Annotated in this window: 100 protein-coding genes, 1 tRNA gene and 3 pseudogenes (2 of these 104 running past the window's edge); 64 read left to right on the top strand and 40 right to left on the bottom strand. The window is 72.9% G+C overall.

All coding sequences use genetic code 11. The features are described from left to right. Positions 1–431, top strand: partial view of a sensor histidine kinase gene (locus ACFZB9_RS13785; protein ID WP_391446699.1) — the end only. The gene continues 850 nt to the left of window position 1, outside the view; only the last 431 of its 1,281 coding nucleotides appear in the window; the start codon falls outside the window, past its left edge; its stop codon occupies positions 429–431. 80 nt (positions 432–511) lie between these two features. Further along, positions 512–1,240: a response regulator gene (locus tag ACFZB9_RS13780; RefSeq protein ID WP_391446777.1), complete on the top strand. Its 729-nt coding sequence runs from the start codon at positions 512–514 to the stop codon at positions 1,238–1,240. A 123-nt stretch (positions 1,241–1,363) separates the two neighbouring features. Here ACFZB9_RS13780 and tatA read toward each other — a convergent pair whose 3' ends face one another. Further along, positions 1,364–1,633, bottom strand: coding sequence for a Sec-independent protein translocase subunit TatA (gene tatA, locus ACFZB9_RS13775; protein ID WP_391446697.1), 270 nt, complete (start codon positions 1,631–1,633; stop codon positions 1,364–1,366). Between the two features lie 407 nt (positions 1,634–2,040). On the opposite strand from tatA, the gene ACFZB9_RS13770 reads away from it, so the two are divergent. Both ACFZB9_RS13770 and ACFZB9_RS13765 read left to right on the top strand, forming a co-directional pair. After that, the gene (locus ACFZB9_RS13770; protein ID WP_391446695.1) at positions 2,041–2,637 is read left to right on the top strand and encodes a TetR/AcrR family transcriptional regulator; all 597 of its coding nucleotides are present in this window, start codon (positions 2,041–2,043) and stop codon (positions 2,635–2,637) included. 58 nt (positions 2,638–2,695) lie between these two features. Beyond that, on the top strand, positions 2,696–2,974 hold the full coding sequence (locus tag ACFZB9_RS13765; protein ID WP_391446693.1) for a hypothetical protein: 279 nt from the start codon (positions 2,696–2,698) through the stop codon (positions 2,972–2,974). Positions 2,975–3,014: 40 nt separating this feature from the next. On the opposite strand, the gene ACFZB9_RS13760 is transcribed toward ACFZB9_RS13765, so the two are convergent. Next, a complete protein-coding gene (locus ACFZB9_RS13760) occupies positions 3,015–4,736 on the bottom strand; it encodes a class I adenylate-forming enzyme family protein (RefSeq protein WP_391446691.1) in 1,722 nt (573 codons plus the stop codon). Between the two features lie 94 nt (positions 4,737–4,830). Further along, complete coding sequence (locus ACFZB9_RS13755) at positions 4,831–5,988, bottom strand: acyl-CoA dehydrogenase family protein (protein ID WP_391446689.1); 1,158 nt, start codon at positions 5,986–5,988, stop codon at positions 4,831–4,833. A 315-nt stretch (positions 5,989–6,303) separates the two neighbouring features. Between ACFZB9_RS13755 and ACFZB9_RS13750 the strand changes: the two genes are divergently transcribed. Then, complete coding sequence (locus ACFZB9_RS13750; RefSeq protein WP_391446687.1) at positions 6,304–7,611, top strand: TetR/AcrR family transcriptional regulator; 1,308 nt, start codon at positions 6,304–6,306, stop codon at positions 7,609–7,611. Between the two features lie 7 nt (positions 7,612–7,618). Here the strand turns inward: ACFZB9_RS13750 and ACFZB9_RS13745 are convergent, their stop codons facing one another. Then, positions 7,619–7,936: a hypothetical protein gene (locus tag ACFZB9_RS13745; protein ID WP_391446685.1), complete on the bottom strand. Its 318-nt coding sequence runs from the start codon at positions 7,934–7,936 to the stop codon at positions 7,619–7,621. A gap of 294 nt (positions 7,937–8,230) precedes the next feature. Here ACFZB9_RS13745 and ACFZB9_RS13740 point away from each other — a divergent pair, with 294 nt between their 5' ends. The 6 genes from ACFZB9_RS13740 to ACFZB9_RS13715 all read left to right on the top strand — a co-directional run bounded on the left by ACFZB9_RS13740 (position 8,231) and on the right by ACFZB9_RS13715 (position 18,193). Then, positions 8,231–10,213 (top strand): ATP-binding protein, encoded by a 1,983-nt coding sequence (locus ACFZB9_RS13740; RefSeq protein ID WP_391446683.1) that lies wholly within the window; start codon positions 8,231–8,233, stop codon positions 10,211–10,213. Further along, positions 10,213–12,606 (top strand): hypothetical protein, encoded by a 2,394-nt coding sequence (locus ACFZB9_RS13735; protein ID WP_391446681.1) that lies wholly within the window; start codon positions 10,213–10,215, stop codon positions 12,604–12,606. The genes ACFZB9_RS13740 and ACFZB9_RS13735 overlap by 1 nt, the downstream gene beginning before the upstream one ends. A 163-nt stretch (positions 12,607–12,769) precedes the next feature. Beyond that, positions 12,770–13,480 (top strand): DedA family protein, encoded by a 711-nt coding sequence (locus ACFZB9_RS13730; RefSeq protein ID WP_391446679.1) that lies wholly within the window; start codon positions 12,770–12,772, stop codon positions 13,478–13,480. Positions 13,481–13,830: 350 nt separating this feature from the next. Then, positions 13,831–15,585 (top strand): threonine/serine exporter ThrE family protein, encoded by a 1,755-nt coding sequence (locus ACFZB9_RS13725; protein WP_391446677.1) that lies wholly within the window; start codon positions 13,831–13,833, stop codon positions 15,583–15,585. A gap of 110 nt (positions 15,586–15,695) precedes the next feature. Further along, entirely contained in the window at positions 15,696–16,646 is a 951-nt protein-coding gene (locus ACFZB9_RS13720) for a hypothetical protein (RefSeq protein WP_391446675.1), read from the top strand. A gap of 185 nt (positions 16,647–16,831) precedes the next feature. Continuing rightward, complete coding sequence (locus ACFZB9_RS13715) at positions 16,832–18,193, top strand: C40 family peptidase (RefSeq protein ID WP_391446775.1); 1,362 nt, start codon at positions 16,832–16,834, stop codon at positions 18,191–18,193. A gap of 21 nt (positions 18,194–18,214) precedes the next feature. On the opposite strand, the gene ACFZB9_RS13710 is transcribed toward ACFZB9_RS13715, so the two are convergent. After that, positions 18,215–19,153 carry a LysR family transcriptional regulator gene (locus ACFZB9_RS13710; protein ID WP_391446673.1) on the bottom strand — a complete coding sequence of 313 codons (939 nt, stop codon included), beginning with the start codon at positions 19,151–19,153 and terminating at the stop codon, positions 18,215–18,217. Between the two features lie 93 nt (positions 19,154–19,246). Here ACFZB9_RS13710 and ACFZB9_RS13705 point away from each other — a divergent pair, with 93 nt between their 5' ends. Further along, on the top strand, positions 19,247–20,623 hold the full coding sequence (locus ACFZB9_RS13705; RefSeq protein ID WP_391446671.1) for an MFS transporter: 1,377 nt from the start codon (positions 19,247–19,249) through the stop codon (positions 20,621–20,623). Between the two features lie 117 nt (positions 20,624–20,740). Beyond that, complete coding sequence (locus tag ACFZB9_RS13700) at positions 20,741–22,048, top strand: GNAT family N-acetyltransferase (RefSeq protein ID WP_391446669.1); 1,308 nt, start codon at positions 20,741–20,743, stop codon at positions 22,046–22,048. Positions 22,049–22,236: 188 nt separating this feature from the next. Here the strand turns inward: ACFZB9_RS13700 and ACFZB9_RS13695 are convergent. From ACFZB9_RS13695 to ACFZB9_RS13685, 3 genes and pseudogenes are all read right to left on the bottom strand, one after another. Next, a pseudogene (locus ACFZB9_RS13695) lies at positions 22,237–22,605 on the bottom strand (TetR family transcriptional regulator C-terminal domain-containing protein); the annotation flags it as partial. A 324-nt stretch (positions 22,606–22,929) separates the two neighbouring features. Continuing rightward, positions 22,930–23,400, bottom strand: coding sequence for an NUDIX domain-containing protein (locus tag ACFZB9_RS13690; RefSeq protein ID WP_391446667.1), 471 nt, complete (start codon positions 23,398–23,400; stop codon positions 22,930–22,932). 4 nt (positions 23,401–23,404) lie between these two features. Further along, positions 23,405–24,148, bottom strand: coding sequence for a helix-turn-helix domain-containing protein (locus tag ACFZB9_RS13685; RefSeq protein WP_391446665.1), 744 nt, complete (start codon positions 24,146–24,148; stop codon positions 23,405–23,407). A 144-nt stretch (positions 24,149–24,292) separates the two neighbouring features. Here ACFZB9_RS13685 and ACFZB9_RS13680 point away from each other — a divergent pair, with 144 nt between their 5' ends. The 5 genes from ACFZB9_RS13680 (at position 24,293) to ACFZB9_RS13660 (ending at position 26,706) form a co-directional block, all read left to right on the top strand. Further along, on the top strand, positions 24,293–24,487 hold the full coding sequence (locus tag ACFZB9_RS13680) for a hypothetical protein (protein WP_391446664.1): 195 nt from the start codon (positions 24,293–24,295) through the stop codon (positions 24,485–24,487). A 213-nt stretch (positions 24,488–24,700) separates the two neighbouring features. Beyond that, the gene (locus ACFZB9_RS13675; RefSeq protein ID WP_391446662.1) at positions 24,701–24,916 is read left to right on the top strand and encodes a hypothetical protein; all 216 of its coding nucleotides are present in this window, start codon (positions 24,701–24,703) and stop codon (positions 24,914–24,916) included. A gap of 319 nt (positions 24,917–25,235) precedes the next feature. Beyond that, positions 25,236–25,427 carry a hypothetical protein gene (locus ACFZB9_RS13670; protein WP_391446661.1) on the top strand — a complete coding sequence of 64 codons (192 nt, stop codon included), beginning with the start codon at positions 25,236–25,238 and terminating at the stop codon, positions 25,425–25,427. 30 nt (positions 25,428–25,457) lie between these two features. After that, positions 25,458–25,607: a hypothetical protein gene (locus ACFZB9_RS13665; protein WP_391446659.1), complete on the top strand. Its 150-nt coding sequence runs from the start codon at positions 25,458–25,460 to the stop codon at positions 25,605–25,607. A 532-nt stretch (positions 25,608–26,139) separates the two neighbouring features. After that, positions 26,140–26,706, top strand: a complete 567-nt coding sequence (locus ACFZB9_RS13660; RefSeq protein WP_391446657.1) for a hypothetical protein — start codon at positions 26,140–26,142, stop codon at positions 26,704–26,706. Between the two features lie 456 nt (positions 26,707–27,162). Here ACFZB9_RS13660 and ACFZB9_RS13655 read toward each other — a convergent pair. Beyond that, positions 27,163–27,411: pseudogene (locus ACFZB9_RS13655) on the bottom strand (helix-turn-helix domain-containing protein); the annotation flags it as partial. 204 nt (positions 27,412–27,615) lie between these two features. Next, on the bottom strand, positions 27,616–28,020 hold the full coding sequence (locus ACFZB9_RS13650) for a hypothetical protein (protein ID WP_391446655.1): 405 nt from the start codon (positions 28,018–28,020) through the stop codon (positions 27,616–27,618). Positions 28,021–28,147: 127 nt separating this feature from the next. Here ACFZB9_RS13650 and ACFZB9_RS13645 point away from each other — a divergent pair, with 127 nt between their 5' ends. Further along, positions 28,148–28,723, top strand: coding sequence for a GNAT family N-acetyltransferase (locus ACFZB9_RS13645; protein ID WP_391446653.1), 576 nt, complete (start codon positions 28,148–28,150; stop codon positions 28,721–28,723). Between the two features lie 110 nt (positions 28,724–28,833). Here ACFZB9_RS13645 and ACFZB9_RS13640 read toward each other — a convergent pair whose 3' ends face one another. Then, complete coding sequence (locus tag ACFZB9_RS13640; RefSeq protein WP_391446651.1) at positions 28,834–30,051, bottom strand: MFS transporter; 1,218 nt, start codon at positions 30,049–30,051, stop codon at positions 28,834–28,836. Positions 30,052–30,209: 158 nt separating this feature from the next. On the opposite strand from ACFZB9_RS13640, the gene ACFZB9_RS13635 reads away from it, so the two are divergent. Beyond that, positions 30,210–31,181 carry a LysR family transcriptional regulator gene (locus tag ACFZB9_RS13635; RefSeq protein WP_391446649.1) on the top strand — a complete coding sequence of 324 codons (972 nt, stop codon included), beginning with the start codon at positions 30,210–30,212 and terminating at the stop codon, positions 31,179–31,181. A 58-nt stretch (positions 31,182–31,239) separates the two neighbouring features. On the opposite strand, the gene dmpI is transcribed toward ACFZB9_RS13635, so the two are convergent. From dmpI to ACFZB9_RS13620, 3 genes are all read right to left on the bottom strand, one after another. Next, positions 31,240–31,422, bottom strand: coding sequence for a 4-oxalocrotonate tautomerase DmpI (dmpI, locus tag ACFZB9_RS13630; RefSeq protein WP_391446647.1), 183 nt, complete (start codon positions 31,420–31,422; stop codon positions 31,240–31,242). Between the two features lie 113 nt (positions 31,423–31,535). Then, entirely contained in the window at positions 31,536–32,453 is a 918-nt protein-coding gene (locus tag ACFZB9_RS13625; RefSeq protein ID WP_391446645.1) for a LysR substrate-binding domain-containing protein, read from the bottom strand. A 148-nt stretch (positions 32,454–32,601) separates the two neighbouring features. Further along, positions 32,602–33,210: a YceI family protein gene (locus tag ACFZB9_RS13620; RefSeq protein WP_391446643.1), complete on the bottom strand. Its 609-nt coding sequence runs from the start codon at positions 33,208–33,210 to the stop codon at positions 32,602–32,604. Between the two features lie 209 nt (positions 33,211–33,419). Between ACFZB9_RS13620 and ACFZB9_RS13615 the strand changes: the two genes are divergently transcribed. From ACFZB9_RS13615 to ACFZB9_RS13605, 3 genes are all read left to right on the top strand, one after another. After that, positions 33,420–36,842 (top strand): SNF2-related protein, encoded by a 3,423-nt coding sequence (locus ACFZB9_RS13615; protein WP_391446641.1) that lies wholly within the window; start codon positions 33,420–33,422, stop codon positions 36,840–36,842. Further along, complete coding sequence (locus ACFZB9_RS13610) at positions 36,839–37,075, top strand: hypothetical protein (protein ID WP_391446639.1); 237 nt, start codon at positions 36,839–36,841, stop codon at positions 37,073–37,075. Before ACFZB9_RS13615 ends, ACFZB9_RS13610 begins: the two co-directional genes overlap by 4 nt. Positions 37,076–37,180: 105 nt before the next feature. Further along, on the top strand, positions 37,181–38,344 hold the full coding sequence (locus tag ACFZB9_RS13605) for a MerR family transcriptional regulator (RefSeq protein WP_391446637.1): 1,164 nt from the start codon (positions 37,181–37,183) through the stop codon (positions 38,342–38,344). Between the two features lie 73 nt (positions 38,345–38,417). Here the strand turns inward: ACFZB9_RS13605 and ACFZB9_RS13600 are convergent, their stop codons facing one another. Then, a complete protein-coding gene (locus tag ACFZB9_RS13600; protein ID WP_391446635.1) occupies positions 38,418–38,564 on the bottom strand; it encodes a hypothetical protein in 147 nt (48 codons plus the stop codon). A 22-nt stretch (positions 38,565–38,586) separates the two neighbouring features. Continuing rightward, a pseudogene (locus ACFZB9_RS13595) lies at positions 38,587–38,820 on the bottom strand (phosphodiesterase); the annotation flags it as partial. 583 nt (positions 38,821–39,403) lie between these two features. Between ACFZB9_RS13595 and ACFZB9_RS13590 the strand changes: the two are divergent. Both ACFZB9_RS13590 and ACFZB9_RS13585 read left to right on the top strand, forming a co-directional pair. Further along, entirely contained in the window at positions 39,404–40,321 is a 918-nt protein-coding gene (locus ACFZB9_RS13590; RefSeq protein ID WP_391446773.1) for a helix-turn-helix domain-containing protein, read from the top strand. 28 nt (positions 40,322–40,349) lie between these two features. Beyond that, on the top strand, positions 40,350–40,772 hold the full coding sequence (locus ACFZB9_RS13585; protein WP_391446633.1) for an organic hydroperoxide resistance protein: 423 nt from the start codon (positions 40,350–40,352) through the stop codon (positions 40,770–40,772). Positions 40,773–41,026: 254 nt separating this feature from the next. Here the strand turns inward: ACFZB9_RS13585 and ACFZB9_RS13580 are convergent, their stop codons facing one another. Beyond that, entirely contained in the window at positions 41,027–41,998 is a 972-nt protein-coding gene (locus ACFZB9_RS13580) for an SDR family NAD(P)-dependent oxidoreductase (RefSeq protein ID WP_391446631.1), read from the bottom strand. Between the two features lie 66 nt (positions 41,999–42,064). Between ACFZB9_RS13580 and ACFZB9_RS13575 the strand changes: the two genes are divergently transcribed. The 4 genes from ACFZB9_RS13575 (at position 42,065) to ACFZB9_RS13560 (ending at position 44,500) form a co-directional block, all read left to right on the top strand. Continuing rightward, positions 42,065–42,637: a TetR/AcrR family transcriptional regulator gene (locus tag ACFZB9_RS13575; RefSeq protein ID WP_391446629.1), complete on the top strand. Its 573-nt coding sequence runs from the start codon at positions 42,065–42,067 to the stop codon at positions 42,635–42,637. 294 nt (positions 42,638–42,931) lie between these two features. Beyond that, positions 42,932–43,312 carry a helix-turn-helix domain-containing protein gene (locus ACFZB9_RS13570; protein WP_391446628.1) on the top strand — a complete coding sequence of 127 codons (381 nt, stop codon included), beginning with the start codon at positions 42,932–42,934 and terminating at the stop codon, positions 43,310–43,312. Positions 43,313–43,357: 45 nt separating this feature from the next. After that, entirely contained in the window at positions 43,358–43,990 is a 633-nt protein-coding gene (locus tag ACFZB9_RS13565; RefSeq protein ID WP_391446626.1) for a hypothetical protein, read from the top strand. A gap of 165 nt (positions 43,991–44,155) precedes the next feature. Continuing rightward, complete coding sequence (locus ACFZB9_RS13560) at positions 44,156–44,500, top strand: DUF2516 family protein (RefSeq protein ID WP_391446625.1); 345 nt, start codon at positions 44,156–44,158, stop codon at positions 44,498–44,500. A 72-nt stretch (positions 44,501–44,572) separates the two neighbouring features. Here the strand turns inward: ACFZB9_RS13560 and ACFZB9_RS13555 are convergent, their stop codons facing one another. After that, positions 44,573–46,177, bottom strand: coding sequence for a PP2C family protein-serine/threonine phosphatase (locus tag ACFZB9_RS13555; protein ID WP_391446623.1), 1,605 nt, complete (start codon positions 46,175–46,177; stop codon positions 44,573–44,575). A gap of 366 nt (positions 46,178–46,543) precedes the next feature. Here ACFZB9_RS13555 and ACFZB9_RS13550 point away from each other — a divergent pair, with 366 nt between their 5' ends. Beyond that, entirely contained in the window at positions 46,544–47,125 is a 582-nt protein-coding gene (locus ACFZB9_RS13550; protein WP_391446621.1) for an O-acetyl-ADP-ribose deacetylase, read from the top strand. 145 nt (positions 47,126–47,270) lie between these two features. On the opposite strand, the gene ACFZB9_RS13545 is transcribed toward ACFZB9_RS13550, so the two are convergent. Beyond that, positions 47,271–47,993: a class I SAM-dependent methyltransferase gene (locus ACFZB9_RS13545; RefSeq protein WP_391446771.1), complete on the bottom strand. Its 723-nt coding sequence runs from the start codon at positions 47,991–47,993 to the stop codon at positions 47,271–47,273. A 393-nt stretch (positions 47,994–48,386) separates the two neighbouring features. On the opposite strand from ACFZB9_RS13545, the gene mshA reads away from it, so the two are divergent. Both mshA and ACFZB9_RS13535 read left to right on the top strand, forming a co-directional pair. After that, positions 48,387–49,751 carry a D-inositol-3-phosphate glycosyltransferase gene (gene mshA, locus ACFZB9_RS13540; RefSeq protein ID WP_391446769.1) on the top strand — a complete coding sequence of 455 codons (1,365 nt, stop codon included), beginning with the start codon at positions 48,387–48,389 and terminating at the stop codon, positions 49,749–49,751. 115 nt (positions 49,752–49,866) lie between these two features. Continuing rightward, entirely contained in the window at positions 49,867–50,406 is a 540-nt protein-coding gene (locus ACFZB9_RS13535; RefSeq protein ID WP_391446619.1) for a YbjN domain-containing protein, read from the top strand. On the opposite strand, the gene ACFZB9_RS13530 is transcribed toward ACFZB9_RS13535, so the two are convergent. Further along, positions 50,391–51,680 (bottom strand): MDR family MFS transporter, encoded by a 1,290-nt coding sequence (locus ACFZB9_RS13530; RefSeq protein ID WP_391446617.1) that lies wholly within the window; start codon positions 51,678–51,680, stop codon positions 50,391–50,393. The two genes, ACFZB9_RS13535 and ACFZB9_RS13530, sit on opposite strands and share 16 nt — an antisense overlap. Positions 51,681–51,831: 151 nt before the next feature. Here ACFZB9_RS13530 and ACFZB9_RS13525 point away from each other — a divergent pair, with 151 nt between their 5' ends. Then, a complete protein-coding gene (locus tag ACFZB9_RS13525; protein ID WP_391446615.1) occupies positions 51,832–52,590 on the top strand; it encodes a phosphoglyceromutase in 759 nt (252 codons plus the stop codon). A 160-nt stretch (positions 52,591–52,750) separates the two neighbouring features. On the opposite strand, the gene ACFZB9_RS13520 is transcribed toward ACFZB9_RS13525, so the two are convergent. Then, a complete protein-coding gene (locus ACFZB9_RS13520; protein ID WP_391446614.1) occupies positions 52,751–52,933 on the bottom strand; it encodes a hypothetical protein in 183 nt (60 codons plus the stop codon). Positions 52,934–53,078: 145 nt separating this feature from the next. Next, on the bottom strand, positions 53,079–53,744 hold the full coding sequence (gene phoU, locus ACFZB9_RS13515; RefSeq protein ID WP_391446612.1) for a phosphate signaling complex protein PhoU: 666 nt from the start codon (positions 53,742–53,744) through the stop codon (positions 53,079–53,081). A gap of 290 nt (positions 53,745–54,034) precedes the next feature. On the opposite strand from phoU, the gene ACFZB9_RS13510 reads away from it, so the two are divergent. Then, a complete protein-coding gene (locus ACFZB9_RS13510; RefSeq protein ID WP_391446610.1) occupies positions 54,035–55,327 on the top strand; it encodes a sensor histidine kinase in 1,293 nt (430 codons plus the stop codon). Then, entirely contained in the window at positions 55,324–56,019 is a 696-nt protein-coding gene (locus ACFZB9_RS13505; protein WP_327067587.1) for a response regulator transcription factor, read from the top strand. The genes ACFZB9_RS13510 and ACFZB9_RS13505 overlap by 4 nt, the downstream gene beginning before the upstream one ends. A gap of 96 nt (positions 56,020–56,115) precedes the next feature. Here the strand turns inward: ACFZB9_RS13505 and ACFZB9_RS13500 are convergent, their stop codons facing one another. Next, complete coding sequence (locus ACFZB9_RS13500; RefSeq protein WP_391446608.1) at positions 56,116–56,835, bottom strand: DUF461 domain-containing protein; 720 nt, start codon at positions 56,833–56,835, stop codon at positions 56,116–56,118. Between the two features lie 516 nt (positions 56,836–57,351). Between ACFZB9_RS13500 and ACFZB9_RS13495 the strand changes: the two genes are divergently transcribed. The 6 genes from ACFZB9_RS13495 to ACFZB9_RS13470 all read left to right on the top strand — a co-directional run bounded on the left by ACFZB9_RS13495 (position 57,352) and on the right by ACFZB9_RS13470 (position 64,472). Beyond that, a complete protein-coding gene (locus ACFZB9_RS13495; RefSeq protein ID WP_030244332.1) occupies positions 57,352–57,834 on the top strand; it encodes a CarD family transcriptional regulator in 483 nt (160 codons plus the stop codon). A 309-nt stretch (positions 57,835–58,143) separates the two neighbouring features. After that, positions 58,144–58,878, top strand: coding sequence for a 2-C-methyl-D-erythritol 4-phosphate cytidylyltransferase (gene ispD / locus ACFZB9_RS13490; RefSeq protein ID WP_327067585.1), 735 nt, complete (start codon positions 58,144–58,146; stop codon positions 58,876–58,878). Then, the gene (gene ispF, locus ACFZB9_RS13485) at positions 58,868–59,437 is read left to right on the top strand and encodes a 2-C-methyl-D-erythritol 2,4-cyclodiphosphate synthase (protein ID WP_391446606.1); all 570 of its coding nucleotides are present in this window, start codon (positions 58,868–58,870) and stop codon (positions 59,435–59,437) included. The genes ispD and ispF overlap by 11 nt, the downstream gene beginning before the upstream one ends. A gap of 158 nt (positions 59,438–59,595) precedes the next feature. After that, positions 59,596–60,990: a cysteine--tRNA ligase gene (cysS, locus tag ACFZB9_RS13480; protein ID WP_391446604.1), complete on the top strand. Its 1,395-nt coding sequence runs from the start codon at positions 59,596–59,598 to the stop codon at positions 60,988–60,990. Between the two features lie 100 nt (positions 60,991–61,090). Next, on the top strand, positions 61,091–62,083 hold the full coding sequence (gene rlmB / locus ACFZB9_RS13475) for a 23S rRNA (guanosine(2251)-2'-O)-methyltransferase RlmB (RefSeq protein ID WP_391446603.1): 993 nt from the start codon (positions 61,091–61,093) through the stop codon (positions 62,081–62,083). A gap of 406 nt (positions 62,084–62,489) precedes the next feature. Further along, positions 62,490–64,472 carry a DoxX family protein gene (locus ACFZB9_RS13470; protein ID WP_391446602.1) on the top strand — a complete coding sequence of 661 codons (1,983 nt, stop codon included), beginning with the start codon at positions 62,490–62,492 and terminating at the stop codon, positions 64,470–64,472. Positions 64,473–64,555: 83 nt separating this feature from the next. Here the strand turns inward: ACFZB9_RS13470 and ACFZB9_RS13465 are convergent, their stop codons facing one another. The 3 genes from ACFZB9_RS13465 to ACFZB9_RS13455 form a co-directional block, all read right to left on the bottom strand. After that, complete coding sequence (locus tag ACFZB9_RS13465; protein ID WP_391446600.1) at positions 64,556–65,323, bottom strand: NDP-sugar synthase; 768 nt, start codon at positions 65,321–65,323, stop codon at positions 64,556–64,558. A 143-nt stretch (positions 65,324–65,466) separates the two neighbouring features. Beyond that, a complete protein-coding gene (locus ACFZB9_RS13460; RefSeq protein ID WP_391446598.1) occupies positions 65,467–65,940 on the bottom strand; it encodes a hypothetical protein in 474 nt (157 codons plus the stop codon). Positions 65,941–66,090: 150 nt separating this feature from the next. Further along, a complete protein-coding gene (locus ACFZB9_RS13455) occupies positions 66,091–67,182 on the bottom strand; it encodes an ABC transporter ATP-binding protein (RefSeq protein ID WP_391446596.1) in 1,092 nt (363 codons plus the stop codon). Positions 67,183–67,469: 287 nt separating this feature from the next. Here ACFZB9_RS13455 and ACFZB9_RS13450 point away from each other — a divergent pair. After that, positions 67,470–67,543 (top strand) — tRNA-Thr (locus ACFZB9_RS13450). Between the two features lie 193 nt (positions 67,544–67,736). Here the strand turns inward: ACFZB9_RS13450 and ACFZB9_RS13445 are convergent. After that, positions 67,737–68,615 carry a polysaccharide deacetylase family protein gene (locus ACFZB9_RS13445; RefSeq protein WP_391446594.1) on the bottom strand — a complete coding sequence of 293 codons (879 nt, stop codon included), beginning with the start codon at positions 68,613–68,615 and terminating at the stop codon, positions 67,737–67,739. A gap of 267 nt (positions 68,616–68,882) precedes the next feature. On the opposite strand from ACFZB9_RS13445, the gene ACFZB9_RS13440 reads away from it, so the two are divergent. The 7 genes from ACFZB9_RS13440 (at position 68,883) to ACFZB9_RS13410 (ending at position 77,962) form a co-directional block, all read left to right on the top strand. Further along, positions 68,883–70,058, top strand: coding sequence for a M23 family metallopeptidase (locus ACFZB9_RS13440; RefSeq protein ID WP_391446767.1), 1,176 nt, complete (start codon positions 68,883–68,885; stop codon positions 70,056–70,058). 323 nt (positions 70,059–70,381) lie between these two features. Beyond that, positions 70,382–72,175, top strand: a complete 1,794-nt coding sequence (locus ACFZB9_RS13435; RefSeq protein ID WP_391446592.1) for an ABC transporter ATP-binding protein — start codon at positions 70,382–70,384, stop codon at positions 72,173–72,175. Beyond that, positions 72,172–73,938, top strand: coding sequence for an ABC transporter ATP-binding protein (locus tag ACFZB9_RS13430; RefSeq protein WP_391446590.1), 1,767 nt, complete (start codon positions 72,172–72,174; stop codon positions 73,936–73,938). The genes ACFZB9_RS13435 and ACFZB9_RS13430 overlap by 4 nt, the downstream gene beginning before the upstream one ends. A 113-nt stretch (positions 73,939–74,051) precedes the next feature. After that, positions 74,052–74,375, top strand: a complete 324-nt coding sequence (locus tag ACFZB9_RS13425) for a WXG100 family type VII secretion target (protein WP_391446586.1) — start codon at positions 74,052–74,054, stop codon at positions 74,373–74,375. Beyond that, positions 74,375–75,637 carry an amidase domain-containing protein gene (locus tag ACFZB9_RS13420; RefSeq protein ID WP_391446583.1) on the top strand — a complete coding sequence of 421 codons (1,263 nt, stop codon included), beginning with the start codon at positions 74,375–74,377 and terminating at the stop codon, positions 75,635–75,637. Before ACFZB9_RS13425 ends, ACFZB9_RS13420 begins: the two co-directional genes overlap by 1 nt. 1 nt (position 75,638) lies before the next feature. After that, on the top strand, positions 75,639–76,037 hold the full coding sequence (locus tag ACFZB9_RS13415; RefSeq protein ID WP_391446581.1) for a hypothetical protein: 399 nt from the start codon (positions 75,639–75,641) through the stop codon (positions 76,035–76,037). 137 nt (positions 76,038–76,174) lie between these two features. Continuing rightward, a complete protein-coding gene (locus ACFZB9_RS13410; RefSeq protein ID WP_391446579.1) occupies positions 76,175–77,962 on the top strand; it encodes a beta-galactosidase family protein in 1,788 nt (595 codons plus the stop codon). Here the strand turns inward: ACFZB9_RS13410 and ACFZB9_RS13405 are convergent. Beyond that, positions 77,953–78,723, bottom strand: a complete 771-nt coding sequence (locus tag ACFZB9_RS13405) for an SDR family oxidoreductase (protein WP_391446578.1) — start codon at positions 78,721–78,723, stop codon at positions 77,953–77,955. The genes ACFZB9_RS13410 and ACFZB9_RS13405 overlap by 10 nt on opposite strands. Before the next feature lie 150 nt (positions 78,724–78,873). Between ACFZB9_RS13405 and ACFZB9_RS13400 the strand changes: the two genes are divergently transcribed. From ACFZB9_RS13400 to ACFZB9_RS13380, 5 genes are all read left to right on the top strand, one after another. Further along, entirely contained in the window at positions 78,874–79,758 is an 885-nt protein-coding gene (locus ACFZB9_RS13400; RefSeq protein ID WP_391446576.1) for a helix-turn-helix transcriptional regulator, read from the top strand. Then, positions 79,755–80,306 (top strand): methylated-DNA--[protein]-cysteine S-methyltransferase, encoded by a 552-nt coding sequence (locus tag ACFZB9_RS13395; RefSeq protein ID WP_391446574.1) that lies wholly within the window; start codon positions 79,755–79,757, stop codon positions 80,304–80,306. Before ACFZB9_RS13400 ends, ACFZB9_RS13395 begins: the two co-directional genes overlap by 4 nt. A 200-nt stretch (positions 80,307–80,506) precedes the next feature. Then, positions 80,507–81,931 carry a family 2B encapsulin nanocompartment shell protein gene (locus ACFZB9_RS13390; protein ID WP_391446572.1) on the top strand — a complete coding sequence of 475 codons (1,425 nt, stop codon included), beginning with the start codon at positions 80,507–80,509 and terminating at the stop codon, positions 81,929–81,931. A 69-nt stretch (positions 81,932–82,000) separates the two neighbouring features. Next, on the top strand, positions 82,001–83,242 hold the full coding sequence (locus tag ACFZB9_RS13385) for a family 2 encapsulin nanocompartment cargo protein polyprenyl transferase (RefSeq protein WP_391446571.1): 1,242 nt from the start codon (positions 82,001–82,003) through the stop codon (positions 83,240–83,242). A gap of 152 nt (positions 83,243–83,394) precedes the next feature. Beyond that, positions 83,395–84,153: a hypothetical protein gene (locus ACFZB9_RS13380; RefSeq protein ID WP_391446569.1), complete on the top strand. Its 759-nt coding sequence runs from the start codon at positions 83,395–83,397 to the stop codon at positions 84,151–84,153. A 62-nt stretch (positions 84,154–84,215) separates the two neighbouring features. Here the strand turns inward: ACFZB9_RS13380 and ACFZB9_RS13375 are convergent, their stop codons facing one another. Together ACFZB9_RS13375 and ACFZB9_RS13370 are read right to left on the bottom strand one after the other, a co-directional pair. Then, positions 84,216–85,238, bottom strand: coding sequence for an NAD-dependent epimerase/dehydratase family protein (locus ACFZB9_RS13375; protein ID WP_391446567.1), 1,023 nt, complete (start codon positions 85,236–85,238; stop codon positions 84,216–84,218). Between the two features lie 215 nt (positions 85,239–85,453). Then, a complete protein-coding gene (locus tag ACFZB9_RS13370) occupies positions 85,454–87,670 on the bottom strand; it encodes a hypothetical protein (RefSeq protein WP_391446565.1) in 2,217 nt (738 codons plus the stop codon). Positions 87,671–87,810: 140 nt separating this feature from the next. Here ACFZB9_RS13370 and radA point away from each other — a divergent pair, with 140 nt between their 5' ends. Both radA and disA read left to right on the top strand, forming a co-directional pair. Further along, positions 87,811–89,328, top strand: a complete 1,518-nt coding sequence (radA, locus tag ACFZB9_RS13365) for a DNA repair protein RadA (RefSeq protein WP_391446563.1) — start codon at positions 87,811–87,813, stop codon at positions 89,326–89,328. A 169-nt stretch (positions 89,329–89,497) separates the two neighbouring features. Then, positions 89,498–90,556 (top strand): DNA integrity scanning diadenylate cyclase DisA, encoded by a 1,059-nt coding sequence (disA, locus tag ACFZB9_RS13360; protein WP_391446765.1) that lies wholly within the window; start codon positions 89,498–89,500, stop codon positions 90,554–90,556. A gap of 85 nt (positions 90,557–90,641) precedes the next feature. Here the strand turns inward: disA and ACFZB9_RS13355 are convergent, their stop codons facing one another. After that, a complete protein-coding gene (locus ACFZB9_RS13355; protein WP_391446561.1) occupies positions 90,642–91,607 on the bottom strand; it encodes a hypothetical protein in 966 nt (321 codons plus the stop codon). A gap of 141 nt (positions 91,608–91,748) precedes the next feature. On the opposite strand from ACFZB9_RS13355, the gene ACFZB9_RS13350 reads away from it, so the two are divergent. Then, complete coding sequence (locus tag ACFZB9_RS13350) at positions 91,749–92,645, top strand: A/G-specific adenine glycosylase (protein ID WP_391446559.1); 897 nt, start codon at positions 91,749–91,751, stop codon at positions 92,643–92,645. Between the two features lie 123 nt (positions 92,646–92,768). Here the strand turns inward: ACFZB9_RS13350 and ACFZB9_RS13345 are convergent, their stop codons facing one another. Further along, on the bottom strand, positions 92,769–94,382 hold the full coding sequence (locus tag ACFZB9_RS13345) for an MDR family MFS transporter (RefSeq protein ID WP_391446557.1): 1,614 nt from the start codon (positions 94,380–94,382) through the stop codon (positions 92,769–92,771). A 266-nt stretch (positions 94,383–94,648) separates the two neighbouring features. On the opposite strand from ACFZB9_RS13345, the gene ACFZB9_RS13340 reads away from it, so the two are divergent. Beyond that, positions 94,649–95,278 carry a TetR/AcrR family transcriptional regulator gene (locus tag ACFZB9_RS13340; RefSeq protein ID WP_391446555.1) on the top strand — a complete coding sequence of 210 codons (630 nt, stop codon included), beginning with the start codon at positions 94,649–94,651 and terminating at the stop codon, positions 95,276–95,278. Between the two features lie 79 nt (positions 95,279–95,357). Here ACFZB9_RS13340 and ACFZB9_RS13335 read toward each other — a convergent pair whose 3' ends face one another. Continuing rightward, a complete protein-coding gene (locus ACFZB9_RS13335) occupies positions 95,358–96,242 on the bottom strand; it encodes a M23 family metallopeptidase (RefSeq protein WP_391446553.1) in 885 nt (294 codons plus the stop codon). A 328-nt stretch (positions 96,243–96,570) separates the two neighbouring features. Here ACFZB9_RS13335 and ACFZB9_RS13330 point away from each other — a divergent pair, with 328 nt between their 5' ends. From ACFZB9_RS13330 to ACFZB9_RS13315, 4 genes are all read left to right on the top strand, one after another. Beyond that, entirely contained in the window at positions 96,571–97,728 is a 1,158-nt protein-coding gene (locus tag ACFZB9_RS13330) for a threonine aldolase family protein (RefSeq protein ID WP_391446551.1), read from the top strand. 76 nt (positions 97,729–97,804) lie between these two features. Then, positions 97,805–98,134: a trypco2 family protein gene (locus tag ACFZB9_RS13325; RefSeq protein ID WP_391446549.1), complete on the top strand. Its 330-nt coding sequence runs from the start codon at positions 97,805–97,807 to the stop codon at positions 98,132–98,134. Continuing rightward, entirely contained in the window at positions 98,131–101,835 is a 3,705-nt protein-coding gene (locus ACFZB9_RS13320) for a tetratricopeptide repeat protein (RefSeq protein ID WP_391446547.1), read from the top strand. Before ACFZB9_RS13325 ends, ACFZB9_RS13320 begins: the two co-directional genes overlap by 4 nt. Beyond that, the gene (locus tag ACFZB9_RS13315) at positions 101,832–104,858 is read left to right on the top strand and encodes an NACHT domain-containing protein (RefSeq protein WP_391446545.1); all 3,027 of its coding nucleotides are present in this window, start codon (positions 101,832–101,834) and stop codon (positions 104,856–104,858) included. The genes ACFZB9_RS13320 and ACFZB9_RS13315 overlap by 4 nt, the downstream gene beginning before the upstream one ends. Here ACFZB9_RS13315 and ACFZB9_RS13310 read toward each other — a convergent pair. Continuing rightward, the gene (locus tag ACFZB9_RS13310) at positions 104,855–105,253 is read right to left on the bottom strand and encodes a hypothetical protein (protein WP_391446543.1); all 399 of its coding nucleotides are present in this window, start codon (positions 105,251–105,253) and stop codon (positions 104,855–104,857) included. The two genes, ACFZB9_RS13315 and ACFZB9_RS13310, sit on opposite strands and share 4 nt — an antisense overlap. A 146-nt stretch (positions 105,254–105,399) precedes the next feature. On the opposite strand from ACFZB9_RS13310, the gene ACFZB9_RS13305 reads away from it, so the two are divergent. After that, positions 105,400–105,618 carry a hypothetical protein gene (locus tag ACFZB9_RS13305; RefSeq protein ID WP_391446541.1) on the top strand — a complete coding sequence of 73 codons (219 nt, stop codon included), beginning with the start codon at positions 105,400–105,402 and terminating at the stop codon, positions 105,616–105,618. A 57-nt stretch (positions 105,619–105,675) separates the two neighbouring features. Further along, on the top strand, positions 105,676–106,401 hold the full coding sequence (locus ACFZB9_RS13300) for a Clp protease N-terminal domain-containing protein (RefSeq protein WP_391446539.1): 726 nt from the start codon (positions 105,676–105,678) through the stop codon (positions 106,399–106,401). An 89-nt stretch (positions 106,402–106,490) separates the two neighbouring features. Here the strand turns inward: ACFZB9_RS13300 and ACFZB9_RS13295 are convergent, their stop codons facing one another. The 6 genes from ACFZB9_RS13295 to lysX form a co-directional block, all read right to left on the bottom strand. Further along, positions 106,491–109,007, bottom strand: coding sequence for an ATP-dependent Clp protease ATP-binding subunit (locus tag ACFZB9_RS13295; protein WP_391446537.1), 2,517 nt, complete (start codon positions 109,005–109,007; stop codon positions 106,491–106,493). Between the two features lie 742 nt (positions 109,008–109,749). After that, a complete protein-coding gene (locus tag ACFZB9_RS13290; RefSeq protein ID WP_391446535.1) occupies positions 109,750–110,100 on the bottom strand; it encodes an Lsr2 family protein in 351 nt (116 codons plus the stop codon). A 162-nt stretch (positions 110,101–110,262) separates the two neighbouring features. Further along, complete coding sequence (locus ACFZB9_RS13285; protein ID WP_391446533.1) at positions 110,263–110,790, bottom strand: amino-acid N-acetyltransferase; 528 nt, start codon at positions 110,788–110,790, stop codon at positions 110,263–110,265. A gap of 10 nt (positions 110,791–110,800) precedes the next feature. Beyond that, positions 110,801–111,223 (bottom strand): BlaI/MecI/CopY family transcriptional regulator, encoded by a 423-nt coding sequence (locus ACFZB9_RS13280; RefSeq protein ID WP_391446531.1) that lies wholly within the window; start codon positions 111,221–111,223, stop codon positions 110,801–110,803. A 154-nt stretch (positions 111,224–111,377) separates the two neighbouring features. Continuing rightward, positions 111,378–111,545 carry a hypothetical protein gene (locus tag ACFZB9_RS13275; RefSeq protein WP_391446529.1) on the bottom strand — a complete coding sequence of 56 codons (168 nt, stop codon included), beginning with the start codon at positions 111,543–111,545 and terminating at the stop codon, positions 111,378–111,380. 4 nt (positions 111,546–111,549) lie between these two features. Then, positions 111,550–111,601, bottom strand: partial view of a bifunctional lysylphosphatidylglycerol synthetase/lysine--tRNA ligase LysX gene (lysX, locus tag ACFZB9_RS13270; RefSeq protein ID WP_391446528.1) — the end only. It continues 1,529 nt past the right edge of the window; 52 of the gene's 1,581 nt are visible here — the last part of the coding sequence; its start codon lies beyond the right edge, outside the window; its stop codon occupies positions 111,550–111,552.

Below are 111,601 nucleotides of genomic sequence, written 5' to 3'. Positions count from 1 at the left end.
GTCTGGACGAGGCCCGGCAGGCCGTGGGCGCGCTGCGCGCCGAGCACCTGCCGGGCCTCGCCGAGGTCGCCCCGCTGGTCGAGCGCAGCGCCCGTGACCTGGAGCTCGCCCTCGCGTTCAGCGTGCTGGGCAGCGCCCGCCCGGGTGAGCCGCAGGCCGAGTTCGCGCTCTACCGCGGTGTCCAGGAGGCGCTGACCAACGTGGCCCGCTACGCACGCGGCTCGCGCGCCGAGGTGGTGCTCGACTACCGCGGGAGCGGCCGGGTGACCGTCAGCGTCACCAACACCGCCGGCACCGCGACCGCCCCGGCCACCGGGGGCGGCGGCAACGGGCTGCGCGGGATGCGCGAGCGGGTCGAGCGGGTCGGCGGCACCGCCGAGGCCGGTCCGGTCGGGGACGGCTGGCGGGTGGAGATGGAGGTCCCGGGATGAGCACCCGCCGTGCCCCCGCCCCGTTCCCGCACCCTCTGCCCAGCCCCGTCCAGCCCGACCCCAGCACCGAGGAGCCCGAGATGATCCGCCTGGTGATCGCCGACGACCAGCGCGTCACCCGCGAGGGCCTGGCCCTGCTGATCGGCCTGAACGAGGGCATGGAGGTGGTCGCGCTGGCCGCCAACGGCGAGGAGGCGGTCGCGGCCGTCCTGGAGCACCGGCCGGACGTGGTCCTGATGGACCTCTCGATGCCGGTGCTGGACGGCATCGCCGCCACCGCCGCGCTGGCCGAACAGCTGCCCGGCACGCCCGTCCTGGTGCTCACCACCTACGCCGACGACGCCTCGATCTTCCCCGCGCTGCGGGCCGGCGCCAAGGGCTATCTGACCAAGGACGCCGGCTCGGACCGGATCGAGGAGGGCATCCGGGCCGTGCACGCCGGGCAGACCTTCATGGATCCGGTGGTCCAGCAGCGCCTGGTCGCTGCCGCCATCGGCGGCGCCCCGTCGCTGCCTGTCGCTGATGCCGCCTCAGCGCCCGGCCGGCCCGCCGCCCCGGCCGCCCCCACCGCCCCGGCCGCCCTGGCCGCCGCGACTCAGGACGACGGGCTCACCGAGCGCGAGCGCGAGGTGCTGGTGCTGATCGCGGCCGGCCTGTCCAACCGGGAGATCGCCGAGCGGCTCTACCTCGGCCAGGCGACGGTCAAGACCCACGTCAACCGCATCTTCGCCAAGACCGGCGCGCGGGATCGGGCGCAGGCCGTCCGCTACGCCTACCGGGCCGGGCTGGTCCGCAGCGACGGCGCCTGACCGGACGCCGTCGGGCAGGCAGGCCCGGCAAGATCCAGCAGGCACCGGCCGCACGTCGAAGCCCCTGACACGCCGTCGTCAAACGGCCTGTCAGGGGCTTCGGAAGTTCGCGCGCTACACAGCTCAGGCGGTGGTGTTGGTGCTGGTGGTCTCGTCAGCCTTGGTGACGTTGACCGGCGCCACCGCGGGGCGCGGCTGCTCGGTGGAGTTCGCCGTGGTGTTGTCACCGCCGGGCGTGTCCTCCTCGCGCATCGCCTTGGTCTCGGCCTTCAGGATGCGCATCGACTTGCCCAGGCCGCGAGCCATCTCCGGCAGCTTCTTCGAGCCGAACAGCAGGATGACTACAGCCAGCACCACGAGGAGGTGCCAGGGCTCCAGACCGTTGCGGAACATCCCTGACCACCGGTCCCTTCGGTTTTCTCGCTGTGACAGAGCCGGGCGGGGTCGCTCGGCCCTTGCCAGTATGCCTGGCCTCGCGGCGGAACGTATACACCGCTCGGGAAACGGTGGTCAAAGAGGCGGTGACGCCAGCATGTTCGAAGCCCGTCCCCGCCGTGTGGTCCGGACCACACGGGGGAGGCAGGGGGGAGACCGGGCTGCCAGGTGCAGGCCGTCGGTGAAGGCCGACTGGCGGGCCGTCAGCAGCTCGTGCGCCGAGTGGGCCGGCGAGGCCGTTGGTTTGCGGTCGTGGGAAGGGCGGGTGCGAGCGTGTCAGACATGTGGCTAGTACATATGTGCAAGACGAATGTTCGAGACGGATGACCAAGACAGATGTCTGAGAGCGCAGTACCATGCGGACCATGGGAAACCGGGAGGAACTGCTGGCCGGCGCCAAGCGCTGCCTGTCCGAGAAGGGCTACGGCCGCACCACCGCGCGGGACATCGCGGCGGCCTCCGGCGTGAGCCTGGCCGCGATCGGCTACCACTTCGGCTCCAAGGACGCGCTGCTCAACATCGTGCTGATCGAGGCCATGGGCGACTGGGGCGAGACGCTGGGCGCGGCGCCGGCCGAGACGGCCGGGCTGGAGCTGACTCCCGAGGAGCGCTTCGTGGCCAGCTGGGACCGGGTGCTCGGTACCTTCGCGGAGAGCCGCGGCCTGTGGAAGGCGCAGTTCGAGGCGATCGCGCAGGTCGACCACCTGCCGGAGATCGCCAAGGCGCTGGGCGAGGCCCAGGGGGACGCCCGGCTCGGGCTCTCCGCGCTCTTCCAGGGCAAGGCCGAGGTGCCGGACACCGAGGAGGAGCACAGCCGCGGCGCCTTCCTGCAGGCGCTGCTGGCCGGGGTCGCGGTGCAGTGGCTCATCGCGCCGGACCGGGTGCCGACCGGGCAGGACCTGTACCGCGGGCTCCAAGTACTCGCGGGCAGCGTGCTCGCGCCGTCCGCGCCCGCCGTCTGACGCTCGGTCGGACCCGTTCGGCGTGCGGGGGGTGGCAGGCGCCCCGAGGGTGGGTCGTATGGCGACCTTTCAGAAGATCAACAGTGCGTTTCCGGTCAACCGGCGGCTGCTCGGCGCAGGCCTGCTGCTCGGCGGCATCGGTGCGGCGGCCGGGCTGCTGGGGACGGCGCTGGTCGGGGTGGCGCTGGCCACCGCCGGGCGCAGCTGGGTCCAGCAGTTCGAGACCTCGCCCGGCGAGCGGGCGGCCCGGGCCCTGCAGCAGGCCAGGGCGGCCTCGCAGGCGGGCCTGGACGCCTGGCGCACGGCCTCGGTGCCGGACGGGGCGCAGCTGAACTGACCGGCCGGGGCCTCTGAGCGAGGAGCAGGGCTTGCGGGTCCTACTCCTCGCTCAGTTCTGCCCGCAGCTCGCCCTTGACGAGCTTGCCGGTCGCGTTGCGCGGCAGCGGCTCGTGCCGGAAGACCAGCTGCGCCGGCACCTTGAACGCCGCCAGCCGGGCCCCGACGTGCCGCCGCAGCTCCTCGGCGGCCGCGCTCGCGCCCGGGTGCAGCCGGACCACCGCGGCCACCTCCTCGCCGAGGGCCGGGTGCGGCAGGCCGAGCACCGCCGCCTCCGCGACCGCCGGGTGGTCCAGCAGCACCCCTTCGACCTCGCCGCAGTACACGTTCTCGCCGCCGCGGATCACCATGTCCTTGAGCCGGTCGACCACGTAGAGCTCGCCGTCGCGCCGGTACGCCAGGTCGCCGGTGCGGAACCAGTCGCCGCTGAAGGCGGCCGCGGTGGCCTCGGGGCGGCGCCAGTAGCCACGGAACACCGACTGCCCGCGCAGCCACAGCTCGCCCACCTCGCCGTCCGGCAGCCCGGCGCCGTCCGGGCCGGCGATCCGCACCCGCACCGCGGGGGCGGGCAGCCCGATGCTCTCGGGGCACTCCAGGTAGCGGGCGCCGACGTTGGCGATCACGCCGCCGCAGACCTCGGTGAGGCCGTAGCCGTTGCGGGCCTCGACCCGCCCGTCGAACTGCCGGTGGATCCGCCGGGCCAGCGCGGGCGGCGCCGGGGCCCCACCGGTGCTGAGCCCGGCCAGGCTGTCCAGCGCGAGCCCGCGGCGGTCGGCGGCGTCCAGCAGGTCCAGCGCGGTGGTCGGGACCCCGCTGTAGCCGGTGGCCCGGTGCCCGGCGATCAGCTCCAGCGCGGACTCGGCGTCCCACTTGCGCATCAGCACGGCGGTGCCGCCGGCGGCCATCAGCGGGAAGAGCGTGCTGAAGGCGGCCACGTGGAAGAACGGGTAGGTCAGCAGCACGGTCTGGGGCGGGAGCTTGGTGAGGTCGCGCCCGGCGGCCAGGTGGGCGCCGGCCACGAAGAACCGCGGGTGCAGGACGGCGCCGCACCAGGCGGACTGGGTGGCGACCACGCCCTTGGGGCGGCCGGTGGTGCCGGAGGTGTACATGATGGTGGCGTCGTCCTCGGCCGAGATCGCCACCCCGGGGGCCGTCACGCCGTCCGCCGGGGGCGGCAGTTCCTCGAACCGCTCGACCCGGGGCGCGTCCATCGCCCCCGTCGTTGCCCCCGCGGGCACTCCCACGGTCAACAGCCACGGCCGCGGGCCGCTCGCGCCGCGCGTCGTCAGCCACCCCGCGATCCGCTCGGCCCGTTCCGGGTCGGCCACCACCAGGGCGGGCTCGCAGTCGTCCAGCGCGTAGGCCAGCTCCTCGGCCGTCCACCAGGCGTTCAGCGGCACGGCGATCAGGCCGGCCAACTGCGTGGCCCAGAAGGCGATCTGCCACTCGGGCAGGTTGCGCATCGCGATCGCCACCCGGTCGCCGGGGCGCAGCCCGTACCGTTCCAGGCAGCGGTGGGCGAGGGCGGCGGCGGCCGCGTAGTGCTCGGCGTAGCCGCAGGCGCGCCCGTCCAGCACCAGGAAGGGGCGCTCGCCGTGGATCCGGGTGCTCTCCAGGAAGTCGCGCAGCACCGCCGGCCCGCCCGCGTAACGCGGCCCGTGCGGGGTCTCGACGGCGGCGAACGGGGCGCCGGGGGCCGAGAGCGCCGCCCGCACCTGGGCCATGGCGGCGAGCGAGCTGCTGGGCTGGGCGGGCGTGGTCATGGGCGTCCTTGGAAACGGCCGGCGGGCCTCCCACCATAAGGGGGAGGCCCGCCGGCCGATCCTGCCCGTCGGGCCGGTGTTTACCGGCCCGACGTCACAGGCCCAGCGACTTGGCGATGATGGTCTTCATGACCTCGCTGGTGCCGCCGTAGATCCGGAAAACCCGGTTGTCGGTGTAGAGGCGCGCGATCGGGTACTCCAGGATGTAGCCGTAGCCGCCGTGCAGCTGCAGGCACTTGTCGATCACCTCGGAGGCCGCCTCGGTGCAGAACAGCTTCGCCTCGGCGGCGTCCGCCACCGTCAACTCGCCGTTCTGGTACAGCTCCAGGGCCTGGTCCACGAACACCTGCATCGCGGTGACCTGGGTCTTGCAGTCGGCCAGCACGAACTTGGTGTTCTGGAACTCCGCCACCGCCTGGCCGAAGACCTTGCGGTCCTTGACGTACTGCAGCGCGAAGTTGACCGCCGCGGCGGCCGCGGCGTAGCCGCCGACCGCGATCGCCAGGCGCTCCTGCACCAGGTTGTGGGTCAGGTAGGAGAACGCCTTGCCCTCCTCGCCGAGCAGGTCGGCGACCGGCACCTTGACGTCGCTGAAGGCCAGCTCGGCGGTGTCGGAGGTGCGCAGGCCGATCTTGTGCAGCTTGCGGCCCACCGAGTAGCCCTCGGAGGTGGTGTCCACGCAGAGGATCGACAGGCCGGCCCGGCGGTTGGCCGGGTCGTACGGGCTGGTGCGGGCGACCACGAGCACCAGGTCGGCCAGCGCGCCGCCGGTGATGAAGGTCTTCGCGCCGTTGAGGACGTAGTGGGTGCCGTCCTCGGAGAGCTTGGCGGTGGTGGTGATGCCCGCGAGGTCGGAGCCGGCGCCCGGCTCGGTCATCGCGATCGCGGTCATGATCTCGCCGGAGACGAAGCCGGGCAGCCAGCGCTGCTTCTGCTCCTCGTTGGCGTACTCCAGCAGGTAGGGCAGCACCAGGCCGGTGTGCACGCCCGAGGAGCCGAAGCTCACACCCGCGCGGGCCACCTCCTCGGTGATCACCGCCTGGTACTTGAAGCCGGTCTCGCCCGCGCCGCCGAACTCCTCCGGCACCTCGATGCCGAAGACGCCCAGGTCACCGAGCTTGTTGTAGAAGGAGCGCGGCGGGTGGCCCTCGGCCTCCCAGCTCTCGTAGACCGGGACGACCTCCTTGGCGATGAAGTCCCGGATGGTGCTCCGGAACGCCTCGTGGTCCTCGTTGTACACAGTGCGGCGCACGACGGCGCTCCCTTCGCACGGGTGGCTCGCGGGACCGGCCTGCACGGCGGGCCTCGCGATCGATGGGGGCGGCTCCGGCGGCCCCGGTGTGGGGGATCCGGGGCCGGCGGGGCCACAACCCAGCGCTCTCGGGTGCCAGGTTGATCGATCGATAAGTTAATCGCCAGTAGCTTTCCTGTCCAGAGTCGGCGCGCCCCGGACTGCCATGCTTATTCCCGTTGTGGTGGTGGACCTATCAGGTCCTTATGTGAATCATTGCTAGCCGGGCGCGGCCAGGAGCGGCGGCGCCGGTGAGGCGAGGTCGAAGGAGGGCGGATGGGACGGGACGAGACCGGGCCGGGCCGCCGTCCGCGCGGGCGGCGCACGCAGATCCTCGCGGTGGCCGCCGAGCAGTTCCACCGGCGCGGCTACCACCAGGTGGCGATGGCCGAGGTGGCCGCCGCCGTCGGGATCACCGCGCCCGCGCTCTACCGGCACTACCGGGGCAAGCCCGAGCTGCTGCGCCAGTCCGTGTGCGGTGGACTCGCGGAGCTCGCGGCCGCGCTGGCGAAGCTGCCGGAGGGACCGACGGAAGGGCCGCCGGACGGGCTGCCGCAGGGGCCGGCGCAGGGGGCGGCGGCCGACGGGCCGGCCGCGCTGGCCGCCGCGCTGGCCCAGGTGGCGCTGGACCAGCGCACCCTGGCCACCCTGTGGCAGCGCGACGCCCGGCTGCTGCCGCCCGCCCAACGGGCCGAGCTGCGCCGCTCGTTGCGCTCCTGCGTCGATGCGGCAGGTCGGCGGCTGACCGCCGCACGCCCGGAACTCGACCGGGGCCGGGCCGAGTTGCTGGTCTGGTCGGCGCTCTCGGCGGCCGGCAGCCTGTCGTACCACACCTTCGCGCCGCCGCGCCGGCGCTTCGAGCGGCTGCTGACCGACCTGCTGCTCGGCCTGCTCACCGCCTCACCCGGCTCGCCCCACCCGGTGCCGCCGGGCCGCCCGCCCGAGAGCGGCCCGCCCGGCCGCCGCGAGGAGCTGCTGGCCGCGGCGGTGCGGCTGTTCGACGAGCGCGGCTTCGACAACGTCAGCACCGACCGGCTGGGCGCCGCGGTCGGTATCGCGGGGCCGAGCCTCTACAAGCACTTCCCGGCCAAGACCGACCTGCTGGCCGCGGCGCTGGTGCGCTGCCGCGAGCGGCTCGGGCACGAGGTGGTGGCGGTGCTGCTGGCCGCGGGCGAACCGGCGCAGCGGCTGGCCGAGGGGCTGCGCGCCTACACCGCCTTCGCCCGCCGGCACCGCCACTACCTGGGCGCGATGGTGAGCGAGACCGAGCGGCTGGCCGCACCGGACCGCAAGGCGGCGCTGGATTTCCGCCGGGACTTCCTGCGGATCTGGGTGGAGCTGCTGCGCCAGGTCCACCCCGGCTACGACAAGGCCGAGGCCCGGATCCGGGTGCACGCGATGTTCGCCCTGGTCAACGACGGGGTGCGAAACAGCTCGTCTGCCACGGGTGCCGAACTCGCGCCGCGGCTGGACGAGTTGGCCTGTGTGGTGCTGGGTCTGCGGGTGGGCGGCGAGGAGTCCCGAACGCCCGCGAGGGTGGGCCCGCAGCCGGGCCCACCCCTCAGTCAGCAGCTGACGAACTGACGCCAGGTCAGCCGGCGGCAGGCGCGTAGTGCACCGCGTGCAGGAAGTTGACGTTGCCCTGCTCGGCGCCGACCACACCGGAGTTGCCGGCCACCGCGTTGGTGTTGTTCTGGTTGCTGCCGCCGGAGCCGGTGGCGGTCTGCTGCGAGGAGTTGCCGTTGCCGGTCACGCTGCCGAGCACGTTGCCGGAGCCCCAGTTGCTCACGACGCTGCTGTTGGAGCCGTTGTCGGAGGCGGCGCCGTTGTCGGCCTGCGCACTGCCGATGCCGAGGAGGAGGAAGGCGCCGAGAGCGGTGGCGGCGGTGATGGCACGGGTACGGGACACGATGGTCTCCCTAGGAGTACGGGTACTGCTGCGAGTTGGCGTCTTCGGGGTGGCCGCCCCGGTGCGCCGGTTGACTGACGTCGCCTGATCAGGATCACGCCGTACTCCGGTCGGACGCCAGTGAATCGGGGGCGATTCGCTCAATGGGGTCATCTGGGGCGCAATTCGACCGAAACAGGTTTGATCGCCGCTAAAGCTGGCAGTGAAGGCGGCACGGGGGCGGCTGTCGCAGGCCCGTTCGGCCACCGGGAAACCGGTGGTCGCATGATTGTCAGACTGGCAGACTGGGGCCTCATGTCTGAAGGTCAGGAGAACCTGCGCACCACCGAGGTCGATCTCGGTGGCCTGGTGAGCGTCCTCGCCACCCATCTCTACTCCACGCCCCTGGTCGCGCTGCGCGAGCTGGTGCAGAACGCGCACGACTCGCACACCCGCCGCCGCCTGGAGGACCCGCAGGGCGCGGCCGGTCACCGGCCGCTGATCCGGGTGCGGGCCGATGCCGCCACCCGGACCCTGGCGATCGAGGACACCGGTGCCGGCCTGACCGAACCGGAGATCCACGCCTACCTGGCCACCGTCGGCACCGGCTACACCCGGCTGCTGCGCGAGGTCACCGGCAACGAGGAGCTGATCGGCGCCTTCGGGCTCGGCTTCCTCTCCGCCTTCTCGGTGGCCGAGGAGGTCACCGTCACCACCACCTCGCACCGAGAACCGGCCCTCGGCCACCGCTACCGCAGCCGCGGCGGCGAGCAGTACAGCGTCGAACCGGTCCCCGCCCGGCCGCGGCCGGGCACGGTGGTCGAGCTGAGCCTCAAACCCGAGCACGCGCACCTGGCCGACGAGGGCGCGCTGCGCGAGGTGCTGGGCCGCTACTGCGTGCTGCTGAGCGTCCCGGTGCACGTCGGCGACGACGAGCAGCCGGTCAACGGCATCCAGGTGCCCTGGCGCGAACAGGTCCCGCCGATCCCGCCGGGCCGCCTGCACGCGGCCCGGATGGAGTTCGCCACCGCCTTCGGGCGCCGGTTCGAGCCGCTGACGGCCTTCCCCTTCGAGTCGGCCCAGGGCGCCACCGAGGCGATCGGCCTGCTCTGGGTGCAGGACGGCGCCACCTACGGCAGCAGCGACAACCGCGACCTGGCCGTCTACCTGCGCGGCATGCTGCTCGCCGACGACGCCCGCGACCTGCTGCCCAGCTGGGCCGGGTTCATCGGCGGCGTGGTCGAGTCCAACCGCCTGACCCCCACCGCCAGTCGCGAGGACCTGCAGCGCGACGAGCACTACCGGGCGCTCCAGCAGGCGCTGACCGACGCGATCGTCAACGGCCTGTACGAGACGGCCCGGCTGCACCCGGCCGCCTGGCGCCGGATCCTGGCCCGGCACGGGCAGGACCTGCTCGGTGCCGCGCTCTGCGACGAGCGCCTGTTCACGCTGCTCGCCGACGACGTCCCGGTGCCCACCTCGCAGGGCGACCTGACCGCCGGCGCGCTGCGCGCGGCGGGGCAGGGCGCGGTGCACGTCGCGCTCGGTTCCGGCGGCGGCTTCGAGGAGATGCTCTACCGGGCGATGCGGGTGCCGATCGCGCGCGGCGACCGGTACGCCGTCCTGCCGTTCCTGCGCCGCTACGCGCAGCTGCGCGACTGCCGGATCGTGGAGCTGGGTAGCGCGGACGGCAACCGCGAGCTGTTCCGCGACCCCGAACAGCCGCTGACCGCCGATGAGTTGGGCTGGCTTTCGGCCGCACTGGCCGACCGGGGCGAGCAGTTGGTGCCGGCCAGGTTCGAACCGCCGGGCCTGCCCCTGGTGCTGGTGCCCGACCGGGAGGCGGAGCTGAAGGCGCGGATCGAGGACGACCAGGCGGACGCCCGGATCCCCTCGGCGGCGCTGCGCCTGGCGCGGGCCTTCACCGCCCGCACCGACGGCGCGGTGCGGGCCAGGCTCTATCTGAACACCGCCTCGCCCGCCGTCCAGGACCTGCTGCGGGCCTACCGGGCCGGCCACACCGGCAGCACCACGGCGGCGGCCCTGCTCCGCTCGATCAAGGTGATCATGGCGGCGACGGGTGCCACCGGCTCGGCCGGCGGCGACCTGGGGGCGGCGCTGGCCGGGGTGGGCACGGCGGTGGCCGCGCTGACCGCGCCCCCGGCGGAGGGGCTGTCGGCGGGGCTCGACAGACTCCTCGACGACGGCGCACGGGACGACGGCGCACGGGACGACGGCGCACGGGACGACGGTTCGCCGGACAGCGGGTCGCACAACGAGTTGGGGGAGGGTGCCTGATGACCACCGATGTCTGGGGCTGGGTCCACGACACCCACGAGCAGCTGGTCGAGGCCGGCCAGCACCGGCTGGCCACCGCGCTGGTCGAGATCGCCGGGTACGCGGTCGACGGGCGCAACGAGCAGCTGGACGCGATGTACCCGGAGGCGCTCGCCTCGGCCCGCGCGCTCGGCCTGCCCTGGGTGGAGGTCTTCCTGCGGCACTGGCGGCTGCAGAACCTGCTGAACAAGCGGCACCAGGGCGAACAGGCGATGACCGAGGCGGTCTCGCTGCTGGAGTTCGCGCACCGGGAGGAGACCGCGAGCTGCCCGCAGTCGGTCTGTGCCGTGCAGGACTTCACCATCTGCCACGCCAACATCGACGGCCCCGGCTACGTCCCCGAGCGGCTCGCCGTGCTGGAGGAGGTGCTGGAGCGGGTCGAGCCGGCCCGCGCCTGCTTCGACTGCCTCTCGCGCGAGTACGCCGACACCCTGGAGGACGACGGCCGGGCCGAGGCCGCGCTCGCCCACCTGGACCGGGCGCAGACCCGGATCCAGGCGGCCGGCGAGCGCGTCTCGCTCTCCTTCGGCCAGGCCAGGGCCGGCGCGCTGCACAAGCTCGGCCGCTACCCGGAGGCGCTCGCGGCGCTCGACGCCGCCGTGCAGGCCCACACCGCCGCCCGCCAGGTGCTGGACGAGGACGACCACCGCAAGCTCGGCGTGATCCGGGCCCGCGCGCTGGCCGCGCTCGGCCGCCACGAGGAGGCGCTGGCGCAGCTGCCGCCGGTGGCGCAGGCCGAGGGCTACGCCGACATCCGGCACCGCTGGGCCGAGGCGGTCGAGCAACTGGTGGCCGCCGACCGGTACCCGAACGACGCCGGCCTCGGCGTCCGGCTCGCCCACTGGGTCTCCTATCTGGACGCGGCCGGCTCGCACCGCCCGTGCCTGGACCTGGCGCTGATCGCCGGACGGCTCGCGGTCGGCCGCGGGGCGCGCGAGGTCGCGCTGGCGCTGGCGGCCACCGGCGAGCGCAAGCTCGCCCTGCTGCGCCGCACCGACACGGTGGCCGGGCCGCTCGCCGAGCTGCGCGCGGCCGCCGCCGCCCTGCCGGTGCCCGCGCTGCCGGTGGCCCCGGCCGAACTGCCGCGCCTGCTGGGCGAGCGCTCCGCGGCGCAGGCCGCCGAGGCGTCCGTGGAGGCGGACCTCGATCTGCTGGCCGCGGCCTGGGCCGCGCTCGACGGCGAGCCGGCCGCTGCCGCGCAGCCCGCTGCCGCCACCGACCTGCTGCTCCACCTGGCCGGTCTGCTCGCCTCGCTGGGGCACGAGCAGTCCTCCGCCGCCCTGCTCTGGGCCCGGCTGGAGCGCGACCCGGGCCATCAGGACCTGATCGGCATGCTCACCTCGGTGCTGATCGAGGCCCGCGACGACGCCGGCCTTCGCCGGCTGGCCGACCGGCTGGCGCTCGCGCAGCCGTCCGACGCGCACTGGATCCGGGCCCGCTGGGCGGCGGCCGAGAGCCGCTGGGCCGAGGCGCTGGAGAGCTGCGAGGCGCTGCTGGCGCTGGAGCCGGACCGGATCAACCCGCGCCGGCTGGCCGGCGCCGCGGCCACCGAACTGGGTGAGCACGACCGCGCCCAGCGGCTCTACCAGGACCTGCTGGTGCACGCCCTGCCGGTCGAGGGCACCGCACCCGAGCAGCAGTACCGCACCGTCCAGCCCGCCGACCTCTGGCACCTGATCACCGCCGCCACCGCCAACCGGGACTGGGCGGCGGTGCGCGAGGCCGGCGCCCGGCTCGGCATCGAGTTCGACGAGCCCGAGGGCCCGGTCGAGGAGGAGTGGCAGCTGGTCACCATCCGGGCCCGGCGCGCCAACGGGGCGACCACCGACCTGCCGGCCGTGCGGACCGGGCCGGCCACCGCGCGGATCCTGCCGGTGCTGGGCGAGGACATCCCGCTCAACCACCACGACGTGGTGGTCTTCGCGCCCGCCCTGCTGGAGCCCGCTCCGGCCGAGGACGCGAGCGAGGAGGAGCAGGCCCGCTGGCGGCCGACCTTCGAGCTGCTCACGCTGCTCGACCCGGCCGGCTACACCAGCTACTTCCTGGACGGCGCCTGGCCCGGTCCGGATGCCTGGGGCGTGCTGCGCGAGGCGCTGCACGAGGCCGGGTACGGGTTGTGGGCGTACAGCGGGGAGCAGTACGCGATCACCGATCCGGCCGACGAGGAGGCCGAGCTGCCCGGCATCTACGCCGCCCTCGGTGTGCCGCCGACCGCCGCGGCCGCCGAGGCGGACGCGCTGCTCACCCGGCTGACCGCGCCCTGGGCGCACCCGCTCAGCTGGCTGGAGCTGGCCAAGGCGGCCGGCGCGGACCCGGTCCGCCATGAGGAGATCGTCAGCCGCTACGGCCTGTGATCCCGGCGGTGGCCGCACCGGCGCCGGCCGGTGCGGCCACCCTTTTGTCCTCGTTCTTTGCCAATGCTTTACCCTGTGATGGCCGACGCATTGGCAGTCCGGTTGGCCGTCCCCGCGCCCGGACCGCTGACGTGAGCCCCCGAGACCACCCGGAGCGCCCCACGTGAACAGCCTCGCCCTCGGGCCGGCCTGGCTCGATCCGACCCATCTCATCTCGACCTTCGGGCCGCTCGGCATCGTGCTGGTGGTCTTCGCCGAGTCCGGCCTGCTGATCGGCTTCTTCCTGCCCGGGGACTCGCTGCTCTTCACCACCGGCCTGCTGGTCGCGCACGGGCAGTACCTGAGTCAGCCGCTCTGGCTGGTCTGCCTGCTGGTGGTCACCGCGGCGGTGGCCGGCGACCAGATCGGCTACCTGTTCGGACGGCGGGTCGGCCCCACGCTCTTCAACCGCCCCGAGTCACGGCTCTTCAAGCGGGAGAACGTCAGCAAGGCCGGCGCCTTCTTCGAGCGGCACGGGCCCAAGGCGATCGTGCTGGCCAGGTTCGTGCCGATCGTGCGCACCTTCACCCCGATCGTGGCCGGGGTCGGGCGGATGAACTACCGCGTCTTCGCGCTCTACAACCTGATCGGCGGCCTGCTCTGGGGCGGCGGGGTCACGGTGCTCGGCTACTACCTGGGCCGGATCGCCTTCGTGCGCGAACACATCGAACTGATCCTGGTCGGCGTCGTGCTGGTCTCGGTGCTGCCGGTCGCCGTGGAGATCCTGCGGGCCCGCCGACGCCCCGGGCGCCGCGACGGCGAGGCCGGAGCGCCCGGTGCGGCCCTCGCCGACCGCCCGCTGACCGGCAGCGGTGGACGTCACCGCGCCCGCTGAGCCGCTGACCTGCGGACCGCGTGCTGTGCCCGGCAGCCGGCTCGACGTATCGTCTGCTTGTTCGGAACCTTCCCGACCTGTCTGGGCGACTTGTACACATGCGTCCTGACCCGGCATCGGGCAAGGTGGAGGCGAAGATCACGGACGGTGGCGGTGCCACCCCGGGGCGGTGAGGAGCGGCAGTGCCTAAGCGGGGCCGACCGGGCGGCAGCAGGAGCGCCCGCGGCGGGAAGAGCGCGAACCGGGGCGGGAACGGCGGCGACCGGGCGAGCGGCAGGCGCGAGGGCCGGGCCGAGGCCGCGCCGCAGCCCGTCCCGCCCGCCCCCGGCCCCCGGCCGGGAGGCGCCCCCATGGCACCGCCCACCGAGGGCCTGCTGGCCAACCCCGCCCCGCCCGCCGACCAGGTGCAGCTGATCCCGCTGGCGCCGCTGCCGCAGGAGACCGAGGGGCTGCTCGGGCCCGTCGCCGAGACCCCCGCGCCCGAGCGTGCGGCGGCGCAGGACGCGGCATCCGAGGAGACCGCCGAGTCGGAGTACCCCGACGAGTTCGCCGCCTTCGCCGAGCTGGGCGGCGGCTCCGAGGACACGCTCACCCCCGAGGTCTGGCGCGCCGTCGGCTACAACCCGCCCAGCGGCACCATCCCGACGCTGCGTCAGGGCGCCCCCGGCATCGCGCCCTGGCCGGACCGGATGCGCACGCTGCTGCGCACCCCGATGTCCGAGCGGCCCGCCTACGAGCGCACCCCGCGCGAGGCCAAGTCCGAGGCCACCGCCCGCAACGTGCCGCGGATCCTCGACCTGACCCTGCGCATCGGCGAGCTGCTGCTGGCCAGCGGCGAGAGCGCGGAGGACGTCGAGGCCGCGATGCTCGGCGTCAGCCACGCCTACCGGCTGGACCGCTGCGAACCGCAGGTGACTTTCACCCTGATCTCCATCTCCTACCAGCCCTCGCTGGTCGAGGCCCCGGTCACCGCGGCCCGGGTGGTGCGGCGGCGCACCTCCGACTACACCCGGCTGGCCTCGGTGTACCGGCTGGTCGCGGACATCACGGCCGAGAAGATCACGGTCAACGACGCCTACCGGCGCCTGGCCGTGATCCGCCGCAACCGGCACCCCTACCCCACCTGGCTGCTCACGCTCACCGCCGGCCTGCTGGCCGGTGCGGCCACCTTCCTGGTCGGCGGCCGGATCGACGCCAAGGCCTGGCTGGTCTTCCTCAACGCCGTGGTCGCCGCGATCATCGGCGACCGGCTGGCCATCATGGTGGCCCGCCGCGGCCTGCCGGAGTTCTACCAGTTCGTGCTGGCCGCGATGCCCGCCGCGGTCTGCGGCATCATCCTGTCGCTCAACAGCTCCTCGCTGCGCGGCTCGGTGGTGATCACCGGTGGCCTGTTCGCCCTGCTGCCCGGGCGCGCCCTGGTGGCCGCCGTCCAGGACGGCCTGACCGGCTTCTACATCACCGCGGCGGCCCGGCTGCTGGAAGTCGTCTACCTGGTCGCGGGCATCGTGATCGGCGTGATGCTGGTGCTCTACGCCGGGGTCAGCTACGACGCGCAGCTGCGGCCTTCCGAGTCGCTCAGCGGCATCTACAACCCGCCGATCCAGCTGGTCGCGGCGATGCTGCTCACCCTCTTCTTCGCGATGCTGCTGCAGACCAGCCGGCGCACCCTGGCCCTGGTCACCTTCAACAGCGGCATCGGCTGGACCGTCTACGGGGTGCTCGCCTACAACGCGCAGATCTCGCCGATCGTCGCCACCGGCATAGCCGCCGGCCTGGTCGGCCTCTTCGGCCAGCTGATGGCCCGCTTCCGGTACGCCTCCGCGCTGCCCTACGTCACCGCGGCGCTCGGCCCGCTGATGCCCGGATCCGCGCTCTACCTCGGCATGCTCTCCTTCGCCCAGGGCCACCCGTCCGCGGGGCTGGTCTCGATCAGCCGGGCGGCCGCCATCGCGATGGCGCTGGCGATCGGGGTGAACCTGGGCGGCGAGGTGGCCCGGCTGTTCATGAAGGTGCCGGGGGTCGGCACGCTCGCGGGCGCCGAGGGCCGGCTGGTGCCGTACCTGACCGGACCACGACGGGCGGCGAAACGTACCCGCGGCTTCTGACCGGGCGTTAGCAGGGTCACCGCACGTCTACCGAAGCAAGCGCCGTCGTACCGAAGCAAGCGCCGTCGTACCGAAGCAAGTGCCAAGGAAGCCCCGAGGACGTACCGCCCATGCAGATCGCCGGCCTGGTGGTGGGATACCGCGAGCACATCGTCGCCGCCCACAAGCAGCCGCTCTTCCTGCTGCTGGTCGGCTTCATCAGCTCCTTCCTGCTGATCCGGGTCAGCGTCCGGATGATCCGGGCCAAGGTCCGCTGGTGGCCGGGGAACATCACGCCCGGCGGGCTGCACATCCACCACATGGTCTTCGGCGTCGGCTGCCTGCTGGTGGCCGGCATCGGAGTGTTCGCCACCAACGGCGGGCACCCGTGGATCGACTGGTTCGGGCTGCTCTTCGGGATCGGCTGCGGTCTGGTGCTGGACGAGTTCGCGCTGATCCTGCACCTGGAGGACGTCTACTGGAGCGCGCAGGGCCGCAAGTCGGTGGACGCGGTGATCCTCGGCATCCTGCTGACCGCGCTGCTGCTGACCGGCTCCGTGCCGCTCAGCGTGGTGCCCGGGCAGAGCGGCTCGGACGGCTCCGGGCGGTGGGGACTGGTCGCGGTGATCTCGGTCAACGCCCTGATGTCGGTCATCGCCCTGTTCAAGGGCAAGCTGTGGACCGGGCTGCTCGGCATCATGGTGCCCGGCCTGTCCTGGATCGGCGCGATCCGGCTGGCCCGCCCCGCCAGCCCGTGGGCGCGCTGGCGCTATCCCGAGCGGCCCCGGCGCCAGGCCCGCGCCTGGCGCCGCGAGCGCGTGCTGCACGCCCGCGCGGAGCGGGCCAAGACCTGGTTCTTCGACCTGATCGCCGGCGCCCCGGACAAGGTCCCCGCCCACCACACCGCCACCCACCGGATGGCGGAGGCGATGGCGGCCCGAGCCGCCGCACACCTGGAGGCCACCCGAGCGGCCCGGCCGGCCGAGCCCCCCGAGCGCGGCGCCGACCAGCGCCGGCGCACGGTGCAGGCGGGCCGCGCCCGGTCCCACCTCGGCCGGGGACCGCGCCGCCGCACGCCCTGATCCGGTGCCTCCCGCCCCGGGCGTCGGCTGATCCGACGTCAGGTGAGGGGTTGTCAGGTCCGCTCACCCGCTCGGCGGCACGGAGCTGGCGGGGAGCATCGGGGGGATTTGAGAATATTACGTCGGGTGACTGAATTGTCACGTGATGGGATATTCGCTGATCGTCGAATGGTGAGGGCTCCTTGGTGGCGCGCAGATTCCTGACCGTCCTGCTGCTGACCCTGACCGCCCTCGCCGGCCCGCTCGCGCCACCGGAGCTCACCACCGCGACCGCCGCCGCACCCGTACGTGCGGTGGCCGACGAGGCACCGGCACCCGACGGTGTGCCCTACCCGTCCACCGGGTCGATCGCGGACGCCAAGGCCGAGTCCGACCGCCGGGCCGCCGCCGCCACGGCGATCGAGGACCGGCTGACCGGGGCCAAGGCCGAACTGGAGCAGGCCGGCCGGGAGGCCGAGCAGGCGGTCGAGGCCTACGACGGCGCCCAGGTCAAGCTCGCCAGGGCCCGCGGCGAAGCCGGCGCGGCCACCACGCGGGCGGCGGCCGCCGAGGCGGCCAGGATCGATGCCGCCGAGAGCGCGGCGAGCCTGGCCGCCGCCAGCTACCGGCTCGGCGCCAGTCCCGAACTCACCGCGGTCAACGCCCTGCTGGGCGCCGGGGGCCCGCGCGCGGCCGGCGAGCAGGCCGTCGTGGTCGGCGCCGCGGGCCGCAGCAGCCGGCAGATCCTGGACGCCGCCACCGGCACCGCCAAGGCTGCCGCCGAGGCCGCGCGCGCCGCGCAGCACGCCACCGGCGAGGCGCAGCAGGCCGCCGAGGCCGTCCAGGCGGCCAAGGGCCGGGCGCAGGAGCGGCTGACGGCCCAGCAGCAGCTGGTCACCCAGCTCGACCAGCAGCGCGAGCAGCTGCTGGTCGAGCTGGCCGCCGCCCGCGACACCACGGTGGAGCTCGAACGCCGGCGCCAGGACGCGCTGGACGCGATCGCCGCCCAGCAGGCCGAGGCGGCCGCCAAGGCCGAGGCCGCGGCCGCTGCGCAGGCGCAGGCGCAGGCTCAGGCCGAGGCTCAGGCTCAGGCCCAGCAGTCCGCGCCGCGGCCGGCCCCCGCCGCCCCGAGCGCCGATCCCGGCGCCGCTGCCGCGCCCGGCGGTGCGTCGGGCGGCGCCGCCGACGGCGCGCCCTGGAGCGGGTCCGGTGCGCAGGCCGCGCTCGACTTCGCCCGCAGCAAGATCGGCCTGCCCTACATCTGGGGCGGCGAGGGCCCGGCGGGCTACGACTGCTCGGGGCTGACCATGCTCGCCTGGCAGCAGGGCGGCAAGCGGCTGACCCACTTCGCCGCCGACCAGTACAGCGAGTCGACGCCGGTGAGCTACGGCCAGCTGCGCCCCGGCGACCTGGTCTTCTGGACCCACACCGGCCGCGCCGCCGACATCTACCACGTCGCCATCTACCTCGGCGACGACCAGATCATCGAGGCCCCCCGCACCGGCGTCCCGATCAAGCAGGCCAGCCTCTGGATCATGGGCAGGCCCGACTTCTACGCCCGCCCCTGAGGCCCCTGGTCGCAGGCGCTCTCAGCAGGCCCGCGCACAGTGCGGGTCCTGCGCGCGGCGAGGGTCCTGCGGGAGGGGGTCGGCGCGGCGGGCCAGGTCGAGCAGGGCGTGCAGCGGCCGTTCGGCCAGGCCCAGGCGGGGGTGCCACTGGGCCACGATGCTGACGGGACGGATCGGTTCGGCCAGCCGCAGTGCCACCAGCTCGCCGGCCGCCAGCTCCCGCGCGACCGACAGCTCGGGCAGCAGCGTGACGCCGCGCCCGTGACCGGCCAGCCGGAGCAGGGCGGCGAGCGAGCCGGTGATCATCGTCTGTTGGATGCCGGCGAGCAGGTCCCGGCCGAAGCGGTCCACCAGCATCTGCGAGGTGCAGCTCGGCTCGACGACCATGAACTCCTGGCCGAGCAGCTGATCGGGCGTCACCGACTCCTGCCGGGCCAGTGGGTGGCGGGGGGAGGCGACCAGCAGGGTGCGGTCGTGGCCGACCACCGCGTGCGGCCCCAGCGCCCGCATCCCGTTGTCGTACTGGAAGACCAGGTCCAACTCGCCCGCGCCGAAGGACTGGTCGAGCTGACTGCGGCGGCCGACGGTCAGCTCGACCAGGGCGGCTGCGCCCGGGCCGGCCGAGCCGTACTCGTAGGCCGCCAGCACGTCCGGCATCCACGCGTGGGCCAGTGACTCCTGGGCGCCGATCCGCAGCCGGGGCCGGTCGCCGAGCGCGGCGCGGCGCATCCGCTCGGCCAGCTCCAGTGCCTCGCGCGCGTGCGGCAGCAGTCGCTGCCCGGCCTCGGTGAGGGTGGCGCCGGTCCCCGCGCGCAGCAGCACGGTCACGCCCAGGTCCGCCTCCAGACGTTTGAGCTGGGCGCTGACACTCGACTGGGCGTACCCCAACTCCTTGGCGGCGGCGGAGATCCCGCCGTGGTCGGCGACGGCGACGAAGGCGCGCAGGTAGCGAGTGTCCACGGCGTCAGCATGCCATGATCCATCGGATGGTCCGATGGGGTTATCGATATTGCGGCGTCGCCGGGCCGTGGGCCGCGGGGAGACCCTGCTGCCATGACCACCCAGACTGTCGTCGGCACCGCCGTCCGCCCACCTGACACCGGCTCACCAGCCCGCTCGCGCCTGGCCTTCGCCGGCATCGCCATCGGCAACCTGCTCGTCCTGCTCGACACCTCGGTCCTCAACGTCGCCGTGCCCGACGTGCAGCGCTCGCTGCACCCGTCCGCCGCCGCGCTGCCCTGGGCGGTGGACGCCTACACCGTCGTCTTCGCCGGACTGCTGCTCACCGCCGGTGTGTTCGCCGACCGCTGGGGTGCCCGCCGGGTCTACGTCGGCGCGCTCGCCGCCTTCGCCGCGCTGTCCGCGCTCTGCGCCGCCGCGCCCGGCGTCGGACTGCTGATCGCCGGGCGGGCACTGCTCGGTGCGGCCGGCGCGGGGCTGGTGCCGGCCTCGCTCGCGCTGCTCATCGCGCTCAACCCCGACCCCATCCGCCGCACCCGCGCGATCGGCGCCTGGGCCGCGGTGAGCGGACTGGGCGCCGCCATCGGCCCGGTGCTGGGCGGCGGACTGGTCGAACTCGGCGGCTGGCGGCTGGTGTTCCTGATCAACCCGCCGATCGCGCTGGCCGCCGTGGCCCTCGCCCGCCGGCTGCCGACCGTCCCCGCCCGGGCCACCCGGGCGCTGGACCGCCCCGGGCTGCTGCTGTCCACCGGCTCGCTCGGCGCGCTCACCTTCGGCCTGGTGGAGGCCGGCATCCAGGGCTGGGGCGCACCGCAGGCCTGGGGACCGATCGCCCTCGCGCTGCTCGGCCTCGCCGCCCTGGCCGTGGTGGAACGCCGGGTCGCCGCCCCGCTGCTGCCGCCCGCGCTGCTCGCGCTGCCCCGGGTGCGATCCGCGCTGCTGGCCGCCGCGGTCTCCTGCTTCGCCTTCTTCGGTGGGATGTACCTGATCGACGTCTGGCTCCAGCACGGCCAGGGGCGCTCGCCGCTCGGGGCGGGGCTGGCCTCGCTGCCGCTGACCTTCCCGGTCTGCGTGATGCCGTTCTTCACCGGCCGTCTGGTGGCCAGGTACGGCGCTCGCCCGGTGCTGCTGACCGGGATGGCCGCCGCCGCGCTGGCCGGTGTGCTGCTGGCCTGCTGCGGCGGGCAGCACGTCCCGTTCCCGCTGCTCGTGGCGGCCGAACTCGCGCTCGCCGTGGCGGGGACCCTCTCGATCCCCGGCGCCGCCGCGGAGATGGCCGTCGCCGCGCCGCCGGAGCTCGCGGCCACCGGCCAGGGGGCGCTCAACGGAATCCGGCAGTCGGGCTCGGCACTCGGCGTCGCGGTGCTCGGCACCCTGGGCACGCTGCCGGGCGCCGGGTACGTGCTGACCGTCCTCGGAGGGCTGGCGGTGCTGCTCATCGCGGTCACCACCGCCCCGTCGCGGCGCTGAGCGGTGCTGAGCGGCGCTGAGCGGTGCTCAACGGTGCTCAACGGTGCTGAGCGGCGGTGCCGTCGGCTGCCGGAAAACCGGGTGCCGGAAGGGCCGTTCGCGTCCTACCGTGGGCGGATGACGACCAGCACAGCTGTCGAGGGCACTGCCGCTCCGGTGGACGAGATCGAGATCCGGACCGTCACCGAGGACGACCTGGGCGCGTGGGGCTCCGCGGTGAACGTCGGGTTCCTGCGGCCCGGACTGCCGGGGGCGTCCGAGTACCGCCGGCTGCGGCACTTCCCCGGGCGCACCCAGGGCGCCTTCGACGGGGAGCGCTGCGTCGCCACCTTCCGCAGCATGCCGTACGAGCTGACGCTGCCCGGTGGGCAGTTGCTCCCGGTCTCGGCGATCACCGGCGTGACCGTCACCCAGACCCACCGCCGCCGCGGGCTGCTCAGACGGATGATGACGAACGAGCTGGCGGCCGCGAGCGGGCGCGGGGAGGCGGTGGCGATCCTGATCGCCGCCGAGTACAACATCTACGGCCGGTTCGGCTTCGGCCCGGCCACCCGCACGCACGGCTGGCGGGTGGACCTGCGGCGGGCCGGCGGCCTGCGCGCCGACCTGCCGACGACCGACGGCGATGGTGCCACCGAGCCTGCTCCCGGCCGGATCGACCTGGTCGGCATGGCCGAACTCGGCAAGATCGGCCGGGAGTTGCACGAGCGGTGGCGCCGCGGCCAGCCCGGGGCGATCTGCCGGGACGACGCCCACTGGGGCGGGCTCACCGGCGAAGCGCCGATGCCCGGTAGCGACTGGAAGGAACCCTTCGCGGTGGTGCACCGCGACGCCGGCGGCACCGTCACCGGGCTGGCGGTCTACCGGGTGGACGACACCTGGGTCGCCGGAAACCCCGAATGCACCCTGTCGGTCACGGACTTCCTCGCCCTGGACCGGCCGACCGCGGTGCGCCTGTGGCGGTACCTCTGCTCGGTGGACTGGGTCAGCACGCTGGCGGTGCAGAACATCGCCCCCGACGACCCGCTGCCGTTCTACTTCCGGGACCCGCGCGCGGTCCGGCCGGGCGAGCACGACGCGGACTTCATGTGGCTGCGGGTACTGGACGTGCCGGCGGCCTTCGCGCCCCGCCGCCTCGCCGGAGCCGGCCGGGTGGTCCTGGAGGTCACCGACCCGGCCGGGTACGCCGCGGGCCGCTGGGCGCTGAGCTCGGACGCCGAGGGCACGGGCCGGGCCGAGCGGACCACCGACCGGGCGGACCTCGCCCTGGACGCCCGGGCACTCGGCTCGCTCTACCTCGGCGCCGAGCGCGCCGCCCGGCTCGCGGCCGCCGGGCTGGTCGAGGAACTGCGCCCGGGCGCCGCGTTCGCCCTGGACCGGCTGCTCGGCACGCCGCTCAAGGCCTGGAACCCGGACAGCTTCTGACTCCGGCCCCTCGCGGCTGCCGAATCCGGCCCCTCGCGGCCGGGCGCGGGGGTTCGGCCCCAGCCGCGCCGTTTGCGCTCGCGGGTGGTGGCGGCGGGCTTGCTGAGGGCGGTCCTGCCGATGGTGGGCAGCACGAAGTTCTCGACCATGCCCACGGCGTCGCGGACCAGCGGGCGGAAGAGCCGGTAGCGCGAGAGGCTGACGATCTTGGCGACGAAGGGGGCGCAGCGCTGCACGAAGGCTCGGGTGCGCTCGGTCTCCTCGGTCCGGTCGAAGACCCAGTACAGGACCACGACCATCAGGTGCAGCCAGGGCAGGTCGGGCAGCAGCTGGTCCAGCTCGGGGTCGATCTTCGGGCCGAGGTCCGACCCGTCCAGCACCTCGCGGAAGATCTGCACGGCCGTCTCCCGCGCGGGGTGGGACTCGTTCGAGAACGGGCTGAGCGCGCTGTCCGGGTCGGCCGCCGTGCGGAAGAACTGGGCGGCGAGCTCGTGGTACGGCGCCGCGCAGTCCACCCAGGCAGCCGACCGGGGCCAACGGGTCACCCGTTCCTCCATCAGGCCGTCAAGCGCCCACTGCGGCAACAACACTGGAAATACCCATCCGAACCATCGTCCACCAGCCGTGCGGTCGGGAGTGGTCCGGCAAGCGCGCCGAGCACTGCCCGGCCTGTCACGAGACGTTCGCCAGCACCTGTGCGGGCGACGCGCACCGCACCGGCCCCTACAGCGCCCGCAGATGCCTGCCACCCGCCACGGCGGGTCTCTGGCAGGACGGCCAGGGCCTGTGGCACCGTGCGCCCTATCCGAGTCGTTGAGTTGCTCACTGCCCCCGCCTGGCCCCTTCGAGGGTCGGGCGGGGGCTTTTCGTTGTCCGGGTGCTTATCCGAGGTAGGGAGTCGGCCGGTGTTCCAGGAAGTGCTGGAGCCGGAGTCGCTGTGTGTGGTGTATCGGAAGGTTCTCGATCTCGGTCGGGGAGACGAACTGGAGGTCGGTGGATTCGTTGGAGATCCTCAGCTCTCCGCCTGTGATGCGAGCGGTGAAGCACACGTTGAACTGCTGGCGGACCTCGCCGTCGGAGTAGGCGATGATGTGTCGGGGGTCGGTGTACGTGCCGACCAGGCCGGTGATCTCCACGTCGAGTCCGGTCTCCTCCTGGACTTCCCGCACCGCCGTCCCGGGCAGCGACTCGCCGAGGTCCATCGTTCCGCCGGGCAACGCGTACAGCCCATTGTCGGTTCGCCGTTGCAGCAGGATGCGGCCCGCGTCATCGGTCACGACGGCGGATGCCGCGACGACGACCCGGTTCGGCTTGGGGGCGTTGGGATCGTCGTAGTACTCGGTTCGTGCCACGTGATCAGTTCTCCTCAACCGGTCGAGCGGTGTCCCACACCGTGTCGAAGCTCGCAGCATAGGTGTCGAACAGCGTCCCCGCGCCGGTCCGCCGCAGGTGCCAGACCGGTGCGCCGAAGGCGTTGACGCCCCACACGTGCGCGTTCACGAGTAGTTGGTCGTCCGCTCGGTACAGGCTGTTGTAGAGCGTCGTGGAGTGGGTGCGGATCTCGATCCCGGGAGTCCCGACGAGGGGGCGGTAGTGCATGAGCGCGAGTCTGCAACGGGACTCGATGCCGTGGCCGAACCTTTCCTCCTGGCCGCGCTGCCTGACGTTCTCGCTGTCGGGGTCACCGACGGCGACCCGGACTGAGCAGCCCTCGGCGGCGCGTTCACGGAGCAGGTCGTTGAGTCGGGGGTACGCCTCGTGGAGGAAGACAGCCGCGTAGACCAGGACGTCGATCCGCTCTGTGGCCTTGCCGAGCAGGTCCACGAAGACGGAGACCGGCAGGTCGGCCCGCTGCTCGTACAGTCCCACCAGTTCGGGGCTTATCGCGCGGGCGGCACGCGGCTGCCGCAGGCTCGGCCACAGTGCGAACATGTCCTCTCCCAGTGCTTCGGCAGCCAGGCGGGCAGTCCCTAGCCGGGGCGTCCTGTTCTGGTTGGCCCATCGTTCAACCGACTTGGTGTCCACGCCGGCCTTCTCCGCCAGGGCGGCGTGCGTCCAACCGCCTGACGTCATAACGCTCTTCAGTCTCTCGTTCGGCATCGCGATTGTCTCCCCACAGACACCGGGCCTTTGCTAGGGACGTTCTACCGCACGGGGGACGTCCCGAAGTGTCCTTTGCGCGAGGTTCCACCGTCCCGGGCGGCTGCCGGACCTTGGTATCCACCAAGTGGGAGGAGTGGGCAGATGACGACGGGCGTGCAACGCAGGACCCTCGCCGAGTACCGGGCCGAGCAGCGCGGACGCGCCCCGGCTTGGGACCCGCTCGACGACTACGACCCCGCCGAGGCCGACCGGCGGATGCGGGCCCGGTCCTCGACGGAGCTGCCCCCGTGCGCCTGCGGGCGGCCGGGGTGCTCGGAGGAAGGGGGCAGGCAGTGAAGGCCCGGGGAGACTGGCGGGACCGGACCCTGGCCGCCCCCGAGACCTTCGAGCGGCTCCGGAAGGAGTACCTCAAGGGCCAGGCCGAGCTGTCGGCGCGGGGGAGGCTTCTCGTCTGCCCCGCTTGCGGTCGCTCCCGGAAGCCGGACGCCGCGACCGGGGCCGTGGTCCCTTGCACGGCCGGGGCCGGGGCCGGGGAGGGGGTGGCGCGGCGTGCTGCTTGAGACCGTCCGTGTGGCCCCCGAGGAGGCCCCGACCGAGCCGCGCGACTGCAACGTGTGCCGCTGCCTGGACATCAAGGCGGATCAAGCGTGGTGCTCGGACGAGACCGGGACTTATAGGAACGACTCGGCGCTGACCGACGTGCGCGTGATGCGCCATCAGCACCGGGAGGAGGGGGAGTGCTCGCGCCCCCGGGAGGTCTGGTGACCGATACGGAGCGCCCGCCCGGCACCACGGCCAACGCCTGTGACACCTGCCAGTACTTGGACGCGATGGCCTGCCGGTACGCCCGGAACCAGGCGCAGATGGATGCCGTCCGTCGGCTGCGCGACAGGCACGCTCCGGAGTGTCCGGACCCGAAGGGAGGTGTCTCGGATGGACAGCGCGGGCCCCGGGCTGGCCCCTCCTCCGGCCGTCCCGGGAAGGTGCCGGCCGCTCGTGCGGGCTGCGAGTCGGGCGGCCGGTACCAGAGCCAACTCAGAACCCTTACATGGAGATTCAGCAAATGGAGCTGACGGAAGCGATCGTGACTGACCTGGTGAACCGGTACAACGACGGGGTGGGCATCCAGACCCTGCGGAAGCGGACCGGGTTGGGTCACAACACCTTCGTGCACATGCTGAGGGCGGCTGGCGTCAAGATCCGCGACCAGCAGGAGGCGGCGCGGGCCCGTTCCGACCGGGCGGCGCGACTGGCGGCCCGGGAGGCGTCGGTATGAGCCAATCACCGGCGCAGGACCTCGGAGCAGGTGGCACGGATCGCGCGGCGGTGGAAGCGGGCGCGATCCGCCGAGCCGCCCCGGCCGACCGGCGCGAGCACTGCCGTGCTCACCTCGCAGTGGCGACTCGTCTTCGACGACCCGGAGCCCGACGAGCCCAGCACACCCCCGGCCTGCTGACAGGCCGCCACAGACTCCCGCTGTGATGCCGTTCTCACGGCGGGTCCGAGGGGTTGTCCTAACACCCCCTCGGGAACTCCCGCACCGGACGGCCGCCGGTGCGGGGGAGCGCAACCGCACGACCCGGCCACCAGCCTGTGACCGGCTCACCTCAGTGTGAGGAGTCATCAGCATGACGATGCCGACCCCGGGCCCCAACCGGCCGCCGGGCCCCGGCCCGATGCCGCCCCCCGACTCCGACACGACCACGCACACCGAGTAGGAGGACCACCCATGCCCATCGACATCATCGAGTCCAAGCACAAGGGAGCCGAGAAGCCCCCGCCGAAGCACCAGGGCAACCCCGCCCCGGAGCCGCAGCCCGCTCCGCAGAAGTAGGGCGGTAGGCGTGCCGATCCACCCCGGGAAGCCTCACCCCGACCCGGTGCCGCCGCCGCCCCCGAGCCCTGCCCCTAAGGGCTGACAGAATGGCAGGCCCCTCACGGCGCACACCGTGAGGGGCCTGCTGCCCCCACTGCAAGGGAGAGCTTCAATGACTGACGACCGTCTCGTGATCCAGTACGAGTCGCGCCACTTCGCCGACGTGGGCTGGTCATTGAAGGCCGACCGCTGGCAAGCGCACTTCTACGAGAACGGGGCCGACCGGAAGGCCGGAGGGGCCGTTATCACCCGCGTGATCCCCGGCGTCACCCCGAACCCCCGCGCGGCCCTGGAGGTGGACCCCGGGTTGCTTGACCGCATCCCGCGCGTGATCTTCACCGAGGATGGCGGCCTGGTCCCCGCGCTGGCGGAGATGAGGCCGCCGCTGCTGCTCTTGCTGGAGTCGGTCCACGTTACGGACGAGTGGCGCGGCAAGGGGATGGGGATGCGCCTGGCCGTCGCCGCCCTCCGTCGGCTGGCCGTCCCCGGAACGGTGGCCGTCTGCTACCCGGCACCGATCCACGACCATGGGCCGGACGAGCCGTGTTCCTACACGTCCGACGATCCGGAAGTCCGGCGGCCGGACGAAGAGGCCGTGGCCAAGCTTCAACAGGCGTGGGAGCGGCACGGATTCCGTCCGATCGGAGATCACGTGTACGCCCGGAGGATCGAGCCGTGAGCGGCTACCACCGGGGGCCCCGGAAGTCCTCCCATGCCGCAGTTTGGGTGTGCACCCTGACCGCCGCCGTTCTGGTGGCCGCCCTGGGCCTGTTGCTGGCCACCCGCTGAGACCGCCCCGTCCGTGTGCTCCCCTCCGTGGCGCATGGGCGGGGCATTCGTCTGAGCTGACCCCGTGCCCCGCAGTGCAGTACTGGCCCGCCCTCCTGATCGCTTCTGACGCACAGACAGCTGTTGAACTCATCAGGGCCCAGGGCATTCCGTGTGAGGCTGGCCCGCGCGACCCACAAGTCCCTGACGGGGACTGGTGGATCTACGGCGGGCCGAACCCCAAGGCCCCTCAGGACTGGTCTGGCCTGGGTTCTCGGCTGCTTGCCGTGTCGCACCCCTCTACCCACTCGGGCAGCACTACCCCGGCCCCGTGGCAGCAAGGACATGTGGCCGACGTCTCAATGGATCTGAGCAATACATCTTTGCCCTCGTAGTAGTAGTACGCGTTGCCGACCGAGGCGCCTGCCTCGGCGGCGATGGCGCGCATGGTGGTCTTGTCGTAGCCGCGCTCCTGGAACAGCCGCATCGCGGTCTCCAGGATGAGCGCGCGGGTCTGCTCGCTCTTCGCGGTCTTCGGCCGGGCCTTGGCGTCGTCCGGGGCCGGCTCGCCGGCCGGGGCGGCCGGCGGGTCGGCTGGGGTCCTTGCGTCGTCCACGATGCCTGAGCCCAGCCCTGGAGGGTGCAGCCGCTCTCGGGGCAGGGCGGCGGCCGGCTCGGATCGAGGGCGCCGACGGGACCGGGCGTCCCCTGTGCGCCCGGTTCCGGTGCGGCATCGCTCGCGCCCAGCGGGCCGGTGGGTGTCCGCCCCGGCGGCGAGGCCGGTGGCGGCGCGGGGTGCTGGGGTGTCGTCGCCATGGCGTCAGGGCTTGGCCGGCAGGGTCCAGCCCTGTGGCGTGACCGGCGGGCGCTGGAGGCGCTCCAGCTTGCCGCGGCGGCGGATCCGGTTGAGCACCAGGACGTTGCCCAGGTGCATCACGCCGAGGATCAGCAGGACCAGGCCGAGCTTGAGCGAGAGCGCGTCGAAGACGCCCTGGGTGCCGTTGACCGCGTTGCCGTTCTTCATCCAGAGCATGACGAAGCCGAGGCTGAGCAGGTAGAAGCCGACCACCAGCAGCTGGTTGACCGCGTCGGCGGGCTTGTCGTCCCCCGCGAAGACGTCGGCGAGGAAGGCCGTGCCGTTGCGACTGAGGGTGCGGGCCACCCAGATGGTCACGCCGGTGGCGATCGGCGGGTAGCTCGCGTAGCTGGCGACTGTGCAGTCCATGCAGGACCACGTCCTCTCGAATGTCGAACGTGTTCAAAACCGCCTGGGGGAGACAGTGGGCCTACTTTTGAACGCGTTCAAGTAGTGCCGATCCGGCCTCGGGAGGGCGGCGTGACAAGATCGGCGGATGACCGACACCGGCGCGCCTTCGAGGTCCGACTCAGCCGACTCGCCGGACCCGGCAGCCGTCTCGATCCGGGAGGGCGGCGCCGCCGACGCGGCGGCCGTGGCCCGGCTGCACGCCGAGAGCTGGCGCACGGCGTACGCGGGGATCGTCCCGGCGGCGGCGCTGGGGGACGGGCTGGCCGAGCAGCGCGGCGAACTCTGGGAGCTGCGGCTCACGGTCGACTACGGCGAGCCGGCCGCCACGCCCGGGCTGCTGCTGGCCGAGCGGGCCGATGGTGAACTGGTCGGCTTCGGCTACCTGGTCCCGGAGCCGGACGGGCGGGTGCTGCTGGACAACCTGCACGTGCGCCCGGGGCTGACCGGCGCCGGGATCGGCGCCATGCTGCTGGGCGCCGCCCGCGCGTGGACGGCCCGGACGCATCCCGGTGCGCCGCTCTACCTGGAGGTGCTGCGCGACAACCGCCGCGCGGTCGCCTTCTACGAGCGTTGCGGCGGCGAGCGCACGAGGGAGGGCTGGACCGATTTCCCGGGCGCCGGCGAGCTGCCCGAGTACGAGTACACCTGGGCGCGGCCGTAGGTCGTGGGCGCGCTGTCCGTCGGGATGCCGGGTTCGGCCCGGCAAGCCCTTCCCGCGCATCCCCGCGCATCCCCGCGCAGGTATCTGATCTCGCTTCCCATGGCCGACGCCTAGAAGGCGTCGCCGACAGCGGCCACGGAGTCTCGCAGCCGGCGGGTTCCGGCGAGAGCGGTCAGCAGGGCGAGCGCGGCGGCCGTGGCGGGCAGGACGAAGCCGCGGGCGCCCGAGGTGTGCTGGGCGAGCAGGCCGCCGAGGGCCGAGCCCGCCGAGATGCCGGTCACGATGCCGGAGACCACCAGCGCCATGCCCTCGTTCAGCGCGGCGGCGGGCAGCACCCGCTGAAGGAGCGTCATGCCGCTGACCATGGTGGGCGCGGTGCCGGTGCCGGTGGTGAACAGGACCAGGGCCAGCAGCCCGAGGCCGGTGCCGCAGGCGGCCGCGGTGAGCGGGAGCAGCAGCAGGGCGGACATCGCGGCGAGGCTGAGCAGCAGGCGGCGGACCGGGTCGGGGGACTCGGGGCGCAGCCCGAAGAGCAGGCCCGAGACGCCGGAGCCGGCCGCCAGCAGACCGAGCAGCAGGCCGGTCGCCCAGCGTTGGCCGTGCGCGCCGGTCCAGGCCACGGTGGTGATCTCCAGCGAGCCGAAGACCATGCCGGTGCTGAAGAACGCGGCCACCAGGGCCGCCATGCCGGGGGCCCGCAGGGGTGCCCGGGTGCCGCCGTCCCCCGCCGGTGCGACCGGTGGCTCGGTGCGGCGCTGGGCGGCGAAGAGCAGCCCGCCGGCGGTGGAGAGCACGCTGACCGTCAGCAGTCCGGCCTCCGGGAAGAGGGTGGTGCAGAGCAGCACGCCGAGCACCGGGCCGGTCAGGTAGCAGAGTTCGTCCAACGCCTGTTCCAGCGCGTTGGCGCGGTGCAGCAGGGCCGGCTCCGCGCGGTACAGGTGGGCCCAGCGGGCCCGGCACATGCCGCCGAGGTTGGGCGCCACGGAGGCGGTGGCAGCGGCGGCGAAGAGCGTCCAGTCGGGGGCGCCGCCGTGCAGCAGGAACGGCAGGGCGGTGCGCGGCACGGCCGAGAAGAGTGCGGCGGGTATCGCGACCCGGCGCTGCCCGTAGCGGTCGACCAGGCGGCCGAGCAGCGGCAGGCCCACAGCCACACCGACCAGCCCCGCGGCCGAGACGGCGCCGGCCAGCGCGTAGGAGTGGCGCCGCTGGACGATCGCGGTGAGCAGGCTGACGCCCAGCATCGAGAAGGAGAGGCGTCCGATCAGGCCGTAGCCGGTGAAGGCGAGGGTGCCGGGCCGGGTGAACAGGCGGCGGTAGGAGGCGAGCACGGGACTCCAGGGCAGGGCCGGTCGACCGGGGATCGACCGGCGGGGGAGGGGATGCCCTCAGCCTGACCGGTGGGCCCGGCATCGGTCCAACACCTGTTCCGCCGCATTGACGCCATGGTGTTGTCAATCGGGGGCGAACGATTGCTACGCTGCCCGCCGTGCCCATCGACCTGCATCCGCGCCTGCTGCGCGGCTTCGTCGCCACTGCCGAGACCCTGCACTTCGGGCAGGCGGCGGCGCACCTGCACGTGGCCCAGCAGGCGCTGAGCCGGGACATCCGGACGCTGGAACAGCTGCTCGGGCGCCCGCTGTTCACCCGCACCACGCGCAGCGTCGCGCTCACCCCGGCGGGCGAGCGGCTGTTGCCGCAGGCACGCCGACTGCTCGCGCTGCAGGAGGAGATGCTGGCCCCGCCGCTGGACGGGGCGGTGCTGGTGGACCTCAACAGCGCGGTGTCGGGCGAGGATCTGACGCCGGACCGGATCCTGGCCGCCGCCCGCGCGGCCGCGCCCGGGGTCGAGCTGCTGGCCCGGTACCACGGTGGACTGGCGGCCGGAGCACGGGAGTTGCTGGCCGGACGGCTGGACGTGTCGTTCGGCTGGTTCAGCGGGCTGCCCGTCGCCCTGCGTGAGCGGCTCGGCCAACGGCCGGTCCGGCTGGAGCGGTTGGCGCTGCTGCTGCCGCTGGGGCATCCGCTGGTGGACCGCACGGCGATCCGGCTGGCCGAGCTGGCGGGGCACCCGGTGGACATCTGCGCGGGCAATCCGGCCACCACCGAGTGGACCGAATTCGGTGAACAGCTGCTGTCCGCCCACGGGTTGACGGCGGCCACACCGTCGCCCGCACCGGTCGGCGCGGCGGAGACGGCCCGCTACCTGGCCCAGCGCGGGTATCCGATGCTGACCACGCTGGGCGGCCCCGAACTGCCCGGCGTGGTCACCCGGGCGCTGGTGGACCCGGTGCCGCTGACCCTGGTCAGCCTGGTCCACCGGGCCGGACCGCTGCTGTCCGGGGTCCGGCTGCTGGCCGAGTGCGCGGCCGAACTCGGCTCCAGCGAAGAGTGGTTGGTGCGTCCGTCGGCAAGCTGGCTGACGGCACCGGACGAGCGACTGCTGGCGGCCCGCCCCTGAGCGACGCCCGGGGGCGTGGCCGAAGGGGCGGGGCCGGATCCGTGACTTCGACGCTTCGTCACCTGTCGGCGGTCAGCTTGCCGGCGGCGCCCCAGCTGTCGGTGGGGACCTCGTGGATCCAGACCTGCACGGTCTCGGCGGGGATCTGGTAGGCGTCCACGAAGGCGTCGGTGATCCGGGCGACCAGCTCGCGCTTCAGCTCGACGGTCCGGGGGCCCTGCTGCACGGTGACGATGGGCATGTCCTGCTCCTTGGCTCGCGGCCCGCTCCGGTGTGTCCGGTGCGCGGTGCCGATGGGAACAGTTCACCGCGTGAGCCCGGCGACAACCCAGACCCGGATCGCTCTCGCAGCGATCACGAATCCTGATCGTCGCTGGTGACAGCCCTCGCGGCGGGACGGCAGGCGGCCAGCAACCGGCTGACGCGGGGTGCGGCGGGACCCTGGCGGACGGCGAGCGAGACCGGCAGGCTCAGGCCGGGCGAGGCGAACGGGACGAGCGCGATCCGGGGCACCCGCGCGATGTGCGCGTTGCCGGCGTAGACCACCGTCCACATCGGGGCGCCGGTGCCGATCGCCACCAGGGTGTCCTGCAGGCTGCCGGTCGGCGGCCCCGGGACCGGTTCGAAGCCCTCGGCGTGACAGGCGTTCAGCACCAGGTCCACCAGGGCCGGATGGTTGCGCCGCTCGGTCAGCCTCAGCGGGAGTTCGGCCAGGTCGCGCGGGGACAGCTCGGCACGCTCGGCCAGCGGATGCCTGGCCGGTACGGCGGCCAGCAACTCGTCCCGCCAGAGCGGCAGATAGCGCAGCCCGGGGGTCTGCTCCGGGGGCGCGCCGCGGACGAACGCGGCGTCGAGCCGGCCGTCGGCCAGCTGTGCCAGCCGCTCCTTGACGGGGAGGGCGACCAGTTCCACGCGCACCTCGGGCGCCTGCCGCCCGAAGGCGTCCAGGATCAGCCCGAGCCGGTCGCCCAGTGCGGTGACGGTGCCGATCCGCAGCACGCCCAGGCGCCCGGCGGCGAGATCGGCGGCCACGGCGAGGGCGGAGTCCTCGGCGCGGAGCACGTCGCGGGCGGCGGGCAGAAAGGCCTCGCCGGCCGAGGTCAGGCGGACCAGGCGGGGCGAGCGGTCGAACAGCTCGACCTTCAACTCCCGTTCCAGCCGCCGGATCTGCTGGCTGACGGCGGGCTGGCCGATCAGCAGCCTGGCGGCCGCCCGGCCGAAGTGCAGCTCCTCCGCCACGGTGACGAAGTAGCGCAGTTGTCGCAGCTCCACGGCCTGTTCTCCCCCGGTCGCCGGTCGCCGGTCGCCGGTCCCGATCCCCGGCCATCCTGCCGCACGGGGCGGCGCCGGGGATCCGACGGGGGGAGCGAGCAGTGGTCGGGCGCGGACGGTCAGGCACGGACGGTCGGGCGCGGATGGGTCAGGCGCGGACGGCGGAGATGTCGAAGCCGAGCTTGACCTTCTCGCCGATCAGCACGCCGCCGGTCTCCAGCGCGGCGTTGTAGGTCAGCCCGAACTCGGTGCGGTCGACGGTGGCCGAGCCCTCGAAGCCCAGCCGCTGGAGGCCGTACGGGTCGGTGGCGCTGCCGGTGAACTCCAGGTCCAGCACGACCGGGCGGGTGATGCCCTTGATGGTCAGGTCGCCGGTCATCCGGTAGGTGTCCGCGTCGAGCTGCTCGGCGGCGGTGCTGCGGAAGGCGATCTCGGGGTGGGTCTCCACCGCGAAGAAGTCGCCGGTGCGCAGGTGGCCGTCGCGCTGGTCGTTGCCGGTGCTGATGCTGGCGACCTGGATCACCAGCTCGGCGCTGGAGGCGGCCGGGTCGGCGCCGTCCAGGTGGAGGGTGCCCTGGTAGTCGGCGAACTCGCCACGCACATTCGTGATCATGGCGTGCCGCACCTGGAAGCCCACTCGGCTGTGGGTGGTGTCGATGGTGTAGTCACCGCTCAGGTGGCTGAGGTCGGGGCCGGCGGTGGCGGTCGCGAGGGCGGTGGTCGTAGCGGTGTCGTTCTTGCGGTTGAACAGGCCCATGGCTCCTCCTCGGGTCCGAAGCCATTTGTTTAGGCTTCAACTTGTTGGCTCCACCGTAGCGCTTCTTCGTTCAATGTTCAACCATGTCGCCCGATTGGCTCACCGGGCGGAACCGGTCGCGCCACGCCGCCGGGCGGATCCGGTGTCGGATGCCCTGGTTAGGCTGCGAGAGACGTGATCAGCGGTGGTGGAGGAGGTGTCCCGGAGCGGTGTTCGCGGTGCACGGACTGTGGCGCGGCCCGGGCGGCGGCCAATTGGCACTCTGGGCCGAGGACGCCCGCGCGCTGGACGAGGCGCGCGGGCCGGTGCCGTACGGGGCCGGCGGGGCGGGCGGGCGCGCCGTCGCCCGGCCGCATCCGTACGCCTGCTCGGCCGCGCTGCTGGGGCAACTACTGGCCGGGATCGGCCCCGGGCTGGCCTGGCTGGCCGGGCAGGCGGCCGAGCGCTGGGGCACCGTGACGCTGCCCTCGCTGAGCGGTGCGCCCACGCCCTCGCCGGACCTGCTCGGCGGCCGGGCGCCGAGCGGCGTGTCGCTGCACGCCTGGCGGGTGCCCACGCTGGTCTTCGAGCCGGCGCAGGCGGCTCAGCTGCTGGGGGAGCTCTTCGATCCGCAGTGGGCGCTGACCACCGCCGAACTCGACGGGGCCGGGCGGGTGGACGTCGGGTACGGGGCCTCGCTGCGCTGGCTCACCGGCGTGCACGACCTGGCCTGGCGACTGGCCGGGCAGGGGCGGGTGCTGCCCGCGCTGGTCCGCGAGCCGGCGGCGGGGGCAGGCGGGGCAGCCGGCGACGGGGTCGGCGGCGGGGTCGGATACGCGCGCTGGCAGCCGGAGCTGAGTGCGGCCGACCGGCGCGAGGCGCGGGCCCTGGCGGAGGGCTGCCCGCCGGTCGTCCGGGGCGAGCGACCGGCCGCGGCGCTGTTCGCGGAGATTCTGGAGACGCTGACCGACCGCGAGGTCCGCGCCACCCTGGCGGACCACGCCGGTGTGCTGCGGCTGCCCCGGGGCGTGGCCGCCGCGGACCTGGACGGACGGGTGGCCGAGCGCTGGTTCGCCGCGCTGGGGGCGGGGGACGGCCGGTTCCTGGTGGAGCCGGCCGACCTGGTGGAGCCGGCCGACTCGGTCGGCTCGGGTGGCCGAGCCGAGGAGGCGGGCCCGGCGGAGGTTGCTCGCCCGGCGGACGTGGCGGGCCGGGCGGAGGTGGTGGGCCCGGCGGACGTGGTGGACATGGTCGACGCGGTGCACCGGGCGGACCCGGTGTCGGCCGCGCTCGACCGGCTGGGCGAGCGGCTGGCCGCCTGGCACGCCTCCGGTGGGCCGCAGGCGCCTGCCGTTCGGCTCTGTCTGCGGCTGGTCGAACCGCTCGGGCCCGACCCCGACGATCCGGAGGGCGGCAGCTCCGACGCCCACTGGCGGCTGGAGTTCCTGCTCCAGGCCGTCGCCGAGCCCTCGTTGCTGGTGACCGCGGCCGAGCTGTGGGCCGGCGGCGCGGCCCTCGCCGCCTTCGGCCGCGTCGTGGAGGACCCGCAGGGCGCCTACCTGGCCGAGCTGGACCGCGCCGTCCGTCTGCGCGCCGAACTGCGGCCCGCGCTGCGCTCGGTGCGGCCGAGCGGTCTGACGCTGGACCGGGACGGCGCGCTCGACTTCCTGCGCCAGGCCGCCCCGGCGCTCGCCGAGGCCGGCTTCGGGGTGCTGCTGCCCAGCTGGTGGCAGCGCCGGCCGCGGCTCGCGATGGCCCTCTCCGTCCGTTCGGCCGCCGTGGAGCCGGCCGGGCGGACGGCCGCCGGGCCGCCGCCGCCCGACGGCCACACCTGGCTGAACCGCGACGCCGTGGTCGCCTTCCGCTGGCAGGCCGCCCTGGACGGCCGGCCGCTCACCGCCCAGGAGCTGGCCGATCTCGCGGCGGCCAAGCGCGGCCTGGTCCGGGTGCGGGGGCAGTGGATCGAGGTGGACGCCGGGCAGATCGCCGCCGCCGTCGCCTTCCTGGCCCGGGAGGGCAGCGGGGAGAGCGACCCGGGACGGCTGCTCAAGCTCGCCCTGGACCCGGGCGCCCTGGTCGCCGGGCTGCCGATCGGCGCCATCACCGCCACCGGGGTCCTGGGCACGCTGCTCGGTGACCGGCCGGGCGCCGGGGGAGGTCGGCCGGTCACCGAGCAGGGTGCCCCCGGGCCCCGGCTGCCGGCCGGCTTCGGCACCACGCTGCGCCCGTACCAGGAGCGCGGGGTGGCCTGGCTGGACTCGCTGAGCCGGCTCGGGCTGGGTGCGGTGCTCGCCGACGACATGGGGCTGGGCAAGACCGTGCAGACCCTGGCCCTGCTCGCCGCCGAGCAGGCGGCAGGGTCGAGCGGCCCCACCCTGTTGGTCTGCCCGACCTCGTTGGTCGCCAACTGGCGGCGCGAGGCGGCCAGGTTCGCGCCGATGCTGCGGGTGCACGTCCAGCACGGGGCCGGTCGCCCCGCGGGGGCACAGCTGCGGGCCGCGGCCACCGGCGCCGACCTGGTGATCACCACCTACGGCGTGGTCCAGCGCGACGCCCCCGAGCTGCGGGCGATCGGCTGGCGCCGGGTGATCGCCGACGAGGCGCAGAACATCAAGAACAGCGCCACCGCCCAGTCCAGGGCGCTGCGTTCGGTGCCCGCCGAGCAGCGGATCGCGCTGACCGGCACGCCCGTGGAGAACCGGCTCAGCGAGCTGCACGCGATCCTGGACTTCGCCAACCCCGGTCTGCTCGGCTCGGCGGCGGCCTTCAAGGAGCGGTACACGATCCCGGTCGAGCAGCACGCCAGCCCCGAGCGGACGGCCGAACTGCTGCGCCGGACCAGCCCGTTCATCCTGCGCCGACGCAAGGACGACCCGGCGGTGGCCGTCGCGCTGCCGGCCAAGGAGGAGATGACCGTCTGGTGCGGCCTGACCGCCGAACAGACCGGCCTCTACCAGGCGGTGGTGGCCGACCTGCTGCACCGGTTGCGCGGCAAGAAGGGCGTGGAGCGCAAGGGGGCGGTGCTGGGCGCGATCGGCAAGCTCAAGCAGGTCTGCAACCACCCGGCCCAACTCCTGCACGACGGCTCGGCGGTGGCCGGCCGCTCGGGCAAGCTGGCACGGCTGGAGGAGGTGCTGGCCGAGGCCCTCGCCGAGGGGGACCGCGCCCTGGTCTTCACCCAGTACGCCGAGTTCGGCTCGCTGCTCCACCACCACCTGGCCGAACGGCTCGGCACCGAGGTGCTCTACCTGCACGGCCGGCTGTCCGCCCGGCGGCGCGACGAACTGGTGCGGCGCTTCCAGGAGTCCACCGGGCCGGACGCGCCCGGCGTCTTCCTGCTCTCCCTCAAGGCCGGCGGCACCGGGCTCAATCTCACCGCGGCCAACCAGGTGATCCACCTGGACCGCTGGTGGAACCCGGCGGTGGAGCAGCAGGCCACCGACCGGGCCCATCGGATCGGTCAGCGGCGCACCGTGCAGGTCCGCCGTTTCGTCTGCGCCGGGACGGTGGAGGAGCGGATCGCGGGCCTGATCGAGTCCAAGCGCGCGCTGGCGCAGACGGTGGTGGGCGAGGGCGAGCGCTGGCTCACCGAGCTGTCCGACGGTGAGCTGCAGGAACTGCTGACCCTGTCCCAGGAGGCGATCACCGAATGACCGACCAGGCGGCGAACGGCCCGGAGGGGCCGGTGGGGCCAGCGGGGGCAGGCGGCCCGGAGGGCCTGGAGGGGTACTGGCAGGGCGACTTCACGCTGCGGCGGGAGGGGGAGCCGGCAGTGGCTCCGGCCGGTCCGCTGCCGCTCGAACGGCTGGCGGCGCCGGAGATCACCGTCCGGGGCCGGAACCTCGCGGTGCTGCTCGCCCCGGTCTACCGGGCGCTCATCTCCTGACGGCCGTGCTTTCCGCTGCCCGATCCTCGACTTGACCCTCGACTCGATCCTCGACTTGACCCTCGACCTGGTCGAGCCCCCAGAGTCCTCGCCATGGAGAGCGTGATGCGCAGTATCGGCCAGCTGGCCCGGGAGAGCGGGCTGACGGTCAGCGCGCTGCGGTTCTACGACAGCGCCGGGGTCTTCGGCCCGGCCCGGGTCGACCCGCAGACCGGCTATCGCTGGTACGCACCGGACCAGCTCGCCGACGCCCGGCTGCTCTGTCGGCTGCGCCGGGTCGGGCTGCCGCTGGCCGAACTCCGGCTGGTGCTGGCCGCGCCGACCGGTTCCGACACCGCCCACCGGGTGCTCGATGGGCACCTGCGGCGGCTGGAGGAAGGCCTGGCCGACGCGCGGCGCGAACTCTCCTCGGCCCGCAGACTGATCGACGAGAGGGAGCAATCGATGACCACGACGACCAATGCCACCACTGCCCGGGGTTCCGCACGGATCACTGTTTCGGGCACGGAACTGGCCGCGGCGCTGGCCGCCGTCCGCTTCGCGGTGAGTGCCGACCCCGAACTCCCCATGCTGGGCGGCGTCCTGTTCGACCTGGACGGGGCGGTGCTGCGGCTGGTGGCCACCGACCGCTACCGGATGGCGTTCGGTGCGGCCGCGGTGCGGGCGGCGCAGGGCGCCGAGTTCAGCGCCCTGCTGCCGACCGGGCTGGCCGACGAGATCGGTGCGCTGGTGGCCTCGGCCGTGGACGCGGACCAGGACGCCGAGGTGAGCGTCGGCGTGGCGGGCGGCTCGGTGACGGTGACGGTCGGCGGGAGTCAGGTGACGGGCGAGCGCCTGGACCTGGACTTCCCCGACTACCGCCGGCTGGGCCGGCTGGAGCCCGGCCACCGGGTCGAGCTGGGCACCGCGGACCTGCGCCGCGCGGTCCTGGCCGGCGCCGTCCGCCCGTCCAGCGCGTCCAGCTCCGGGTCGGAGGCCGGTGCCGACGGCGCGGACGGCGCGGATGGTGCGGTCATCGTCCTGGCCGTGGGTCAGGACGGCGGCCTGCGGGTGGTCGAGAGCAGGGCGGGCAGCCCGGACGAGCTGGTAGAGGAGGCGTCGGCGCGGGCCGAGGCACTGCGGGTGGCCGTGAACCGGGAGTTCCTGCTGGAGGCGATCAACGTGACCCGGGGCCAGCTGGTTCTCGAACTCGGCGGTGTGATCAGCCCGTTGGCCATTCGTTCGGCCGACGGAAACTTCTCGCTGCTGATGCCGGTGCGCCTGTCGTAGCGCCAACAGTGCTTCAGCTGAAGCCTGTTCGCAGGGCGCCGGCCTTGCCGGCCACCACGGTCCAGGCCGGCAGTCAGGCCGCCACCAGCAGCGCCTGGGCTGTCGCCAGAACGAACACCTGAGGGAGGAGCGGATGGTGGGGCGCGAGGAACTGCGGGACCAGGGTCAGGAAGATCGACGCCGCCTTCGGGTGGAAGCCGAGGATGGCGCGCGGGCGCATCAGGCGTGGCCGTTCGCGGGTTGACCACGCGGAAGTGGGTGGTCAACCGCCGCTGTTCGTCGAGCACGTGGAAGGCGATGCCGGGCGGCTGCTCGCGGTCGGCGGCCCCCTCGCCCTCCCAGGGCAGCCGCAGCGTCCAGGTGACCGCCGGTCCGACCAGGAGCGGACGGCCGGCGAAGGTGGTGGCGGCGGCGGTGTGGGCGTGGCCGGGCAGCACCGCGACCACCTCGGGGTGGCGGTCCAGCAGCGCCGCGAACTCCCGCTCACCCTGCAGGGTGGCTGGCCCGGGCGGTGGGCCCGGCCCCGCCGAGCCGTGCCGACGCGCACCGCCTGCTCCCCGCCGAGCAGGCGGTGGACCGGCTGAACGCCGCGGCGGCCGAGTAGCCGGTGGTCCCGCGGCTGGACTGGCCGGCGACCGGCGCCCCGTCCGTACGGCTGCTCGCCGCGGGTGCCGCTGCCGCGGGTGTTGCTGCCCCGTCGGCCGTCGGCTCGGTGACTGGCCAAGACAGGCGTCACTCGGAGCAGCGGCCGACCGCTGGTTCGTGGTGGGACGGGGCTGTCTGAGCCGGTCTCCGGTTGCGAGCCCGTCGTCGTGGTGGCTGGTCGCACAGCGCTCAGCGGGGTTGAGGAGCGTGATCCCGAAGCGGCCGTCGGGCCGTTTCGCGCTGATCACTGACGGTCAGACATATGGCGGTAGGCCGTTGTGAATCCGACGGTGTCGTCGTCCTGGTCCAGGCGCTCCACTTCGGGTGGCAGGAGCCCGGCTCCGCTTCAAGTCGCGTTGCCTGGCACTGGCAGGGGCAGGCAACGTGCCCTCGCCCGTGTCCATACTCAATGCCATGAAGAGCAAGTCGCAGTTGGGGCGGTTCCTGCGGACGCGTCGGGCGCAACTGCAGCCGTCGGACGTCGGGTTGCCGGAGTTCGACGAGCGGCGGCGGGTGCCGGGCCTGCGCCGGGACGAGCTTGCCCGGTTGGCGGGGGTGAGCGAGTCGTACTACACGCGGCTTGAGCAGGGGCTGTCGCGGGGCGCATCGACGGAGGTACTGGATGCGCTCGCCCGGGCGCTTCGCCTTGACGCGACCGAACACCTGCATCTGTACGACCTCGCCGGTGTCGGACGCAAGGGAGGCGAAGGCCGAGCCCGCAAGGAGCCGGCACCCGAGCGCATCACCGAGACGACCCGGCAGTTGATCGACGCCTTCGGGGACACCCCGGTCATCGTGCTCGGCCGTCGTAGCGACGTGCTGGCGTGGAACCGCACCGGGCACGCGCTCTTCGCCGGGCACCTCGATCCGGCGAGCCCGGAGGATCCGGAGCGGCGTCCGAACACCGCGCGGCTGGTCTTCCTGGACGCCCACACCCGGGAGCTGTACGAAGACTGGCCGAAAAAGGCCGCGGACGCGGTGGGGAGACTGCGGCTGGCTGTCGGCCGACACCCCGACGATCCGCTGCTGGCCGCACTGATCGGTGAACTGGTGATGAGCAGCCCGGAGTTCACCGACCTCTGGGCCCGGCACCGGGTCCGCGCCTGGGACCTCGCGGCCTACCGGATGCGGCATCCGCTGGTCGGGCCGATGGAGGTCACCCAGCAGGCCATGCCGGTCCCGAACGAGCAGGGGCAGCGACTCGTCGCGGTCACCGCCGTGCCGGGTTCGGCCGCACAGGCCGGGCTGACCCTGCTGGCCCAGGTCGCAACCCCGGCCGTACGCATGCGTCCGGTGGTCGACAGCCCGTCCACCGTTTCCGAATACCTGTGAATTCCGAATATCTGTGAATGGAGACACCATGCCCACGCTCTACACCACCGAAGCGCTCTCGACCGGCGACGGCCGCAACGGAGAGGTCCGCACCTCTGACGGGGTACTCGACGAACTCCTGGCGGTCCCGAAGGAGATGGGCGGCCCCGGCGGCGACAGGACCAACCCCGAGCAGCTCTTCGCCGCCGGCTACGCCGCCTGCTTCCACAACGGGATGCGCCTGATAGCAGGCCAGCAGAAGGTGACGTTGGGCGAATCGACCGTCAGGTCCACGGTGAGCCTGATCACCCTGGACAACGGAGGCTTCTCGCTGGAGGTGGCGCTGTCGGCGCACCTGCCCGGCCTGGACCAGGCCACCGCCGACCAGCTCGTGGAGACCACGCACCAGGTGTGCCCGTATTCCAACGCCACCCGAGGGAACATCTCGGTCACCCTCGAAGCGACGGTCTGAGCCAGGGCGGACCTCCTCGCGGGCGATCATCGAGTTACCCGCGAGGAGGTGGTCCGCTGACACCGCGCAGCCTGCGGGCATCGCGCACGGGCTGTCCCGTCGCGTTGAGCCTGTCTGTGGATCTTGTGGTGAGCTGCGGGGTCGCCAGGTGGGTTGAGAAAGCTCGACGCGGGATTCTCACTGCGCCTGGCTTCCGCGGAATCCGGGGGCGGTCGGCTCGTCGCTGCCGGGCGGGGTGTCGTGACGTTGGGAGGTCAGGTGCGGAGCAGGTCGGTCGAGACCACCCAGAGGCGCTCGGCGAGAGCGGGATCGAGCGCCCATTCCTTGACGCCGTGCGGGTGTTGCGCGAGGTCGGCGTCGTTCGGCACGGTGTAGGCCTCCTGCGAGTCATCGAGGTAGTGGCCTCCGGAGTGGGCGAACTGCGGAGCCACGGCCGCGACCATGGTGGTGGCGGCTCCCTGCTGGATCGTCTTGTACGTGAAGACGCCGGCGGCCTCGGCCGCATCGAGCGACTGCTTCTGCTGCGCGGTGAAGTTCCGCTGCAGACCCGTCGCCACCCCGCCCGGGTTCACTGCATTGGCGACGATGCCATCGGACGCCCACAGGCGGGTCGCCTCGACAGCGAACAAGGAGTTCGCCGTTTTCGACTGGGCGTAGGCAACCTGCGGGTCGTAGCTGCGCCGCTCGAAGTGGGGGTCGTCGAAGTCGATGCCAGAACGCATGTGCGCCGTCGAACTGACCGAGACGATCCGTGCCCCGTCGCGCTCGGACGCTCCGAGGGCCAGGGCGTGGTGCAGGCCGATGGCGAGTGCGAGGTGACCCAGATGGTTCGTCGCGAACTGCAACTCCCAGCCCTCGCGGGTTCGTTCGAGGCTACCGGTGACCACGCCGGCGTTGTTGACCAGCAGGTGGAGCGGGCCGCTCCACGCGTCGGCGAACGACGTGACGGTGGCCTTGTCGGCGAGGTCCAGGTGGACGACTCGGGGGCGGATCCCTCCGGTCGAGCTCTCGATCGTTCCGGCAACGGCAGCACCCACAGCCGTGTTTCGCACGGCGAGCGTCACCTGGGCCCCGGCTGCGGTTAACGCGCGAGCCGTCTCGATGCCGATCCCGGAGGAGGCTCCCGTCACGATCGCGCGGATGCCGGTGAGGTCAACGCCCTGCATCACCTCGTCCGCCGTGCTGGACGCGGTGAAGGACGTGGAGAGGGGTTCGCGAGCCGTCATAGCAGCGAGGCTATACACACTGAACTGAACTTGTATAGCTGGATCCCCCGCTCCTATGCTCGCCCCATGAGCAGCCCCGAGGCCGGCCCCCTGTCGTCGCCAACCACCGATACCGACCGTCGGACCACGGTTCTGGACTCCGCTCTGGCCACGTTCGCTCGATTCGGCTACCGGAAGACCTCGATGGAGGAAGTGGCGCGGGCTGCGCGCATCTCCCGCCCCGGGCTCTACTTCCTCTTCTCCTCGAAGGAGGCTCTGTTTCGCGCTGCGGCGACCCAGGCTCTGGAAGGCGACATCGCAGTGGTCGAACACGTCCTGGCCGATGTCGACCGTCCTCTTCCGGAGCGCCTCGTCGAAGCCTTCGACCAATGGGCGGGCCGCTACGTCGGCCCGCTGGCGCGCGATGTCGCAGTCGTCATCGAGGACAACCCCGACCTCCTCGGAGGGATCGCACAGACGGCTCCACGACGTTTCGAGGAACTGATCATGAATGCGATCGCCATCGAGGCAGGACAAGAGATGGCCACTGCCGTTGCACAGACGATGATCAGCGCATCGATCGGGCTCAAGTACCAGGCCACGACGCGGGAGTTCTACCTCGAACGCCTGAAGGTCGCCATCGAACTCCTGGTGCACTGAGGAAACGCGGTGTGCCGCTCGTGCCCAGAGCCGGTACCTCCGGCCCTTACGTACATGCCGCGAGCAACCGTGGCAGTAACGATGGGAACGCGGCCTACGTAGCGAGAGCAAGCCGCCTGCACGAGGGCGAAAGCGGGCGGACCGGACCATCGCCTCCCAGCCCACCGCGCAGGTGACAGACATCGCGACCAGGTGACAGCTGTCTCGACCGATCACACTTCCGCCGCAGTCCGGCTCCGGGCTGCGTTAGCTGTGCTGCTTGCATTTGCAAGCAGCAGTCGGCAGCATGAAGGCATGGCTTCACTGAAGGTGAGCTCGCTGGGTGAGTACATCCGCGAGCAGCGGCGCGGTGCGCAGTACTCGCTGCGCCAGTTGGCGGAGGCTGCGGGTGTGTCGAACCCGTATCTCAGCCAGATTGAGCGAGGGCTGCGCAAGCCGAGTGCGGAGATCCTGCAGCAGATCGCCAAGGCGCTGCGGATCTCGGCCGAGACGCTGTACGTGCAGGCGGGGATTCTCGACGAGCGGCCGGCGGGCGGGGCGGACCTGCGGGCGGCGATCTTCGCGGACACGGCGATCAGCGAGCAGCAGAAGCACGCGCTGCTGGCGGTGTACGAGGCCTTCGTGCGGGACAACGACAAGCAGGCCCCGGCCCCGGCTGAACACCACCCCGGCTGAACACCGCCCGTGGTCGAACACCTCCCGTGGTCAGGGAAAGCGGAAGTGCAGAGAGAGGAAGAGCGGATGCCCGGCACCGACGAGATCAGGAACGAGATCAGGAAGACGCTGAGCGACCCGACGCCGCTCTACGCGCTCGCGGGCGCCAGCGATCTGGCCTACGAGAAGCTGCGCGAGGTTCCCGGGCGGGTCGAGGCGTTGGCCGGCGACCGGCGGGCGGCGCAGGACGCGGCGGCCGCCCGGCTGCACGAGGCGCAGACCCTGCTGCAGGAGGCGCAGGCCAAGGTGGTCGGGACAGTGACCACGCTGCCCACCGACTTCCGGGCGCTGCAGGACCGGGCGCAGACCTTCGCGTTCCAGCAGGTGGGCCGGGCCGCCGGTTTCGTCGTGAAGGCCAAGGAGGTCTACGACGAGCTCGCGGAGCGCGGCAAGGACGTCGTGGAGAACGGCTTCCCCGGCCGCCCCGAGGCCGGGGCACCGGACGAGGCCGAGAGCACCTCGGTGACCGTGGAGGTCGGCGAGTCGGTGCCGGTGGACGCCGAGACCATCGAGGTGGTCGAGGTGGTGGAGATCGTCGACGAGCAGGCCGAGCAGTCGGAGCAGGCTGAGCAGGCCGAGCCGAAGAAGCCGGCGAAGAAGGCCGCTCGGGCGCGGAAGGCACCGGGCGCCGAGAAGTAGCGGCCTGGGCCAGACCCGCCGGTGCCGTGCGGCACGCTTTGGGTGCCTGGCACGTTCACCGTTTGCCAGGCGCCGCCGCGTGTCAGGATGAATGAGTACGGCCATGGAAATCCGCCATGGAGATCCAGGGCGCGGTGGCGACGAGGTTGGTGTGAGGAGATCCGAGTGAGCATCACGTACTTCGACGCCCTGAATCCGTTCTGGTGGCTGTCCGTTGGGATCACGCTGTTCCAGGTTTTCGTCTTCGTCGACGCCGCGATCCGGCGGGAGGACGCCTATCGCGCGGCGGACAAGAAGACCAAGGGATTCTGGCTGGTGCTCCTCGGTGTGGCGCTCGGGATCGACCTGATCTTCGGGGCCAACTTCATCGGCAGCTTCCTGACCCTGGCCGGGCTGGTGGCCGCGATCGTGTACATGGTCGACGTCCGCCCGGCGATCAAGGCGATCACCGGTGGCCGGGGCGGCAAGGGCGGCAGCAACCGCAACACCGGGCCCTACGGCCCCTGGTAGCGGTGGGCAACCAGGGGGGAGCAGGGCATCGGGGCGAGCGGGCGGGCTCCCGGAACGGCGAGCCCTGCCTGCTCAGCCCATCAGCGGGGGCTGCTGGGTGCGTTCCAGCAGCAGGATGGCGACGTCGTCGGTCAGGGCTCCGCCGTTGAGGTCCTCGACCTCGGCCAGCGCGCTGTCGACCAGGCGGCCGCGCGTCAGACCGCTGGCCTGGTGGTCGCCGATCAGGCCGATCAGACCGTCCTGGCCCAGCCGGCGCGATCCGGCGCCGACCCGGCCCTCGATCAGGCCGTCGGTGTAGAGCATCAGACTCCAGCCGGGCTCCAGCTCCAGGTGATGCGGCGGCCAACTGGCGTCGGTGTCGTCGCAGGACAGCAGTCCGAGTGCCGGACCCGCCTGGTCGGAGGAGAGGACCACGGGCCGCTCCACGGGGGAGAGCAGCAGCGGGGCAGGGTGGCCGGCGAGGTAGAGCTGGGCGTGCTCGACCTCGGGCCGGTCGGAGGGCAGCGGCTGCTGTCCGACGCCCGGAGCCGGGCGGTCGCCGGCTCTGCGGGGACCGGTGGTGGCCCTGCGGTGGCCCCGGGGCGCGTCGTCGGCCGGCGTGCCAGGGGTGATCACCAGCATGCAGAGAGTCGCGAAGATCTCGTCGCTGCGGCGTTCATGCTCCAGTACGTGCTGGAGCGTGGTGAGGAGGGTCTGGCCGCTCAGGCCGGCGAAGACCAAGGTCCGCCACGCTATCCGCAGGGCGACGCCGAGGGCGGCCTCGTCCGGTCCGTGCCCGCAGACGTCGCCGATGACGACGTGGATGGTGCCGTCGTCGGTGCGGACCGCGTCGTAGAAGTCGCCGCCGAGCAGGGCCCGGCGGCGCCCGGGCCGGTATCGGCGGGTGAAGGAGAGGTCGGCGCCCTCCAGCAGCGGGGTGGGCAGCAGGTGGCGCTGCAGGCGGGCGTTCTCCTGCCCGCGCAGTTCGGCCTCGACCAGGCGGCGCTGGGACTCGTCGGCCCGCTTGCGCTCCACCGCGTACCGCAGCGCGCGGGCCAGCAGCGGGCCGTCCGTGTCGTCCTTGGTGAGGAAGTCCTGGGCGCCCGCGGCCACGGCGGCCGCGCCCAGCCGGGTGTCGGCGGCATCGGTGAGTACCACGATGGCGGCCTTCGGGGCCAGGCGCAGCAACTCGTGGAGCCCGTCCAGGGGGTCGGCGCCGTCGGTGGTCGGCGCGGCGTCGGCGCCGGGCAGGCTGCTGTCGGGGCTGGTGCTGGACGGGGTTGCCAGGTCGAGCAGGACGCAGCTGAAGTCGATCGGCAGGGTGCGGGCGCGCCGGCCGGGGACCGCGGGCTGCGGGGTGAGCTGGGCGGCGGCCTGCTCCAGGCTGCGGGCCCAGGTGAGCTCGACCGGGGTGCCGCTGGCGGCGATCAGTTCCTCGATCAGCCGGGCGTCGGTGGTGTCGTTCTCGATCACCAGCAGTTTCAGGGGAGCGGCGGCCCGGTCGGCAGGGGCGGGGCGCCAGGTCGTGCGGGGGCCGGGCAGCGGGAAGGTGGCGACCGCACCGGATTCGCCGTCCGGGCTCCCGGGAAGTCTGGGTGTCAGGGAGGGCTCGCCGAGCCCGGTCAGTCCGCCCACCTTGCCGAAGCCGTCGAGCGTGTCGAGGTCGTGCAGGGCGTTCAGGCCGTTCAGGTCGTCCATCCGATTCAGCCTCTCGTCGGCTGCGAGGGCCGCCGGATCAGGGCAGGGGGCAGCGACCCGCTGGCGGACGCCAGCACCTGCCGGGGCACCGGACCGGCCTTCGACGCCGAGTCCCTGCCCGTCTCCCGTAGCGGGCACGGATGGTTCCTCCCTCTCCCTGACGGGGTAACGGCTGCGGTCCGCGCGCAGTGCCCGCGTGGCACCGCGAGTCAGGGAGTTTCTCGTGACCATAACGTGATCTCCCGAGATTTCCTTGGCTGATGGGGGTTGGTGTGGCTATTGCCACGCTGGTGGCGGGCGTGATCGCTAGCGTGAGCGGTTCATGGGCCGGGCAATCGCGCGGCCGATCCGAAGGAGTTGACGGTGATGCAGATCACGTTGATCCAGGGTGATATCACGAAGCAGCGAGTGGACGCCGTGATCAACGCGGCCAACTCGTCGTTGCTGGGCGGCGGTGGCGTCGACGGCGCGATCCACCGCGCGGGCGGGCCCGAGATCCTGGCCGAGTGCCGCGCATTGCGAGCGTCGCACTACGGCAGGGGGCTCGCCGTCGGCCGGGCGGTGGCGACCACCGCCGGGCTGCTGCCGGCCGGCCATGTGGTGCACACCGTCGGGCCGGTCTATGGAGCGGAGCGGTACGAGCAGTCGGCGCAGCTGTTGGCCTCCTGCTATCGGGAGTCGCTCCGGCTGGCGGTGCTGGAGCTGGGCGCCAGGAGTGTGGCGTTCCCCGCGGTGTCCACCGGGGTCTACGGGTGGCCGATGGAGGACGCGGCCCGGATCGCGCTGTCGGCGGTGGCCGAGGTGCTGGCGGAGGATCCGGTCAGGGCGGTGGCGGAACTGGAGGTGCGGTTCGTGCTGTTCGGCGCGGAGGCGTACGAGATCTTCGCGCGGGTGCGGGAGGAGTTGGGGCTCGGCCCGGCCGGGGGCGAGCAGGGGGCAGGACGGTGAGGCGGGCGCTAAGGCGGGCGGCATGGGGTGCTGTCTGATCGAGTCAAGGAGCGGTGTCACCGGCGTCATCAGGTGCGCTCCCATAGTGGACTGACTAAGCGTCAACTTACCAGGGGAATTCGATAACTCGTTCGAGTGAACCGAATCAAGGTGCCACCGCCGACCAGGGCAGCGTGACCTCGCCCTGCCGCCACCGCCCGCGCGCGTCGACCAGCGGCCAGCGGCCGCCCAGCGCCGTGCAGGCGGCCACCCAGCGTTGCCTGGCGCCGAACGCTCCGTACGGCGCGGCGGCGGCCCAGGCCTGGTCGAAGTCGGTGAGGAAGGCGTGCACCGGCCGCCCCGGCACGTTGTGGTGGATGAGCGCCTTGGGCAGTCGTTCAGCCAGGTCCGAGGGTCGCTCCAGATTGGCCAGCCGGGCGGCGAAGGTCACCGTGCGGGGGCCTTCGGGGCCCAGCGCCACCCAGACGTGCCGCCGGCCAATCTCGTCGCAGGTCCCCTCGACCAGCAGGCCGTCCGGGGCGAGGCGGTCGCAGAGCCGCTCCCAGACCGCCTCCACCGCCTCCTCCTCGTACTGGCGCAGCACGTTGGCGGCGCGGATCAGCTGGGCCGAGGCGCCGTCCAGCGGCACCTCGAAGCCGCCGCGGCGGAAGGTCAGCGCGGGCGGTTCGGCATAGGGCAGCGCGGCGGCCACCCGGGCCGGCTCGATCTCGATCCCCACCGTCCGCAGGTCGGGACGGACCGCCCGGAGCCGGTGGGAGAGCTCGACGGCCGTCCACGGCGCCGCGCCGTAACCGAGGTCGACGGCCACCGGCGGCTGGTCCGCGGCGCGCAGCCGGGGGCCCAGCGTGTGCACGATCCAGCGGTCCATCCGGCGCAGGCGGTTGGTGTTGGTGGTGCCGCGGGTCACGGTGCCGACCGGGCGGCTGCCGGTGGCCGTGGCGCGGCCGGTAGGAGAAGTCGACGGCTTCGACGTCCGGCGCACGGCGGTGTGGCCCAGGGAGCTGGGCGCGCCCGGATCGAAGGAGGAAGCCATGCCCGAAGCCTAAGCCGAGCCGTGCGGACCGCCGGGCCACCGCCGGGCCACCGGCGGGGGGAGCCGGGCGGGGGAACCGGGCGGGAATGGGCCGTCGGGGCAGGGGGAGGCAGCAAGGAGAATGGAAGACCGGCGCCCGGGAATGACTCGCACCCCTCCGCGGGTTGTGTCCCTGTTGAAACCACAGGAGTCGTCGCTAGCGCAGACCAGAGAGGCCGCAGCCAGGTGATCAAGCCCCCCGTGTCGACGGTATGGCGCGACCGGCAGACCCCGCCGGTCCGCGGGCGCCTGCACGCCTTCGCCGCCGGCCGCGCCCGTCGCCCCCGCCGGATCGCGATGCTCAGTGTGCACACCTCCCCGCTCCACCAGCCGGGCACCGGCGACGCGGGCGGGATGAACGTCTACATCGTCGAGCTGGCCAAGCGCCTGGCCGCGCTCGGGATCGAGATCGAGGTCTTCACCCGGGCCACCTCCTCCGAGCTGCCGCCGACCGTGGAGCTGGCGCCCGGGGTGCTGGTCCGCCACGTCACCGCCGGGCCCTACGAGGGCCTGATCAAGGAGGACCTGCCCGCCCAGCTGTGCGCCTTCACCCACGGGGTGCTGCGTACCGAGGCCGGCCACCGCCCGGGCCACTACGACCTGGTGCACTCGCACTACTGGCTCTCCGGCCAGGTGGGCTGGCTGGCGGCGCAGCGCTGGGGCGTGCCACTGGTGCACACCATGCACACCATGGCCAAGGTCAAGAACGCCGCACTGGCCGAGGGTGACACGCCCGAGCCCGCGGCCCGGGTGATCGGCGAGACCCAGGTGGTCGAGGCCGCCGACCGGCTGATCGCCAACACCACCGACGAGGCGGCCGAGCTCAGCACCCACTACAACGCCCGGGTCGACCAGCTCGCGGTGGTGCACCCGGGCGTCAACCTGGAGGTCTTCCGGCCGGGTGACCGGCGCGCCGCGCGGGCCCGGCTGGGCCTGCCGGCCGACGCCGCGGTGCTGCTCTTCGCGGGGCGGATACAGCCGCTCAAGGCACCCGACGTGCTGCTCAAGGCGGTCTCGGCGCTGTTGGCACGGCGGCCCGAGCTGCGCGAGCGGCTGGTCGTCCCGGTGGTCGGCGGTCCGTCCGGGACGGGGCTGGCCAAGCCGCAGAGTCTGCAGAAGCTGGCCGCGCAGCTGGGGATCGGTGACGTGGTGCGGTTCCATCCGCCGGTCGGTCAGGCCGAGCTGGCCCACTGGTACCGCGCGGCGACGGTGCTGGCGATGCCCTCCTACAGCGAGTCGTTCGGGCTGGTGGCCCTGGAGGCGCAGGCCTGCGGCACGCCGGTGGTGGCCGCGGCGGTCGGCGGGCTGCCGGTGGCCGTGCGCGACGGTGAGACGGGCACCCTGGTGCACGGCCACGATCCGGAGCAGTGGGCCCGGGCGCTGGAGCCCTATGCGACGGACCCCGAGCTGGTCGCCCGGCAGGGGACGGCGGCTGCGCGGCACGCGGCGGGCTGCGGCTGGGACGCGTCGGCGGCCGCCACGGCGGAGGTGTACGCGGGGGCGCTGGCCCGGCCCGCCGGCCGGCTCGCGGGGGCGCGTCGACTGCTCGCCTGAGCAGCGGCCGAGGTCGGGCAGGAGCAGGGGCCGGGGCAGGGCCTGACCCGGGCTCGGCCCCCTTCTTCGGCCCGGGAGCAGCGATGCGCCGGTACCAGCCGGTAACGTCACCGCCATGGCAATCCGTACCAAGGACGAGGCCCTCGGCCTGCTCGCCGCCGCGCTCGACGAGGCCGGCGTCAGCTGGGAGCCGGCCGTCGGCGATCCGTACACCCTGGTCGCGACGCTGCCCGGCACCCGCAAGCTCAGCACCACCTGCGCGCTGCGGATCGGCGACCACAGCCTGTCGGTGAACGCCTTCGTGATCCGCCGCCCGGACGAGAACCACGAGGCGGTGTTCCGCTGGCTGCTGGAGCGCAACACCCGGCTGTTCGGCGTCGCCTACGCGCTCGACGCGCTCGGCGACGTCTACCTGACCGGCCGGCTGCCGCTGGAGGCGCTCAGCGCACCCGCGGTGGACCGGCTGCTGGGCGCGGTGCTGGAGAACGCCGACGAGCCCTTCAACACCCTGCTGGAGCTGGGCTTCGCCGCCGCGATCCGGCGGGAGTGGGAGTGGCGGACCAAGCGCGGCGAGTCCACCCGCAACCTGGAGGCGTTCAAGCACCTGGCCCAGCCGCTCACCCCGGCGCCACCGGCGGCTCAGGACACCGAGTAGCCCGCCCGGGTCACCCGGCGTCCCAGCCCCAGGTACCCCGCCGCGGCCACCGTGCCGAGCACCGCGCAGCAGCCCCAGACGGTGCCCCGGCCGGCGTGGTCCAGCAGCAGGCCACCGGCGGCCGGGCCCAGGAACGAGGCCGCGGACCAGGCGAGCGAGTTGACGCCCTGGTAGCGCCCGCGGGCGTGCGCCGGCGAGAGTTCGGCCACCAGGCTCATGCTCGTCGGCGCCTGCATGATCTCGCCCACCGTCCAGATCGCGACGGTGGCGGCGTAGTAGAGGGCCGAGGAGCCGGCGAAGGCGGTGAGCCCGAAGCCCCACCCGGTGAGCAGGGCGCCGACCAGCAGCAGCATCCCGCGGTCGCGGCCCTGGATCAGCCGGGTGACCGGGAGCTGCAACAGGACGATGAGCAGGCCGTTGAGCCCGATCACCAGGCCGTACTGCGTGGTGGTCAGCCCGGCCCTGCCCATGGTGACGGCCAGGGTGGTGCTGCCCTGCTGGGCGATGAGCGCGACCAGGAAGGTCAGGCCGACCAGCACCATGAAGCGCCGGTCCCGGAAGACCGTCCCCAGCCCGACCTTCGGTGCGGCGTGGTCCCGCTCGGGCGCGGCGGGCCGGGTCTCCGGGACCCTGACGAAGACGACCACCGCGCAGATCAGGGTCGACAGGGCGTCGGCCAGGAAGAGCGCCAGGTAGCCGTGCGAGGCGACCAGCCCGGCCAGCGCCGCCGAGACGCCGAAGCCGATGTTGATCGCCCAGTAGTTCAGCGCGAAGGCCCGGACCCGGTCGGCCGCCGGCACCAGGTCGGCGATGATCGCGGAGGTGGCCGGCCGCGAGGCATTGCTGCTCAGGCCGACCAGGAAGGCCACCGAGGCGATCATCAGCTGCCCGTCCGCGAAGCCCAGGACCGCCGTGCTCAGCGCGGTGAGCAGCTGGGCGACCAGCAGGGTGGGCCGCCGGCCGATCCGGTCCGCCAGCACCCCGCCGACCAGCGCGGCGATCGCTGAGCCAAGGCCGAAGAGCGAGGCGACCAGACCGGCGTAGGCGGCGGAGTAGCCCCGGTCGGCAGTCAGATAGAGGGCCAAGAACGTGACGACGAAGCCGCCGAGCCGGTTGATCAGCGTCGTGGTCCACAACCACCAGAACGCACTGGGGAGCCCGCCGACCGACTCGGCGGTGCTGCGGCGCAGCCGGGCGGAGAGCGTGGGGGCGGCGGCCGGGGCGGCCGGTCCGGCGGGGGTGGCGGGGGTCGCGGGGCTGGCAGGGGCGGGCATGGGGGCGGCTCCCGGGCGGCGGACGTCCGCCGGACGGTGGGGACGCTCGGCGGACGGTCGGTCAGAGTAAGTAGCGAACTGCCATCGTGCACATTACTCAGAGGCTGTGGGCCCGGCCACCCCTTTATTTCGCTCCACTAAGCTGTGCGGCATGGCTGACACGACCTACCGACTGATCCTGCTCCGTCACGGCGAGAGCCAGTGGAACCAGAAGAACCTGTTCACCGGCTGGGTCGACGTCGACCTCAACGAGAAGGGCGAGAAGGAGGCGGCACGCGGCGGTGAGCTGCTGGCCGCCGAGGGCCTGCTCCCCGACGTGCTGCACACCTCGCTGCTGCGCCGCGCCATCCGCACCTCGCAGATCGCGCTGGACAAGGCCGACCGGCACTGGATCCCGGTCAGCCGCAGCTGGCGCCTGAACGAGCGCCACTACGGCGCGCTGCAGGGCAAGGACAAGGCGCAGACCCTGGCGGAGTTCGGCGAGGAGCAGTTCCAGCTCTGGCGCCGCTCGTACGACACGCCGCCGCCGGTGCTCGCCGACGACGCCGAGTACTCGCAGGCCGGTGACGCCCGCTACGCCGACATCCCGAGCGAGCTGCGCCCGCGCACCGAGTGCCTCAAGGACGTCGTCGATCGCATGCTGCCGTACTGGTACGACGCGATCGTTCCGGACCTGGCCGCGGGCAAGACCGTGCTGGTCACCGCGCACGGCAACAGCCTGCGCGCGCTGGTCAAGCACCTGGACGGGGTCTCCGACGAGGCGATCGCCGGCCTGAACATCCCCACCGGCATCCCGCTGGTCTACGAGCTCGACGCGGACTTCAAGCCGGTCACCGCCGGCGGCCGCTACCTGGACGCGGAGGCCGCCGCCGCCGCGATCGAGGCGGTCAAGAACCAGGGCAAGAAGTAACCACGGCAAGAAGTAGCCCGGGCAGGTAGCAGCCAGGGCAGGTAGCAGCCAGGGCAAGAAGCAGGACAGCAGAAGCAGGACAGACGAGCGGGCCCCGTCTCGGTGCAGAGCGCACCAAGGCGGGGTTCGGCCGCGTTCGGCCGCGATGGCGGAGGAGCGGTCAGTGGCCGCCGCAGCAGCCCCCGGTGGCGCCGCCGCACTGGCAGGGAGCGCCGGCCTGGCAGCCGCAGCCGCAGCCGGGGCCGCAGCCGCAGGCACCGATCAGCACCGGCAGGCCGACGCGGTGGGGGGATGGCTCGGCGGCACCCGGGGTCACCGTGGGCCGGGCAGGAGTGGTGGTCATGGTGCGGTGCCCTCCTCGATCGAGGCAGGCGAGGACTGACGGCCCGCCTGTCCATCGAGTGAAGCCCCTGGATTGACGGGGCGTCAACGGGCGCGCGGTTGCGGGGGCGGCCGTTCCTCGTGCGCCCCCGCAACCGCTGCTGTGTTTACCGCTCCTCGGGGACGAACTCGCCCGCGTGCTCGCCGGTCACCAGGAAGACCACGCGCTTGGCCACCGAGACCGCGTGATCGGCGAAGCGCTCGTAGTACCGGCCGATCAGCGTGACGTCGACGGCGGTCTCGATGCCGTGCTGCCAGCGGTCGTCGATCAGGTGCTGGAACAGCTGGCGGTGCAGCTCGTCGATCGCGTCGTCGTCGCGCTCCAGCTGCAGCGCGGCGTCCACGTTCTTGGTCGCGATGACCTGGCCGGCCTTGGCCACCAGGCGCTGCGCGAGCTGCCCCATCTCCAGCACGATCGCGTGCAGGTCGGTGGGCACGGCCGTGTCGGGGTAGCGCCGCCGGGCCACCTTGGCCACGTGCCGGGCCAGGTCGCCGCAGCGCTCCAGGTCGGCGCTCATCCGCAGCGAGGTGACCACGATCCGCAGGTCGGTGGCGACGGGCTGCTGGCGGGCCAGCAGGTTGATCGCGGTGTTCTCCAGCTCGTGGTGAAGGTTGTTGACCTTCTCGTCGGCTGCGATCACGCTCTCCGCCAGGGCGAGATCGGCGTCCAGCAGGGCGGTGGTGGCGCGGCCCATGGCCGAGCCGACCAGCCTGGCCATCTCGACCAGGCCGTCGCCGATCGAGTCGAGCTCCTCGTGGTAGGCGTCACGCATGCGCTTCTCTTCTTCCTTCTAGCACTGTCGGGTAGCGGTGCCGACGTGGCGGTGCCGACGTGGTGGTGCCGACCGGACGCCGGAGCCCGGCGGCCGCTGCTGGTGGCGCGCATCGTACGCGCGTCACCGACCCACACGGGCTGCTTGTCGCAGCCTGAGCCGTTCGGGCGACGACCCACGGCCGCCGCAGTGAACCAGGAGCTACCTGAAGGTGAATTCTCGGCAACGCACGGTCGATGCCTTGATCTGACGCTTACGGAGCGGTCGGTCCGTGCGCTTAGGCTGGCCGCATGGACGTGAATGTGGCCGCCGCCGCTGCCTGCGCCATCGCCGGCCTCGGCGTCGGTCTCACGGCCGCCATCGCCTTCCGCTGGAGCGAGCGCGAACAGGGCCGGGGCAGTGGCAATGGCAAGGGCAGAAGAAGTGGCAGCGCATCGATGGTGAACTCCCCCGTGCAGGAGTCGGCCCTCCCGCCGGGCGTGGACACCGTGCTGTCGGTGCTGCGCTCGTGCGCGATCGTGCTCGGCGACGGCGACGAGGTGGTCAAGGCCAGCTCCGCCGCCTACTCGATGGGCCTGGTGCGCGGTGGTGCGGTGGCCGTCGAGCAGATGCTCGCCCTGGCCCGGGCGACCCGCCGGGACGGCGAGATCCGCCAGGTCGAGCTGGACGTCCCGCGTCCGGGCGTGGCGCGCTCCGGCGAGCCGCTCTCGGTCTCGGTGCGGGTGGCCCCGCTCGGCTCCCGGCTGGTCCTGGTGCTGGTCGAGGACCTCACCGAGCGCCGTCGGATCGAGGCGGTCCGGCGCGACTTCGTGGCCAACGTCAGCCATGAGCTCAAGACGCCGGTGGGGGCGCTCTCGCTGCTCTCCGAGGCGGTCGCGGACGCGGCCGACGACCCGGAGGCGGTGCAGCGCTTCGCCGGCCGGATGCAGATCGAGGCGACCCGGCTGGCCAGCCTGGTCCAGGAGATCATCGACCTCTCCCGGGTCCAGGACGACCGACTGCTGATGGACCCCGAGCCGGTGCCGGTCGACGAGCTGATCGCCGAGGCGATGGACCGCTGCCGCCAGCAGGCCGCGGCCAAGCAGATCCACATGGCGGCCGGCGGCATCGCCGGCCTCTATCTCTACGGCGACCGCGGCCAGCTGGCGGCAGCGCTCGGCAACCTGGTCGAGAACGCCGTCAACTACAGTCCGCCGCGCACCCGGGTGGCGATCGCCACCCGCCGGATAGCCAGCGCCGCCGCGATCGGGGAAGCGGACGGCGAGCTGATCGAGATCTCGGTGACCGACCAGGGCATCGGCATCTCGGAGAAGGACCGCGAGCGGATCTTCGAACGTTTTTACCGGGTGGACCCGGCCCGCTCCCGGGCGACCGGCGGCACCGGCCTCGGCCTGTCGATCGTCAAGCACGTGGCCGCCTCGCACGGCGGCACCGTCTCGGTCTGGAGCGTCGAAGGCCAGGGCTCCACCTTCACCGTCCGGCTCCCCGCCGGGCAGAACCCGAGCGCCGCCGCTTCGAGCGAAGCGACGGCGCTCGAACCCCGTAACCCAACCCCCCTTCCTGCCCCGGAGGCCCGATCGTGACCCGAGTACTGGTGGTCGAGGACGAGGAGTCGTTCAGCGACGCCCTCTCGTACATGCTTCGCAAGGAGGGCTTCGAGGTGGCCGTGGCCGCCACCGGCCCGGACGCGCTGGAGCAGTTCGAGCGCAACGGCGCCGACCTGGTGCTGCTCGACCTGATGCTGCCCGGGCTGCCCGGCACCGAGGTCTGCCGTCAGCTCCGGGTGCGCTCCAACGTGCCGGTGATCATGGTGACCGCCAAGGACAGCGAGATCGACAAGGTCGTCGGACTGGAGATAGGTGCCGACGACTACGTGACCAAGCCCTACTCGACCCGCGAGCTGGTCGCGCGGATCCGCGCGGTGCTGCGCCGGCGCGGCGAGGACGGCGGCCCGGGCACCGACGGCGGTGGCCCCGGCGCGCTGGAGGCGGGCCCGGTCCGGATGGACGTGGACCGGCACGTGGTGACGGTGGACGGCGGCAAGGTGGACCTGCCGCTCAAGGAGTTCGACCTGCTGGAGATGCTGCTGCGCAACGCGGGCCGGGTGCTCACCCGGATGCAGCTGATCGACCGGGTCTGGGGTGCCGACTACGTGGGTGACACCAAGACGCTGGACGTCCACGTGAAGCGCCTGCGGGCGAAGATCGAGCCGGACCCGGGCGCGCCGCGCTACCTGGTGACGGTCCGCGGCCTCGGCTACAAGTTCGAGCCGTAAGCCCGCCGGCCCATCGGCGGACGGGCCACCGCAACGACTGAGGGCCGCACCCCCGCGGGGGTGCGGCCCTCAGCCATGAGCGGGTCGGCGCCGAACTCAGTGCGCGGACGGGCTCGGGGTGCCCGAGGGGGTGCCCGACGGGCTGCCGGACGGCGTGCCACTCGGCGTGCCACTCGGGGTGCCACTCGGAGTCCCCGAGGCGCTCGGGCTGCTGGAGCCACTGGCCGAGGCGCCCGCGGACGGGGCGGCCGAACCGGACGGCGAGCCGGAGGCGCCGGCCGAGGCGCCGGCGGACGGCGAGGCCGGGCCGAACGACGCGTAGGTGCCGGAGGCCGGCGTCACCAGAGCGGTGGTGTCCACCTTGCCCGCGCTGGAGAAGGAGAAGGAGGCCGGGGTGAAGCCGCCGACGTTCAGCGCGACCGAGGAGAACTGCGCGGACGGCTGCCCGCTGCCGCCCACCAGCACCGCACCGCCCGCGGGGATCACGATGCCGCCGGGCAGCGGCGCGCCCGAGGCGTCGTCGAAGGTCGCGGTGGCGCCGTTGAGCGTGACCGTCTGCAGCGTCTGCGGGTTGGCACCGGTGTTGCTGATGTTGACGGTCAGGTTCGCGGGGCCGGGCTGACCACTGGTCTGCACCTCGCCCACCACGGCGACGATGGCGTTGAGCTTGAGGTCGGCGCCCAGCGAGGTGGCCGGCGAGTCCGGCTTGATCTGCGTGGTCTCGGCGCTGCTCCCGGCAGAGCAGGCGGACAGCGAGACGGCTGCGAGGGCGAGGACGATGGCGGCAGTGCCACCGCGTCGAAGGCTGCGGCTCACGGCGGCGCATCTCCTTGGGTCACGTGTCAGGTTGTCAGCGCCCAGAGTACCGACCGTACTTATCCGGCCCTCACGGGGTGGCCCCGTGTCGCGCGTCGACCGCTCGGCGCAGGGCCGACGGGGTGACCGGGGGCGCCGGGAGCGGGAGCCGGCGCAGCGGACGGCGGGATCTGCGGGCGGGCGGGCCCGTCCGGCGCGGCGCCGGGGAGACCGCGGCGGGTGATGTGACGGTGATGTGTGCGGTTCCGGAACGGCGTCAAGATCAGATCACGATCGGGAAACGGTGAATATCCCGTGTTGACTTCAAGATCGAATGCTGGTTTCCGGGTCGACCCCCGAGGTTTCGATCGCCGCGGGAAGGGCCTCCGACCTGCGAGAAGCCGTCGTAGCGGGGTGGTCACAGCATGCCGCAGGGGTCCTTGTCAAGCCCCGAGACCGGCCCTGACCTGCGAAAACGCCCTTCGAGTGGACGGAAAAGCGTGTTATTCTGGAAAGCCACGGAAGGGGTCCTGTCACATGACGTTCAAGGTTGGCGACACGGTGGTCTACCCCCATCACGGGGCTGCACTGATCGAGGCCATCGAAATTCGCCAGATCAAAGGTGTGGACAAGACCTACCTGGTGCTGAAGGTTCAGCAGGGTGACCTCACGCTGCGAGTCCCCGCGGAGAACGCGGAGTTCGTCGGCGTGCGCGACGTGGTCGGCCAGGAGGGTCTGGACCGGGTCTTCGAGGTGCTGCGGGCACCGTACACCGAGGAGCCCACCAACTGGTCTCGCCGTTACAAGGCGAACCTCGAGAAGCTCGCGTCCGGTGACGTCATCAAGGTCGCCGAGGTCGTCCGCGACCTGTGGCGGCGGGAGCGCGAGCGTGGCCTGTCGGCCGGCGAGAAGCGGATGCTCGCCAAGGCGCGCCAGATCCTCGTCAGCGAACTGGCGCTGGCGGAGAACACCAACGAGGACAAGGCGGAGACGCTGCTCGACGAGGTGCTCGCCTCGTAGGAGCGGCTCCTGAGCCGTTCAACAGCGTGAGCCGTTCAACAGCGCCCGGTTGCCGTGCAGGCACTCCGGGCGCTGTGGCATGCCCGGACACGGTGAACGGGCGGTTGCCCACGGGTGACGAATGCACGGGTGACGATTGCGGTACTGCGCAGGTGACGACCGCGGTGCTGTGCTCGTAGCGTGGGGGCTCTGCACACCGGTACCCGAGAGGCGGCGCCGGGGTGGAAGGGGTCCGGTGCACCGTCTGACGGGTACGCCTGGGCCATACCCACTTCGCCGAAGGAGTGAAACCTGAACACCACAGGAGTAGTGGCAGCGGCCGTGGTTCCGGCCGCCGGACGGGGCGAGCGGCTCGGCCCCGGGGCGCCGAAGGCGCTGCGTGAACTTGGGGGCGCGCCGCTGCTGGTGCACGCCGTCCGTGCGCTCGCACGCAGCCGGGCGGTCGGCCTGGTAGTGGTCGCCGCACCGCCGCAGGGCGTCGCCGAGGTGGTGGGGCTGCTGGACAGCCACGGCCTGGACGGCAAGGACATCCGCGTGGTCGCCGGTGGCGCGACCCGGCAGGAGTCGGTCCGGCTCGGTCTGGCGGTGATCCCGGAGCAGACCGAGATCGTGCTGGTGCACGACGCCGCCCGCCCGCTGGTCCCGGTCGAGGTGGTGGACGCGGTGGTGGCCGCCGTGCGCGGCGGGGCCGAGGCCGTGGTGCCGGCGGTGCCGCTGGCCGACACGGTCAAGCGGGTCCGTCCGGTGCCCGCCGGTGAGCCCGAGCCGGTGCTCGACACGCCCGACCGCGCCTCGCTGCGGGCCGTGCAGACCCCGCAGGGCTTCCGCCGCCGGGTGCTCGCCGAGGTGCACGCCAAGGCGCTGGCCGAGGAGGCCGAGGGCGGCTCGCCGGTGGTGACCGACGACGCCGGACTGGTCGAGCACTACGGCGGCCAGGTGGTCGTGGTGCCGGGCCACGAGGAGGCGTTCAAGGTCACCCGTCCACTGGACCTCGTACTCGCCGAGGCCGTACTCGCTCGTAGGAGGGCCTCCGATGGCTTCTGACGTCTCGTCACCGGTCACTCCTGAAAGGGCCAATCCCGGGGGGCCCACCCCCGGGGGCCTCATCCCCGGGGTGATCATTCCCCGGGTGGGGATCGGCACCGATGTGCACGCCTTCGCGGACGGTGTGCCGCTCTGGGTGGGCGGCCTACGCTGGGAGGGCTACGAGCAGGGCCTGGCCGGGCACTCGGACGGCGACGTGATCGCCCACGCCGCCTGCAACGCGATCTTCTCGGCCGCCGGGATCGGCGACCTGGGCACCCACTTCGGCACCGACCGCCCCGAGTACGCGGGTGCGGCCGGGGTGAAGCTGCTGGGCGAGGCGGCCCGGATCGTGCGCGCGGCCGGTTTCGAGATCGGCAACATCGCGGTGCAGGTGATCGGGGTGCGGCCGCGGATCGGCAGCCGGCGCCAGGAGGCCGAGGAGGTGCTCTCGGCCGCGGCCGGCGCACCGGTCTCGATCTCGGCGGCGACCACGGACGGGCTGGGCATGACCGGCCGCGGCGAGGGGCTGGTGGGTCTGGCCACCGCGCTGGTCTACCCGGTGGCGCGGCGCGGTTGAGGACGGCTGTGCCGCGCGGTCGAGGACGGCGGCGGGGATGAGAGCGGGATAGGAAGAGGAGAAAAGGGAGCCGGATCGTCCGGTTTGCCATGAACTCGTGACGGGTGGGATCCGCAAACGTCGCGGGGCACCCTCTGATTCCCACTACGCTGGACGTCGTGAGCCTTCGCCTGTACGACACCAACACCCGCCAGGTACGCGACTTCGTCCCGCTTGTACCGGGCTGTGTCTCGATCTACCTGTGCGGCGCAACCGTGCAGGGGGCCCCGCACATCGGGCACATCCGGTCCAACCTCAACTTCGATGTGATGCGCCGCTGGTTCGCCTACCGCGGCTTCGAGGTGACGTTCGTGCGCAACGTCACCGACATCGACGACAAGGTGATCAGGAAGGAACGCGAGCTCGGCGTGCCGTGGTGGCAGATCGCCTACGCCAACGAGCGTGCCTTCGACGACGGTTACACGGTGCTCGGCTGCCTGCCGCCGACCGTGGAGCCGCGGGCCACCGGCCACATCCCCGAGATGATCGACATGATGCAGACGCTGATCGCCAAGGGCCACGCGTACGCGGCCGACGGCAACGTCTACTTCGACGTCAAGTCCTTCCCGGGGTACCTGGAGCTCTCCAACCAGAAGCTGGAGAACCTCCTGCAGCCCGAGGGCGAGGGCGAGACCGGCAAGCGCGACCCGCGTGACTTCGCCATGTGGAAGTCCGCGAAGCCGGGCGAGCCCAGCTGGACCACCCCGTGGGGCCAGGGCCGCCCCGGCTGGCACCTGGAGTGCTCGGCCATGGTGCACAAGTACCTGGGCAAGGCCTTCGACATCCACGGCGGCGGGCTGGACCTGATCTTCCCGCACCACGAGAACGAGATCGCCCAGTCCAAGGCGTTCGGCGACGACTTCGCCAACTTCTGGGTGCACAACGCCTGGGTGACCATGAGCGGCGAGAAGATGAGCAAGTCGCTCGGCAACTCGGTGCTGATCTCCGAGATGGTGCAGCGCTGGCGCCCGATCGTGCTGCGCTACTACCTGGCCGGCCCGCACTACCGCTCGATGATCGAGTACAGCGAGGAGTCGATCCGCGAGGCCGAGGCCGGCTTCAGCCGGATCGAGGGCTTCATCCAGCGGGTCGTCGAGCGCTGCGGTCCGGTCGAGCCGGCCGCCGAGGTGCCGCCGGCCTTCGCCGAGGCGATGGACGACGACTTCGGCGTTCCGCAGGCGCTCGCCGTGCTGCACACCGCCGTCCGGCAGGGCAACAGTGCGCTGACGGCGGACGACAAGGAGAACGCGGTAGCGCGGCTGGCCGAGGTCCGTGCGATGCTCGGAGTGCTGGGGCTCGACCCGCTCGATCCGCAGTGGACCGGCGCGGAGCGTGGCGAGGACCTCCACGGGGTCGTCGACTCGCTGGTCCGGCTCGTCCTGGACCAGCGGCAGGCGGCCCGGGAGCGCAAGGACTTCGCCACCGCGGACGCCATCCGCGACCAGCTGGGCCTGGCCGGCCTGGCGATCGAGGACACCCCGTCCGGCCCGCGCTGGACGATCAGCAACCAGTAGCCCCGCGCTAGCCGCGCCGGGCGCCGGTAGGCCGTACTCGTGGAGCCACGGGGACGGCCTATCGGCATGACGCAGACGGAATAGAACAGGAAGTATTGCCATGGCCGGCAACAGCCAGCGCAGGAACGCGCGCAACCCCGGGTCGAAGAAGGGTGCGAGCGTCGGAACCGGCGGCCACAGCCGGAAGGCGCTGCAGGGCAAGGGCCCGACCCCGCCCGGCGAGGCCCGCAAGGGGCACCCCAAGCAGCGCGCCGCCAACGCCGCGCTCAAGCGCGAGCGGGACGCCAAGGCGCGGGCCGGCATGCGCCGGTCCGGCGGCGGTGGCCGGGGCGGGCGCGGTGGCGCCGGCGCCGCCGAGCTGGTGGTCGGCCGCAACTCGGTGGTCGAGGCGCTGGTCGGCGGTGTGCCCGCGACCGCGCTCTACGTGATGCAGTTCATCGACACCGACGACCGGGTGCGCGAGGCGTTCCAGGCGGCCAACGAGCGTGGCGTCCCGCTGATGGAGGCGCCGCGGCCGCAGCTGGACCAGATGACCGGTGGCCTGAACCACCAGGGCCTGGTGCTCCAGGTCCCGCCGTACGAGTACGCACACCCCGAGGACCTGGTGGCGGCGGCCGCGGACCTGGGCGAGGACGCGCTGATCGTGGCACTGGACGGGGTCACCGACTCGCGCAACCTGGGCGCCGTGGTCCGCTCGGCCGCCGCGTTCGGTGCGCACGGCGTGGTCATCCCCGAGCGGCGGGCCGCCGGGATGACGGCCGGCGCCTGGAAGACCTCCTCCGGTGCGGCCGCCCGGCTGCCGGTGGCCCGGGCGACCAACCTGACCCGGGCGCTGGAGGCCTACCAGAAGGCCGGGCTGATGGTGGTGGGCCTGGCGGCGGACGGCGAGGCGGAGATCGGCGAGCTGGAGGCGCTGACCGGGCCGGTGGTGATCGTGGCCGGTAGCGAGGGCAAGGGCCTGTCGCGACTGGTGGCGGAGACCTGCGACCTGCGGGTGCGGATTCCGATGCCGGGGCAGACCGAGTCGCTGAACGCCGGTGTGGCGGCGGGTGTGGTGCTGTACGAGGCGTCGCGGCTGCGGGCTCGGCGCTGACGGGGCGGTGCCGGCGGGCCGGCACTGACGGGTTGGCGCCGGTGGGCCGGTGCTGATCGGTCGGCGCTGATCGGTCGGCGCTGCGGCGCCGGCCGGTTGCCGGCCCCGGGGCGAGGTGGCCGGTTGCTTTCTGACCGGGGTGTGACTCAAACGTTCACTATCCCGCGCGAGAGTGACCGGATCCGTCAGCCACGCCGAGGAGTTGCACCCGGGAGAGTGTCCTAACCGGGTGTCACCCGGTTAGAGGGGTGTGGACACCAGAACACCTCGGCGCCCCAGGCTGGGCCAAGCGGCAGGGATAGAGGCTGAGCCCAGCCTCAGCACCGTCAAGGTGCCGAGCGATCCGGCTCGACTCAGCAGCACCCAGGTCAGCTTCCGGCTCAGACTGGCCGACCCGGTCCCGCCCATGATCGACGCGCCGCCCATGTCGGCCGTGCCGGTCGCGGACGCCTTCGGGCGCCCCTACGCGGCGCTCACCTACGGTGGCCGACCCGGGCTGATCCGGGCCGGGAGCGCGGACGGCGGCTCGGCGGCCGGCCGGTCGGCGGCGTCGCTGGCCGGTGCCGCGCTCGTCGGCACGGCCGTCGGCGGCTCGGCCCCGGTGGGCGCACCGCGCCGCAAGGGCCGGGTCACCGCGGTGACCTGGAGCGGTCAGGCGGCACCCGGCGACCTGGCGGCCACCCAGCTGCTGGACGCGGTGCGGCTCAGCACCGTGCCGGCGCCGGCGAGCGGCTCCGCGGCCGCCGGGGGTGCGCCGGTGGCCGGCGCAGCCGTGGGGCTGGTCGACTCCGAGCAGACCCAGCCGCTGGAGAGCATGCCCGGCTGGGACGACACGCCTGCCGGGGGCGCGTACCGCTTCGACAGCTCCGGCTCGTACGCCGGGGCGCAGGCCTATGCCGGGGCCGACGCCTACGCCGGAGGCGGTTCGTACGGTGGGACCGAGACGTACGGCGGTTCCCGGCCGCACGGGCGCGGGGCGGTGCCGCGGCAGCCGCACGGGTGGGCGGGCGAGCCCGACGGCCCCGAGCGGGGCGGCCCCGGACCGCGCGACGACCGGCCGCGCGACGAGCGTTCGCGCCAGGCCGGGCAGGGCGCGGGGCAGCGGGCCGGCGGCCCGCGGTCGCAGTCGCCCCTGGACCGGGCCAGGCCGGCCTGGCAGCCCACCGGCGCGCTGCCCGAGCACTCGGCCGGCACGGCCGCCGGGGAGCAGAACCGGCACGTCTGGCAGCCCGGGCGGCGGGTCGACCTCGGCCTGGTGCTGCTGCCGCTGCGGGTGCTGCTCGGCTCGCTCTCCGTCTACGCCGGGTTCAGCAAGCTCTGCGACCCGGTCTACTTCGACGGCGGCGCCCGCGGCTCGATGATGCGCTGGCTCGGCTCGCTGCACCCGTGGAAGGTGGCCCAGCCGCTGCTGGACTTCGCCATGGCGCACCCCGTCGGGGCCGGCCTCGGCGTCGCCTTCACCGAGGTGGTGGTCGGCGTGCTCTCGCTGCTCGGCCTCTGGCAGCGGCTGGCCGCCGGCGCCGCGATGGTGCTCTCGGCCGCGCTGCTCTTCACCGTCAGCTGGCGGGCCGTGCCGGTCTACGACACGCCCGACCTGATCTTCCTGGCGGCCTGGAGCCCACTGCTGATCGCCGGCGCGCCGTTCGCCTCGCTGGACGGTCGGCTGACCCTGGAGGCCTGGCGCCGCTACGGTCCGCAGCAGCCCAAGGCGGTGCGCCGGCGGGTGCTGCGGCGCGGCAGCGTGGTGGCCGTGGTGGTGATCGGGCTGACCCTGCTGCTCGGCTCGCTGCTGGGAGCGGCCGTGCGCACCGGTGGCAGCCTGCGGCCCGGCCCCGCCGAGCCGTCGACCGACTACGGCACGCCGGTGTGGCCGGCCACGACCGGCGGTTCGGCCGGATCGCACGCCCCCGGCGCCCCGGCCCCGGGTGCACCGGCGGCCACCAAGCCGTCCGTCGCACCGTCCGCCACGCCGTCGGGCTCGGTGCCGCCCTCCGCGCCGCCCTCGCCGTCACCGACGGCCAAGAGCGGCAAGGCGGCCCACCCGTCCCCGTCCACCCGCGGGAACGGGGCGAGCGAGGCGCCGGCCGCGGGCAACCAGGCCGGGCAGGGCGGTTCGACCGCCGGCTCGCCGGCCGGTGCCGCGACGCCGGCCGGGTCGGCCGGCTCGGCGCCCGGATCGGGCGGCTCGACCGGTTCGAGCAGCAGTACCCGGGCACCGAAGCCCAGCCCGAGCGGCGACGGGCTGATCGGCGGGGTGCTGGGCAGCGGGGCACCCTCGCTGCGGCTGCCGACCAGCCTCGGGATGCCGGTCGGTGCCGGTGCCGGTGCCGGTGGCAGTGGCGGCGCCGGTGGCGCGGCGACGGGCGCGGGGGCGCGGCCGGTGGTCTGACACGCTGCTCGTCCGTTGATGGCACGTCAGTTGCCCTCCCCCGGAAGGTCCGGGGGAGGGCAACCGGCTTGTCCGGGTTGTCGCTACTCGCCCGGCTGCCCCTGCAGCTGGGCGAGTTCCTTCGCGGCCTCGGTGAGGTCCTTGGCGGTGTCGATCGCCCGCCAGTACACGCCCTGCGGCAGCTGGTAGCCCGCCAGCCGCTTGGCGCGGGCGAGTTGGGGGAACGTGGTGCGCTCGTGGTCGCCGACGTCCGGCAGCAGCTCGGCGAAGCCGGGGGCGAAGACGTAGAGCCCGGCGTTGATCAGGAAGGGGGAGGGCGGGGCCTCGATGAAGTCCAGCACGTTGCCGAAGCGGTCGGTCTCCACCGCACCCCAGGGGATCCGCGGGCGGGCCAGCGCGAGGGTGGCGAGGGCATCCCGTTCGTGGTGGAAGGCGGCCATCTCGCGCAGGCTGAACCTGGTCCAGATGTCCCCGTTGGTGGCGTACCAGGGCTCGTCCGGGCGCGGCAGCGCCTTCGCCGCGAACTTCAATCCACCGCCGCGGCCCAGCGGTTCGACCTCGACGACGGTGCTGGCGCGCAGCGGCAGGTCGGCCTGGTCCAGCCAGGCCTGCAGCACCTCGGCCAGATGGCCACAGGAGATCACCACGTCTGTCACGCCTTCGGCTGCCAGCCAGGCGAGTTGGTGTCCCACGATCGGGGTGCCCGTGCCGGGGATCTCGACCAGCGGCTTGGGCCGGTCGTCGGTGTAGGGGCGCAGGCGCGACCCCTGGCCGCCGGCCAGGATCACCGCCTGCGTGACGACGGGGGCGGTGGGAGCGGCGGTGGGGGCGGAGGCGTCGTAGCCGGTCATGAGCAGCAGGATAGGACCGGTGGGGCAGCTGCGGGTGCTGATCGGCGTCGCTTTGTGGCGGGTTGACGGTGAGTCAGGCAGTGGGGAGGCCCTGGCTTTGACTCGGACCGGTTCGGGGTCGGACCGGCTTGGGGTCGGACCGGTCAGCCCGCGATGCCGGCGGCGAAGGAGCCGTCGCAGACCGGGCGGGCGAAGGAGCGGGCCCGCTGCACGTCGCCCTGGTACAGCTTCAGGGTCGCCTGCCCCAAGTCCTTGGCGAGCGAGGTGCAGTACGGCGTGAGCGAGGGCTGCTCGCGCATGGTGCGCTCCAGCAGGTCCAGCGCCGAGCCGGCGCCGCGCGAGCGCAGCTCCTCCAGCAGGTCGGCGCGCAGCGCGTCCTGCGGGGCCAGGCCGGGGTGGGTGGCGGCCGGGCCGCTGCCGTCGGGTCCGGTCGTCCCGGTCGCGGGGCTGCGCCCGATGCCGGTGCCGACCGTACTGGTCGCGGCGACCACCTGCTGGTCGTCTCCGATGGGCGGGGCCCAGGCGACCCGGGTCACGGCGAGGGTGCCGGTGGTCACCAGGACCACGGGCAGGGTGAGGGCGAGGGTCTGGCCGATGCGGCGAACGAGCTGCTTCACGGGAGTGAGGGTAGCGCCGAGTGAGGCGGTGCGGACACACCGTCACACGGACGAGTGACGACATGTCAGGGCCCCGCCGGACGGGTGTCCGACGGGGCCCTGAGCGGTCGTTCGGGTGTGCTGACTTCGGGCGTGCCGACCAGGGGGTGGTCAGGCGCTGAGGCGCGCGCCCGTGCTGGTCGAGAAGACGTGGGTCTCGCCGCCGGTCGGGACCACGTGGATGGTCTCGCCCTTCGCCGGGATCTGCCGGCCGTGCACCCGGACCACGATGTCCGCGTCCTCGCCGCCGAGCTTGGTGGTGCCGTAGACGAAGCCGTCCGCGCCGAGCTCCTCCACCACGTTGACCGTGACGGCCACGCCCTCGATGCCGCCGCTGGAGACGATCTCGAAGTGCTCGGGGCGGATGCCGACGGTCACCGTCTTGTCGCTGCCGGCGCCGGCCAGGTGCTCGCGGTCGATGTTGATCACCGAGCCGCCGAACTTCACACCGCCGTCCACCAGCGGGACCTCGACCAGGTTCATCGCGGGCGAGCCGATGAAGCCGGCGACGAAGACGTTGGCGGGCTTGTCGTACATCCGGCGCGGGGTGTCGACCTGCTGCAGCAGACCGTCCTTGAGCACCGCGACGCGGTCGCCCATGGTCATGGCTTCGGTCTGGTCGTGCGTCACGTAGACCGTGGTGATGCCCAGGCGGCGCTGCAGGCCGGCGATCTGGGTACGGGTCGAGACGCGGAGCTTGGCGTCCAGGTTGGAGAGCGGCTCGTCCATCAGGAAGACCTGGGGCTCGCGGACGATCGCGCGCCCCATCGCGACACGCTGGCGCTGACCACCGGAGAGCGCCTTCGGCTTGCGGTCCAGGTACTCGGTGAGGTCGAGGATCTTGGCGGCCTCCTCGACCTTCTTGCGGATCTCCGCCTTGTTGACGCCGGCGATCTTGAGCGCGAAGCCCATGTTGTCGGCGACCGACATGTGCGGGTAGAGCGCGTAGTTCTGGAACACCATGGCGATGTCCCGGTCCTTCGGCGGCAGGTGGGTCACGTCGCGGTCGCCGATCCGGATGGCGCCGCCGTTCACGTCCTCCAGACCCGCGAGCATCCGCAGGCTGGTCGACTTGCCGCAACCGGAGGGGCCGACCAGGACGAGGAACTCGCCGTCCTCGATGTGCAGGTCGAGCGCGTCGACGGCGGGCTTGGTGCCGCCCGGGTAGAGGCGGGTCGCCTTGTCGTACGTGACAGAAGCCATGGCTCTGCTCTCCTTCACCGGCAGGAACGTGCCGGACGATCCGAGTAAAGGCTGGATTGTTCGAACCGGTGCCACTGGTGGTCCAGACCACAGGAGAACCGGTTCCGGCCGAGGGTACCTGCCCGTTCAGCAGATTGTCAGCCCCTCCTCATACCAGTCCGATCACACTGCCCGCCCCCTCCTCGCCCCGCCCGCCTTCTCCCCACCCGCCCACCCCCACAGCGGCCACCCCTGCCGGTAGACTGCCACCCGGTTGCCACCGCGGGCTCACCGTGGCCGGCCGCCATGCCTCCTTAGCTCAGCTGGCCAGAGCACCGCTCTTGTAAAGCGGGGGTCGTCGGTTCGAACCCGACAGGGGGCTCCGAGCCTGACCCGCACCGCAGCATGAAACGAAGCCCCCTCGAAGATCACTTGGAGGGGGCTTCGGCGTCAGTTGGGGACAGCCTGGGGACGGGCCGTCAGGCAGCCGTTCCGATGGGGCCAACGATGGGGTTCGTGACCGTCTCCGAGCCCGGCGGGGCGGTGGCCGGGTGCACCGCCCCGGCGGGGGTGGGTCAGAGCGTGACGAAGGTCAGGCCCTTGGCCTTGAGGGCGGGCAGGACGGTCTTCAGTGCGTCCACCGTCTGGGAGCGGTTGCCGCCGCCGTCGTGGCAGAGCAGGATGTCGCCGGGGTGGGCGGCCATCAGCTTTTCGGTGATCTTGGGGACGCCGGGGCGCTTCCAGTCGTCCGGGTCGACGTCCCAGTCGATCGGGATCATCCCGTACTTGGCGGCGGCGGCGAAGATGGTCGGGGACCAGTCGCCGCCGGGTGAGCGGAACAGGGTCGGGGCGGGGGCACCGGCGTCCACGATGACCGACTGCGCGTCGGTGATCTGCTTCTCGATCTCCGCGGGGGTGCGCTTCGAGAGCGGCTGAGGGTGGGTCATCGTGTGGTTGGCCACGGTGTGGCCGTCGGCGGCGAGCTGGCGGATCAGGTCCTTGTGGGCGTGGCCCGGGATGCCGACCACGTTGAAGGTGGCCCGGATGTCGTACTTGCGCAGCAGCGCCAGCACCTGCGGGGTGTAGACCGGGTCGGGGCCGTCGTCGATGGTCAGCGCGATCGCGTCGGCGGGGGCGTCCGGCAGGATGTCGTGCACCTTGAAGACCGGCTTGGTGCGCACCGCCACCGGCGAGGCCGCCGCGGGGCTGGGCAGGGCGGAGATGGCCTTCGGGTCGAGGGTGGCGTTGGGGGAGAAGGAGTCCGAGGGGCTCTCGGGAGGGGCCCCGGCGGCGCCGGAGTGGGCGTGTGCGGAGTCCGAGCAGCCGGCCAGTGCGGCGGAGGCCAGCGAGGCCGCGCCCAGGGTGGTCCAGGCGAGCAGGCGGCGGCGGGAGGGGTAGAAGGGGGAGGCCGAGCTGGATGAGTCGGCCGGCTGGGAGGGCCTGGGTATCGGCATCAGTGGGACCTCAGGACTGGGGCGACGGGATGGATACGTATCGATCGACGCGGTGCGGACCCGAACAGTTCCATGGGGACGGGAGGTTGAGCTTGACCGGCCGCTCATCCGCGGATGAGACTGAACCGGCGATCCGGGGGGTCCGTAGGTCGTGCAAGGGGGAACACGCGGGTGAGCGGGACGGATGTCGAGCAAGAGCGTCTGCGAGATTATCTGACAGGTTCGCGACTTGATCATGCGCTCTTCGCACCGGAGTACTTGGCGAGTGTGGGCGCGGATGAGCTGGCGGAGCTCCGCCGTGAGATCCGCCGGACGGCCGGCGGGGTGCGGACGATCGAACCGGACGGAGCCGTCGAGCCCCGCGGGAGCGCCGAGCCCGCGAAGCCGCGTCGCTACCGGGTGCTCTGCCCGCGGGCGGTGGTCGAGGCGCGGGTGGCGGTGGACGAGCACGGCCTGATCACCGAGCTGCTGCTGGAGCCGGTCCTGGACGACCGATCGCGGCCGGCGGGGCAGCGACTGCGCGAACAGCTGCCCCTGGCGGTGGCCTTGGGCATCCTGCTCCTTCTGGCGCTGATGGCGGCCGACGCGGTGCTGGCCGAGAGCCGCGCGGGGATGCTGGCCGCGCTGCTGGGCGTGCCCGCCGTGGCGGTGATCAGCTGGTTCAGCGTGCCCTGGAGCTGGGTCAGCCAGTACGCCCGGCTGGTGGTGGTCGGCGCCGCACTGGTCCTGGCGGCCGTCGGCCTGGCGCGGCTGCCGGGCCTGCCAGTGGGGCGGATCGACTGGGTACAACTCGCCTTCGCGGGGCTGACCTGGCCGGCCGCCGCCGCGACCGTCCGCGGCCTGCGGGAGGTGCCCGGTGACCGCGCGCCGCTGCTGATCGCCAATCCGCTGCCGGGCAGCCGGGCGCTGATCGGCCAGGGCGGCGGGGGCAGTGTCAACCACCACGCCGGGCACCCGGTCCAGCGGTACGCGCTGGACCTGCTCTGCCTGAACCGCTTCGGCGCCCGAGCCCGCGGCCCGGCACCGCGCCGGTGGGCGGCGTACCGGGCGTACGGCGCCACGGTGGCCGCGCCGTGCGCGGGGACGGTGCTCGCGGTCCTCGACGGGCAGGCCGACCAGCCGGTGCTGGCCAGCCCGTTCGAGCCGGGGCCGATGCTGCGCCAGCATGTCTACGGCAACCACCTGCTGCTGCGCACCGAGGCGGCTGAGGACGTGGTGCTGGTGCTCGCCCACCTGAGGGCGGGCAGCCTGCGGGTCGCGGTGGGCGAACGGGTGGTGGTCGGGCAGCCGCTGGCCGAGGTGGGCAACTCGGGCAACACCACCGAACCCCACCTGCATCTGCATGCCGCGGCCCGGACCGGGGGCGAGCTGGTGCCGGTGCCGGTGCGGCTCGTCGACCACCCCGGGCGCACGCTGTGGCGGGGACGGCGCCTGGACCGCTGACCGGGCCCCCGAGTGCCCGGGAGCGCGGCCGGTATTTCGGTTGAATCGTGCGCGTTCCTTCCACCAGGATGTCCCGGCGGACTTCGAGTGCCGCGGGCTCGGGGTGAGGGCCGGGTGGGGCGCTTCTCCGTCCGCCGGCTCCTCTGGCCGACCGAGGCCGCATCCGGCCGTCCGCCGTCGCTGACGATCGACCGCTGCTGACCGGCGGTCAGCGATCACGCGCGCCGACCAGCCGTCCACCGCCCGGGACCGATCCGGGGCGTGCGGAGGGCTTGTTCGCGCGCGCCCAGCGGCGCCTGGCAGGCGCGACGGACGGAGGAGCGGTGGCGGCGGCATCGGGTGACGGTGGGTGGGGGCTCGGCCGGGCGATGCACTACATCCCGGCAGGCGGTGGCGGCCCGGGGAACGAGGCGGTGGCCCCGTGGCCGGACTGCCGGTCGCCGTGGCACTTCCTGCGCTGGCTGGCGGGCCGGCTACGGGTCTCGGTGGCCTGGGGCGTGCTGCTCGGGGTGATCACCCTGCTCGCGCAGGCACTGGTGCCGGCGGCGATCGGGCGGGCGATCGACCGTGGGCTGGTCGGGCGGGACCAGCATGCGCTGCTCCTGTGGGGCGGGGCCGTGCTGCTGCTCGGGCTGGTGGTGAACGCCGGGGCGATCCTGCGCGACCGCTGCAGCCTGATGGGCCAGCTCGGTGCGACCTACCTGACCACCGAGCTGATCACCCGTCAGTCCGGCAGGCTCGGCGCCACCCTGCCGAAGCGGGTCTCGGCCGGCGAGGTGATCAGCGTCGGCAGTGGCGACATCGCGGCCCTGGGGCGGCTGATGGAGGTGACCTCGCGCGGCTCGGGGGCGGCGGTCTCCGCGGTGGCGGTGGCGGTGATCATGCTGAGCACGGCTCCCGAACTGGGCGCGGTGGTGCTGGTGGGCGTGCCGCTGATGGCCTGGGCGGTGGCCCGGCTGATCCGCCCGCTGCACCGCCGCCAGGAGCAGCTTCGGGCCGAGCAGGGGGAGTTGACCGAGCTCGCGGTGGACATCGCGGGCGGTCTGCGGGTGCTGCGCGGGATCGGAGGCGAACGGGTCTTCGCCGACCGGTACCGGGCGATCTCGCAGCGGGTGCGCGGCTCCGGGGTCCGGTTGGCCCGGGTGGAGGCGCTGCTGGACGGCGCGAAAGTGCTGCTGCCGGGGATGCTGGTGGCCGTCGTGGTCTGGCTCGGCGCCCGCGAGGTACTGGACGGGCGGCTGAGCGTCGGGCAGTTGGTCGCCTTCTACGGCTACGCGGTCTTCCTGTCACCGCAGTTGCGGCGGCTGACGGAGGTCGCGGACAAGCTGACCCGGGGGCGGGTCGCGGCGGCCCGGGTGATCCGGCTGCTCACGCTGGAGCCGGAGTTGGGCGACCAGGAGGCGGCAGCGCGGGCGGTTCCTGATGCGCTGCGCGAACCCGGCGCACTGCACGACCCCGGGACAGGGCTGCTGGTCCAGCCGGGCCGGTGGACCGCCGTCGTCTGCGCCGACCCCATCGAGGCCGCCGACCTCGCCGACCGGCTGGGCCGCTACACCGACTCGGCGGCCGAGTACGGCGGCGTCCGGCTGGCCGAACTGCCGCTGGCCGAGGTGCGGGAGCGGATCCTGGTGGCGCACCACGAGGCACGCCTGTTCAGTGGGCCGCTGCGTCGTGAACTCGACCCGGCGGACCGGGCCGTGGCCGACGAGCGGCTGCTGCTGGAGGCCTTGGACGCGGCCTCGGCCCGCGACATCGTGGACGCACTGCCCGGCGGCCTGGACGGCTGGATCGCGGGGTCCGGACGGGAGTTCTCCGGTGGGCAGCGGCAACGCCTGCTCCTGGCCCGGGCCTTGTCGGTCGACCCCGAGGTGCTGGTGCTGATCGAGCCGACCAGCGCGGTCGACGCGCACACCGAGGCCCGGATCACGCAGCGGCTGCGTGCCGCCCGGGCCGGGCGCACCACGGTGACCTTCGCCACCAGCCCGATCCTGCTCTCCCAGGCGGACCAGGTGGTGCTGGTCACGGGCGGCAAGGTGACCGCCGAGGGAACGCACCGTGAGCTGCTCGCCGACCCGCACTACCGGGCCGTCGTCACCCGAGGAGGGGACCCGGCATGACCACTGCCACCGACCAGGCCGGAGCCGTGCTTCCCATCGCCTCCGCGCGCGAAGTACGCTCCTACGCCCGCAGGTTGACGCTGCACTACCCCGCCGAGCTGGCCGGCGCCCTGGCCCTGCACGCGTTGGCGGCCGCGTGCGGGCTGCTCGCACCCCGGTTGCTCGGCGAGCTGGTCGAGCAGTCCGGGCACGGCGTCGACCACGCCGCCCGCACCGGGCTGCTGATCTGCCTGTCGGTCGCCCTGGAGGCCGGGCTGCTCCAGTTCGCGGTCTTCGCCTCCGCCCGCCTGGGCGAGAGGGTGCTGGCCGAGCTGCGGGAGGAGTTCGTCGACCGGGTGCTCGCGCTGCCGCCGGCCACCGTGGAACGGGCCGGCGCCGGCGACCTGGTCAGTCGCACCACCCGGGACGTGGACGCACTCTCCGGGGCCGTGCGCCAGGCCGTCCCGGACACCCTGATCTCGATCGGCACCATCGTGCTCACGCTCGGCGCGGTGCTGCTGCTCGGGCCGCTGCTGGCGTTGCCCTGCCTGGTGGCCGTGCCGGTGCTGTGGAGCGCGACGCGCTGGTACCTGTCCCGGGCCCGGGCCGGTTACCTGGCCGCGAACGCCTCCTACGCCCAGCTCACCGAGGGCCTGACCGAGACCGTCGAGGGCGCGCGGACGGTGGAGGCGCTGCGGATCGCGCACCGCAGGCAGCAGCGGGCCGGCCAGGACATCGCCCGCTCGTACGCGGCCGAGCGGCACACGCTCTGGCTGCGCACCGTCTTCCTGCCGATCTCCGACACCGCTTACGTGCTGCCGGTGGTGGCCACGCTGGTCATCGGCGGGCTCTACTACCTGCACGGGATGGCTTCGCTGGCGGCGGTCACCGCGGCCGTCCTCTACGTGCAGCAGACCATCGGACCGGTCGACACGATGATCGCCCAGCTCGACACGCTCCAGGTGGGCGGCGCCTCGCTGGCCCGGCTGCTCGGGGTGGCGCAGGCCGCGACCCCGGCCCGGGAGGCGGATCCGACGGAGCGCCGATCGGGCCCGGGGCTGCTGCGGGCGGTGGACGTCGGCCACGAGTACCGGGCCGGGCAGCCCGTGCTGCACGGGATCGACCTGGAGGTGCGACCCGGTGAGCGGCTGGCGATCGTCGGCACCTCGGGCGCCGGAAAGTCCACCCTGGGACGCCTGCTGGCGGGCATCCACCCGCCGCACCGCGGCGCGGTGCTGGTCGACGGCGCGGTGCTGGCCGACCTGCCGCTGGACGAACGGCGCCGGCAGGTCGCCCTGGTCACCCAGGAGCACCACGTCTTCCACGGCACGCTGCGCGACAACCTCGCCCTGGCCCTCGCCACGGCCGACGAGCAGCGGATGGTCGCGGCACTGCGGGCGGTGGAGGCCTGGTCGTGGGCGGGTGAGCTGGGCCTGGACACCCCGGTCGGCCCGGGCGGAGTCGGGCTCTCGCCCGCCCAGGCTCAGCAACTCGCGCTGGCCCGACTGGTGTTGGCCGATCCGCGGGTGCTGATCCTGGACGAGGCCACCTCGCTGGTCGACCCACGGGCCGCCCGCCGCCTGGAGCGCTCCCTGGCGGCGGTGCTGGCCGGCCGCACGGTGATCGCGATCGCCCACCGCCTGCACACCGCGCGCGATGCCGACCGGGTGGCGGTGATGGAGGCCGGCCGGATCGTCGAACTCGGCTCGCACGAGGAGCTGGTGGCTCTGGGCGGCGTCTACGCGGGGCTCTGGGCGGTGGGCGCGGCGGCCGAGGAGGAATAGGAACTCGCCGGAATCGAACGGGCTTTGATGGATTGTTCGATGGCGATCAAAGTGTCTTCGTCCCGCTATGCTCCCTACCGCGACACATCACCGGGGGCGCCAAGGGGGCAGCCTTGAACGACATCCAGGTCCACCCGGACACCCTGCGGGCGGCGGCCACGTCGGTGGAAGGGACCGCCGACCGGACCGCTCCGGCGCTCGGCCACTGGCTCGACGCGAGCTTCAGGGCCGCGGGCGGGCTGACCGGCTGGGAGTCCGGCGGGGCGCTCAACGACTGCACCCAGGGGTGGCAGGCTCACATCTCCGCCGTGCTGCAGCAACTGCAGAGCTACGCGGACCAGTTGCGGACCTCCGCGAACTCCTATGACGCCGTCGACCAGGAGGCGGCCCGCCGGTTCCGGCAGGCCGTCGCCGACCTGAACGCACAGGGGAACTGATGGTCGACCTCCCTGGCCTCCGGGCGACGGACCCCGCCGCCCTGCACGCCGCCACCGACGGCTGGACCGCCCTGTCGAAGGAGTGCCGACAGGCCGTCGACGACATCCACGACAACGGCGTCAATCCGGTGAAGGCGAACTGGCAGGACCGGGTGGGCCGGCTCGCCGGGCCGAAACTCGCCCAGCAGGCGGACATCCTGGAGGCCGGCGCCGACATCATGCGCGGCGTCGCCATGGTGCTGGGCGGCCTGACCGCCGAGGTCGCGCAGGCCAGGTCCGTCCTGGCGCACGCGCTCGACCTGGCCGCCTCGCACGGCTTCACCGTGGACGACGGCACCGGCCAGGTGCGTCCGGACGACGCGAGCAAGGACCCCGCCGCGGCCGACGCCGTCCAGGAGGTCAACGCCCTGCTCTGGGAGGCGCTGCGCGAGGCCACCCAGGCCGACTGTTCGGCGGCGGCCGAGCTGCGCAGGCTCGGCGCGGCGACCGGTGAGACCCGGCCGGACATCGCCCTCAACTCCCTGCAGGGCGGGGCCTCGCAGGTCGAGCTGGCGATGTACACCGGCGGCATCCCCGACGGGAAGGACCCCCGCCTGGTGGCCGCCTGGTGGAGGGGCCTCGACAGCACCCGGCAGCGACAGCTGGAACTCTCCGACCCGGTCACCCTCGCCAACCTGCCCGGCATCCCCGAGGACGTGCGGCAGGAGCTGCGCGGCGGCCCGGGCGCCAAGTACGACCGGGTGAAGCTCGTCCAGTGGGCCCTGGACCACTGGAACGACGACAGCACCGACCTGGACGCCGACAACTGCACCAACTTCGCCTCGCAGGCCCTGCACGAGGCGGGTGTCCGGTACGACGGGTGGAACACCCTGGACGACGACGGCTGGGTCCGCGGCGGATCGGACACCTCCGGGTTCGGCCTGGACGCGATCCTGCCCCAGCACACCCACGCCTGGGGCGGCGCCCAGAACATGCACGACTTCATGGTGGCGCACGGCGGGCAGGAGATCCCGCAGGACCAGGTGCGGCCGGGCGACCTGGTCTACTACGAGGAGGACTCGGACCAGGACGACCAGGACGGCAAGGGCCAGATCCACCACACGGCGGTCGTCACCGCCGTCACGCCCGACGGCGACGTCCGCTACACCCAGCACAGCGGCGACATGAGGAACGGCAGCCTGGGCGGCCGGATCGACGCCTTCCAGGAGGGGCGCGGCCACCAGAAGCTGCACTTCGTGCGGGTGAATCCGGACTGGTACTGAGATGACGGACGAACAGCCGCACGCGCCACGGCCGTGGCGCTGGACGACCCGGCTCGTGCTGGCGGGCGCGCTCCTCGGTCCGCTGAGCGCGGCCGGCGCGCGGTGGGCCGACCGGCGCTACGTCACCGCGGTGCTGGCCGCCTGCCTGAACAGCCCGGGCCTGCCCCTGCTCGGCCGGGCGGCGACCTGGGCAGCGCCGGTGCTGGGCCTGCTGTCGACGGCCGCGGCGGTGCTGCTGCTCACCGTGGCCCGGCGCGCGGGCCGCCGGGTGACCGGGCTGCTCGACCCGCTGCTGACGCTGCTGCTGTTCCTGGCGCCGCTGCTGCTGCTCGTCGAGCTGGTGTGCTGGTTCAAGGTCCAGCCGGACTTCGCCCCCCGGGCGCACCACTGCATGGGCTGAGCCCGCTCCCGCCGGGCGTGACGAGGTGCACAGGTGGCAGGAGCGCGTCCCACTCGACCCGGGCGGGGCGCCGTGATCTGCTGGGCAGGAGTTCACCGTGCCAGTCGAGACCCCCCACCCCGAGGAGCTTCTCGCCGATGTCCAGCCTCACCTATGACCGGGACGGCTTCACGTTGGACGGCCGTCCGCTGCGGATCCTCTCCGGCGCCCTGCACTACTTCCGGGTGCTGCCCGAGCAGTGGGACGCCCGGCTCTCCCTCCTTCGCGCGATGGGGCTCAACACCGTTGAGACGTACGTCGCCTGGAACCTGCACGAACCGCGCCCCGGCGCGTACGACTTCGGCGGCCGGCTCGATCTGGTGGAGTTCGTCCGGGCGGCCGAGCGGCACGGGCTCAAGGTGCTGCTGCGGCCCGGGCCGTACATCTGCGCCGAGTGGGAGTTCGGGGGTCTGCCCGCCTGGCTGCTCAAGGACCCCGCGATGCGCCTGCGTTGTGCGCACCCCGGCTATCTGGCCGCCGTGGACCGGTGGTTCGACGTGCTGCTGCCCAGGATCACCCCGCTGCTCGCCGAGGCGGGCGGTCCGGTGATCGCGCTCCAGGTGGAGAACGAGTACGGCAGTTACGGCAATGACGCGGACTATCTGCGCCACCTCGCCGAGGGGTTGCGGCGGCGCGGGGCGGGCTGTCTGCTCTTCACCTCCGACGGCCCCACCCACCCCATGCTGCAGGGCGGGACGCTGCCCGGGGTGCTGCCCACCGTCAACTTCGGCGACCGGGTGGCGGAGAGCTTCGAGGTGCTGCGCGGCCACCTGCCCGAGGGGCCGGCGATCTGCATGGAGTACTGGAACGGCTGGTTCGACAACTGGGGTGCCCCGCACCACACCAGGGACGCGGCCGACGCGGCCGGGGTGCTGGACGAACTGTTGGCGTCCGGTGCCTCGGTCAACCTCTACATGGCGCACGGCGGCACCAACTTCGGCTATCTGAACGGCGCCAACCTGGAGGAGGGGCGGTTGCGCCCCACCGTGACCAGCTACGACTACGACGCGGCGATCAGCGAGGACGGGCGCCCAACGGCCAAGTACTGGGCGTTGCGTGAAGTCCTGGGCCGTTACACCGAGCTGCCGAAACCGCCGGACGAGAGCCCGGCCGACACCCTGGCCCCCCGGGTGCTGACGCTCGGCGCCCCGCTGCCGCTGCTCGACCTGGCCGAGCGGATGGCCGCCCCGGTCCACTCGGCCGCCACCCTGGCGATGGAGGAACTCGACCAGTCCTACGGCTTCGTGCTCTACCGCACCCAGGTCAGCGGCCCGCGCGAGGCGGCCGGGCTGGAGGTGGACGGACTCGGTGACCGCGCGCAGGTCTTCCTGGACGGCCACCCGGTGGGCGTGCTGGACCGCACGGCTGAAGGAGCGCAGTCGCTCCAGCTGGCGATCCCGGCCGGCGGGGCCCGACTCGACCTGCTGGTGGAGAACCTCGGACGGGCCAACTACGGTCCACAGCAGGCCGATCGCAAGGGCATCACGGGCGGCGTCCGGCTCGGCCGGCAGCTGCTGTTCGGGTGGCGGATGTACTCGCTGCCGCTGGACGACCCGACCGGGCTGCCTTTTCCTGAAAGCGGCACGCCGGACGAGGCTCTGATGGACCGTCCGGTGCTGCGGCGGGCCGTGCTCGACGTCGAGCACCCGGCCGACACCTTCGTGCTGACCGAGGGCCACGGCAAGGGCCTGTGCTGGGTCAACGGCTTCCTGCTGGGCCGGTACTGGGACATCGGGCCGCAGCAGACCCTCTACCTGCCGGGCCCGTTGCTGCGCGCCGGCTGCAACGAGGTGGTGCTGCTGGAGCTGCACGGCCCGGCCGGCGACGGGCTGCCACTGGTCGCCGAACCGGTCCTCGACCGGATGCCGGGCGGTGCTCAGAGCTGACGGGTCGGCAGGATCACCGCCTGGCGCAGGTTGGCCCCGCGCCGGCGGCTGGTGGTCCAGCCGATCAGGTCCGCGATGTCCTCGGAGGTCAGCGGCGGGATGCTCTCGAACATCCCGTCGACGAGGGCGGAGATGTCGGCGTTGTCGATGTGGCTGCCCAGCTCGGTCCGGGTCAGGCCGGGCTCGATGTTGGTCACCCGCACGTCCAGCGGGCCGAACTCGGCGCGCAGCACGGTCGAGAGGTGGGTCAGCGCGGCCTTGGTGGCGGAGTAGACGGCGAAGTCGCGGTAGACGCTGTGCGCGCCGATCGAGGAGACGTTGACCAGGTCGGCGGTGCGGCCCTCGGCCGCGGCCGCCACCAGGTCGGAGCGGAAGGCGTCGATCACCCGCAGCGCGCCGGTCAGGTTGGTGTCGATCATCCGGGTCCACTCGTCGGTCCGGCCGTCGGCCACCGGGTTGGGCAGCATCACCCCGGCCGCGTTGACCACCAGGTCGGCCCGACCGAAGGCGGCGCGCACCTGGGCCGCGGCGGCGTCCACGGCCGCCTGGTCGGTGATGTCGACCGGCACCGCCAGGGCCTGGCCGCCGCCGAGGGTGATCTTCTCGGCCAGTTCGGTCAGCCGCTCGGCGCGGCGGGCCAGCAGCGCGACCCGGGCCCCGCCGGCGGCCAGCAGGCGGGCGGTGGCCTCGCCCATGCCGGAGGCGGCGCCGGTGATCACGGCGGTGCGGCCGGCGAGCTCGGGGTAGCTGGTGAGGGTCATCGCGGGTCTCCTTCTGAGGTCTGCGGCAGCCGGTGTTCCGGCCGGCACCACCGATCCTGCTCGGGTCCGCGACGGCCGCCCAGGGTGATGCTGTTCCTGGGTCCGCCAGTACCAGGAAGGCTGTCGGCGCAGGCACTTAGGCTTGATGGCATGGAGAACACACTGGGGGAGTTCCTGCGGTCGCGCCGGGCGCGGATCCGGCCGGAGGACGTGGGGCTGCGCTCCTACGGGCACCGCCGGGTGCCCGGCCTGCGCCGGGAGGAGGTGGCCCAGCTGGCCGGGGTCAGTGTGGACTACTACATCCGCCTGGAGCAGGGCCGCGGTCAGAGCGTCTCGGACGCGGTGCTGGACGCGGTGGCCCGGGTGCTGGAACTGGGCGAGGTGGAGCACGAGCACCTGCGGGCGCTGGCCAGGCCGCCGCGCCCCGGCGATCGGCGCGCGGCCCCGGCCCGGGGGAGCCGGCAGGTGCGGCCCGGACTGCGCCGGCTGCTCGACATGATGACGGACGTGCCGGCCTTCGTGCTCGGGCGCCGGCTGGATGTGCTGGCCTGGAACGCGCTGGCCGACGCGGTGGCCGGCTACTCGACCCTCACCCAGCGCAATGTGGCCCGCCAGGTCTTCCTCGACCCGTCGGCACGGGAGTGCTATCCGCAGTGGGAGGCCGTGGCGGCCGAGACGGTCTCCTACCTGCGGCTGGACGCGGGGCGGCACCCCGACGATCCCAAGCTCTCCGCGCTGGTGGGCGAGCTCTCGGTGCGCAGCCCCGAGTTCGGCCGGCTCTGGGCGGACCACCAGGTGAAGGAGAAGACCTGGGGCACCAAGCTGGTGCGGCATCCGCTGGTGGGCGAGCTGGAGTTGGGTTACGAGACGCTGTCGCTGCCGGGGGACCCGGATCAGATGCTGGTCGGCTACACGGCCCAGGCGGGCAGCCCGACGGCGCAGCGGCTGGCGCTGCTGGCCAGTTGGTCGGCGGCCGAGCCCGACCGGCCGGCCCAGGGCGCGGGCGGCGAGGCCGCAGCCAGGGAGCGGTCATGAGCGGCGGTGCGATCGAGTGGGTCAGCGTGGCCAGCCCGCTGCCCACCGGCCCGCTGAGCGTCGGGGTCACCCAACGGGGTGTGGCGAGCGTGCAGTTCACCCCGGAGTCGGTGCCCGGGGACGCGCCGCGCTGTGCCGATCGGCGCCGGGTGGCGACGGTGACCGAGCGGTTCGCCGCGTACTTCACGGGCGCTGCGCGGGAGTTGGCGCTGCCGGTGGACTGGCGGCTGGCGAGCGGCCCGCACCAGGTGGTGCTGGAGACGCTCTTCCGGACGGTGCCCTACGGCGAGACCATCACCTATGGCCGACTGGCCCAGCGCAGCGGGGTGTTCGAGGGGGTGGCGGAGAGCCCGGGGCTGGCGGCGCGCACGGTCGGCCAGATGATGGGCGCCAACCCGCTGGCGGTGCTGGTGCCCTGCCACCGGGTGGTGGCCGCGGACGGCCTGGGCGGCTTCGGCAACGGTCGGGTGGGGCTGGACGTCAAGCGCTGGCTGTTGACCCTGGAAGGCTGGCTGGCGCCCACCTTGGACTGGGACGGGCCCGGGTGATGAGCCCGGCCGACCATAAACGGCCTTATGTCGAGGAACGATTCTGCCCGGAATTCGCCCGAACAGTAAATCGATCAGACTGGCTAATCGTACTTATTGATCCGCCGATGCAATCACTCGTCCGAGTGATTGCGTTGTGATCGTCGGGGCCCCACTCTGGAATGCATACGTCCGCATCTTCCTTGGGGGAGGGTCCTGTTATGACGACTGAGACCGATCTCGGTATTCCGGCACCTGGCAGCTCGACGGAGAACCAGCAGCAGAGCCTTGGTACGGCCGCGGCCAGGAACCTCGCGACCACCACCAAGTCCGCGCCGCAGATGCAAGGCATCAGCTCCCGTTGGCTGCTGCGCACACTGCCCTGGGTGCAGGTCTCCGGTGGCACCTACCGGGTCAACCGACGGCTCAGTTATGCCGTGGGGCGCGGCCGGGTGAGCTTTGTGAAGACCGGCGCCGAGGTGCGGATCGTCCCGCCCTCGCTGCGCGAGTTGCCGGTGCTGCGCGACTTCGAGGACGACGCGGTGCTGGAGCAGTTGGCCGGCCGCTTCGTGCAGCGTGAATTCCAGGCCGGTGAGGTGCTGTTCGAGGCGGGGCAGCCGATCAACGAGGTCTACCTGATCGCGCACGGCAAGGTCAACAAGATCAGCACCGGCAAGTACGGCGACCAGGCCGTGGTGGGCGTGCTGGCCGACGGCGACCGGATCGGCGACGAGGCGCTGACCGAGTCGGACGGAGCCTGGCCGTTCACCGTGCGGGCCGCCACCGCCGGTACGGTGCTCGCCCTCGCCTGGCCCGCCTTCCAGGAGCTGGCGGACCGCTCGGAGGCGTTGCGCGCCCAGATCCTGCAGTTCCTCTCGGACGCCCAGCAGCCGCAGACCCGGCACGGTGAGGCCGAGATCGCCCTCGCGGCCGGCCATGAGGGCGAGCTCGAGCTGCCGGGCACGTTCGTGGACTACGAGGTCGCTCCGCGCGAGTACGAGCTGAGCGTCGCCCAGACGGTGCTCCAGGTGCACAGCCGGGTCGCCGATCTCTACAACGAGCCGATGAACCAGATCGAGCAGCAGTTGAAGCTCACCGTCGAGGCGCTGCGCGAGCGCCAGGAGTACGAGCTGATCAACAACCCCGAGTTCGGCCTGCTGCAGAACGCCGAGTACGACCAGCGGATCCAGACCCACTCCGGCCCGCCCACCCCCGACGACATGGACGAGCTGCTCAGCCGCCGCCGTGGCACCAAGGTCTTCCTGGCCCACCCGCGGACCATCGCCGCCTTCGGCCGCGAGTGCAGCAGCCGTGGCCTCTACCCGGGCACGATCGAGTACCAGGGTCAGCAGGTGCCCTCCTGGCGTGGGGTGCCGGTGCTCTCCTGCAACAAGATCCCGATCGTGGACGGCCACACCAGCTCGATTCTGGCGATGCGTATCGGCGAGGACAACCAGGGGGTGATCGGCCTGCACCAGACCGGCATCCCCGATGAGTACCAGCCCGGTCTCTCGGTCCGATTCATGGGGATCAACGAAAAGGCGATCATCTCCTACCTGGTGAGCGCCTACTACTCGGCGGCTATTCTGGTCCCCGATGCGATCGGTGTGCTGGAAAACGTGGAAATTGCCCGCCCGCGCGGCTGAGACTGTCCATTCTTGGTCGCCCCGGGGCATTCCCCGGGGCGGCCCGACAACTGGGGGGCCAGCCGGATCATGGGCGCCGAAACGCTGAGTCGAGAAAACAACCACAACGAATCCGCCGACCGGCCCCGCGACGGCGGTGCCATACCGGCCGCCAGGGTCGGATCGGTGGAGCAGGCCGCTCCGATCGGCGAGGACCAGGCGCTGGAGATCCTGGCCCGTGCCCGAACGGTGGTCGACCCGGCGCTGCGCGCCGCCGTCGAGAGCATGCCCGAGTCGATGCGCCGGGTCGTCGCCTATCACTTCGGGTGGCGCGAGGTCGACGGCACGCCCGCCGAGGCGGACGCGGGCAAGGCCATCCGGCCCGCACTCGTGCTGGCCGCCGCCCAGGCCTGTGCGGCGAACTCCCGCGCGGTGGAGTCCTTTGCGGCGGGCTCTCCCGGGGCCGGGGCCGGGGCCGGGGTCGGAACCGGTGCCGTCCCGGCGGACTCCTTCGCAGTGAACTCACCTGCCGTACAGTCCGCCGTCCGGGCCGCCGCCGCCGTCGAGCTCGTGCACAACTTCACGCTGCTGCACGACGATGTGATCGATCGTGATGTGACCCGACGCCATCGACCCACCGCCTGGCGGGCGTTCGGCGCCACCGAGGCGATCCTGGCCGGTGACGCACTGCACTCGCTCGCGCTGCGCACCCTCGCCGAGGACAGCCACGCCGCGACCGGCCCGGCGCTGCGCCGGCTGGCCCACTGCGTGGTCGAGCTCTGCGACGGCCAGCAGGCGGACTGCGCCTTCGAGCGGCGCAGCACCGTCTCGCTGAACGAGTGCCTCGCCATGGCCGAGGCCAAGACCGGCGCGCTGCTCGGCACCGCCTGCGCGATCGGCGCGCTCTACGGGGGAGCGGACGAGGCCGGGGCGGCGGCGATGGACGCCTTCGGCCGGGAGATCGGCCTGGCCTTCCAGCTGATCGACGACCTGATCGGGATCTGGGGTGATCCGGCGGTGACCGGCAAGCCGGTCGGGGCCGACCTGCTGGTCCGCAAGAAGTCGCTGCCGGTGGTGGCGGCGCTCTGCTCGGGCACGGCCGCCGGGGCCGAGCTGGCCGAGATCTACGCCCTGGACCGTCCGCTCACCGCGGCCGAGGTCCAGCGTGCCACCGACGCCGTCGAGCGGGCCGGTGGCCGGGCCTGGGCCCAAGGCGCCTCGTGCGAGCGGATGGCCGCCGCGATCGAGCACCTCTCCGTCGCCGTCCCGGAGCCCTCGGCCGCCGGGGACTTGCTGGCCCTTGCCGAGCTGGTCACCCGCCGCATCCGCTGAGTCCACACCGACCGCACCGCATCACACCACCCCCCGTGGGCACGCGGGTCGCGCTGCACGGCGCGCCCTCGTCCCGCCGCACGGGTGGCGGCGGTCGTGCATGTCCTGGCCCCGCAAATTCACCAGAACAGCAGAACAGCAAGGACCCTCTCATGAGCCTGACGGACATCGGTATCGTCCTCATAGTCCTCGCCGTGCTGGCCGTCGGACTGTTCCTCCTGCAGCGCTGGGTCCCGCACCCGGTGCGCGAGGCGCACAACGACGTGGCCGGCTTCATCTTCGCCGCGGTCGGCGTGATCTACGCCGTCCTGGTCGCCTTCGTGGTCGTCACGGTCTGGACCAACGACGACGCCGCCCGCAAGACCACCTTCCAGGAGGCCGACTCGCTCGCCGGCATCTACTGGATCTCCCGGGAGCTGCCCGCGCCGCTCGGCCCGCAGCTGGAACAGCAGACCCTCAGCTACGCCCGGACCGTGATGGACACCGAGTGGCCGCTGATGGCCTCGCACCAGAGCAGCCCGGCGGCGACCGACCTCGTCTACCAGATCCGCGACAGCGTCTTCGCGATCAACCCCAACGGCCCGCAGCAGCAGGTGCTCTACGAGCACGCGGTGAGTCACATGGAGGACCTCGCCTCGCAGCGCCGGGCCCGGCTGAACGAGGTGGACGACGAGGTCCCGACGCTGCTCTGGGTGGCGCTGATCGTCGGCGCGGTGCTCACCGTGGGCTTCACCTTCCTGTTCGGCCTGCCCAACACCCTGGCCCACTCGCTGATGGTGCTCTCGCTCGGCGGGTTGGTGGTGATATCGCTGCTGGTGATCAAGGAGATGAACTTCCCGTTCACCGGGGTCACCGCGGTCAAGCCGACGGCCTTCGAGGTCTTCCTGCAACGGCTGCCACCGCCGCGCTGACGCGCTGCGTCCGGTCCCGACCTTGTTGCCCGCGGGCCAACCGCCCTCGGGCAACAGGAGGTTCAGGAGCCGTCGAGGATCCGGCGCTCCTTCTGCGGGTCGATGCCCAGCACCTCGGTGCCCTGCAGATACGGCCCCTCCCGCGGGCCGCGCTGCTGGATCCAGGCCCAGGTGTCGCGCACGGTCTGCGAGAGCGGCCGGCAGCGCAGCCCGTCCGCCGCCGCCTTGCGGCTGTCCGCCTGCCAGATGCCGTACGGCTTGCCGTCCACGAACTCGGTGGCCCAGAGCGGCAGTTCGGTCCACTCCTCGATCCCTGCGGCGGTCAGTCGCTCGTCCGCCACCCAGATCAGCTCGGCGTCCGAGCCGGTGGCCGCCACACAGTGCGCCAACAGCTGCCCGTAGGTGCTCGATCCCGGCAGCGCGGTGGTGAGATAGCTGCCCGAGGCGCCGCGCTCGGCGAGGTCGAGGCCGAAGACGGCGAAGTCCCGGGCGTCGATCAGCTGGATCGGCAGGTCGGGCCGCCCCGGGGCGAGCACCTGCCCACCGCGGGCGATCCGTTCCAGCCACCAGGGCAGGCGGCCGATGTTCTCGTGCGGCCCGATCAGCAGGCCGCAGTTGAGGATGAGCGAGCGGTCACCGAACTGTTCGAGGACCGCGCGCTCGCAGCCCGCCTTGAGCGCCGTGCTGAACGGCTGGTCGGGCGGCGAGTCGGCCGGGCACTCGTGCAGCGGCGAGTGCTCGTCGATCGCCTCGGCGGGCCAGCCCGCGAAGGCGTGCACCGAGGAGACGAAGAGGTAGCGCGCGGCGTGTTCGCGCAGCAGGCGGGCCGTGCGCGCGACGGCGTGCGGCTGCTGGCCGCTGGTGTCGATCACCAGGTCCCAGGGGTCGTCCGGGCCGGTGGCGGCGGCGGTCAGCCCGGCCAGGTCCTGGTCGTTGCCACGGTCGCCGCGCAGTGCCCGGACACCTGGAAGGTCGGGCCCCGAGGTGCCGCGGTTGAAGGTGGTCACCTGGTGGCCGCGGGCCAGGGCTTCGGTGACGAAGGCGCGCCCGAGGAAGACCGAGCCGCCGAGTATCAGGATTCGCATACCCGCGATGCTGCCCACCGGTGCCGCCGAAGAGTGGGACTTACGCCCGTGGCGGATCAGCCGAGGGCGAAGTGACGGGAGGCCAGGTACGTCGGTGTCGCGGTCCGGGCGTCGGCTGGGCCGGGTGGCCGATTTTCTCGGAGCTTTTTCATCAACGGCGCGCAACATGACCGGCGCCTGGGGAGTCATAGTCACATGACTGGACGGTCCGGGGTTCAGTGCGCGGGTGACGAGGACGAAGGGTTGGTCGTGGTGGAGGTCGGAACGGGGCTGGGTGTGGCGGCCGGCGGTGCGGCCGACGGCGACGCGGGCCCGGGCGTGGGAGTCGGCGCGGCGCTCGGCGGACTGCTGGGCCGCACGGAGGGGCTCGCCGGGGTCGAGGGACCGGACGTGGGGTTCGCGGTGGGGCTGTCGCTGCTGCTCGGCGCGCTGCTGGCGCTGCTGCCCGGAGTGGAGGTCTCCGAGGGGCTGGGGCTGGCGACACCGCTGGGGTTCGCGCTCGCGCTCGGTGCCACGGTCGGTGCGGAGGAGGAGGCCGACGGGCCGGACACGGGGGTGGGCGGGGCACTGGGTTCGCCGGTCGGGCCGCCCTGCAGGGTGACCACGGCCTCGGACGGGGGCAGCGCGATCTCGGCCGTCCACTGACCGGCGGGCGCGCGCTGCTCGTCGACGGTGACCGTGACGGTGATCCGCTGGCCGGGGGCCAGGGTGCCCGCGTCGCGACTCAGCCGCAGCCAGTCGTGGTCGGGCACGGCGCGCCAGTCGATCGGGGTGTCACCGGTGTTGGTCAGGGAGAGCACGGTCCGGTTGCCGTAGGCGCCGGCCGCCACGGTGAGCCGGGCGCCGGTGGTCGGCGCCGGGACGGGCGCGCTGTGCAGGCCCGGACTGTCGAGCGGGACGGCACCGGGGGCCGGGACCGGAACAGCGGCGCCCTGAACCGCCGGTAGAAACGTTTCTGCGCCCAGGGCACCCGCGCCGTCCAGGGCACCCTCCGCCGGGTCCGCGGCGCCGCCCACGTCGACCAGGCTGGCGGCCACGCCGGTGCCGGCCGTCGAACCGCCCGCCACGCCCGGCAGGACGGCGCCCAGGCCCCGGCCCGGCCCCGCGAGAGGTGCCGGGATCGGGGCGACCGCGGCGGGGGCCGGATCTTCGCCGACCCCGTCGCCGGTGAGGTCCCCCGAGCCGCCAGTGTTGCCCGAGCCGACCGGGCCGTCCGGGCCGCCAGGACCGTCCGGGCCCGGGTCGCCGTCGGCCACCCGGACCGCGGAGACCGTGGTGGCGCCGGTGGCGCCGGAGGTGTCCCGGTGCGCAATCCACAGCGCCGCCAGCGGGGCCGAGAGAACGGCGGCGAGCACCCCGGTGGTGACGGCCCGCTGCCGCACCAGGACCACCCGCTCGTGCAGGTCGCCGCCGCGCCGGTGGCGCTCCAGCAGGCTCGGGGCCCGGTGGCGGGGGAAGCCGCGCTGGTCGAAGCGGACGGCGCCGGGCCGCGCCCAGGCGGGGGTGAGCATGGACGAGCGGTGGGCAGCGCGTCGCCGGAAGTCGGCTCTACCGACTTCCGGCGCGCCATCCTCGGCCGCCGCGCCACCATCAGCCCCGCGGTCATCAGCTGCCGCACCGCCCGCCGTACCGCCCTCCATGCCGTCCCGTGCCGATGCCGGAGCGGGCAGCAGCCGCAGCCCGGGCCCGCCGCCGGGCGTGGCGCCGACCGCGCCGGCCAGCTGTTCCGCGGTGCCCCGGCAGGTGGGGCAGTCGACCAGGTGCCCCACCAGCTCGCGGCGCAGCGCCGGCCCCAGCACCCAGCCGTCCTCGGCCGCCCCCGCGCCCGTACTCGCCCCCGCGCAGCCGAGCCGGGTCAGCTCGGGGCAGCGGCCCGCCGCCAGCACGCGCAGCGCCTGTCCGGTCCGTTCGGCCTCGGCGCTCCCGGCTGCCAGCAGCCGCCGGGCCGCCGCCCCGTCCAGGCCGAGCACCGCCGCGACCTCCAGCGGGGTGAGCCGGTGGCGGACCGCCAGCTCCAGGGCCTCACGCTGCTCCGCCGTGGTCCCGGCCGCCGCCGGCCAGGCCAGCGGCGCCAGCAGCGCCGCGGTCCCGGGCGCCGCGCCGGTGTCATCGGCGGTCCCGGTCCCGGTTCCGGTCCCGGTGTCGCTGTCGGGTTCGGTGTCGGGTTCGGCGACGGCCCAGGCCGACCACCCGTCAGCCCCGGCCAGCCGCCGCACGCAGGCGTACCGCGCGACCGCGTAGAGCCAGGCCCGCCGCAGCCCGGGGTCGGTCAGCCGGTCCGCGTTGGCGGCGGCCAGGTCCCGGGTCTCGGCCAGGACCGCCAGCGCCGCCCGCTGGTCGCACAGCACCGAGAGGCAGTAGGTGTACAGGCCGTCCAGCAGCTGGTCAGGGTTGGGCGCGGAGTTCGGCGCGGGGGCCGGACGATGTCTCATCCTGCTGACGCTAGGGACCTCGCCCCGGCTGACCCGGAAAGTCGGGCCACTTGTCCTTCTTTCGGGTAACAACACCACCCACCGGCTGACAATCCCCAGCCGGCCGCCCCTTGTCGGTGCCACCCGCTACGGTGGCCCTCATGGCAGCCCGCACCTCGAAGACCACCGCCAAGCCCCGCCCGGCCTACCGCTGCACGGAGTGCGGCAACCAGCTGCCCAAGTGGGTCGGCCGGTGCCCGGAGTGCAACGCCTGGGGCACCGTGGAGGAGTACGGGGCGGTCCCGATCCGCACCACCGCCGCCGGCCCGGTCAGCGCGCCGGCCCGCCCGATCGGCCAGGTCGACGGCCAGGTCGCCACCGCCCGCTCCACCGGCGTCCCGGAGCTGGACCGGGTGCTCGGCGGTGGCCTGGTGCCCGGCGCCGTGGTGCTGCTGGCGGGCGAGCCCGGCGTCGGCAAGTCCACCCTGCTGCTGGACGTCGCCGCGAAGGCCGCCACCTCCCAGCACCGCACCCTCTACGTCACCGGTGAGGAGTCGGCCGGTCAGGTCCGGCTGCGCGCCGACCGGATCAACGCCCTCTCCGACCACCTCTACCTGGCCGCCGAGTCGGACCTGGGCGCGGTGCTCGGCCACATCGAGCAGGTCAACCCGGGGCTGCTGATCCTGGACTCGGTGCAGACCATCGCCTCCGCCGAGCTGGACGGCGCGCCCGGCGGCCCGGCCCAGGTGCGCGAGGTGGCGGGCGCGCTGATCCGCGCCTCCAAGGACCGCGGCATGGCCACCCTGCTGGTCGGCCATGTCACCAAGGACGGCCAGATCGCGGGGCCGCGCCTGCTGGAGCACCTGGTCGACGTGGTGCTCTCCTTCGAGGGCGACCGGCACGCCCGGCTGCGGATCATCCGCGGCATCAAGAACCGCTACGGCGCCACCGACGAGGTCGGCTGCTTCGAGCTGCACGACGAGGGCATCGAGGGGCTGGCCGACCCCAGCGGCCTCTTCCTGACCCGCCGTGACAAGCCGGTCCCCGGCACCTGCCTGACGGTCACCCTGGAGGGCAAGCGCCCGCTGGTGGCCGAGGTGCAGGCGCTGATGGTCGATTCGCAGATCCCCTCCCCGCGCCGCACCACCTCGGGCCTGGAGTCGCCGAGGATCGCGATGATCCTGGCCGTGGTCGAGCGGCACGGCGGGGTCAAGCTCGGCAAGCAGGACATCTACACGGCCACCGTCGGCGGGGTGAAGCTCAGCGAGCCCTCCGCCGACCTGGCGGTCGCCCTCGCGGTGGCCAGCTCCTCCACCGACACCCCGCTGCCGAGCAACCTGGTGGCGATCGGCGAGGTGGGTCTGGCCGGCGAGGTGCGCCGGGTGACGGGTGTGCAGCGCCGGCTGGCCGAGGCACACCGGCTCGGTTTCACCCACGCGTTGGTCCCCCCGGACCCGGGCAAGGTCCCGCCGGGCATGAAGGTGGTCGAGGTGGCCGACATCGGCGAGGCGCTGCGCGCGCTGCCCGGGCGTCGCCGCGCCGCCGCCGCGAAGGCCCCGGTCAAGGGTGCCGAGCACCGTTCGCAGGCCAACAAGGCCCCGGTGGTGCCGCCCCCGGCCGCCTGGCCGGAGGAGGTGATGGGGAGCTGGGAGCCCGTCGATTCGGACGAAGTGGTCTGACCGAGGCTCCGTCAGCGCGCCCGCACCGTAGACTTTGCCCTGTCAAGCACCAGATCGGGCAGTAGCGAACGAGGGACCGGGGCCACCGCGCCGAGCGGACCGGGCCGGCCGGAGGAGTCACGTGGCAGCGAGCGACCGGGTGGAGAAGTCCCCCCGTGAGGAGGCCCTGCTGCGCTCCTCCCTGCAAGCGATCGCGCCCGGAACGCCGCTGCGCGACGGTCTGGAGCGGGTGCTGCGGGCCAACACCGGCGGTCTCATCGTGCTCGGTTTCGACAAGACGATGGAGTCGGTCTGCACCGGCGGCTTCGTGCTGGACGTCGAGTTCACCGCCACCCGGCTGCGCGAGCTGTGCAAGCTGGACGGCGCCGTGGTGCTCGACAAGGACATCACCAAGATCGTCCGGGCCGGGGTGCACCTGATGCCGGACGCCTCGATCCCGACCGACGAGACCGGCACCCGCCACCGCACCGCCGAGCGGGTCAACAAGCAGACCGGGTTCCCGGTGGTCGCCGTCTCGCACTCGATGCGGCTGATCGCGATGTACGTCAACGGCAGCCGCCGGGTCCTGGAGGACTCGCCCACCGTGCTCTCCCGGGCCAACCAGGCGTTGGCCACCCTGGAGCGCTACAAGCTGCGCCTGGACGAGGTGGCCGGCACGCTCTCCGCCCTGGAGATCGAGGACCTGGTCACCGTCCGGGACGTCACGGCGGTGGCCCAGCGGCTGGAGATGGTCCGGCTGATCGCGGCCGAGATCGCCGGCTACGTGCTGGAGCTGGGCACCGACGGGCGACTGCTCTCGCTGCAGCTGGACGAGTTGATCGCGGGCGTCGAGCCGGAGCGCGAGCTGGTGGCCCGGGACTACTTCCCCGAGCGGGCGGCCAAGCGCGGCCGGACCGTCGCCGAGGTGCTGGCCGACCTGGAGGCGCTCACCCACGCCGAGCTGCTGGACCTTCAGACGGTTGCAAAAACGATCGGCTACTCCGGCTCGCCGGAGTCGCTGGACTCGGCCGTCTCGCCGCGCGGCTACCGGCTGCTGGCGAAGATCCCGCGGCTGCCGAACACCGTGATCGAGCGGCTGGTCGAGCACTTCGGCGGGCTGCAGAAGCTGCTGGCGGCCAGCATCGACGACCTGCAGGCGGTGGAGGGCGTCGGCGAGACCCGGGCGCGCTCGGTGCGCGAGGGTCTGTCGCGGCTGGCGGAGTCCTCGATCCTGGAGCGCTACGTCTGATCCGTCGCACCTGCACCCGCAGCTGAGCCCAGGCCGAGAGGCCTGGGCTCAGTGGTGTGGGCTCAGTGGTGTGGACGACGGGGCGTCAGGCGTCCAGCCTGGTCGAGGTGCGGGCCGGCACCGGGCCGCCGCTGGGGCCGGTCAACTCCGCCTGCACCAGGTAGTTGCCGGCCGGCGCGGGCGAGGTGTCGCTGGGCGTCGCGCACTGCGCCTTGCTGCGGGTGCGGTCCCAGACGAAGGTCTCGGTCAGCGCGTTCGCGGGGGAGACCTGCACCCAGCGGCTCTGCTTGTCGGTGACGCAGTCGGCGGAGGACCAGATCCGTTCGCCACTGGCCGAGTTGACGGTGACTGCGGCGGCGGCCTGGCTCAGGTCCACCCGGCAGCCGGCCGAGGAGGCGTTGCGGATCTTCAGCTCGAAGGTCGGCTTCTCCTTGGGCTGGTAGGCGTTCTGGGTGCCGGCCAGTTCCAGGGTGAGCTGGGAGGCGGTGCAGACCGGCAGGGCCATCACCTCGCCGGTGTTGATCGGGGGGTTGCCGCTGCCCGAACCCCCGCTGCCCGAACCCCCATTGCCCGAGCCGCCGCTGGTACCGCTGCTGCCCGAACCGCCGCCGCTCTCGCCGCCGGAGCCACCGCTCGTGCCGGAGCCCGTGCTGCCGGCGGAGCCGCCCGTGCCGGAGCCGTCGCCGCCGGCGCTGCCCGAGATCGCGCCGGTGCCGCCGCCGGTCTCACTGCCGCCGGTTCCCCCGGATCCGCCGGTTCCCCCGGTACCGCCGGTACCGCCGGACGTGCCGCCGCCGCTCGTGCCGCCGGGGCGGGAGCTGATCGCGGGACCGGTCGGGCTGGCCCCCGGAGTGATCGAGGCCGCCGCGGAGGGCGTGCCGGTCGCCGGGGCCGGCTGCGCGGTCTTCTGCTTGCCGCCGTCGCCGCCCTGACCCACGGTCAGCCAGGCCACCAGGGCCACCACCACCGCGGCGGCTGCGAGCACAACAACCCGCCGCCGCCAGTAGATCGAGGCGGGCAGCGGTCCGACAGGCTGACGCAATGAAGGCACGATCAAACTCTACGAGAGGCGGAGCACCGCTTGTCGCACCAACACCGGTCTCGAACCCCGATCTTTCAGATCATCCGGTATTTCCTCCCTTTGAGGGAGGGAAACGGGGCCGTCCGGCCGTGTGCGAGGATCGGTAGCGCTATGGCGACCACCACCTCTCACGCTCCCGCTCCCCTGCTGCACACGATCGTGCTGGACTGGTACCGGGAGCATGCCCGTGACCTGCCCTGGCGGGACTCCGACGCCTCGCCCTGGGCGGTCATGGTGAGCGAGTTCATGCTCCAGCAGACCCCGGTCAAGCGGGTGCTGCCCGCCTACCAGGCCTGGCTGGAACGCTGGCCCACCCCAGCCGCGCTGGCCGGTGACGCGCCGGGCGAGGCGGTGCGGATGTGGGGACGGCTCGGCTACCCGCGGCGGGCGCTGCGTCTGCACGCGGCCGCGAGCGCGATCGTCGAGCGGCACGGCGGCGAGGTGCCGAGCGACCACGCCGAGCTGCTCGCGCTGCCCGGCGTCGGTGAGTACACCGCCGCCGCCGTGGCCTCCTTCGCCTTCCGCCAACGTCACGCGGTGCTGGACACCAACGTCCGCCGGGTCTTCGCCCGGGCGGTGACCGGCGAGGAGTACCCGGCGCAGGCCACCACCGCCGCCGAGCGCCGCACGGCCGTCGAGCTGCTGCCCGACCACCCCGAGGTGGCCGCCCAGTGGGCGGTGGGCGTGATGGAGCTGGGCGCGCTGGTCTGCACCGCCCGCAGCCCCGAGTGCGGCGGCTGCCCGCTGCGCGCGCACTGCGCCTGGGACCGGGCCGGGCGCCCGCCGTACCAGGGGCCGGCCCGCCGGGGCCAGAGTTACGAGGGCACCGACCGCCAGGTCCGCGGCAAGCTGCTGGCGGTGCTGCGCGAGGCCCACGGCGAGGTCCCGCAGCACCGTCTGGACGCCGTCTGGCCCGAGCCGGTGCAGCGCTCGCGGGCGCTGCACGGCCTGATCGTCGACGGTCTGGTGGAGCCGGTGGCCCCGGGCGTCTACCGGCTGCCCCAGTAGCCGGTCGCGCCGAGGCCTGGCACGCCGAGGCCGGGCACGACGAAGCCGGGCATGACGAAGGCGGGTGGGTCCGGGAGTGATCCCGGGCCCACCCGCCTTCGGCTGTTCAGGCAGGTGCGCCGGTCAGTGCGCCATCGCCGCCATGTCGTTGCCCTCGGCCTTCTCGCCGGCGGCCTTGCCGGCGCCGCGCAGCGGGGTGCCCTTGAGGAAGAGCGCCGCGACCACCGAGACCAGGCTGATCAGCGCGGCCCAGACGAAGACCGAGTGGATGCCGTTGGACACGGCGTGGTGGAAGGCGTCCTGCACGGGCGGCGGCAGGGTGCGCAGCTTGGCCGGCGTCATCTGGTCGGCGCTGTCGAGCTGACCGCCGGCACCCGGGGCGCCCGCGAGCTTCTGGGTCAGGGTGTCCTTGAGGTGGTTGGTGTAGATCGCGCCGAACAGCGCGACACCGAAGGAGCCGCCGATGGTGCGGAACAGGGTGGCGGTGGAGCTGGCCACGCCCATGTCCTTGAGCCCCACGCTGTTCTGGGCGACCAGCATGGTGATCTGCATCAGGAAGCCCATGCCGGCGCCGAGCAGGGCCATGAAGAGGCCGGAGGTCAGGCGGGTGGTGCCGACGCCCATGGTGGACAGCAGCAGCGAACCGGCGCCCATCACCACGGTGCCGATGATCGGGAAGAGCCGGTACTTGCCGGTCTTGGTGACCACCTGGCCGACCACGAGCGAGACCACCAGCATGCCGAACATCATCGGCATCAGCAGCAGGCCGGAGTTGGTGGCCGAGGCGTTCTGGACGATCTGCTGGTACTGCGGCAGGAAGGTGACGCCGCCGAACATCTGGAAGCCGACGATGAAGCCGATGATCGAGACCACGGTGAAGTCGCGGTTGCGGAACAGGCTCAGCGGCAGCATCGGCTCCTGGACCCGGGCCTCCACGTAGCAGAAGCCGATCAGCGAGGCGGCGGCCAGCACGATCAGGCCGATGATGTGCTTGGAGCCCCAGGCGTACTGGGTGCCGCCCCAGGTGGTGATCAGGACCAGCGAGGTGATGCCGACGGTCAGCAGCAGCGCGCCGAGGTAGTCGATCTTGGCGTCGGAGCGGACCTTCGGCAGGTGCAGGGTGATCATCACGACGGCAAGGGCGATCGCGCCCAGCGGCAGGTTGATGTAGAAGATCCAGTGCCAGCTGAAGTGGTCGGTGATGAACCCGCCGAGCAGCGGTCCGCCGACGGTGGCGATCGCCATCACGGCGGCGAACATGCCCTGGTACTTGCCGCGCTCGCGGGGGGTGACCAGCGCGCCCATGATCGACATCACGCCGACCATCAGACCGCCGGCGCCCAGGCCTTGCAGGGCGCGGAAGGCGATCATCTCGTTCATGTTCTGCGACAGACCGGCCAGCGCCGAGCCGACCAGGAAGATCACGATCGAGGTGAGGAAGGTGCCCTTGCGGCCGTAGAGGTCGCCGAGCTTGCCCCAGATCGGGGTGGCGGCGGCGGTGGCCAGGGTGTACGAGGTGACCACCCAGGAGAGGTGGTCGGCCCCGTGCAGGTCGCCGACGATGGTGGGCATCGCGGTGCCGACAATCAGGTTGTCGAGCATCGCGAGCATCATGGTGATGACCAGACCGATCATCACCAAGCGGATCTCTCGCGGTGAACGGGCCGGGCGCTCGCCCTCCCCCACGACGCCTCCCGGCGGTGTGTCCGCCTTGGCGTCGACCTGCTGCTGTGCCATGGTGCATCTCCCGAAAGCGCGTCTGGTCCGCGACTCGCGGCCCTCTTGGTGTCGGCTGCTGACTGTGGTGCCCGAGTGGTGGAGCGAGAAGCTTACTTGCCGACCGGCTAGTTGTTTGTCAGCTGGCACGGTAAGGTCTGGGTAAGCCGGGCGTCAAGCCGAATTCGGCCCCATCCGTGCGCACCGGCGAGAATGTCCGCACGGGAGGCCGGGCGCGGTCCGACCTCCGGGTCCCCTCCGCAGCTATCTAGGCAGGCCAGGAAGCCATGAGTACGTCGCAGAGCCCCCGCGGTGGCACCCGGGCACGCATCATCGCGGTCGCGCTGGAGCTGTTCGCCGAGCAGGGGTACGAAAAGACCTCGCTGCGGGAGATCGCCGACCGGCTCGGGGTGACCAAGGCGGCGCTGTACTACCACTTCAAGACCAAGGACGACATCGTCCACGGCATCGTGGAGAGCATGGCCGCCCCGATCGACGAGGCGATCAGTTGGGGCGAGCAGCAGTCCTGGTCGACCGAGGTGCGCGACGAGCTGGTACGGCGCTTCGCGGCGGGCATGGCCGAACGGGCGCCGCTGCTGCGCTTCTTCCACGACAACCAGCCGGCGCTGCGCGGCTCCCCGGCCGGGCTGGAGTTCAAGCGCCGGATGCTGCGGATGGTCGGCATGGTGCAGGGGCCGGGTGCCTCGTTCGAGGACCGGCTGCGCGCCACCATGGCGCTCTTCTCGGTCAACTCCGCGTTCTTCCTGCTCAAGCACGACCCGGACCAGGAGTGCGGGCTGCCGCCGCTGGCGGCTGCCCGGGCGACGAGCGAGGCGGAGGCGATGCAGGCCGCGCTCACCGTGGCGCTGGAGATCGCCGGCCGGATCGGGCCGCGCGAGGACTGCGCGGTGGGCTGACCCGGCGCCGGGATCCCCGCGCCGGGCCCCGCCGGGCAGTGGCCGGTCGGAGGTCGGTCAGTGGCCGGTCAGAGGTCCGTCAGAGGTCGGTCACCCCGTGCGCCGTCAGGTAGGCGACCGGGTCCACCACCGCGCCGTAGGTGTCGACGGTGCGGATCTCGAAGTGCAGGTGCGGCCCGGTGGAGTTGCCGGTGCTGCCGGAGGCCCCGACCAGCTGACCGGCACTCACCTGCTCACCGGGGTCGACCTCCAGCCGGGACAGGTGCGCGTACTGCGCGAACCGGCCGTCCGCCAGCCGCAGCACCACCTCCTTGCCGTAGGCCCCGTCCCAGGCGGCCGAGACCACGGTGGCCGCGCCGACCGCGTGCACCGGGGTGCCCGGGTCGACCGCGAAGTCCACCCCGGTGTGGTAGCCGGCCGCGTAGCCGCTGTCAGGGGTGCCGAAGAGGTAGCTGATCCGCGCCCCGGGCACCGGCGCCGACCAGGCGGGCGGAGCAGGCGCGGCGGGCGGGGCCGGTGGCGCCGGCTGCGGCGCGGCGGGGGTGGCCGGGGCCAGGTTCCCCGCCACCGCGACGGCCTGCTGCAGATCCTTCAGGCCCCCGGCCGGCCGGTACGGGCGCGGCGCGGACACCTGCACCAGGTTGTCGAACGGTGCCGCCTCGCGGGCGGTGCTGAACGCGGAGCTGCCGGGTGTGGTCGGGTGCACGGTCTGCGCCACCGCGCTGCCCGGCACCGCCGCCACCGCCACCCCGACCAGGGCCGCGGCCGCCACGGCGGCGGAGACCGCCTTGTGCCGGTGCGGGCCGCGGAAGACGGCGTACGGGTCCGGCGAGGGCAGCGCCAGGCGCCGCACCAGCCGCGGCCGCGCATGGCGGCCGTGGCCCAGCCGGGTGCGCAGGACGGTGAGGCGCAGGATGGCGGAGCGGGCGGCTGAGCGGGCGGCGGAACGGGGCTGGAAGGACATCGTGTGCTCGACCTCGCAGTGGTTCGGGGCAGCGCGGAGCCGGCCTTGGAGGCGCACGCGGCGGGGGGCCTACAGCTTTACCGTCGGTGAGGTGGTAGCGAAATCCGATCAGCTACGACGGTGTGTAGTGCGAGGCGACTGAAAATTTCAGGCGATCGGCGGATTGGTCCATTGATCAGATCGGCGACCAATCGTTCACGACCTACTACGCCGGCTCGTATCAGGCTTTCGGGCTGTGACAAGGCCCACCCCGGCTCACCCCGGCCCGCCACTGAGCAGTCCCGGCACGGGCATTCCCCGTGCCGCGCGGCTGACGGACCATCGAGAGATGACGGACGAGTCGAACGGCCCATCGGATCCGGTGGTCGGCCCGCAGGACCGGCGTTTCGCCCGGTGGCGCTCCAGTCGCCGGATCCTGTCCGGGCCGCGCCCGGTCACCCTGTACGAACGCCTCGCCGAACTGGGCGCCGACGCCCGCACCGTGGTCGGCCCGCAGGAACGTCCCGACGTCTACGGCGACGGCGTGGTCGCCGAACTGGAGCGCCGGGTGGCCGACCTGCTCGGCAAGCCCGCCGCGCTCTTCTTCCCCACCGGCACCATGGCCCAGCAGGTCGCGCTGCGCTGCTGGGCCCGGCGGTGCGGCAGCCGGGTGGTGGCCGCCCACCCGCAGTTCCACCTGGAGACCCACGAGCGCCACGCCTACCGCCGCCTCACCGGCCTGGAGACGGTCTGGCCCACCGCCGAAGGCCGGCTGCCCACCGCCGCCGAACTGACCGCGTTCGAAGAGCCCTTCGGCGTGCTGATGGTCGAACTGCCACTGCGCGAGGCCGGCTTCGTGCTGCCCGAGTGGTCCGAGCTGACCCGCTTGGTGGCCGCCGCCCGCCGCCGTGGTGCGGTGGTGCACCTGGACGGCGCCCGGCTCTGGGAGTCCGCCGCCCACTACAACCGTCCGCCGGCCCAGCTCGCCGCGCTCGGGGACTCGGTCTACGTCTCCTTCTACAAGGCGCTGGGCGGCCTCAGCGGGGCGGTGCTGGCCGGCGATCCGGAGCTGGTGCGGGAGGCCGTCGCCTGGCGCCACCGCTACGGCGGACTGCTCTACCAGCAGTGGCCCGCCGCACTCTCCGCGCTCGCCGCGCTGAATCGCGAACTGCCGCGCCTGCCCGGCTATCTGGCCCAGGCCCGGATCGTCGCGGACGGGCTGCGCGCGGTGCTGCCCGAGGTGCCGGGCGGGCGGCTGCACCCCGATCCGCCCCACACCCACCAGTTCCAGCTCTGGCTGCCGTATCCCGCGCAGCGGCTCACCGAGGCGACGCTGCGGCACGCCGAGGCCGACGGCGACGCGCTCTTCGGCAGCTGGTGGGAGAGTCGGCTGCCGGGCCTGTCGATGACCGAGGTGACCGCGCTGACGCCCGCGCTGTCCTGGTCGGCGCAGCAGGTCGCCGACTCCTTCCGTGGCTTTCTCGGGCTTCTGGCGAAAGGGGGTTGACGGTCCGTCGGGCATCGTCAACGCTGATGGGTGATCAGTTGACGAAGCGTCGGCAGGCGGCCCCCGAGGAGTGCCAGTGAGCGACGACCGGTTCGCGGACATCGAACTCGCGGAGGCGGTCGAAGCCGTCCGCCGGCAACTGGCGGCGGCCGCCGAACGTGCCGAGGGGGAGCGCTTCCAGTTCGAGGTCGGCACGGTGGAGCTGGAGTTCGACGTCGAGCTGCGCCGCGAGGTGAAGGCCGCCGGGCGGGTGCGGGCCTGGGTGCTCTCCGGTCAGGCCGAGGCGGCGGCGGGGCGCACCCGTAGCCACCGGGTCACCGTCAGCCTCACCCCCAAGGACCTCGCGACCAACGGCAGTGTGCGGGTCGGCAACCGGGACCTGGGCAGCCGTGAGGGCTTCAATTGAGCCTGACGGCTCAGCGGGTCGCGGCGGTCCGCGCGGCGGGCCAGGGCAGCGGCGTGCTGCTCACCGGCCGCCTGCTGCTGACCGTCGCGCACCTGCTGCCGGCCGAGGGCGCGGCACCCGTGCGGATCGAGGCCGCCGTCCCCGGCGGCCGGGGCTGGGTGCGCTGCACCCCGTTGTGGCGCGCCCCGCAGGAGGGCGCGGACGTCGTGCTGTTGCTGGCCGCCGGTGACCTGGTCCGCCCGGAGGTGGCGGCCGGCTTCAGCCCGCTGCGCTGGGGCCGGATCGAGGGCCTGGACCCGGTCCCGCTCTGCCACGCGATCGGCTACCCCGCCGCGGGGCGCGAGGACGGCGGGGTGCTGCGCAGCCACCAGCTGGTCGGCACCCTGGCCCCCGCCACCGGCCTGGGCACCGGCCGGCACACCCTCACCACCCAGCACCAGCCGCCGGGGCCGGTGAGCGGCGCCGACTCCCCGTGGTCGGGCATGTCGGGCGCTCCGGTGATCTTCAACGGTCTGCTGCTGGGCCTGGCCACAGCCGACCTCGCGCCGGAGGTCTGGAGCCACTCCCAGCTCGGCCTGGTCCCGGTCGTCCCGCTGCTCGACACCCCGGAGTTCAGCCGGCAGCTGGCCCGGCGGCTGCCCGCACCGGTCCGGATCCAGGGCATCTCGGCCCAGGAGCGCCGGGACGCCGCCTTCGAGGAGCGCTACGCCCGCAGCATCGGCAAGGAGCACGGCCGGCTGAAGATCTTCGGCCTGCCCCAGTCGCTGCCCTGGGACCTGGGCACCGCCTACCTGAGCCTGCAGGCCGTCCAGCTCTCCGACACCCAGCGCAGCGCCGACTCCCCGGCGCCCCGGCGCGGCTACGGCAACCCCGTGGCGCCCTCCGGGGACACCCTGCTCGGCCCGCCCGAGCGGCGCGGACGGGTGGAGGGCATGCTCAAGAGCCGCCGCCGGGTGCTGCTGCGCGGCCAGGCGGGCTCCGGCAAGACCACCCTGCTCCAGTGGCTGGCCGTCAACGCGGTGGCCGGCACCCTGGTCGGCGAACTGGCCGAACTCAACTACCGGGTCCCGTTCGTCCTGCGCCTGCGCACCATGTTCCAGCTGCGCAACCTGCAGCCGCTGCCCGCCGAGTTCCTGGCGATGGACCGCAGCCCGGTCGCCGACAGCCAGCCACCCGGCTGGGCGGACCGGCTCTTCGCCGCCGGCCGGGCGGTGCTGCTGGTCGACGGCCTGGACGAGATCCCGCAGGGCGAGCGCGACGAGGCCGGGGAGTGGCTGGCCGAGCTGCTCGCCTCCTACCCGAACTGCTTCACCCTGGTCACCGTGCGCCCCTCCGGCGTGCCCGCGCAGTGGCTCAGCCACCTGCGCTTCGAGGAGCTGCTGCTCTGCCCGATGGACGAGTGGGACCGCAACCGCTTCGTCGAACGCTGGCACCAGGCCGCACTGGCCGCCGAGCGCGCCGCCACCGAGGCGACCGTGCCCGAGCAGCTGACCGAGGACGAACTCGCCGCGATGGAGGACCAGTTCCGCGGGATGAAGAACACCCTGCGGCGCACCCTGCGGCAGTCGCCGGAGCTGGAGCTGCTCACCGACAGCCCGCTGCTGTGCGCGATGATCTGCGCGCTGCACCGGGACTGGGAGGGCGCGCTGCCGCGCCGCAAGATGGAGCTCTACGAACTGGCCCTGGACATGCTGCTGCTGCGCCGTGACAAGCAGCGCCGGGTGGCCGTGGAGCCGGCCGGCTACCAGTACGGGCGCGAGGAGCAGCTGGCGCCGCTGCAGCGGATGGCCCGCTGGCTGGTGCTCAACGGCCAGCACGAGGGGGACCGCAGCGACGCGCTGCGCCAGATCGCCCAGGTGCTGCCCAGCCTGCCCGCCGCCCGGGCGGGCCTGGACGCCGAGCAGATGCTGCGGCACCTGGTGGAACGCACCGGCCTGCTCACCGAGACCAGCGTGGACACCTTCGAGTTCGTCCACCGCACCTTCCAGGACTACCTGGCCGGCCTGGAGTTCGCCCAGGACCGGGACTTCGGCCTGCTGGCCGGGCGGGCCGCCGACGAGCACTGGGCGGACGTGGTGCGGATGGCGGTCGGTCACTGCTCGCACGGCGACCGGGCCCGCCTGCTGCACCGCCTGCTGGCCGCCGCCGACGAGTGCCCCGACCCGCGCGAGGCCCGCTGGATGCGGCTGGTCACCGCCAGCTGCCTGCCGTACGCCTCGGTGCTGGCCGAGAACGTGCGCGCCGAGGTCCTGGCCGCGGTGGAACCGCTGCTGCGGCTCTACCCGGTGGAGGCCGAGGCCGCCTATGAACAGCGCGAGTGGCAGGGGCTGTTCGCGATCGGCGAGGACCTGCTGTCGCTGCTCACCCCCGACACCGACCTGCCGCTCTGGCTGGTCTGCCGGCTGCTGGAGCGGATGGGCGGTGAGGAGGCGCTCAGCCGGCTGGCCGCGATCAACAGCCGGATCGCCGCCGAACAGGGCTCGCCCGACTCCTCGCGCGACGCGCTCGCCTCCCGCGAGGTGCTGGCCCGCGCCTACCAGGAGGCCGGCGACCTGGCCCGGGCGATCCCCGTCCTGGAGCAACTGGTCACCCTCGCCGAGGCGGTGAAGGGCCCCGGCCACCCCGACGCCTTCGGCCCGCGGCTGCGGCTGGCCGAGGCCTACCTGGACTCCGGTCAGCTCAGCGCCGCGCTGCCGTGCTACGAGCAGCTGCTCGCCGACGCCGAGGCGGCCGCCGAAGCGGGGGCCGGCGGTAGCGGAGCCGGCGGCACGCCCGCCACCGCCGACCTGCTGCACATCCGCGGCCGGCTCGGCGCCGCCTACCTGCAGGCCGGCGCGATCGGCCAGGCGATCCCGCTGCTGGAGGACCTCACCGCGCAGACCGAGGACCTGCACGGCCCCGCGAGCGGCGAGGCGCTGGCCGCCCGCGGCAACCACGCCGCCGCGCTGCGCGACGCGGGCCTGCTCGCCAAGGCGATCACCACCTTCGAGTGGCTGCTGATGGACGCCGAGCACGCGCTCGGCGAGGACCACCCGATCACCCTGGTGATCCGCACCGACGCGGCCGCCTCGCTGGCCGAGGCCGGTGACCTGTCGCGGGCCATCGCCGCCCTCGAACAAGTGCGGGCCGACGCGGTGCGCGCGCTCGGCGAGGACTACCCCGCCACCCTGACCGCGAGCCTGCGGCTGGCCGCCGCCTATGCCGACGCCGGTGACCTGTTCCGGGCCGTCCCGCTGCTGGAGGCCATCGACCTGGCCCGCACCCGGGTGCTCGGCGAGCGGCATCCCGCCACCTTCAGTGCCCGGCGCCACCTCGCCGTCGCCTATCTCGACCAGGGCGAGGACGCCCTCGCCTTCGACCTGCTGCACAGCACCCTGGAACGGGCCCGGCGCGCGGTGGGCGAGGAGCACCCCGAGTCGCTCGCGCTGCGCCACGAACTGGGCGTCGCCACCCGGCGGGTGGGCGACCCCGGGCAGGCGGTGCGGCTGCTGCGCGAGGTGCTCACCGACCGCTGGGGGCTGCTGGGCGAGCGCCACCCGGACACCCTGCGCACCCGCCACCAGCTGGCGAAGGCCTACTGGGGGGCCGGGGACGCGGTGGAGGCGGCCCAACTGGCCGGGCGCACACTGGCGTTGTGCCTGACCTATCTGAGTGCCGGGCATCCGCTGACGGTGGCGGTACGGGAGAGCCTGCGAGGGTGAGACGCGTGATGCGTGCGGTGGCGGTGCGGGGCGGTCAGCAGGGGAGCGGGGTCCTGCTGACCGAGCGGCTGGTGCTGACGGCGGGCCACACGGCCTGCGGTGAGGTGGAGGTCGCCGCGCCCAGGAGAGCGGGCGGGCGCGGCTGGGTCCGCGCCACGGTGCTCTGGTCCTCGGCCGAGCTCGACGTCGCGCTGCTGCGCGCCGCCGCACCGGCCGCCGACCCGCTGGCGCCGCCGCATTGGGCCGCGACCGACCGGCTGGTGGAGCCGCTGTCGCCGTGCCACCTGACCGGGTTCCCGTCGGCCGCCCGCGAGCGGGACGGACGGCTGGACAGCCTCCAGGTGACGGCCACCCTGACACCGGGCTCGGGGGCGGTCCTGGACCAGCACGTCCTGGAGGTCAACCGGGTGCCGGCCGGGCGTGAGCCCTGGTCGGGCATGTCGGGCGCCGGGGTCTTCTGCCGGGACCAACTGCTCGGCATCGTGCTGACGGACTGGCGCACCGACCACGCGTGGCTGACCTTCCGGCCGGTGAGCGCCCTGCTGGACATCGAGGCCTTCCGCGAGCACCTCCCGTTCCCGGTGCGGTTGGAGCGGGCCGCGGTGCCGGACGTCGCGGACACCGACTTCGAGCGCCGGTACCGCGAGTGGATCGCCCGGGAGCACGGAAAGCTGCGGATCTTCGGCCTCGACCTCTCCCGCAGCCACTCCCGGCTGAGCGAGCTGGACACCGCCTACCTCAGCCTGGAGAGCACCGACCACCTGGACCGCGACCGGGTCGAGACGATGCTCAGGAGCCGCCCCCGGGTGCTGCTGCGCGGTCAGGCGGGCTCCGGCAAGAGCACCCTGGTGCAGTGGCTGGCGGTCCACGCCGAGCAGGTGCCGTTCGTGCTGCGGCTGCGCTCGATGTACCACCGGGGCAACCTGCGGCCCGGACCCGAGGAGTTCCTCGCGCTGAACGAGTGCTGGCTCGGCGACCAGCCCGAGGGGTGGGCCGAGCGGGTGCTCCGGGCGGGGCGCGCACTGGTGCTGGTCGACGGCCTGGACGAGGTCCCCGAGACGCAGCGCGAGGAGGCGCGCGGCTGGCTGGGCAAGCTGCTGACGCACTACCCGGACAACCACTACCTGGCCACCGTCCGGCCCTCCGCCGTACCGTCGAACTGGCTGCGCGAGCTGCGCTTCGAGGAGCTGTCGCTCTGCCCGATGGTGCCCGCCGACCGCATCCAGCTGATCGAGCGCTGGCACGCGGCCGCCGCCGAGGAGAGCCGCTCGGAGCTGGACCGGGTGGAACTGCCCGCTCTTGAGGGGCGCCTGCTGCGCTTCCTGCTGGCTTCGCCGGAGCTCGCCCAGCTGGCCGACAGCCCGCTGCTCTGCGCCATGCTCTGTGCCCTGAACCGGGAGTGGGACGGCGCGTTGCCGCGGCGCCGGATGGAGGTCTACGAGGCCGCGCTGAACATGCTGCTGGTCCGGCGCGATCAGCAGCGCGGGGTGGAGGCCGCCGCCGTGGTGCCGCTGACCAAGGAGGAGCAACTGGCCGTGCTGCAGCGGATCGCGGCCTGGCTGGTCAAGAACTCGGCCGCCGAGGCGTCGCCCTGCGACGCGGTGCACCAGATCCGCCGGCTGCTGCCGACCCTCTCCTACGAGGCCGGTGCCGTCTCGCCGGAGCTGATCTTCGCCCAGCTCGTCGAGCGGTCCGGCCTGCTGGCCGAGACCAGTGCGGACAGCTTCGAATTCGTCCACCGGACCTTCCAGGACTATCTGGCCGCCCTGGAGTTCACCGAGGACCGGGACTTCGGCCTGCTGGCCGGCCACGCGGCCGAGGACCAGTGGTCCGACGTGATCCGGCTGACGGTCGGTCATGCCGGGCCTGCGGACCGCGGCGAACTGCTCACCCGCCTGCTGGAGGCGGCGCAGAGGGCGCGCGGCAAGGAACGGAGTCGCGCGATCCGGGTACTGGTCGCGACCTGCCTGCCCTATGCCACCCGGCTGCCGGAGCAGGTTCGCCACCGGATCACCGAGAGCACGACGAAGCTGTGCCGCGGCGGGCTCTACGAGCTGTACGAAGGGCAGGTGCGGCTGCTGGCGCAGGCGGGTGACGAGATTGTGCCCTGCCTGTCGCTGCGCGACCAGGGGGAGGGCTGGCAGGAGCGGGTCTTCGGGCTGCTGGCCGATATCGGCAGCGAACGGTCACTGGCCCGGCTCGCCGACCTCGCCGGGCAGTTGGACCCCGCCGGGCGCAGCAAGCTGTCCCGGCTCTGGGGGCGGTGCGACGTGGAGACCTTCGCGCGCGAGGTCCTGGCGCGGGTGGACCTGGCGCGGTCGACGGTCACGGTCCACAGTGATGAGGAGCTCGCCTCGCTCATCGGCGTGGGGCCGTTGGGGACGCTGGAGCTCAAGGGCAGCCGGTCGCTGGAGCGCGAGCTGCTCGGGCAACTGAGCGTCTCGCATCTGGCGATCACCGGCGACAGGGCCCTGACCGGCCTTGAATTCCTCGATTCACTGCCGGAGTTGGAGCATCTGAGCCTGGCCGGCTGTCACCGGCTCAAGGACCTCTCGGCGCTGGCCGGGCGTTCGATGACCTCCCTGTTCCTGCACGAGGTGGGGGGCATCGCCACCGCGGAGGAGCTGGCCCGGCTGCTGCGAAGCGTTCCCGGCATCCGGCGGATCGGACTGTACGCGGCGTTCTTCCGGAACTTCCGCGGGGACCCGTTGCCACCGCTGGAGGAGCTCGTCATCACGGTGGACGACTGGGTCTCGGACATCGTGCTCGACCCTGGCTTTCTGGCGGCGGTCGGGACGGTGACGTTCGTCTTCACGAAGAGCCCGATCCATCCGATCGACCTCTCCCCGCTCGGCGGCGAGCGCGGACCCAGGATCGTGCTCAGCCGCAACGCGCCCGATCCTCGACTCGACAGCTGCGTCGCCGCCCGGGAGGCCGTCGCGCCGCACCGCCTGACCGTGGCGTGGGGCGGCCTGGCGGGAGAGGACGACCCACATCGTCCCCTCCCGCACTCGGAGCGTTAGTTCGTGGCGTTCCAGTCGGGGTTGTTCTGGCTGCCGGTGGTCACGATGTGGTCCGGCGAGGTGTAGTCGAAGGAGTCGGTGTCGATCAGGAAGTCCTTCCCGTTGGAGTCGACCCCGTAGATCTTGGCCGTGGTGTTGCCGGGGTGCAGCGTGTACGCCGGCGAGCAGTGGCCGGGGGCCACCACCAGCGTGGCGAAGGAGATGGACACCGCCCCGCCGGGGAGCGGCGTGCTGGGGAACACGGCGTACGACGCGTAGCTGCCGTGCGAGCAGATCTGGAACTGGCTGGACGACGCGTGGGCGCCGCTGCTGGCGAAGGCACTGCCGCCCAGGGCGAGGGTGAGGCCGGCCGCAGCCGCGACAACGCCTGCCGCGCGCTTCAGGTTCACGTTCATCTTCGTATCCTTCGAAAGGAGTTGAGACAGTGCGGAGTGACAAGTAGTCACGTCCCGCCCGGTACACGGCTACTGTCCGGGGCGCGGTTCAGCCGGACACTTCTGCGCCCCGTGACCCCCGGGTCGGGCCGCTCGTTGTGCCGGGCATGAAGAAGCGCAGCATGCTCGCCGTCGCCTCCCTCGCCGTCGGTTTCGCGGCCTCCCTCGCGGCGCCCTCCGCCCACGCGGCCACCTCGCTCGGGGACGGCAAGACGCCGAATCTGCTCGGCAACAGCACGGTGCTCGACCCGCTGCTCGGCGGTCACCACAGTGCGCCCGAGACCGCCATGACCAGCAGCACGACCGGTGGGCTGCTCGGCGGCTAGCAGGAAGGTGTCAACCGGTGGTTGACGCCAGGCCATGTGTCAACCTACGGTTGACACATGGCGAACTCCACTCGCAAGACGAACTCCGTACGCCTCGACGACCTGATCGAGGCCATCAAGCAGGGCCACGGCGATGCCCTGACCCAGCTCTCCAACGCGGTCGTCGCGGCCGACCACCTCGGCGAGGTGGCCGACCACCTGATCGGCCACTTCGTGGACCAGGCGCGCCGCTCGGGCGCCTCCTGGAGCGACATCGGCCGCAGCATGGGCGTCACCCGGCAGGCCGCGCAGAAGCGGTTCGTGGCCAAGGACCCGGGCGAGCCCACCGACCTCGACCCCAGCCAGGGCTTCGGCCGCTTCACCCCCCGGGCGCGCAAAGTGGTGGTGGCCTCCCAGGAGGAGGCCCGCGCCGCCAGGAACGAGGAGATCGGCGCCGACCACCTGCTGCTCGGCCTGCTGCACGAGCCGGACGGCCTGGCCGTCAAGGCCCTGCTGGCGCAGGACATCACGGCCGCGCGGCTGCGGGAGGCCGCGACCGCGGCCCTGCCGGCGGCCTCCGCCGAGGAGATCCCCGCGCTCATTCCGTTCGACGCGGGCGCGCGCAAGGCGGTGGAGCTGAGCTTCCGTGAGGCGATCCGGCTGGGCCACAACTACGTCGGCACGGAGCACATCCTGCTCGCGCTGCTGGAGTTCGAGGACGGCTCCGGCGTGCTGAGCGGGCTCGGTCTGGACAAGGCGGGCGCCGAGGCCGCCATCGCGGCGGAGCTGGCCGCGCTGAGCTGACCTGTCGCCCCGATCCGGGACGGCGAACGGCCGCGGCTCCCTCGAAGGACTTCGAGGGAGCCGCGGCCGTTCAAGGCACCTGGCAGGTGTTACTTCGTCAGGTCGGGACCCGTCGCCGCCACCGCGGCCGGAGTGTCGGCGACGGCCGACTTCTCCTCGCCACGGAAGGTGAACTTGGCTTCCTTGCCCTCGCCCTCCACGCCGACGACCACGATGTGGCCGGCACGCAGCTCGCCGAAGAGGATCTTCTCGGAGAGGTGGTCCTCGATCTCGCGCTGGATCGTGCGACGCAGCGGGCGGGCGCCGAGCAGCGGGTCGTAACCGCGCTTGGCCAGCAGCTTCTTGGCCTCGATGCTGAGCTCCAGGCCCATGTCGCGGTCCTTGAGGCGGCCGTCCACCTTCTCGATCATCAGGTCGACGATCTGGATGATGTCTTCCTCGGTCAGCTGGTGGAAGACCACGATGTCGTCGACACGGTTGAGGAACTCGGGGCGGAAGTGCTGCTTGAGCTCCTCGCCGACCTTGGCCTTCATCCGCTCGTACCCGGTCTGGGTGTCACCGCTGGCGGCGAAGCCCAGGCCGAAGCCCTTGGAGATGTCCCGGGTACCGAGGTTGGTGGTCATGATGATGACCGTGTTCTTGAAGTCGACCACCCGGCCCTGGGAGTCGGTCAGGCGACCGTCCTCCAGGATCTGCAGCAGCGAGTTGAAGATGTCCGGGTGGGCCTTCTCGACCTCGTCGAAGAGGACGACCGAGAACGGCTTGCGGCGCACCTTCTCGGTGAGCTGGCCGCCCTCCTCGTACCCGACGTAGCCGGGGGGCGAGCCGAAGAGCCGCGAGACGGTGTGCTTCTCGCTGAACTCCGACATGTCGAGGGAGATCAGGGCGTCCTCGTCACCGAAGAGGAACTCGGCGAGCGTCTTGGAGAGTTCGGTCTTACCGACGCCGGACGGGCCGGCGAAGATGAACGAACCACCGGGACGCTTCGGGTCCTTGAGGCCTGCCCGGGTGCGCCGGATGGCCTGGGAGAGCGCCTTGATGGCGTCCTTCTGGCCGATGACGCGCTTGTGCAGCTCGTCCTCCATGCGCAGCAGGCGGGAGGACTCCTCCTCGGTGAGCTTGAAGACCGGGATGCCGGTGGCGGTGGCCAGGACCTCCGCGATCAGCTCCTCGTCCACCTCGGCGACGACGTCCATGTCGCCGGCCTTCCACTCCTTCTCGCGCTTGGCCTTCGCGTTCAGGAGCTGCTTCTCGTCGTCGCGCAGCGAGGCGGCCTTCTCGAAGTCCTGCGCGTCGATCGCGCTCTCCTTCTCGCGGCGGACCTCGGCGATCTTCTCGTCGAACTCGCGCAGGTCCGGCGGCGCGGTCATCCGGCGGATGCGCATCCGGGAGCCGGCCTCGTCGATCAGGTCGATCGCCTTGTCCGGCAGGAAGCGGTCCGAGATGTACCGGTCGGCCAGGGTGGCGGCGGCGACCAGGGCGGCGTCCGTGATGGAGACCCGGTGGTGGGCCTCGTACCGGTCGCGCAGACCCTTGAGGATCTCGATGGTGTGCGGGAGCGAGGGCTCGGCGACCTGGATCGGCTGGAAGCGGCGCTCCAGCGCGGCGTCCTTCTCCAGGTGCTTGCGGTACTCGTCCAGCGTGGTGGCGCCGATCGTCTGCAGCTCACCACGGGCCAGCATCGGCTTGAGGATGGAGGCCGCGTCGATCGCACCCTCGGCGGCGCCCGCGCCGACCAGGGTGTGCAGCTCGTCGATGAACAGGATGATGTCGCCGCGGGTGCGGATCTCCTTGAGCACCTTCTTCAGGCGCTCCTCGAAGTCACCGCGGTAGCGGGAACCGGCCACCAGGGCGCCGAGGTCGAGCGTGTAGAGCTGCTTGTCCTTCAGCGTCTCGGGCACCTCGCCCTTGACGATCGCCTGGGCCAGGCCCTCGACGACGGCCGTCTTGCCGACGCCGGGCTCGCCGATCAGCACCGGGTTGTTCTTGGTGCGGCGGGACAGCACCTGCATGACCCGCTCGATCTCCTTCTCGCGCCCGATCACCGGGTCGAGCTTGGCCTCGCGGGCGGCCTGGGTGAGGTTGCGGCCGAACTGGTCGAGGACCAGCGAGGTCGACGGGGTGCCCTCGGCGGGGCCGCCGGCGGTGGCCGACTCCTTGCCGCCGCCCTGGTACCCGGAGAGCAGCTGGATGACCTGCTGGCGAACCCGGTTGAGGTCGGCGCCCAGCTTCACGAGGACCTGGGCGGCGACGCCCTCGCCCTCGCGGATCAGGCCGAGCAGGATGTGCTCGGTGCCGATGTAGTTGTGGCCGAGCTGAAGGGCCTCGCGGAGCGAGAGCTCCAGCACCTTCTTGGCCCGGGGGGTGAACGGGATATGGCCGGACGGAGCCTGCTGGCCCTGCCCGATGATCTCCTCGACCTGCTGGCGGACCGCCTCAAGAGAGATCCCGAGGCTCTCCAGGGCCTTAGCGGCGACACCCTCACCCTCGTGGATCAGGCCCAGGAGGATGTGCTCGGTGCCGATGTAGTTGTGGTTGAGCATCCGGGCTTCTTCCTGAGCCAGGACGACAACCCGCCGCGCGCGGTCGGTGAACCTCTCGAACATCGTTAATCGCTCCTCAGAGCGGTCGGGCAGTTCGGGGACTGTCCCCGCCCTGTCCTTCCGCATGCTAGTCCCGCTCAGCGGCGCGGCCTACGGTGTTCCTCGCGACTGCGAGGAAATCGTGCTGCGCGACCAGCCGACACCCTTCCCAACCTGATGGTGAGGAACGGTGTTCCCGCCAGTACGCGCGATGCACGTCTTGCCGCTACGCCAATGGCGAACACGCATCGGACCCCGATGGGGAACAGTGCGCACTCGCCTCGATTCCCGGCTTCGCGGCCTGCCTCCGGGGTGGGCTCCGGAAGCCACTCACGCCCCAGTCGCCCGCCCCACCTGCATTCATACCGGAAATTCCGGCCGTTCTCGTGCAGTTTCCCCGGCAGTGTTGTTCGCCCGGCGAGAAGTTGCCCGCCCGGCGGGAGAACACCCTGCCGCTTCGGCCGTCGGCCTCCTGGTAGAGCCGAACGGGGCCGATACCGTGACCGGCCCGCCGTTCCAGCGTTGCACAGTGCGTGAGCGTTCTGCTGCCGGTGGCCCGGCCCGCCGGTGATCCGCGTCCATCGAGTGCCTGTGGCGCGGGATGGCGCGCGCCTGCGGCCACGGGACGGGGCGCGCCCGCCGATGCGGCCACGGCGCGCGGAGGGGGACCCTCCGCGCGCCGTCGTGGATGGCGCAGTCCGCTCGTGTCCTGCGATCCGCCCGGCGTGCGCTTGCGGCTCGCCGTGCTGACCCGCCCGGGGGCGGGTCAGGAGGCGTTGGCCGCCTCGTAGGCCTCGCGGACGTTGCTCGGGACCCGGCCGCGGTCGTTCACGTTGTAGCCGTTGTCCTTCGCCCACGTGCGGATCTTGGCCGTGTCCGCACTACCGGCCGCCGGACGGGCGGCGGCGCGGCCACCGGCCCTGCGCGCGCTGGTGAGCCGGCCGCTCTGCTTGCGGCCCTTTTCGACGTACGGAGCGAGCAGACCGCGCAGCTTCTCCGCGTTGCCGGACTTCAGGTCGATCTCGTAGGCAACGCCGTCGAGCGCGAACGTCACCGTCTCGTCCGCCGAACCGCCGTCGAGATCGTCTTCAAGAATGACCTGCACCCTCTGTGCCACGGGACTCCCTTTCCGCTTAACGACCCAATGCCTTAGGGAAAGGAAACCGCCTTTTCTCGGAAAACACAAACCCCGGTCTCTTCGGCCGGGCGTGCCGAGCGGCATCGGCAAGTCGTCGTCAGTTGCGCCGGGGAGTGCGCCGCGACTAGTGCACAGGCCGGTTCAGAGGTGCAGCAGCATGCGCGAGTTGCCCAGGGTGTTGGGCTTCACCCGCTGCAGGTCGAGGAACTCCGCCACTCCTTCGTCGTAGGACCGAAGGAGTTCTTCATACACTTCCGTAGCGATGACGGCCGGGTCTGTCGTACCATCATCGGTTTCGCCGATCTCGACGAAGCCGTGTTTCGCGAAGAACGCGACCTCGAACGTCAAGCAGAAAATCCGACGGACGCCGAGCCAGCGCGCGGTCTGCAAGAGCTTCTCCAGCAGCACATGTCCGATGCCGTGACCTCGGCAGATCGGATCGACGGCCAGCGTGCGCACCTCCGCCAGGTCTTCCCACATCACGTGCAGCGCGCCGCAGGCGACCACGCTCCCGTCGTCATCGCGTTCGGCGACCCAGAACTCCTGAACGGATTCGAACAGTGTGACAGTGGGCTTGTCGAGCAGAATGCCGCCCCGCGAGTAGCCGTCGATCAGCCGGCGGACGGCCCGCACATCAGTGGTCCGCGCCCGGCGGATGGTGACCTCCATGGGCGCGACGTTATCGTGTCGGCGGCGGCTCGGTCCCATCGGTGCCGAGGGGTGGATTGCTCTCGTCCGAAGGATCGGGCCCGGTGACCCGAAGCGCGTCGCGCAGTGCCGCGCGCTGGTCGGCCGACATCATGCCGAAGAAGTGCACCAGGGCCGCCGCGGGATTGTCGCTGGTGGCCCACGCGTCGTTCATCAGAGATGCCGTGTACGCCTCACGGGAGGAGACCGGCGCATATCGATAGGCCCGCCCGTCGCGCTCGCGGCGCAGCCAGCCCTTTCGGTAGAGCTTGTCCAGCACCGTCATCACCGTGGTGTACGCGATATCGCGTTCCGTGCGCAGATCGAGCAGAACCTCGCGAACCGTCACCGGGCGGTTCCACCGCCACACCCGGGTCATGACGGCGTTCTCGAGTTCACCGAGCGAGCGCACCATACGACCACTTTAGAGACTTTTGTCTGTTTAATGGCGCAGGCCGCCACCCGAATCGGGAGGCGGCCTGCGTTTACACGTTCAGCCCTGCGGTACGACTGTGCTACTCGGGCCCACACGGGGCCCACACGGGGCCCACGCGCGTGCCGCGCGGCCCCTACTCGGCCGCCGAACCACGCGCGGCACTGGCCTGCACCAGCACCTCGGCGGCGGCGTCCTCCTTGCTCTTCTGGGCGCCGCCCTGGTTGCGGATGATGGCCCGCACCAGGAATCCGAACCCGATCGCCATCACCAGCGGCGGCACGATCGCACTGACGTACTCCATCAGGTCACTCTCCCTCGGACTCTTCGGTCTGCTCGGTGGTCCCCGTGGTCCTGGCG

The sequence above is a fragment of the Kitasatospora sp. NPDC008050 genome (assembly GCF_042957465.1).
In the GTDB taxonomy this organism is placed as follows: Bacteria; Actinomycetota; Actinomycetes; order Streptomycetales; family Streptomycetaceae; genus Kitasatospora.
Note: the sequence above shows the minus strand (reverse complement) of the source record. Positions and strands in the feature narration are given on the sequence as shown.

Excerpts from the sequence above, each read along its gene's own strand:
- ACFZB9_RS13780 (WP_391446777.1), top strand. The coding sequence starts at position 512 with ATGATCCGCCTGGTGATCGCCGACGACCAGCGCGTCACCCGCGAGGGC.
- tatA (WP_391446697.1), bottom strand. The coding sequence starts at position 1,633 with ATGTTCCGCAACGGTCTGGAGCCCTGGCACCTCCTCGTGGTGCTGGCT.
- ACFZB9_RS13770 (WP_391446695.1), top strand. The coding sequence starts at position 2,041 with ATGGGAAACCGGGAGGAACTGCTGGCCGGCGCCAAGCGCTGCCTGTCC.
- ACFZB9_RS13765 (WP_391446693.1), top strand. The coding sequence starts at position 2,696 with ATGGCGACCTTTCAGAAGATCAACAGTGCGTTTCCGGTCAACCGGCGG.
- ACFZB9_RS13760 (WP_391446691.1), bottom strand. The coding sequence starts at position 4,736 with ATGACCACGCCCGCCCAGCCCAGCAGCTCGCTCGCCGCCATGGCCCAG.
- ACFZB9_RS13750 (WP_391446687.1), top strand. The coding sequence starts at position 6,304 with ATGGGACGGGACGAGACCGGGCCGGGCCGCCGTCCGCGCGGGCGGCGC.
- ACFZB9_RS13740 (WP_391446683.1), top strand. The coding sequence starts at position 8,231 with ATGTCTGAAGGTCAGGAGAACCTGCGCACCACCGAGGTCGATCTCGGT.
- ACFZB9_RS13735 (WP_391446681.1), top strand. The coding sequence starts at position 10,213 with ATGACCACCGATGTCTGGGGCTGGGTCCACGACACCCACGAGCAGCTG.
- ACFZB9_RS13725 (WP_391446677.1), top strand. The coding sequence starts at position 13,831 with ATGGCACCGCCCACCGAGGGCCTGCTGGCCAACCCCGCCCCGCCCGCC.
- ACFZB9_RS13720 (WP_391446675.1), top strand. The coding sequence starts at position 15,696 with ATGCAGATCGCCGGCCTGGTGGTGGGATACCGCGAGCACATCGTCGCC.
- ACFZB9_RS13705 (WP_391446671.1), top strand. The coding sequence starts at position 19,247 with ATGACCACCCAGACTGTCGTCGGCACCGCCGTCCGCCCACCTGACACC.
- ACFZB9_RS13700 (WP_391446669.1), top strand. The coding sequence starts at position 20,741 with ATGACGACCAGCACAGCTGTCGAGGGCACTGCCGCTCCGGTGGACGAG.
- ACFZB9_RS13685 (WP_391446665.1), bottom strand. The coding sequence starts at position 24,148 with ATGCCGAACGAGAGACTGAAGAGCGTTATGACGTCAGGCGGTTGGACG.
- ACFZB9_RS13680 (WP_391446664.1), top strand. The coding sequence starts at position 24,293 with ATGACGACGGGCGTGCAACGCAGGACCCTCGCCGAGTACCGGGCCGAG.
- ACFZB9_RS13660 (WP_391446657.1), top strand. The coding sequence starts at position 26,140 with ATGACTGACGACCGTCTCGTGATCCAGTACGAGTCGCGCCACTTCGCC.
- ACFZB9_RS13650 (WP_391446655.1), bottom strand. The coding sequence starts at position 28,020 with ATGGACTGCACAGTCGCCAGCTACGCGAGCTACCCGCCGATCGCCACC.
- ACFZB9_RS13645 (WP_391446653.1), top strand. The coding sequence starts at position 28,148 with ATGACCGACACCGGCGCGCCTTCGAGGTCCGACTCAGCCGACTCGCCG.
- dmpI (WP_391446647.1), bottom strand. The coding sequence starts at position 31,422 with ATGCCCATCGTCACCGTGCAGCAGGGCCCCCGGACCGTCGAGCTGAAG.
- ACFZB9_RS13620 (WP_391446643.1), bottom strand. The coding sequence starts at position 33,210 with ATGGGCCTGTTCAACCGCAAGAACGACACCGCTACGACCACCGCCCTC.
- ACFZB9_RS13610 (WP_391446639.1), top strand. The coding sequence starts at position 36,839 with ATGACCGACCAGGCGGCGAACGGCCCGGAGGGGCCGGTGGGGCCAGCG.
- ACFZB9_RS13605 (WP_391446637.1), top strand. The coding sequence starts at position 37,181 with ATGCGCAGTATCGGCCAGCTGGCCCGGGAGAGCGGGCTGACGGTCAGC.
- ACFZB9_RS13600 (WP_391446635.1), bottom strand. The coding sequence starts at position 38,564 with ATGCGCCCGCGCGCCATCCTCGGCTTCCACCCGAAGGCGGCGTCGATC.
- ACFZB9_RS13590 (WP_391446773.1), top strand. The coding sequence starts at position 39,404 with ATGAAGAGCAAGTCGCAGTTGGGGCGGTTCCTGCGGACGCGTCGGGCG.
- ACFZB9_RS13585 (WP_391446633.1), top strand. The coding sequence starts at position 40,350 with ATGCCCACGCTCTACACCACCGAAGCGCTCTCGACCGGCGACGGCCGC.
- ACFZB9_RS13580 (WP_391446631.1), bottom strand. The coding sequence starts at position 41,998 with ATGACGGCTCGCGAACCCCTCTCCACGTCCTTCACCGCGTCCAGCACG.
- ACFZB9_RS13575 (WP_391446629.1), top strand. The coding sequence starts at position 42,065 with ATGAGCAGCCCCGAGGCCGGCCCCCTGTCGTCGCCAACCACCGATACC.
- ACFZB9_RS13570 (WP_391446628.1), top strand. The coding sequence starts at position 42,932 with ATGGCTTCACTGAAGGTGAGCTCGCTGGGTGAGTACATCCGCGAGCAG.
- ACFZB9_RS13555 (WP_391446623.1), bottom strand. The coding sequence starts at position 46,177 with ATGGACGACCTGAACGGCCTGAACGCCCTGCACGACCTCGACACGCTC.
- ACFZB9_RS13550 (WP_391446621.1), top strand. The coding sequence starts at position 46,544 with ATGCAGATCACGTTGATCCAGGGTGATATCACGAAGCAGCGAGTGGAC.
- ACFZB9_RS13545 (WP_391446771.1), bottom strand. The coding sequence starts at position 47,993 with ATGGACCGCTGGATCGTGCACACGCTGGGCCCCCGGCTGCGCGCCGCG.
- ACFZB9_RS13535 (WP_391446619.1), top strand. The coding sequence starts at position 49,867 with ATGGCAATCCGTACCAAGGACGAGGCCCTCGGCCTGCTCGCCGCCGCG.
- ACFZB9_RS13530 (WP_391446617.1), bottom strand. The coding sequence starts at position 51,680 with ATGCCCGCCCCTGCCAGCCCCGCGACCCCCGCCACCCCCGCCGGACCG.
- ACFZB9_RS13525 (WP_391446615.1), top strand. The coding sequence starts at position 51,832 with ATGGCTGACACGACCTACCGACTGATCCTGCTCCGTCACGGCGAGAGC.
- ACFZB9_RS13520 (WP_391446614.1), bottom strand. The coding sequence starts at position 52,933 with ATGACCACCACTCCTGCCCGGCCCACGGTGACCCCGGGTGCCGCCGAG.
- phoU (WP_391446612.1), bottom strand. The coding sequence starts at position 53,744 with ATGCGTGACGCCTACCACGAGGAGCTCGACTCGATCGGCGACGGCCTG.
- ACFZB9_RS13510 (WP_391446610.1), top strand. The coding sequence starts at position 54,035 with ATGGACGTGAATGTGGCCGCCGCCGCTGCCTGCGCCATCGCCGGCCTC.
- ACFZB9_RS13495 (WP_030244332.1), top strand. The coding sequence starts at position 57,352 with ATGACGTTCAAGGTTGGCGACACGGTGGTCTACCCCCATCACGGGGCT.
- ispF (WP_391446606.1), top strand. The coding sequence starts at position 58,868 with ATGGCTTCTGACGTCTCGTCACCGGTCACTCCTGAAAGGGCCAATCCC.
- rlmB (WP_391446603.1), top strand. The coding sequence starts at position 61,091 with ATGGCCGGCAACAGCCAGCGCAGGAACGCGCGCAACCCCGGGTCGAAG.
- ACFZB9_RS13470 (WP_391446602.1), top strand. The coding sequence starts at position 62,490 with ATGATCGACGCGCCGCCCATGTCGGCCGTGCCGGTCGCGGACGCCTTC.
- ACFZB9_RS13465 (WP_391446600.1), bottom strand. The coding sequence starts at position 65,323 with ATGACCGGCTACGACGCCTCCGCCCCCACCGCCGCTCCCACCGCCCCC.
- ACFZB9_RS13455 (WP_391446596.1), bottom strand. The coding sequence starts at position 67,182 with ATGGCTTCTGTCACGTACGACAAGGCGACCCGCCTCTACCCGGGCGGC.
- ACFZB9_RS13445 (WP_391446594.1), bottom strand. The coding sequence starts at position 68,615 with ATGCCGATACCCAGGCCCTCCCAGCCGGCCGACTCATCCAGCTCGGCC.
- ACFZB9_RS13430 (WP_391446590.1), top strand. The coding sequence starts at position 72,172 with ATGACCACTGCCACCGACCAGGCCGGAGCCGTGCTTCCCATCGCCTCC.
- ACFZB9_RS13420 (WP_391446583.1), top strand. The coding sequence starts at position 74,375 with ATGGTCGACCTCCCTGGCCTCCGGGCGACGGACCCCGCCGCCCTGCAC.
- ACFZB9_RS13415 (WP_391446581.1), top strand. The coding sequence starts at position 75,639 with ATGACGGACGAACAGCCGCACGCGCCACGGCCGTGGCGCTGGACGACC.
- ACFZB9_RS13410 (WP_391446579.1), top strand. The coding sequence starts at position 76,175 with ATGTCCAGCCTCACCTATGACCGGGACGGCTTCACGTTGGACGGCCGT.
- ACFZB9_RS13405 (WP_391446578.1), bottom strand. The coding sequence starts at position 78,723 with ATGACCCTCACCAGCTACCCCGAGCTCGCCGGCCGCACCGCCGTGATC.
- ACFZB9_RS13400 (WP_391446576.1), top strand. The coding sequence starts at position 78,874 with ATGGAGAACACACTGGGGGAGTTCCTGCGGTCGCGCCGGGCGCGGATC.
- ACFZB9_RS13395 (WP_391446574.1), top strand. The coding sequence starts at position 79,755 with ATGAGCGGCGGTGCGATCGAGTGGGTCAGCGTGGCCAGCCCGCTGCCC.
- ACFZB9_RS13390 (WP_391446572.1), top strand. The coding sequence starts at position 80,507 with ATGACGACTGAGACCGATCTCGGTATTCCGGCACCTGGCAGCTCGACG.
- ACFZB9_RS13385 (WP_391446571.1), top strand. The coding sequence starts at position 82,001 with ATGGGCGCCGAAACGCTGAGTCGAGAAAACAACCACAACGAATCCGCC.
- ACFZB9_RS13380 (WP_391446569.1), top strand. The coding sequence starts at position 83,395 with ATGAGCCTGACGGACATCGGTATCGTCCTCATAGTCCTCGCCGTGCTG.
- ACFZB9_RS13375 (WP_391446567.1), bottom strand. The coding sequence starts at position 85,238 with ATGCGAATCCTGATACTCGGCGGCTCGGTCTTCCTCGGGCGCGCCTTC.
- ACFZB9_RS13370 (WP_391446565.1), bottom strand. The coding sequence starts at position 87,670 with ATGAGACATCGTCCGGCCCCCGCGCCGAACTCCGCGCCCAACCCTGAC.
- radA (WP_391446563.1), top strand. The coding sequence starts at position 87,811 with ATGGCAGCCCGCACCTCGAAGACCACCGCCAAGCCCCGCCCGGCCTAC.
- ACFZB9_RS13350 (WP_391446559.1), top strand. The coding sequence starts at position 91,749 with ATGGCGACCACCACCTCTCACGCTCCCGCTCCCCTGCTGCACACGATC.
- ACFZB9_RS13345 (WP_391446557.1), bottom strand. The coding sequence starts at position 94,382 with ATGGCACAGCAGCAGGTCGACGCCAAGGCGGACACACCGCCGGGAGGC.
- ACFZB9_RS13340 (WP_391446555.1), top strand. The coding sequence starts at position 94,649 with ATGAGTACGTCGCAGAGCCCCCGCGGTGGCACCCGGGCACGCATCATC.
- ACFZB9_RS13335 (WP_391446553.1), bottom strand. The coding sequence starts at position 96,242 with ATGTCCTTCCAGCCCCGTTCCGCCGCCCGCTCAGCCGCCCGCTCCGCC.
- ACFZB9_RS13330 (WP_391446551.1), top strand. The coding sequence starts at position 96,571 with ATGACGGACGAGTCGAACGGCCCATCGGATCCGGTGGTCGGCCCGCAG.
- ACFZB9_RS13310 (WP_391446543.1), bottom strand. The coding sequence starts at position 105,253 with ATGAACGTGAACCTGAAGCGCGCGGCAGGCGTTGTCGCGGCTGCGGCC.
- ACFZB9_RS13305 (WP_391446541.1), top strand. The coding sequence starts at position 105,400 with ATGAAGAAGCGCAGCATGCTCGCCGTCGCCTCCCTCGCCGTCGGTTTC.
- ACFZB9_RS13300 (WP_391446539.1), top strand. The coding sequence starts at position 105,676 with ATGGCGAACTCCACTCGCAAGACGAACTCCGTACGCCTCGACGACCTG.
- ACFZB9_RS13295 (WP_391446537.1), bottom strand. The coding sequence starts at position 109,007 with ATGTTCGAGAGGTTCACCGACCGCGCGCGGCGGGTTGTCGTCCTGGCT.
- ACFZB9_RS13285 (WP_391446533.1), bottom strand. The coding sequence starts at position 110,790 with ATGGAGGTCACCATCCGCCGGGCGCGGACCACTGATGTGCGGGCCGTC.
- ACFZB9_RS13280 (WP_391446531.1), bottom strand. The coding sequence starts at position 111,223 with ATGGTGCGCTCGCTCGGTGAACTCGAGAACGCCGTCATGACCCGGGTG.
- ACFZB9_RS13275 (WP_391446529.1), bottom strand. The coding sequence starts at position 111,545 with ATGGAGTACGTCAGTGCGATCGTGCCGCCGCTGGTGATGGCGATCGGG.